Below are 112636 nucleotides of genomic sequence, written 5' to 3' on the forward strand. Positions count from 1 at the left end.
CCTGATGGTGGCAGTGATGATGTTCGCCGTGGCGGCGCAGTTGATCTTCACCTGAGCTGCCACCCGTCGGCGTTCGCCAAGCGCTCTGGAACCTCTATTCCCTATCTTTGTTGCGTGGTTATGCGCCGGGGCTGGTGCTATGATCCAGCCCTTGCGTCGCAAAGAGTACAAACTCGCCGACGCACCTAGGGCCGCCCGTGATCGGCCTTGCGCAAACCGCGAACTAGACCTGAATCAGGAGATCCACCATGGCTTTTGAATTGCCGCCGCTGCCATACGCCCACGATGCTCTGCAGCCGCACATCTCCAAGGAAACCCTGGAGTATCACCACGACAAGCACCACAACACCTATGTCGTGAACCTGAACAACCTGGTCCCAGGCACCGAATTCGAAGGCAAGACCCTGGAAGAGATCGTCAAGACCTCTTCGGGCGGCATCTTCAACAACGCCGCTCAAGTCTGGAACCACACCTTCTACTGGAACTGCCTGGCGCCAAACGCCGGTGGCCAGCCGACCGGTGCCCTGGCTGACGCCATCAACGCTGCGTTCGGTTCCTTCGACAAGTTCAAGGAAGAGTTCACCAAGACTTCGGTTGGCACCTTCGGTTCCGGCTGGGGCTGGCTGGTGAAGAAAGCCGACGGTTCCCTGGCCCTGGCCAGCACCATCGGCGCCGGCTGCCCGCTGACCAGCGGCGACACCCCGCTGCTGACCTGCGACGTCTGGGAACACGCCTACTACATCGACTACCGCAACCTGCGTCCCAAGTACGTCGAGGCGTTCTGGAACCTGGTCAACTGGAAGTTCGTTGCCGAGCAGTTCGAAGGCAAAACCTTCAAGGCCTGATGCGTTCGGCCTTGATCGAAAAACCCGGCCTTGCGCCGGGTTTTTTTATGGCTTGGAAGTTGGCAGCGGCAGTTTGCCCAGCGCTCTTGCTCCCCCCGCATAGCACGCTAACATCAAACGTCTGGACATTCGCCACGGCGTTCTCAAGTTGCACGGTCAGGCAACCGATACACTGCTCAGGAGAGCCGCGCGGCCGATAGTGTATTGCCGACGTTGATGGCAAAATGATGCCACTGGCATGGATTAAGGAAACCCCATTGAAGCTGGAATTGCGCAACAGCTTGTCGGTCAAGTTGCTCAGGGTCGTGCTCCTTTCGGCGCTGGCGGTCGGTGTCGTGCTCAGTTGCGCGCAGATCGTCTACGACACCTACAAGACCCGCCAGGCCGTCAACAATGACGCCCAGCGCATCCTCGACATGTTCCGCGACCCCTCTACCCAGGCGGTGTACAGCCTCGACCGGGAAATGGGCATGCAGGTGATGGAAGGCCTGTTCCAGGACGAATCGGTACGCCAGGCCTCCATCGGCCACCCCAACGAAACCATGCTTGCGGAAAAATCACGCCCGCTGCAGGACATGTCCATGCGCTGGCTGACCGACCTGATCCTCGGCCAGGAACGCACCTACACCATCCAGCTGGTCGGCCGCGGCCCCTACAGCGAGTACTACGGCGACCTGAGCATCACCCTCGACACCGCCGCCTACGGTGAAGACTTCCTGGTCAACGCCATCATCATCTTCATCTCCGGCGTGCTGCGCGCCCTGGCCATGGGCCTGGTGCTGTACCTGGTGTACCACTGGCTGCTGACCAAACCGCTGTCCAAGATCATCGAGCACCTTACCCAGATCAACCCCGACCGCCCCAGCCAGCACCAGATCCCGCTGCTCAAGGGCCACGAGAAGAACGAGTTGGGTATCTGGGTCAATACCGCCAACCAGTTGCTGGCCTCGATCGAACGCAACACCCATCTGCGCCACGAGGCCGAGAACAGCCTGCAGCGCATGGCCCAGTACGACTTCCTCACCGGCCTGCCCAACCGCCAGCAACTGCAGGAGCAGCTCGACAAGATCCTCGCCGACGCCGGCCGCCTGCAGCACCGCGTGGCCGTGCTGTGCGTTGGCCTGGACGATTTCAAGGGCATCAACGAGCAGTTCAGCTACCAGGTGGGCGACCAGTTGCTGCTGGCCCTGGCCGACCGCCTGCGGGCCCACAGCGGCCGGCTGGGCGCCCTGGCACGGCTGGGCGGCGACCAGTTCGCGCTGGTGCAGGCCAACATCGAACAGCCCTACGAGGCGGCGGAGCTGGCGCAGAGCATCCTCGACGACCTCGAGGCCCCGTTCGGCCTCGACCACCAGCAGATCCGCCTGCGCGCCACCATCGGCATCACCCTGTTCCCCGAAGATGGCGACAGCACCGAAAAGCTGCTGCAAAAGGCCGAGCAGACCATGACCCTGGCCAAGGCGCGCTCGCGCAACCGCTACCAGTTCTACATCGCCAGCGTCGACAGCGAAATGCGCCGGCGCCGCGAGCTGGAAAAGGACCTGCGCGAGGCCTTGCCGCGCAACCAGCTGTACCTCGTCTACCAACCGCAGATCAGCTACCGCGACCATCGCGTGGTCGGGGTCGAGGCGCTGCTGCGCTGGCAGCACCCGGAGCTGGGCATGGTCCCGCCCGACCAGTTCATCCCGCTGGCCGAGCAGAACGGCAGCATCATCAGCATCGGCGAATGGGTGCTCGACCAGGCCTGCCGGCAGCTGCGCGAATGGCACGACCTGGGCTTCAGCGAACTGCGCATGGCGGTCAACCTGTCCACCGTACAACTGCACCACAACGAGCTGCCACGGGTGGTCAACAACCTGCTGCAGGCCTACCGCCTGCCCACCCGCAGCCTGGAGCTGGAAGTGACCGAAACCGGCCTGATGGAAGACATCAGCACCGCCGCCCAGCACCTGTTGAGCCTGCGCCGCTCGGGGGCGATGATCGCCATCGACGACTTCGGCACCGGCTATTCGTCGCTGAGCTACCTCAAATCGCTGCCGCTGGACAAGATCAAGATCGACAAGAGCTTCGTCCAGGACCTGCTCGACGACGATGACGACGCCACCATCGTTCGCGCCATCATCCAGCTGGGCAAGAGCCTGGGCATGCAGGTGATCGCCGAGGGCGTGGAAACCGCCGAGCAGGAAAGCTACATCATCGCCCAGGGTTGCCACGAGGGTCAGGGCTACCACTACAGCAAGCCGCTGTCGGCGCGCGAGCTGACGCATTTTCTCAAGCAGGCGCAGCGCAACCAGGTGTCGGCGCTGTAACCCTGCCCTGCCGCTTACAAGCCATGACGCGCATTTACATGAATTGCGCGTCTGGCCCCTTTACAGCAAATGCAAATCTTTCGCATGATGTTGCGGTTTCGCGTGCCACGGCGCACGGCATAACCCTTGGTCCAACCACACGACGCAGGAAAACCAATAATGATTCGTATGCCTCTGGCTTCCGCCAGTCTGCTGGCCATCGCCATCGCCCTCGCCGGTTGCGGCGAAGGCAAGGATGACAAGGCCGCCGCCCCGCAAGCTCAGGCACCTGCTGCCGCCAGCACCACCGCCGCGGCGCCTGGGGCTGTCGACGAAGCGGCCGGCAAGGCCGTGGTCAAGCATTACACCGACATGGTCTACGCCGTGTACAGCGACTCGCTGAGCACCGCCAAGACCCTGCAGAGCGCCATCGACGCCTTCCTCGCCAAGCCCAACGACGACACCCTCAAAGCCGCCAAGGCTGCCTGGGCCGCCGCACGCGTACCGTACCTGCAGAGCGAGGCGTTCCGCTTCGGCAACACCATCATCGACGACTGGGAAGGCCAGGTGAACGCCTGGCCCCTGGACGAAGGCCTGATCGACTACGTCGACCAGAGCTACGAACACGCCCTGGGCAACCCGGCTGCCAGCGCCAACATCATCGCCAACACCGAGATTCAGGTCGGCGAAGAGAAGGTCGACGTCAAGGACATCACCCCTGAGAAACTGGCCAGCCTCAACGAGCTGGGCGGCTCCGAAGCCAACGTCGCCACCGGCTACCACGCCATCGAATTCCTGCTCTGGGGCCAGGACCTCAACGGCACCGGCCCAGGCGCGGGCAACCGCCCGGCGTCCGACTACCTCGAAGGCCAAGGCGCCACCGGCGGCCACAACGACCGTCGCCGCGCCTACCTGAAGGCGGTGACCGACCTGCTGGTCAAGGACCTCGAAGAGATGGTCGGCAACTGGGCACCGAACGTCGCCGACAACTACCGCGCCACCCTGGAAGCCGAGCCTGTGGCCGACGGCCTGCGCAAGATGCTGTTCGGCATGGGCAGCCTGTCGCTGGGCGAACTGGCCGGCGAGCGCATGAAAGTTTCGCTGGAAGCCAACTCGCCGGAAGACGAGCAGGACTGCTTCAGCGACAACACCCACTACTCGCACTTCTACGACGCCAAGGGCATCCGCAACGTCTACCTGGGCGAGTACACCCGTGTCGACGGCAGCAAGATGACCGGCCCGAGCCTGTCGTCGCTGGTGGCCAAGGCCGATCCTGCCACCGACGCTACCCTGAAGGCCGACCTGGAAAACACCGAGGCGAAGATCCAGGTGATCGTCGACCACGCCCTCAAGGGCGAGCACTACGACCAGCTGATCGCCGCCGACAACGCGGCCGGCAACCAGATCGTGCGCGATGCCATCGCCTCGCTGGTCAAGCAGACCGGTGCCATCGAACAGGCAGCAGGCAAGCTGGGCATTGCCAACCTGAACCCGGATACCGCCGACCACGAATTCTGATTCGGGCGGTTGTGGTTGTGAAAGAGGCGGCCTTCGGGCCGCCTTTTTTCTGTGCCAGCCCCGCGAAAAGGCCGAAGAAGGCCATGAAAATGCTGGCATTTTCACAACCTTTTCACCCAGGTAATTGCAAATTGCTCTTATTCAAATATCGCCAGCCTGCTAAGCTTGCACGCCGGTTTTTCGTCCACGCCCAGGATTTTGCATGTCCTCGTCGCTGTCCCGACTTTCCCCCTTGCTGCTGTCCCTCGCCCTCGCCGCCTGTGACGACGCACCGCGTTTCACCCAGGCCGAGCCCGGCGAAGCGTTGTCCGGTGGCCAGGCGACCGTGCAGCGCAGCGACCGCAATGCCTTTTCCCTGCCCTCGGCCAACCTGTCGCCCGAGCGGCGCCTGGACTTCGCCGTGGGCAACAGTTTCTTTCGCAGCCCTTGGGTGATCGCGCCCTCCACCACCACCGCGCGCGACGGCCTCGGCCCGCTGTTCAACACCAACGCCTGCCAGAACTGCCACGTGCGTGATGGCCGCGGCCACCCGCCCGAGCCTGGCGACAGCAACGCGGTGTCGATGCTGGTGCGCCTGTCGATCCCTGACCAGCCGTACCTGGCCAAGGAAATCGAGCGCCTGGGCGTGGTGCCCGAGCCGGTATACGGCACTCAATTGCAGGACATGGCCATTCCAGGCGTTGCGCCCGAGGGCAAGGTGCGGGTGACCTACACCACGCATACCGTGGCCTTCAAGGATGGCCACCCGGTCGAACTGCGCCGCCCGACCTTGCAGATCACCCAGCTCGGCTACGGCCCGATGCACCCCGACACCCGTTTCTCGGCCCGCGTGGCGCCGCCGATGATCGGCCTGGGCCTGCTCGAAGCCATCCCCGAAGCCGACATCCTGGCCAACGAAGACCCCGATGACCGCAACCGCGACGGCATTCGTGGCCGCGCCAACCGGGTGTGGGACGACGCCCAGGGCAAGACCGTGGTCGGCCGCTTCGGCTGGAAGGCCGGGCAGCCCAACGTCAACCAGCAGAACGTGCACGCCTTTGCCGGCGACATGGGCCTGACCAGCACCCTGCAACCCAAGGACGACTGCACCCCGGCGCAGGCCGCCTGCCTGGCGGCGCCCAACGGCGACGGTGCAGGTGACGAAAAGGAAGTCAGCGACAACATCCTGCGCCTGGTCACCTTCTACACCCGCAACCTCGGCGTGCCGGCCCGGCGCGACGTGGGTGCGCCGCAGGTGCTGGCGGGCAAGAACCTGTTCTTCCAGGCCGGCTGCCAGGGCTGCCACACCCCGCAGTTCACCACCGCCCGCGATGCCGCCGAGCCCGAGCTGGCCGGGCAGGTGATCCGCCCCTACAGCGACCTGCTGCTGCACGACATGGGCCCGGGCCTGGCCGACGAGCGCACCGAATTCGCCGCCAACGGCCAGGACTGGCGCACGCCACCGCTGTGGGGCATCGGCCTGACCCAGGCGGTCAGTGGCCACACCCAGTATCTGCATGACGGCCGCGCCCGCGACCTGCTCGAAGCCGTGCTCTGGCACGGCGGCGAAGCCCAGGCGGCGCGCGACCATGTATTGACCTTCAATGCCGAGCAGCGCGCCGCGCTGCTGGCGTTCCTGAACTCACTTTAAAACGCGCAAGGAGCCGGGCATGTTCCGACCCAAACTGTTGTTCACCAGCCTCGCCGCACTCGCTCTCGGTGCCTGCTCGCCCCAGGACCCGCAGGCCGTGACTTCCGCCGCCATCGCCAAGCAGGTGATCCTGCCGACCTACAGCCGCTGGGTCGAGGCCGACCGCCAGCTGGCCAGCAGCGCCCTGGCCTACTGCGAAGGCAAGGCCAGCCTGGAAACCGCGCGCGCCGACTTCCTCAACGCTCAGAAAGCCTGGGCCGAGCTGCAGCCCTTGCTGGTCGGCCCGCTGGCCGAAGGCAACCGCGCCTGGCAAGTGCAGTTCTGGCCCGACAAGAAAAACCTGGTCGGCCGCCAGGTCGAGCAGCTGGTCAATGGCGACAAGCCGGTCGACGCCGCCGCCCTGGGCAAGGCCAGCGTGGTCGTGCGCGGCCTCTCGGCCTACGAGTACATCCTCTTCGACAGCAAGCCGGACATCGCCACCGCCGAGCAGAAGGCCCGCTACTGCCCGCTGCTGGTGGCCATCGGTGAGCACCAGAAGGCACTGGCCGAAGACATCCTCAAGAGCTGGAACAGCACCGACGGCATGCTCTCGCAGATGACCAAGTTCCCCAACCAGCGCTACGCCGATTCCCACGAAGCGATCGCCGACCTGCTGCGTGCCCAGGTCACCGCCCTGGACACCCTGAAGAAGAAACTCGGCGCGCCGATGGGCCGCCAGAGCAAGGGCATCCCGCAGCCGCTGCAGGCCGAAGCCTGGCGCAGCCACTCCTCGCTCAAGAGCCTGGAAGCCAGCCTCAAGGCCGCCCAGGCGGTCTGGGTCGGCGTCGACAACCAGGGCCTGCGCGGCCTGCTGGGCAGCGATCAGAAAGCCCTGGCGCAAAAAATCGACGACGCCTACGCTAGCGCCCTCAAGCTGTTGGCCGACAACCAGAAGTCGCTGGGCGAGTTGCTGGCCGACGACGCCGGGCAACAGAGCCTGAACCAGATCTACGACGCGCTGAACACCGTGCACCGCCTGCATGAAGGCGACCTGGCCAAGGCGCTGAACATCCAACTGGGCTTCAATGCCAACGACGGTGACTGACCATGCTGCGACGCCAGGCAATCAAACTCGGTAGCGTATTGCTCAGCGCCCTGACCCTGGGTGGCTGGAGCCTGTTTCGCAACAAAGGCAGCGAACCCCTGCTGCTGTCGGCGCGTGACGATGGCGACGGCAAGCATTACGCGGTCGGGTTCCGCCTGGACGGCAGCCAGGTGTTCAGCACCCAGGTGGCCCAGCGTTGCCATGCCATCATCAACCACCCGAGCCTGCCGATCGCCCTGTTCGTCGCACGCCGCCCCGGTACCGAAAGCTACCTGGTCGACCTGCGTGACGGGCGCCTGCTGCAGACCATCACCTCGCAGCCGAACCGGCACTTCTATGGCCATGCGGTGATCCACAGCGGCGGCGAATGGCTGTACGCCACCGAGAACGACACCACCGACCCTGGCCGGGGCGTATTGGGCGTGTACCGCTTCGAGGGCGAGCGCCTGGTGCACACCGGCGAGATCCCGACCCACGGCATCGGCCCCCACGAAGTGGCCTGGCTGCCCGACGGCGAAACCCTGGTGGTGGCCAACGGCGGCATCCGCACCGAGGCCGAAAGCCGGGTCGAGATGAACCTTGACGCCATGCAGCCAAGCCTGGTGCTGATGCAGCGCGACGGCACCCTGCTGAGCAAGGAAACCCTGGCCCAGCAGATGAACAGCGTGCGCCACCTGGCGGTGGGCAGTGACGGTACCGTGGTGGCCTGCCAGCAGTTCATGGGCGATGCCGAAGAAACCGCCGAGCTGCTGGCGATCAAGCGCCCGGGCGAGCCGTTCAAGGCCTTCCCGGTGGCGGAGCGGCAACTGCAGTCGATGGCCCAGTACACCGCCAGCGTGGCCCTGCACAGCGACCTGCGCCTGGTGGCGCTGACCGCACCACGGGCCAACCGGCTGTTCATCTGGGACCTGGACAGCGGCGCGGTGAAGCTCGATGCACCGATGCCGGACTGCGCCGGCGTGGGCGCGGTGAAGGATGGTTTCGTGGTCACTTCCGGGCAGGGGCGCTGCCGCTTCTATGATTGCCGCAAGGCCGAATTGATCGGGCAACCGATGAACCTGCCTTCCGGGTTCTGGGACAACCACCTGCACCTGGCCTGACCCGTTGGCTGCCTGAACGGGCCCTATCGCCGGCAAGCCGGCGATAGCGCCCATACAGCCAATACATCTCCCATCCTGGCAAAAACAGTCAATACTTCCCCCATCCACACGTGGGCAGGATCGCCCGTTGTCGTGCCACCACGAATAACAATCACGTATCCAAGGAACCGGACTTATGCTGCGCCGCCGCATGCTCATCATGTTGGCCGTCGTCGTGCTGATCGTGCTGGCCCTGGGGGGCTACAAGGCATTCTCGATCTACCAGCAGATCCAGATGTTCAGCGCCCCGAGGCCGCCCATCACCGTGGCCGCGGCCCTGGCTGAAGAACGCCAGTGGCAGGAACGCCTGCCCGCCGTCGGCAGCCTCAAGGCCCTGCAAGGCGTCGAGCTGAGCCTGGAGGTCGAAGGGATCGTCAAGTCGTTGCACTTCGACTCCGGGCAGAAGGTCAAGGCCGGGCAGTTGCTGCTGCAGCTCAACGACGACCAGGAAAGCGCCTTGCTCGGCACCGCCCAGGCCGACCTGGGCCTGGCCAAGGTCGACTTCGGCCGCGGCAGCCAGCTGGTCGGCGACTCGGCCATCTCGCGCGGCGAGTACGACCGCCTCACCGCCCAGTACCGGCGCAACCAGGCCGTGGTCGACCAGCTCAAGGCATCGAAGACCAAGAAGAGCATCAGTGCCCCGTTCAGCGGCACCATCGGCATCCGCCAGGTGGATGTCGGCGACTACCTGGCGGCCGGCGCGGTGATCGCCACCTTGCAGGACCTGTCCAGCCTGTATGTCGACTTCAACGTGCCGGAGCAGGCCCTGCCGCAGCTGAGCCTTGGCCAGCAGGTGCAAGTGCAGGTGGCCGCGTATCCGGGCCAGACCTTCGCCGCCAGCCTCAGCGCGATCAACCCCAAGGTCGAGGAAAGCACCCGCAACCTGCTGGTCCGCGCGACCATGGCCAACCCCGACGGCAAGCTGCTGCCGGGCATGTTCGCCAACCTGCTGGTGCTGCTGCCCGACCCGCGCCCGCAAGTGGTGGTGCCGGAAAGCGCCATCACCTACACCCTGTATGGCAACTCGGTGTATGTCGCCACGCCCAAGCAGGACAAGGACGGCAAAGCGCTGACGGACGACCAGGGCCACGCCCAGCTCATTGCCGAACAACGCACCGTGCAGACCGGCGAGCGCCGCGATGGCGTGGTGGTGGTCAGCAAGGGGCTCAATGCCGGCGAGCAGGTGGTGACCGCCGGGCAGCTCAAACTCACCCCCGGCGCGGCCATCCGCATCGGCCAGGACAATGCGCTCAAGCCCCAGCAGGGCTCCCCGCGCGCTGACTGACCAGGAGGCAGGCATGGCATTCACCGACCCGTTCATCCGCCGCCCGGTGCTGGCCAGCGTGGTCAGCCTGCTGATCCTGCTGCTCGGCTTCCAGGCCTGGAGCAAGCTGCAGATCCGCCAATACCCGCAGATGGAAAACGCCCTGATCACGGTGACCACCGCCTACCCCGGGGCCAACGCCGAAACCATCCAGGGCTACATCACCCAGCCGCTGCAACAGAGCCTGGCCAGCGCCGAAGGCATCGACTACATGACCTCGGTGAGCCGGCAGAACTTCTCGATCATTTCCATCTATGCGCGGATCGGCGCCGACAGCGACCGGCTGTTCACCGAGCTCTTGGCCAAGGCCAACGAGGTGCGCAACCAGCTGCCGCAAGATTCCGAAGACCCGGTGCTGAGCAAGGAAGCCGCCGACGCCTCGGCGCTGATGTACATCAGCTTCTACAGCAAGGAAATGAGCAACCCGCAGATCACCGACTACCTGTCCCGGGTGATCCAGCCCAAGCTGGCCACCCTGCCCGGCATGGCCGAGGCGCAGATCCTCGGCAACCAGGTGTTTGCCATGCGCATCTGGATCGACCCGGTGAAGCTCGCAGGCTTTGGCCTCTCGGCCACAGACGTGACCAGCGCCGTGCGCCGCTACAACTTCCTTTCCGCGGCCGGTGAGGTGAAAGGCGAGTACGTGGTCACCAGCATCAATGCCAGCACCGAGCTCAAGTCGGCCGAGGCCTTTGCCGCCCTGCCGGTCAAGACCACCGGCGACAGCCGGGTGCTGCTGGGCGATGTGGCGCGGGTCGAGATGGGCGCGGAGAACTACGACACGGTCAGCTCGTTCGACGGCATCCCGTCGGTCTATATCGGCATCAAGGCCACCCCTGCCGCCAACCCGCTGGAGGTGATCAAGGAGGTGCGGCGGATCATGCCGGAGCTCGAGAGCCAGCTGCCGTCGGCGCTGAAGGTGTCGATCGCCTACGACGCCACGCTGTTCATCCAGGCCTCCATCGACGAAGTGATCAAGACCCTGGGCGAGGCGGTGCTGATCGTCATCGTGGTGGTGTTCCTGTTCCTTGGCGCGCTGCGCTCGGTGCTGATCCCGGTGGTGACCATTCCGCTGTCGATGATCGGCGTGCTGTTCTTCATGCAGATGATGGGCTATTCGCTGAACCTGCTGACACTGCTGGCGATGGTGCTGGCGATCGGCCTGGTGGTGGACGATGCCATCGTCGTGGTGGAGAACATCCACCGGCACATGGAAGAAGGCAAATCGCCGTTCGACGCCGCCCTTGAAGGCGCCCGGGAAATCGCCATGCCGGTGGTGTCGATGACCATCACCCTGGCGGCGGTGTACGCGCCGATCGGTTTTCTCACCGGGCTTACGGGCGCCTTGTTCAAGGAGTTCGCCCTGACCCTGGCCGGCGCGGTGGTGATCTCGGGCATTGTCGCCCTGACCCTGTCGCCGATGATGTGCGCCCTGCTGCTGCGCCGGGAGCAGAACCCCAGCGGCCTGGCCCACCGCCTCGACCAGCTGTTCGAGCGCCTGAAGGTGCGCTACCAGCGCATCCTCCACGCCACCCTGGACAGCCGCCCGGTGGTGCTGGTGTTCGCGGTGATCATCCTGTGCCTGATCCCGCTGCTGCTCAAGTTCACCCAGAACGAACTGGCGCCGAACGAGGACCAGGGGGTGATCTTCATGATGAGCAGTTCACCGCAGCCGGCCAACCTCGACTACCTCAACGCCTACACCGACCAGTTCACGCCGCTGTTCAAGGCCTTCCCCGAGTATTACTCATCGTTCCAGATCAACGGCTTCAATGGCGTGCAAAGCGGTATCGGCGGCTTTTTGCTCAAGCCCTGGAACGAGCGCGACCGCACGCAGATGGAGCTGCTGCCGCAGGTGCAAGCCAAGCTCGAGGAAATTGGCGGGCTGCAGATCTTCGGCTTCAACCTGCCGTCGCTACCCGGTACCGGCGAGGGCCTGCCGTTCCAGTTCGTGATCAACACTGCCGGCGACTACCCGGCCCTGCTGGAAGTGGCCCAGCGGGTCAAGGAGCGTGCCCAGGCCTCGGGCAAGTTCGCCTTCCTCGACATCGACCTGGCCTTCGACAAACCCGAGGTGGTGGTCGACATCGACCGCGCCAAGGCCGCGCAGATGGGCGTGTCCATGGACACCCTGGGCTCAACCCTGGCGACCTTGCTGGGTGAGGCCGAGATCAACCGCTTCACCCTCGAAGGGCGCAGCTACAAGGTGATTGCCCAGGTCGAACGGCCCTACCGCGACAGCGCCGGCTGGCTCAACAGCTACTACGTCAAGAACGACCAGGGCCAGTTGCTGGCGCTGTCGACGCTGATCAGCCTCAGCGAGCGCGCCCGCCCGCGCCAGCTCAACCAGTTCCAGCAGCTGAACTCGGCGATCATCCAGGGCGTGCCGATGGTCAGCATCGGCGAAGCGCTGCAGACCGTGACCGATATCGCCCGCGAGGAAGCGCCGGAGGGCTTCTCGTTCGATTACGCCGGGGCCGCGCGCCAATATGTGCAGGAAGGCAGTGCGCTGTGGGTGACCTTCGGCCTGGCGCTGGCGATCATCTTCCTGGTGCTGGCCGCCCAGTTCGAAAGCTTCCGCGACCCGCTGGTGATCCTGGTAACGGTGCCGCTGTCGATCTGCGGGGCGCTGTTGCCGTTGTTCCTGGGCATTTCCAGCATGAACATCTACACCCAGGTGGGGTTGGTGACGCTGATCGGCCTGATCAGCAAGCACGGCATCCTGATCGTCGAGTTCGCCAACCAGTTGCGCGAGGAAAAAGGCCTGGACGTGCGCGAGGCCATCGAGGAAGCGGCGGCCATTCGCTTGCGGCCGGTGCTGATGACCACGGCGGCGATGGTGTTTGGCATGGTGCCGCTGATTCTGGCGACAGGTGCGGGGGCGGTGAGCCGGTTTGATATCGGTACGGTGATCGCGACCGGGATGTCGATCGGGACCTTGTTCACCTTGTTCGTGTTGCCGTGCATCTACACGCTGTTGGCGCACAAGGCGGTGGCCAGGGAGACTGTCGCCAGCTGATCTGGCCCTATCGCCGGCAAGCCGGCTCCCACACTGGAGGCGCATGCTGTACCTGTGGGAGCCGGCTTGCCGGCGATAGGGCCACCACCAATACAAAGGCCCCGCAATAGCGGGGCCTCGGTTTGCTCGAGCCAGGCTCAGCCGAACGGCCGCAACCCTTGGTGCATGCCGAACAGGAACAGCAGCAGGTCCTCGTCCGCACGGGCCTGCGCATGCGCCTGCTTGACGACCCGCGGCACTGCGCACTGGTCCGCCATGTCGGCCTTGCTGAATACCACTGGCCGTGGCTCTTCCCAAGCAGCTACCGCCGCCGTGGTCACAGCCAACCCAGCCACCAGGAATAAAGCTCGAGCGATTTCTAGTTTCATTGCCCTAACCCTTTGACAGCGCTGCCAAACGCCATCTGGTAAAAATAGAGCAGCGATTGCCATTCCGCGTCATTGAGCGACGAATGGCGGCGCAGCTGGCGAAGATCATTACCCGCCGCGCGCTGACAACTGATGCGCCGGCGGCATTTTTCAAGATCGAGCAAGGCAACCTCGACCCGGGCCTGTTCACCCTCGCCGATCACCTTGATGAACACGTGCTTGCCATATAGGCAACCATGCTGCCAATGCCCCAGGTGCATGCGCGCCAGGTTGTCGGCCAGATCCTTGAGCATGCGCTCGTGCACCACCTGCGGGTAACGTTCGCGGGCGCCTTCGGCGTGCCAGGTGTCGAGTTCGACGAAACCGTCCAGCGCCTCGCTGACCAGCAGCGCACGCCATTGCTTGTCGGCATCACGCTCGGCGCCACAAAAGACGATGCGCGGCACACGCACGCCCAGCTGTTCGCAGCTGGTCAGCGCATCGAGTTCGCGCAGCACGGTCGGCCGGCCGAACGGGTGCAGCAGGCTGCGGTAGATATGCCCGACCTGGCGCTTGGCATACAGCAGCTTGCCATTGCCATCGTCGAGCCGTTGCACGCCACTTTCACCGCCGCGCCGCTGGTTGGGCTCCTCGACCCATTCGCCCTGCTGGCGCCAGTAATAATCGAACCGTGACTCGTCACGCTGGGCTACAGCCATCAAACACTACCCCTTACGTAATACATAAACCCGCCACATGGCATAGAACGGCAGGAAGTCGAGGCGTTCCTGGATCCTGAAGCCGGCGGCCTTGAATTCTTCTTCAACTGTCTCTGCCGGTAACACAAAACGGTTCTGGTAACTGTCCGGCTCGGCCCTGGCGCTGCGCCGCTGCTCGAGCTTCTTGCGCCGCCAAGCCTTGAAGTTACCATCGACCCACAATGACAGGATTACGCTGTCGCGGCTAACCCTTTGGAATTCCGAGAGAATTGTCTTGCGGTGGGCCGCTTCGCCAATGTGGTGGAACAGCCGCATGCAGAAAATGCTGTCGACCGAGTTGTCGGGCAGGTCGATGGCAAATGCCGATGTCTGCAAAGGCCGTACCCGAGCCACCACTTCCGGCGGTTGAGCGGCACAGGCTGTCTCGATCATCGCCTCGGAGTTGTCGGCGCCGATGATCACCCGGTTCGGCTTTTCGGCCAACAGCGGCCAGAAGCGGCCAGCACCGCAAGGCAGGTCAAGCACCAACCCCGGCTCTCCCGCCAGCGCCAGGGCACGGCGCGCCAGTTGCTCGTCGCGGCTGTGCGACAGGCGACGGGCCAGGCCATCCTGGTGCTTGAGGAAGTACTCCTGAGCATGTTGCTGGTCGTACTTCTCGGAAAATTCGAGTTTGATCGGGCTACGCATTGGGCATCTCCTGGCTCCATTGCGCTTACCTTAAGTAGCCAAGCGTGGGCAACAGGTTATGCCAATGTGAAAAAAATGTTATCGGCCGAGCGACATGTTTCAGCTCATTTCTAAAGCGCCGTGGGGTCGATTTTCTCCGAACTCTGGCTCAGGTCGACCTGGAAGCGGCAGCCATGGGGCGCCGTCGAAGTCAGCGTGACGCGCCAGCCCTGGTCATCGCAAATACGTTGCACCAACGAAAGGCCCAGGCCCAGGCCCTCGCCACGCCGCTCATCACCGCGCACGAAGGGTTGGAACATCGCTTCGCGCTGCTCCTCGGGGATGCCCACGCCGCTGTCTTCCACCGTGAAGCCAGTGGGTTGCAGGCTCAGCCGGATGTAGCCGCCGTCGGTGTAGTGCGCGGCGTTGCGCAGCAGGTTGCCCATCACCGATTGCAGGAAGGTGGCGTTGTACAACAAGGGGCCGGCACTGACCCGGCCGTCGTAATACAGGGTCAGGCCCTTCTGCTCGATGGTGTCGCGCCAGACGCCGATCAGGTCGTCGGCCACCTCGCGCAGGTTGGCCTGGGACGCCACCGCGCCCTGGTCGCGCTGGGCACGGGCGAGCATCAGGAAGGTCTTGACCAGCTCGCGCATTTCTTCGGTGGCACGGGCAATGCGCTCTACCTGGCTGCGCGCACGGGTATCCAGGCCTGGGTTTTCCATCAGCAGTTCGCACGAGGTGGCCAGCACCATCAGCGGCGTGCGCAATTCGTGGCTGACGTCGCTGGTGAACAGCCGTTCGCGGGTCAGGGCATCGCGCAGGCGGCCGAGGGTATCGTCGAAGGCCACGGCCAGCTGGCCGACTTCGTCGGCCGCGTAATCCGGCGCCAGCGGCGGCGCCAGGCCGAGCAGCTGGTCGCGGTGACGCACCTGGCGGGCCAGGCGGATGACCGGCGCCATCACCCGACGGGCCAGCAGCCAACCCAGCACCACGGCCAGCACCAGGCTGAGCACAAAGCCCACCACGACCACGGCGAACAACACCCGCTCGCGCTCTTCGAAATCGCTCTGGTCCTGCAGCAGCACGTAGCGCCGGCCATCCACGATCTCGACCATGGCGTGGTAGGACAGCTGGTCGCGGAACACTTCATGGAAGCCGACATCGAGGTGGCGCAGGTCTTTGGGCAGCTCGAAGTCGTCACGCCCACCGCTGAAGTAGAACAGCTGGTCAGGCCGCGGCCGATGGCTCCAGTCGCTGACGCTGTCCATGCGCAAAAGGCGTTGCAGGTCACCGCCCAGCACCGAGGAGATCAAGCGCTCCTCCACCAGGTGCACGGTGGCGACGATGCCGAAGGCGAAGGCCCCTGCTACCAAAGCGCTCATCAGCGCAAAGGCGATGATGATGCGCTGTGCAAGGCTTTGCTTAAACTCCATCGCGACCCTCGGCGAGGCGATAGCCGACGCCATGGACGGTATGCAGCAGCGGTTTTTCGAACGGTTTGTCGATCACCTGGCGCAGCTGGTGCACATGGCTGCGCAGGCTGTCGCTGTCTGGGCAGTCGTCGCCCCACAGGGCTTCTTCCAGCACTTCGCGGCGCAGCACGTGCGGGCTCTTCTGCATCAGCACGGCCAGTAGCTTCAGGCCAACCGGGTTGAGCTTGAGCAGGCGGCCCTGGCGAGTCACCTCAAGGGTGTCGAGGTCGTAGCTCAGGTCGGCGACCTGCAGGGTACGGCGGCCGCCGCCCTGGGCACGGCGCAGCACTGCTTCGATGCGCGCGGCCAGCTCCGAAAGCGCGAATGGCTTGAGCAGGTAGTCGTCGGCACCGGAGCGGAAGCCCTGCAGGCGGTCGTCGAGCTGGTCGCGGGCGGTGAGCATGATCACCGGGGTGTCGCGACGGGCGTCTTCGCGCAGGCGCTTGCACAGGGTGTAGCCATCGATGCCGGGCAGCATGATGTCGAGCACGATCAGGTCGTAGTGCTCGGTGGCGGCCAGGTGCAGGCCGGACAGGCCGTCCTGGGCGCAGTCGACCGTGTAGCCTTTCATGCCCAGGTAATCGGCCAGGTTGGCGAGGATATCGCGGTTGTCTTCAACCAAAAGAATGCGCATCGGGTTCTCCTGTGCGGCGCTTCGCGGGGTGCGCGGCAGGCGCAGCTTAAGGCCATCGCCCGCACTGTGCCACCCCCAAGGCAAATTCAGCGAAGTTGACAGTTTTTTCACTGATCCTTCACGGACACAGGATAGCGGGCACTCGACAATGCCCGGTCTTTTTCGCGTGCTGGAGTCGTCATGCAACCTCCCCTTCGTCCTCGTCCGATCAACTACTGGCTGTACCTTGGTATCCCGCTGGCCACGGCAGTGGCCTTGATCCTGCTCGAACTGACGTCGGTCGACATGGACGTGGCCAACTTGTTCTTCGATCGAACGGCCGGCGAGTTCATCGGCCGCCACAGTTATTTGCTGGAAAACATCCTGCACGATCGCGTCAAGGAAGTGGTGATCCTGCTTGGCCTGCTGTCAGTGGCCGCGTTCGCTGCGAGCTTCTACTGGAAGCGCCTGTACGGCTGGCGCCGCGAGCTGGGTTGCCTGGTGCTGGCGCTGGGCCTGTCCACCGCGTTTGTCACGCCGCTGAAAAAGGTTACCCAGGTGCAGTGCCCGTGGAGCCTGACCCAGTTCGGCGGCAAGGAAACCTACAGCAAGCTGCTGGAACCGCGCCCGGCCACCAACAAGCCTGGCATGTGCTGGCCGGGTGGGCATGCGGCAACCGGCTTCTGCCTGTTCGGGCTGTTCTTCATGTTGCGTGACCGCCGGCCGCGCCTGGCACGGGTGGCGTTCGGGGTGGCGCTGGTGGCCGGTTCGGTGCTGTCGGTCAGCAGGATGATGCAGGGCGCGCACTTTCTTTCGCACAACATCTGGACGGCGGTGTTCTGCTGGCTGATCGGTTTGGGGTCGTACTACCTGATTCTCTACCGACGCGGCATGGTGCAAGTACCTGTAGCCGAGCGCAGTGTGGCCTGAGCCTTATCTGCAGTAACGAAAAAGCCCCGGCTCTTGCGAGCCGGGGCTTTTTCTTGGTGCAGGGGGTAAGGCTGGCTTACATCATGCCGCCCATGCCACCCATGCCGCCCATGTCTGGCATGCCGCCAGCTGGCTTGTCTTCCGGCAGGTCAGCAACCATGGCTTCGGTGGTGATCATCAGACCGCCGATCGAAGCAGCTGCTTGCAGGGCCGAACGGGTGACCTTGGCTGGGTCGAGGATACCCATCTGGATCATGTCGCCGTATTCGCCGGTAGCAGCGTTGTAGCCGAAGTTGCCCGAACCCTGCTTGACCTTGTCGGCCACAACGCTTGGCTCGTCGCCGGCGTTGGCAGTGATCTGGCGCAGCGGCGCTTCAACGGCACGACGCAGCAGGGCGATACCGACGTTCTGGTCTTCGTTGTCGCCCTTGAGGTCGACAATGGCAGCCAGGGCGCGAACCAGGGCAACACCACCGCCAGGCACCACGCCTTCTTCGACGGCTGCACGGGTAGCGTGCAGGGCGTCTTCAACGCGGGCTTTCTTCTCTTTCATTTCAACTTCGGTGCCAGCACCGACCTTGATCACGGCAACACCGCCAGCCAGCTTGGCCAGACGCTCTTGCAGCTTCTCGCGGTCGTAGTCCGAGGTTGTGTCTTCGACCTGGGCACGGATCTGCTTGACGCGTGCTTCGATGTCACCGTCAACGCCAGCACCGTCGATGATGGTGGTGTTTTCCTTGGACAGGATCACGCGCTTGGCGTTACCCAGGTGCTCCAGGGTGGTGGTTTCCAGGGTCAGGCCGATTTCTTCGGAGATGACCTGGCCGCCAGTCAGAACGGCGATGTCCTGCAGCATGGCCTTGCGGCGGTCGCCGAAGCCAGGAGCCTTGACCGCGGCAACCTTGACGATGCCACGCATGTTGTTGACTACCAGGGTAGCCAGCGCTTCGCCTTCGACGTCCTCGGCAACGATCAGCAGCGGACGGCCGGCCTTGGCAACGGCTTCCAGCACTGGCAGCAGCTCGCGGATGTTCGAGATCTTCTTGTCGACCAGCAGCAGCAGCGGGCCTTCCAGCTCGGCAACCATGGTGTCCGGCTTGTTCACGAAGTATGGCGACAGGTAGCCACGGTCGAACTGCATGCCTTCAACGACCGACAGTTCGTTTTCCAGGCCCGAGCCTTCTTCAACGGTGATCACGCCTTCTTTACCGACTTTTTCCATGGCTTCGGCGATGATTTCACCGATGGAGTTGTCGGAGTTGGCGGAGATGGTGCCAACCTGAGCGATGGCCTTGGAGTCGGCGCATGGCTTGGACAGGTTCTTCAGCTCGGCGACGACGGCAGCGGTGGCCTTGTCGATGCCGCGCTTGAGGTCCATCGGGTTCATGCCGGCAGCGACGGCTTTCAGGCCTTCGTTGACGATGGCCTGAGCCAGGACGGTAGCGGTGGTTGTGCCGTCACCGGCAGCGTCGTTGGCCTTGGAAGCGACTTCCTTGACCAGCTGGGCGCCCATGTTCTCGAAGGCGTCTTTGAGCTCGATCTCTTTGGCGACGGAAACGCCGTCCTTGGTGATGGTCGGCGCGCCGAAGCTCTTGGCCAGAACCACGTTACGGCCTTTCGGGCCCAGGGTCGCTTTTACCGCGTCAGCCAGAACGTTGACACCAACCAGCATTTTCTTACGGGCGGAATCGCCGAATTTTACGTCTTTAGCAGCCATGATCGTTTAATCCTTGAATTGCTTTGGAGTAACGGGAAGTCGGAGAAATCAGCCTTCGATAACGGCGAGGATTTCGTTCTCGGCCATGACCAGCAGGTCTTCGCCATCGACTTTCACGGTGTTGCTGCCCGAGTAAGGGCCGAAAACCACTTTGTCACCCACTTTGACGGCCAGCGCACGTACTTCGCCGTTGTCCAGGATGCGACCGGTGCCGACGGCGACGACTTCGCCGCGGTTTGGTTTTTCAGCGGCCGAACCCGGCAGGACGATACCGCCAGCGGTTTTCGATTCTTCTTCGCTGCGACGGATGACTACGCGGTCATGCAGAGGACGAAGCTTCATTGTCGATCTCTCCCAAATTGTGGTTTTCATCGGCCGGTATCGACACCGGCGGGTTGATGCGGTCCGGCGGTGCCGGGGGTGGCTCGCAACGGGCGAACCACCTGTGTCATGTCTGGTGCAACACCAGAAACCTTGCGGTGACCACATACATGAGGCCGCCATATTCAATTACAAGGCTTGCCCTGGAAATTTTTTCACACACACAAAAAGACTGGGGCCGCTCAGCGGCCCCAGGGGTGATGGGTTTACTTGTCGCGGCGCTCGTACTCGCCTTCGATCACGTTCGGCCGATGGCCGCTGTCGCGGGGCTGCGCCTGGAACGGGTCATCCTGAAAGGCACGCTGGCGCATGGCCTGGGCCTCGGCCCGCTCGCGCATCTTGCGCGCAGCCAGGCGGCGGGTGAATGGCAGCAGGCAGAGCACGCCCAGCACGTCACTGATGAAACCCGGCAGCAGCAGCAGGCCACCACCGACCGCCAGCATCAGGCCCTGGAACATGTCCTCGGCGGGCAGTTCGCCGCGCTGCAGGCTCTCGCGGGCACGCAGGGCGGTGGCAAGGCCGGCCACACGCATCACCAGCACACCCAGGGCGGAACCCGCGATGATCAGCAGCAGCGCCGGGAAGAACCCGATGGCCGCGCTGACCTTGACGAAAACGAACAGCTCCAGCACAGGGAACAGGAGAAACAGCAATAGAAAAGCACGCATCAAAGCATTCCTCGATGGAAGACAACCTTCCTGTAAGACCATCACATGGATGCGTGCATTCGCATTTTCAAGCTTCGACTTCAGTCGCAGCCGGCCATTGGTCGGCGCGCGCCAGCAAAACCAGGGCTTCGCGAACTTGTGTCGGCGTATTGCAAACATTTGGGAACGGCAGCCAGTAAATGCCCTGGCCAATGCGCAGGTGCATGCCTTCGCTGTCGATGCCGACCATCTCTGCCGGGGTACCGCGCGGCAGCTCGCCGAGCTCGACGTAATGGGCGATGGCGCTGGCGTGGTCGCTGTTCATGTGTTCGATCATGCTGGCCTCGGCCTTGCCCGCGAACGGGTTGGCCAGGGTCACCTGGTCGAGCCAGTGGATGGCGCCGAAGCCACCGATGTAGCGATGGCGCACCGGCTGCAGCACCCAGAAATCGAAGTCATGGGCCTTGTGGTAGTTGGCGGCATCGGGGAAGTAACGGTAGTAACGCGCGGCCGCGGCCTCGATGGCGGCGTCATCGACCAGCTTGTGCGCCTCGGCCATCACCGTCAGGCGGCCAACGGCCTGCACGTCCTCGGCTTCGCGCTCGCCCACCAGCAGCGAGCACTTGGGGTCTTTCTGCAGGTTGTGGGTGTGCTGGGCGATGCGGCTGATCAGGATCAGCGGGTTGCCCTGGGCATCCAGGCAATACGGCACCACGGAGCCGAACGGGAAACCGGGCATCGACTTGGAATGGGTCGAGAGCACGCCGCGGTATTCCTTGAGCAGCAGTTCCCGGGCGGGGCGAATGGCGTTGGTACTCACTGAAGGCGCTCCTGGCGGCGGACTGGATGGGTGACAAGATAAGCATTATCACCCGCCGCTGCCACTGCCAGCTCAACTGGCCTGCCTTACCAGGTCACGCCGAAGCCTGCGGTATAGCGGGTCTTGTCCAGGTCGCTTTCGCGGGTGCCGCTGATGATGTCCTTCTCTGCCTTGAGGTTGAGCGACGCCCATTCGGTGACCTTGTAGCGCAGCCCGACCTCGGCATCCAGCGAGTAGTTGGCAACGCCGCCCAGCGGCTTGGCAACCTCGCCGTTGGTGAACAGCTGCACGTTCTTGCCGATCAGGTAGCGGGTGTAGTCCCACTTGACCGCGGCCGAATAGAAGTTGTCCTTGGCGCCATCCTGGTATTCGAAGTCGGTGCGGTTGACCAGCGAGCCGAGCGAGAAGGCGCCCAGTTCGTCGTCCCAGAACTGGTAGCCAGGGCCGGTACCCACGGTGCGCTGGCGCGACAGGTCCTCGATGTGGTCGCGCTTGTACTCAAGGCGCCCCTGCCAGAACCACTTCTCGGTGAGGAAGCGATCGAGCGCGTACTCGGCGCTCCAGTTGTTGGTGGTGGTGACGTCGTCCTTGGACTCGCGGTTGTACTCGCCCTCGGCATTGTGCCGCCAGCGGCCGTGGCGGGCGGTGGTCTTGAAGTCGATGTCGTAGTCGTCGCTGTCGCTTTCGGCACGCTTGTAGTCCATGGCCACGTCGACATTGCCCTTCCACAGGAAATCCTCGACCAGCGGCTTGGGCTTCATGATCTGCTGGATGCTGGCCAGCTCGACGGTCTTGGGCGCCTCGCCATTGGCCAGGGTCACCTTGCCCGCCTCGGCGGCCTTCAGCGACTTGGCCTTCTCGCCGTTGTAGGCATCCTGCTTGACCAGCAGCTCCTGGTCGCTCTCCAGCGTCTGCACCTGTTTCCAGTCCAGCGAGATCGAGCCACCGTAAGGGGTCTCGAGCAGCAGCTTGCCGCCATCGAACAGGCGGATCTTGCCGCTCAGGCGGTCGCCGTTCTTCATCCACACGGTATCGGCGAAGGCCGGGGCGGCACACAGGGAGGCGGTCAACAGGCACAACAACGATCTAGAATACATAAGCGGGCTACAGGTTCGATTCGACGAAAAAAGCCGGGCATTATCCAGATACCAACGACCAGAGCAAGGACAGACCGAGCACATGCCATTGAGTTCAACTCTCATTTGCCGCCACCATTCGTCCGGTTTCATTCCAGGCCAGGGCTGCCCTGATGTCTGAGCCGTATGAACATGCCCTGGACAACCCCGAGGCCCGACGAACGGCGCTGTATTCGGTGCTTGGCCAGGTGCCGGAGGGCAAGGTGGTCAGCTATGGGCAATTGGCCGAACTGGCCGGGCTGGGCCGCGCGGCGCGCTGGGTCGGCCGCACCCTCGGCCAGTTGCCCGGCGATACCCGCCTGCCCTGGCACCGGGTGCTGGGTGCCGGTGGCCGGCTGAGCCTGGCGCTGGGTACGCCAGGCGGAGATGAACAACGTGCACGGCTGCGTGCGGAGGGCGTCAATGTAACCAATAATCGTGTGGATATGACGCGCCATGGCTGGCGCCCAATGGAGCACAGCGGTTAGAGTGCGCGCTTTGTTTTCGCAAATTTGAGGCAGATGTTGGCCCATGCCCCGTAAAACCTGGCGCGCTGCGCTTGCCGCCTATGCCAGCCCGTCTACCCTGGTACTTTTGCTGCTGGGCTTCGCCGCCGGCCTGCCCTACATGCTGGTGTTCTCGACCCTTTCTGTGTGGTTGCGCGAAGCGGGCGTGGCCCGCGAGACCATTGGCTACGCCAGCCTGATCGGCCTGGCCTATGCCTTCAAGTGGGTCTGGTCGCCGCTGCTCGACCAATGGCGCCTGCCCCTGCTGGGCGGCCTGGGGCGGCGCCGTTCGTGGCTGCTGCTGTCGCAGGCGCTGGTGGTGATCGGCCTGGTCGGCATGAGCCTGTGCGACCCGCAACAACACCTGTCCTGGCTGATCGCCCTGGCGGTGCTGGTGGCCTTCGCCTCGGCCACCCAGGACATCGCCGTGGATGCCTATCGCCTGGAGATCGCCGACGATCAGCGCCAGGCAGCCCTGGCTGCCAGCTACATGGCCGGGTACCGGGTGGCCGCCCTGCTCGCCACCGCCGGTGCGCTGTTCTTCGCCGAATGGTTCGGCTCCACCGGTTTCAGCTACCTGCACAAGGCTTGGGCCGGCACCTACGTGCTGTTCGGCGTGCTGATGGTGCCTGCGCTGTTCACCACCCTGGTGATGCGCGAGCCGCCGGTGCCGATGCGCACCCAGCTCTCGGCCGCCCGCTATGGCCTGATGCACCAGATGGCCTCGGTGTTCGTGCTGATCATCCTGCTGGTGTCGGTGCCTGCCAGCTTCACCCAGATGTTCAACACCGGCTGGTCCAGTGTGATTTCCGGTGATGCCACGCCGCTTGACCTGCTGCTCGAAGACCGTGCGTTCCTGCGCCTGATCCTCTACGTGCTGCTGACCTGGGCGTGCCTGTCGAGCCTGGGCCGCCGCGGCCTGGCGCCGGTGCTCACGCCAGTCAACGACTTCATCGCCCGCTACCGCTGGCAAGCCCTGCTGCTGCTCGGGCTGATCGCCACCTATCGCATGTCGGACACGGTGATGGGGGTGATGGCCAACGTGTTCTACATCGACATGGGCTTCACCAAGGACCAGATCGCCAGCGTCAGCAAGATCTTCGGCCTGATCATGACCCTGGTCGGCGCCGGCGTCGGCGGCCTGCTGATCGTGCGCTTCGGCATCCTGCCGATCCTGTTCATCGGCGGCGCAGCCTCGGCGGCCACCAACATCCTCTTCGTGATGCTGGCCGACATGGGCCCGAACCTTGAGATGCTGGTGGTGACCATCTCCCTGGACAACTTCAGTTCAGGCCTGGCCACCTCGGCGTTCGTCGCCTACCTGTCGAGCCTGACCAACCTGAAGTTCTCGGCCACGCAATATGCGCTGCTGAGCTCGATCATGCTGCTGTTGCCACGGCTGATCGGCGGCTATTCGGGGGTGATGGTGGAGAAGTTCGGTTACCACGATTTCTTCATGATTACCGCGCTGCTGGGCGTGCCGACACTGATCCTGATCGCCTTGCACTGGCGTCAGGAAGTTGGGCGAGGGAAACAGGTGCCGGTAGAGAACTCGGCGGCCGAGCGTCCCTGAAAACCGCATGGCCCCTATCGCCGGCAAGCCGGCTCCCACAGCTGCTGCACAGGCTTCAAGCCTTGTGAAATACCTGTGGGAGCCGGCTTGCCGGCGATAGGGGCAGCACAGATCCTACTGCGCCACAGCCCCTTCCCCAGGCCGCCCACCCACGACAAACCACAACGGCCACAGCGCCAGCGCCCCCGCCACCCCTGCCGCCAGGGCAAAGTGCAGCAGGCTGGCACCGGCCCCGATCATCGCCATCAGCGCACCACCAAGCCCCAGCAAGGCGATGGTGATCATGCCCAGCATCGCCGACACCAAGCCCTTGCTCTGCTCGCTGGAGAACAGCGTCATGCGGTACAGCACCGCGTTGGCCACGCCCAGGCCCAGTGCATACAGCGACATGCCCGCGACCACGCTGGTCACCGACGGCCAGTACCAGGTCGCCAGCACCAGCAGGCACAAGCCGGCCAGGTAGGGCCACAAGGCGCCACGCACCAGGCTCGCCAACGGGTAGCGATCGGCGATGCGGTTGATGATCAGGTTGCCCAGGATCAGCCCGCCGAACACCGGCAACTGCCACAGCGCGTAGGCCATGGTGCTCAGGCCCTCATCGTGGATCAGCAACACCGGCGACAGGCCGATCCAGCCGATCAGCGGCAGGCCGACCAGGCCAAGTGCCGCGCTGCCTGCGACGAACTTGCGGTTGGCCAGCAACTGGCCGTAGCCGGCGAGCAGCGGCAGCAGGTGGATGGGCGTGAACGCCAGGCGCGAACCATCGCGGCGCTCCACCCCCAGGGTTTCCGGCATCAGCCGGTACAGCAGCAGCCAACACAGCACCGCGCCCACGGCAAACGCCACGAACAGCCAGCGCCAGTCCAGCCACTGCAGCATCAAGGTGCCCACCAGCGGGCCCAGCAGCGGCGAGAGCAAGGCGATGTTGGCCAGCAGGGCCATCATCCGCACCGCGTCGGCTTCGCTGAACGCTTCGTTCAACGCCGGGTAGCTGACGGTCACCACAAACCCCAGGCCAATGCCCTGCAGCAGGCGCAGCAGGTTGAACAGGCCGATGTCCTGCACCCAGTAGGTCGCCAGGCACGCCACGCCAAAGAACGCGCAACCGGCCAGCAGCAGCGGCCGGCGGCCATAGCGGTCGGCCAGCGGGCCGATCAGCCACTGCAGCACCACACCGCCGAGCAGGTACAGGTTCAAGGCATGCGGGATGTATTGCGGGCTGGCGTTCAGGTGATCGACCACCACCGGCATGGCCGGCATGACCGCGTCGCTGGCGAGGTAGGTCAGCAACTCGAACAGGGCCAGGGTCAGGCCGAACAGCAGGGCTCTGAGGGGGGTGATGTACAGCAGTGGTTTCATGATGGCGTTCAGGCAAAGACAGGTGGGGTCAGGCTATATGCCAGAAATGCCGGGGCTTGGCTGTGAACAAGTGTAAAAGCAAGGGGCCGCTGCGCGCCCCAATCGCCGGCAAGCCGGCTCCCACAGGGGGTTGACGAAGACCCTGTGGGAGCCGGCTTGCCGGCGATCGGGCCGCACAGCGGCCCCTGCTGCAACGGCGCGGTTTACTGCGCCGCCGCCTCCTGCACCACGCGAATCACGCGTTGCGGAAACGGAATGCCGATGCCCTCGGCCTTCAGCCGGTCACGGGCATGCTCGTTGAGCATGAACATCACATCCCAGTAGTCGCTGGTCTTGGTCCACAGGCGCAGCGATACGGTGATCGAGCTGTCACCCAGGGTCGCGACCACCGCCTGTGGCGCCGGGTCTGGCAGCACCCGTGGGTCCTGCGCCAGCTCCAGCAGCACGTTGCGCGCCTTCTGCAGGTCGGCCTCGTAGTCCACGCCCACGTCGAACACCACCTTGCGCGTCGGCTGGCGGTTGGTGTTGGTGATGATGCCGTTGGACAGGCTGCCGTTGGGCATGATCACGGTCTTGTTGTCACCGGTGCGCAGCACGGTGTGGAAGATCTGGATGCTGTCGACGGTACCGGACACACCCTGGGCCTCGATCCAGTCACCGATGCGGAACGGGCGGAACATCAGGATCAGCACGCCACCGGCGAAGTTCGCCAGGCTGCCCTGCAAGGCCAGGCCGATGGCCAGGCCGGCAGCACCGATGGCCGCGACGAACGAGGTGGTCTCGATGCCGATCATCGACGCCACGCTGACCATCAGCAGCACCTTGAGCACGATGTTGGCCAAGGTGCTGATGAAGCCTTGCAGCGCCACGTCGGCGCGCAGCCCGACCAGCTTGCCAAGGCGCGCGCTGAGCTTGTTGATCAACCACCAGCCGATGGCCAGTGTCAGCAGCGCCAGCAACAGCCGGCTGCCGTATTGCATGATCATCGGGATCCAGGTCTGCGACTGGCGGACCAGCTGATCCACCTCAGCATTCAAATCCATATTCATCTCCTGATGCCGAGCGGCACGTACACGTAAATCGGGCCGCGCGCATTTGCGCGGCCATGGACCCCATGGACATCATTGCGCCATCGGGGTTCCGGCAACGCTTCGATCAGTCGCGGAAGTTGTTGAACTGCAGCGGCATGTCGAATTCCTTGGCGCGCAGGGCAGCGATGGCCTCTTGCAGGTCATCACGCTTCTTGCCGGTCACACGCACCTGCTCACCCTGGATGGAGGCCTGGACCTTGAGCTTGGCGTCCTTGATGTGGGCGACGATCTTCTTCGCCAGGTCCTTGTCGATGCCTTCGCGGAACTTGGCTTCCTGCTTCATCTCCTTGCCGGAGGGGTAGGCATCCTTGGTTTCCAGGCACTTGACGTCGATCTTGCGCTTGACCAGGGCCAGGCGCAGGATTTCGATCATCGCCTCGAGCTGGAACTCTGCCTCGGCGGTCAGCATCACGGTCTGCTCCTTGTCCTTGAACTCGAAGCTACCCTTGCCCTTGAGGTCGTAACGGCGGTCGAGCTCCTTCATGGCGTTTTCGACAGCGTTCTGCACTTCGTGCTTGTCCAGTTCCGATACCACGTCGAACGACGGCATGGTTGATCTCCCAAAATAAAAGCGCGCTCGGCGTGACGATGGAGCGCGCGGGGTTTGAAGGTTAAAATGCGGACTCATTATAACGGGTTGCGAAACGCAGATGAGCAGCACCTGGCATATTCTCGGCGCCGGTAGCCTCGGCAGCCTCTGGGCCTGCCGCCTGGCACGGGCCGGCAAGGCAACCCGGCTGATCCTGCGCGACCGGCAGCGGCTCGCCGCCTACCAGCAGGCCGGCGGCCTGACCCTGGCCGAACAGGACCAGGCCACGCGCTTTGCGATCCCCGCCGAAACCGCTGACGCCAGCGGGCCGATTCATCGCCTGCTGCTGGCCTGCAAGGCCTATGACGCCGCGCCTGCCGTCGCCCGCCTGGCCCCGCGCCTGGCCGAGGGCGCCGAGATCGTGCTGCTGCAAAATGGTTTGGGCAGCCAGGACGAAGTCGCCGACCAGGTGCCCCATGCCCGCTGCATCTTCGCCTCCAGCACCGAAGGGGCGTTTCGCGAGGACGACTGGCGGGTACGCTTTGCCGGGCAAGGGTTCAACTGGCTGGGCGACCCGGCCAACCCTGCCCTGCCGCAATGGTTCGACGACCTGGGCGACGCCGGCATCCCCGCCGAATGGACGGTGGACATCCTCACCCGCCTGTGGCGCAAGCTCGCGCTGAACTGCGCCATCAACCCCCTGACCGTGCTGCACGACTGCCAGAACGGCGGCCTGCTGGGGCACCTGGGTGAAATCGACAGCCTGTGCGCCGAACTTGGCCAGCTGTTGCAACGCTGCGGCCAGCCCAAGGCCGCCGATGACCTGAGCGAGGAAGTGCAACGGGTGATCCTCGCCACCGCCGCCAACTACTCTTCCATGTACCAGGATGTGCGTGCCGGCCGGCGCACCGAGGTGCACTACCTGCTTGGCCACGCCTGCCGGGCGGCAGCGCGCCACGCCATGGTGCTGCCACAGCTGGAACACCTGCACCAGCGGCTGGTCGATAACCTGCGAGCCCGTGACTTGCCCTGCGCCTGACGCAGCCCTACAACCGGATACGGACATTGCCTAGCCCATGACCCTGCGCCAACGCCTGGAAAACCTCCCGGTCGGGCAAAAGTTGCTGGCCGCCCTGCTGGTGCTGCTGGTGACCATCCTGCTGGTTGCCAACCTGACCTTCATCAGCGCCGCCTACTGGATCACCCAGGAGAGCATGGCGCCCCAGGCCCTGCAGACCATCGGCCGGCTGGTGGCCAACCCGCAGCTGTCGATGCGCGCCGGTGACAACACGGAAAACGCCACCGCCCTGCTCAAGGAGCTGGACAGCTACACGCCGCTGCGCGCCGCCGCCGTCTATGGCGGCGATGGGCGCCTGCTGGCGCAGCTGCAGCATGGCGAAGCGCTGGCCCTGCCCAAGCACTACCGCAATATCGATAGCTGGCGCCTGATGGAGTTTCGCAGCACCCAGCTCATCCGCATCCCACGTGAAGCCAGCCCCCCCGCACACCTGCTGCTGGTGGCCAGCAGCGAATTGCCAACCGCCTTCTACACCGGCACCCTCAGCGCCAGCCTGGCGATCCTGGTGTTCAGCGTGCTGCTGTGGCTGGTGATCGCACGGCAGATCAAGCGCCTGATCACCCAACCGATCAACCAGCTCGAAGAGCTCAGCCGCCAGGTCACCCGCGAAGAAAGCTACGCCCTGCGCGCCACCCGCGGCAACGACGACGAAATCGGCAGCCTGGCACAGGCCTTCAACACCATGCTGTCGCGCATCGAAGCCCGCGAGCAGCAGCTCAAGCGCACCCGTGACGAGTTCCAGATGGCCTACGACCAGGCCCAGGGCCTGGCCGAGGAAACCCGCCACACCAACCGCAAGCTGGAGCTGGAAGTCCAGGTGCGCAGCAAGATCGAGAAAAAGCTCACAGGCTTTCAGAACTACCTCAACAGCATCATCGACTCCATGCCTTCGGCGCTGATCGCCCTCGACGAACAGCTCTACGTCACGCAGTGGAACCACGAGGCCACGGTGCTCTCCGGCACGCCGCTGGACGAGGCGCTGAATCAGCCGGTGTTCATCGCTTTCGAGCCGCTCAAGCCGTTTCTGCCGCAGCTCAAGGAGACCGTGGAAAAGCACCGGGTGGCGAAGATCGAGCGGGTCACCTGGCCCAAGGACGACGACCTGCGCCACTACGCCCTGACCTTCTACCCGCTGATGGGCGGTGGCGGGCGTGGCGTGGTGATCCGCATCGACGACATCACCCAGCGCCTGTCGCTGGAAGAAATGATGGTGCAGTCGGAAAAGATGCTTTCGGTCGGCGGCCTGGCCGCCGGCATGGCCCACGAAATCAACAACCCGCTGGGGGCGATCCTGCACAACGTGCAGAACATCCGCCGGCGCCTGTCGCCGGAGCTGCCGCGCAACCAGGAGCAGGCAAGCGAGCTGGGCATCGACCTGCCCAGCGTCAACCGCTACCTGGAAAGCCGCGAAGTGCCACAACTGCTCGATGGCATCCAGCAGGCCGGCGCCCGGGCCGCCAAGATCGTCACCCACATGCTCAGCTTCAGCCGCCGCAGCAACCGCCAGCTGGTGCCCTGCGACCTGCCGTCATTGATCGACCAGGCGGTGGACATCGCCGGCAACGACTTCGACCTGACCATCGGCTTCGACTTCAAGGGCCAGGCCATCGTCCGCCAGTTCGACCCTGCCCTGGGGCCTGTGCCCTGCACCGCCAACGAACTGGAGCAGGTCCTGCTCAACCTGTTGAAGAACGCCGCGCAGGCCATCCACCAGCGGCCACAGCCCAGCGAGCCCGGGCGCATCATCCTGCGTACCCGGCTCAACCCGCCCTGGGCCGAAATCCAGGTCGAGGACAACGGCATCGGCATGCCCGAAGCGGTGCGCAAGCGCACCTTCGAGCCGTTCTTCACCACCAAGGAAATCGGCCAGGGCACCGGGCTTGGCCTGTCGGTTTCGTACTTCATCATCACCAACAACCACAAGGGGCAGATGGAAGTGCAGTCCACGCCCGGCCAGGGCACCTGCTTCACCCTGCGCCTGCCCCTCGGCCAGCCGACAACGGCGGCGCCGACCACCACGGAGGCATGACATGGGCTATCGCCTGTCGAAGATCTACACCCGCACCGGCGACAAGGGCGAAACCGGCCTGGGCGACGGCCGCCGGGTGCCCAAGGACCATCCGCGGATCGAAGCGATCGGCGAGGTGGACAGCCTCAACAGCCAGCTCGGGCTATTGCTCGCCGGGCTGGCCGAGCAGGGGTTGGATGAGCTGAGTGCGGTTCTGGCGCCTTGCCAGCACCGCCTGTTCGACCTGGGTGGGGAGCTGGCCATGCCCAGCTACCAGGCCTTGAACCAGGCAGAGGTGGAGCGCCTGGAGGCGGCCATCGATGTGTGGAACGAGGAGCTGGGGCCGCTGAAGAACTTCATCCTGCCCAGTGGTTCGGCATTGATTGCCCAGGCCCATGTTTGCCGCAGCCTGGCGCGCAGTGCCGAGCGGCGGTGTCAGCAGTTGAATGCCGTGGAGCCGCTGGAGGGGGTGGGGTTGGCGTATATCAATCGGCTGTCCGATCTGTTGTTCGTGGCGGCGCGGATCATTGGGCGGCGGCAGGGGGTGGCTGAGGTGCTTTGGCAGCCTGCGCAAAAACCGCAGGGTTGAAATAGCGGGGGCTGCTTTGCAGCCCAATCGCCGGCAAGCTGGCTCCCACAGGATCTCTTTTGTAGGAGCCGGCTTGCCGGCGATTGGGCCGCACAGCGGCCCCAGCTGCTCAGGCCTCAGGCCAGAACGCCCGAATCCCGGCAACCCCTTGAGCCCCAGCCTCCCAGGCCTTCTCCCGGTCGCACGGCCCAACGCCACCGAGCAAGAACACAGGGTGGGTAAACCCGGCAATCAGCCGCTGCGCCTCATCCCAACCCAGCGGCTGCGCCTCGGGATGGGTCTGGGTCGGCTGTACCGGCGACAAGGTGACGAAATCCACCCCCATCTGCTCGGCCAACGCCAGTTCCTCAGCACTGTGGCACGACGCCGCCAGCCAGCGGTCTTTCGGGAATGGCCGGCCCTTGGCGGCGTACTTGCGCAGTTGCGCCGCAGTCAGGTGCCAGCCAGCCGCCGGGAAGTCGCCCAGCCATTCCAATGGCCCCTTGAGCATCAACTGCGCCTTGCCCGCACACAGGCCAACCGCATCCACCGCAACGTCGCGGTACTTGGGGTCGTACATGTCCGGTGCGCGCAGCTGGATCAGGCGCACGCCTGAGGCCACCGCACGCTGGATGCCCTTGAGCATCTCGGGCACTTCCAGGCCGTCCGGGGTAATCAGGTACTGGTCCGGCAGGCGCGCCGCCGCGACGATCGGCTTGTTGGCCTCGGGGAAGTCGTATTGCGCCAGTTCCCGCGGGGCGGCCCAGGCCAACGGCTGGCCCTCGGCGCCGTGGGGCTCGCCGGAAAATGCCTGGACTTCGCGCACGTCCAGCAACACCTGCTTGTCCGGGTAGTCGTGGCTGACCTTGATCAGCGCCCGCGAGCGGGTCACCTCGATGCCCAGCTCTTCGCGCAGCTCACGGGCCAGCGCGGCTTCGACGCTCTCGCCCTGCTCCACCTTGCCGCCGGGGAATTCCCACAGGCCGCCCTGGTGTTGGCTATCGGCGCGCCGGGCTATCAGGATCCGGCCATCGGTGCCGCGAATCACGGCAGCTACTACATGAATGCGTTTCACCCTTCACGCTCCGCCAGCCCAGCTTGCTGCCAGGCCTTGAAGGCCGGCCACTGGTAAATGGTCTCGATATAAGTTGCCGCCGCTGCCGGCACGTCCACGCGGTAGCCACGCAAGCGCACGGCCACCGGGGCGAAGAAGGCGTCGGCCAGGGTCGGCTTGCCGAACAGGAACGGCCCGCTGTCCTTGGCCACCAAGCGGCATTCGGACCACAGCGCGACGATACGGTCGATGTCGACCTGCACCTCCAACGGGATGGCCTCCAGCGCTTCGTCGCGCGACAGGTCGAACGGCATCGCCCCGCGCAGGGCGAAGAAGCCACTGTGCATCTGCGCGCAGGCCGAACGGGCCTGGGCACGGGCGGCTGTATCCGCCGGCCAGAGCTGCGCCTGGGGGTGCTGTTCGTTGAGGTATTCGGCGATGGCCAGCGAGTCGGCGATCACGCCGTGCTCGGTCTTGAGCAACGGCACCTTGCCGGTGGCGGAGAAGGCGAGAAGGCGTAGGCGGGTGTCGGGCTGGTTCAGCTTGATCAGGGTTTCTTCGTAGGGCACGCCAGCCAGCTCGAGGGCCAGGGCGCCGCGTAGCGACCAGGAGGAATACAGCTTGTCGCCGATGATCAGGTGATAGCTCATGGGTCGGCTCCACTTCTTTGAAATTTTGCGGCTGAGCATCGCCGGCAAGCCGGCTCCCACAGGTTTTGCGGTGCTGTTGTGGGAGCCGGCTTGCCGGCGATGAGGCCGTTGAATCAGGTACGGTATTCGGCGTTGATCTTCACGTACTCGTGGGACAGGTCAGTGGTCCAGATGGTTTCGCTGCACTGGCCACGGCCCAGCTCGATGCGGATGGTGATCTCTTCCTGGGCCATCACTGCCGAGCCTTGCGCCTCGGTGTAGCTCGGGCTGCGGCCGCCTTGGCTGGCGATGCAGACGTTGTCCAGGTACACATCGATCAGGCTGACATCCAGCTCCGGCACGCCGGCACGGCCCACGGCCGCGAGGATACGGCCCCAGTTCGGGTCGGAGGCGAACAGCGCGGTCTTGATCAGCGGCGAGTGGGCCACGGCGTAACCGACGTCCAGGCACTCCTGGTGGTTGCCGCCGCCGTTGACCTGCACGGTCACGAACTTGGTGGCGCCTTCGCCGTCACGGACGATGGCCTGGGCCACTTCCATGCACACCTCGAACACCGCCTTTTTCAGCGCGTCGAACAGTGCGCCGCTGGCTTCGGTGACTTCCGGCAGGTTGGCCTTGCCGGTGGCGATCAGCATGCAGCAATCGTTGGTCGAGGTGTCGCCGTCGATGGTGATGCGGTTGAACGACTTGTTGGCGCCGTCGAGCATCAGGTCCTTGAGCACAGCCGGCGCGACCTTGGCGTCGGTGGCGATGTAGCCGAGCATGGTCGCCATGTTCGGGCGAATCATGCCGGCTCCTTTGCTGATGCCGGTGACGGTGACGGTCACGCCTTCGTGCTGGAACTGGCGGCTGGCACCTTTGGGCAGAGTGTCGGTGGTCATGATGCCGGTGGCGGCTTCAGCCCAGTTGTTCTCCGACAAGTCGTCCAGCGCAGCCTGCAGGGCGCCTTCGATCTTTTCCACCGGCAGCGGCTCGCCGATCACACCAGTGGAGAATGGCAGTACCGCTTCGGCCGGTACGCCGGCAAGCTCGGCCAGCTTGGCGCAGGTGCGCTCGGCAGCGGCCAGGCCTGGCGCGCCGGTGCCGGCGTTGGCGTTGCCGGTGTTGGTCAGCAGGTAGCGCACGGTGCCCTGCACGCGCTGCTTGGAGAGGATCACGGGCGCGGCGCAGAACGCGTTGAGGGTGAACACGCCGGCAACGCTGGAGCCTTCGGCACAGCGCATCACCACTACGTCCTTGCGCCCCGGGCGCTTGATGCCCGCGGATGCGATGCCGAGTTCAAAACCCGGAACCGGGTGCAGGGTGGGCAAAGGACCAAGACCAACAGCCATTAGAGCGCTCCTAGAATACGGTGAATATGGAAAAAGGGGGCCGCAATGCGGCCCCCAGGTTTGTCACGATACAGCAATCAGGTCAGATCACTCGATTTGACCATGGCAATGCTTGAATTTCTTGCCCGAACCACACCAGCACGGCTCGTTGCGGCCCAGCTTCTGCTCGTTGCGCACCGGGGCTGCGGCCACGGCCACTTCAGCACCCTCCTCGCTCAGCTGCTCGCTTTCCAGGCCCGGCGCCGGGGCGTGCTGGAACTGCATGCGGCTGGCCAGTTCTTCGGCTTCGCGGCGCAGGCGTGCTTCTTCCTCGGCCGGGTCTTCGCGGCGAACCTGCACGTGCGAGAGCACACGGATGGTGTCGCGCTTGATCGACTCGAGCAGCTCCTGGAACAGCGTGAACGACTCGCGCTTGTATTCCTGCTTCGGGTTCTTCTGCGCATAGCCACGCAGGTGGATACCGTGGCGCAGGTGGTCCATGGTCGACAGGTGGTCTTTCCACAGGTCGTCCAGCACGCGCAGCAGGATCTGCTTCTCGAAGGTGCGCAGGGCGTCGATACCGGCCTGGTCTTCCTTCTCGGTGTAGGCGTCGGTGATTTCCTTGAGCAGCTTCTCGCGCAGGGTCTCTTCGTAGAGGTGGTCATCCTCGTCGAGCCACTGCTGGATCGGCAGCTTCATGGCGAAGTCGCTGTTCAGCGAAGCTTCCAGGCCGGCCACGTCCCACTGCTCGGGCAGCGACTGCGGCGGAATGTGCTGGCTGATGGTGGCGTCGAGCACTTCCTTGCGGAACTCCTCGATGGTGTCGCCGATGTTTTCGGCAGCCAGGAGGCTGTTGCGCATGTGGTAGATCACCTTGCGCTGTTCGTTGGCCACGTCGTCGTATTCGAGCAGCTGCTTGCGGATGTCGAAGTTGCGGCCTTCGACCTTGCGCTGCGCCTTTTCGATGGCGTTGGTGACCATGCGGTGCTCGATGGCCTCGCCGGACTGCATGCCCAGGGCCTTCATGAAGTTCTTCACCCGGTCGGAGGCGAAGATGCGCATCAGGCTGTCTTCCAGCGACAGGTAGAAGCGGCTCGAACCCGGGTCGCCCTGACGGCCGGAACGGCCACGCAGCTGGTTGTCGATACGGCGCGATTCGTGGCGCTCGGAGGCGATCACGTGCAGGCCGCCCGACTCGATCACCTGCTGGTGGCGCTTCTGCCAATCGGCCTTGATCTGGGCAATCTGCTCGGCGCTCGGGTTTTCCAGGGCCGCCACTTCGGCTTCCCAGTTGCCGCCCAGGAGAATGTCGGTACCACGGCCGGCCATGTTGGTGGCGATGGTCAGTGCGCCCGGCGCACCGGCCTGGGCGATGATCTCGGCTTCCTTCTCGTGGTACTTGGCGTTGAGCACCTTGTGGTCGATACCTTCCTTCTTCAGCAGGTTCGACATGTGCTCGGAGGTTTCGATGGTCGCCGTACCCACCAGCACCGGGCGGCTCAGGGCCATGCTTTCCTTGATGTCGGCGATGATCGCGGCGTACTTCTCGTCGGCGGTCAGGTACACCAGGTCGTTGAAGTCCTTGCGCGCCAGCGGCTTGTTCGGCGGGATGACCATCACGTTGAGGCCGTAGATGGACTGGAACTCGAACGCTTCGGTGTCGGCGGTACCGGTCATGCCGGACAGCTTGGTGTAGAGGCGGAAGTAGTTCTGGAAGGTGGTCGACGCCAGGGTCTGGCTCTCGGCCTGGATGTTCAGGTTCTCTTTCGCCTCGATGGCCTGGTGCAGGCCCTCGGACAGGCGACGGCCCGGCATGGTACGGCCGGTGTGCTCGTCGATCAGCAGGACCTGGCCGTCCTGGACGATGTACTCGACGTTGCGGTGGAACAGCTTGTGCGCACGCAGGCCAGCGTAGACGTGGGTCAGCAGGCCCAGGTTGTGCGCCGAGTAGAGGCTCTCGCCTTCGGCCAGCAGCCCGGCCTGGGTGAGCATCTCTTCGATGAACTGGTGACCGGCTTCGTTGAGCTCGACCTGGCGGCTCTTCTCGTCGATGGTGAAGTGGCCTTCCTGGGTGACCTGGCCTTCGACTTCTTCGATGTGCTGGGTCAGGCGCGGGATCAGGCGGTTGATCTCGATGTACAGCTTGGAGCTGTCTTCGGCCTGGCCGGAAATGATCAGCGGGGTACGGGCTTCGTCGATGAGGATCGAGTCGACTTCGTCGATCACGGCGAAGTTCAGGTCGCGCTGGAACTTCTCTTCCTGGCTGAACGCCATGTTGTCGCGCAGGTAGTCGAAGCCGAATTCGTTGTTGGTGCCGTAGGTGATGTCGGCGGCATAGGCGGCGCGCTTCTCTTCCGGCGGCTGGAAGGCCGAGACGATACCCACGGACAGGCCGAGGAATTCGTACAGCGGGCGCATCCAGTTGGCGTCACGACGGGCCAGGTAGTCGTTGACCGTGACCACGTGCACGCCTTTGCCGGACAGCGCGTTGAGGTAGACGGCCAGGGTACCGACCAAGGTCTTGCCTTCACCGGTACGCATTTCTGCGATCATGCCCTCGTGCAGGGTCATGCCGCCGATCAGCTGCACGTCGAAGTGGCGCATGCCCATCACGCGCTTGCCGGCCTCGCGGGCCACGGCGAAGGCTTCGGGCAGCAGTTGGTCCAGTGTCTCGCCTTTGGCCAGGCGCTCCTTGAACTCTGCGGTCTTGGCGCGCAGTTGCTCATCGGAGAGGGCGACCATTTTCTCTTCGAAGGCATTGACGATGTTCACCGTCTTGAGCATGCGTTTGACTTCACGCTCGTTCTTGCTTCCAAAAAGTTTCTTTAACAAAGGCGCAAACATATCGGCAGGATCTTCCACACGTAGGGATGGAGGGCGGCCCCATGAGTCGCCCGTGCAGCCCTGAGGCCGCATGCGAACGAGCATTCTACCCGGAAACGATGGTGAGGAAAGTGGTGGATTTCCACGATGCTGGCACAGCGCTTTAGGCGGGGCTTTTCTAAGATAGGGGCATTTTCCCTGAGTTCAACCCAGGGGATGATGAAACGTATTGAGAATGCGTCTTGCAGGTGCCTGCGTCTTACCGGTGGTCCAGACGACAGAGGTGTTAGACTGGCGATCTTGTAACCTCATGCGTACCTCCATGGCCTTCAAACCCTCCCCCGCCCAGCCGCCGTCCGCCTTGCTGCGCCAGGTTCGCCCGCTGCGCCTGCTGCTCAACCAGGCCGAACGCCTGGAACACCTGCAGCGTCTGCTGGAAAGCCAGCTGCAGCCGGCTGCACGCCAGCATTGCCACGTCGCCTCGTGGCGCGATGGCACCCTGTTGCTGGTGGTCACCGACGGGCATTGGGCCACGCGCCTGCGCTACCAGCAGAAACGGCTGATGCGCCAGCTCCAGGCACTGGAGGCCTTCGGCAACCTGCAACGCATCCTGTACAAGGTGCAGCCGCCGCTGGTGCCGGCCAAGCGCGGCGGCAATACCACAGCGCTGTCGCACAACGCCGCCGAAAGCATTCGCGATACCGCCGAAGGCATCGCCGACCCCAAGTTGCGCGAAGCACTCGAGCGCCTGGCCGCCCACGCCAAGGGCAAGCCATAAAAAAGGCCACCCGAAGGTGGCCTTAATGAACTAGAGAGTGTTCGAACTTACACGGCCGCAACAGGGCGCATGTACGAGATCGGTGCCGTGCTGGCATCTTCGAAAGTGACCACTTCCCAGGCATCGGTTTCAGCAATGAGCTTGCGCAGCAGCTGGTTGTTCAGCGCGTGCCCGGACTTGTAGCCCTTGAACTCGCCGATCAAGCTGTTGCCCAGCAGGTAGAGGTCGCCGATGGCGTCGAGGATCTTGTGCTTGACGAATTCGTCTTCATAGCGAAGGCCGTCTTCGTTGAGCACGCCGTCTTCATCGACCACGATGGCGTTCTCGACACTGCCACCCAACGCAAGGTTGTGCTTGCGCAGGTACTCGATGTCACGCATGAAACCAAAGGTGCGGGCGCGGCTGACTTCCTTCACGAACGACGTGCTGGAAAAGTCGACGCTGGCACTCTGGGTCCGACCGCTGACGACCGGATGATCGAAGTCGATCTCGAAGCTCACCTTGAACCCTTCGAAAGGCAGGAAGGTAGCGCGCTTGTCGCCGTCCTCCACTGTCACTTCACGCAGGATGCGGATGAACTTCTTGGCTGCGTCCTGTTCTTCCAGGCCGGCAGACTGAATCAGGAATACGAAGGGACCGGCGCTGCCATCCATGATCGGCACTTCCGAGGCGGAGAGCTCGACGTAGGCGTTATCGATGCCCAGGCCCGCCATGGCGGAGAGCAGGTGCTCGACCGTATCGACTTTGACGTCACCGTTGACCAGTGTGGTGGACATGGTGGTCTCACCGACGTTGGCCGCACGCGCCGGGATTTCGACCACAGGGTCGAGGTCGGCGCGACGGAAGACGATGCCGGTATCGACAGGCGCAGGCTTGAGGGTCAGGTAGACCTTCTCCCCGGAGTGCAGGCCGACGCCTGTGGCACGGATGGTATTCTTCAGGGTGCGTTGTCTAATCATGGCATTGGCCGCTTCAGCGCAAATTGCGAACAGGTATCAACAAAGGCTGGGGATGATAACAGACCCGGCCTTTGCTGAACACCAATCACCCTTATACCCCTGATAAATTCCATTAATCAGCCTGACGACGCAGGAAGGCTGGGATATCCAGGTAGTCCAGGTCATCCTGAGGGTTGAGTTTAGCTGCCGCTGCGGCACCTGCGTGGGCCTGGTTGCGCATCACGGTCGGGCGCTCCAGGTCACGGTAGTTGACCGCAGGCTGCTCCTGGCGTACCGGGGCCGGGTTGGAGGCCTCGTAAGCCTGCTGGGCGGTCTGCAGGGTGTTGTCGACGACCTTGACCGGCTTCTCGATGCGCGCGCCCAGGCCAGTAGCCACCACGGTCACGTGCAGCTCGTCACGCATGTCGGGGTCGATCACGGTGCCGACCTTGACCATCGCGTGGTCGGAGGCGAAGGCTTCGATGATGCTACCCACATCGGAGTATTCACCCAGCGACAAGTCAGGACCTGCGGTGATGTTCACCAGAATGCCGCGGGCGCCCTGCAGGTTGACGTCTTCGAGCAGCGGGTTGCGGATTGCCGCTTCGGTGGCTTCGCGCGCGCGGTTCGGGCCGCTTGCGCAACCGGTACCCATCATCGCCATGCCCATTTCGCCCATCACGGTGCGCACGTCGGCGAAGTCGACGTTGATCATGCCCGGGCGCTTGATGATGTCGGAGATACCGCGAACGGCACCGGCCAGTACATCGTCGGCCTTGGCAAAGGCGGACAGCAGGCTGGCATCCTTGCCCAGGATGGTCAGCAGCTTCTCGTTGGGGATGGTGATGAGCGAGTCGACGCTCTCAGCCAGCATGCGGATGCCTTCATCGGCGATCTGCATACGTTTGCGGCCCTCGAACGGGAACGGACGGGTCACCACCGCAACGGTGAGGATCCCCATTTCCTTGGCCACTTCGGCGATGATCGGTGCTGCACCGGTACCGGTACCGCCGCCCATGCCAGTGGTGATGAACACCATGTTGGTGCCTTGCAGCACTTCGGCGATGCGCTCACGGTCTTCCAGCGCGGCCTGACGGCCGACTTCCGGATTGGCGCCGGCACCCAGACCTTTGGTCACGCCGGTACCCAGTTGCAGGATGGTGCGTGCGCCGATGTTTTTCAGCGCCTGGGCATCGGTGTTGGCGCAGATGAACTCGACGCCTTCGATGCTGCTCTTCACCATGTGGTTGACGGCGTTGCCGCCGCCACCGCCGACGCCGATCACTTTGATGACCGGGCTTTGCGGGACGTTGTCTACGAGCTCGAACATTTTCCCTCTCCTTACAGTTCTCTAGTTGTCGCGCCTACCACTACTGCTTTGAAACTTAGAAGTTGCCCTGGACCCAGCGCTTGAAGCGTTCAAGCACTGGGGCCTTCGGTTCATCGCCATAGCTGTTGTTGCTGCTGTTGCTGTTACCGGTCAGGACCATGTCCTCGGACTGCTTGAGCAGGCCGTAGGTGAGCAGGCCCACGCCGGTGGAATAGATCGGGTTGCGCACCACGTCGCTGAGCCCCCGAACGCTGTGCGGCACGCCCAGGCGTACCGGCATGTGGAAGATTTCCTCGGCCAGTTCCACGGCGCCTTCCATCTTCGCGGTGCCGCCGGTGAGGACGATGCCGGCTGGCACCAGGTCCTCGTAGCCGCTGCGGCGCAGCTCGGCCTGGATCAGGGTGAAGAGCTCGTCGTAACGCGGCTCCACCACCTCGGCCAGGGCCTGGCGCGACAGCTCGCGCGGTGGGCGGTCACCCACGCTCGGCACCTTGATGGTCTCGCCGGCGCCGGCCAGCTTGGCCAGGGCGCAGGCGTAGCGGATCTTGATTTCCTCGGCGTACTGGGTCGGCGTGCGCAGGGCCATGGCGATGTCGTTGGTCACCTGGTCGCCGGCAATCGGGATCACCGCGGTGTGGCGGATGGCGCCTTCGGTGAAGATGGCGATGTCGGTGGTGCCGCCGCCGATGTCCACCAGGCACACGCCCAGTTCCTTTTCATCGTCGGTCAGCACCGAGTAGGCCGAAGCCAGCTGCTCGAGGATGATGTCGTCGATTTCCAGGCCACAGCGGCGCACGCATTTTTCGATGTTCTGCGCCGCGTTGACTGCGCAGGTGACCACGTGGACCTTGGCTTCCAGGCGCACGCCAGACATGCCCAGCGGCTCGCGCACGCCTTCCTGGTTGTCGATCACGTAGTCCTGCGGCAGGGTGTGCAGTACGCGCTGGTCGGCCGGAATGGCCACGGCCTGGGCGGCGTCGAGCACGCGCTCGAGGTCGGCCACGCTGACCTCGCGGTCGCGGATGGCGACGATGCCGTGGGAGTTCAGGCTGCGGATGTGGTTGCCGGCCACGCCGACGAACGCCGAGTGGATGCGGCAGCCGGCCATCAGCTGGGCTTCTTCCACCGCACGCTGGATCGACTGCACGGTCGACTCGATGTTCACCACCACGCCCTTCTTCAGGCCGCGGGACGGATGGGTACCGATACCCACGATCTCCAGGGTGCCGTCTTCGCCCACTTCACCCACCAGCGCCACCACCTTGGAGGTGCCGATGTCCAGCCCGACGATCATTTTGCCGCTATGCGCGTTTGCCATGGTCCTGCCTCTCTCTAATTCTTCGCAACGGCGGGTTGGGCCGTCGTCGGTGCGTTCGGTTCCCGCCAACCAACGGCAAGTCCGTTGGCATAACGCAGATCAATGCGGGCGATGTTGGTGATCTGCTCTTTGAGTGTCTTGTCGTAAATGGCAATGAAACGGCGCATCTTCTCCACCAGATGGTCGCGCCCCAGCAGCAGCTCGATGCCCGGCCCGGTGCTGCCGGCACCGGTGGTCAGGAACCAGCTGCCGCGCTCGCGCAGCTCCAGGCGAGCGATGGAAAAGCCCAGGGGGCGCAGCATCTGGCTCAGTACCTGATACTGCTGCATGACTTGTTGCTGGGCACGCTGCGGCCCGGCCAGCTGCGGCAGGTGCTCGTAGTTGGCCAGCTCGCGCGGGGTAAAGGCCTGGCCCTGGTTGTTGAGCAAGGCTTCATCACCCCAGCGCGCCACCGGCAGCTGTTCTTCCAGGCGGATCACCACCTCGTCCGGCCATACTCGGCGCACTTCGGCGTGAGCGATCCACGGCATCTGCTCGAGCTCCGCGCGCATCGCCGTGAGGTCGACGCTGAAGAAGCTCGCCGCGACATACGGGGCGATACGCTGCTGCACCGACTGCTGGCTGATGTAGCTGAGGTCGCCCTGCACGTCGATCTTGGTGATCGGGCGGTCGGCGTAGGGCATCAGGCGAATGGCACCTTCATAGGCGCCAAAGCCTGCGGCCACCAGCAACACCGGCCACAGCAGGCGCTTGAGGCCGCCCAGGCTCGGCCGCGGCAGGCGCGCCGATACGGGCTCGTCGGCCACCAGTCGGCTGGCACCGCGCGGCACCGGCTTGCTACGGCCGGTAACGGGTTGCTGCTGACGTATCATCGCGCCTTGCATGATGGGTTAACCTCGCGTCGCGACGCTGTCGGCCAGGATCGCCAGCACCAGTTGCTGGAAGTCCAGGCCGGCCGCGCGGGCCGCCATGGGCACCAGGCTATGATCAGTCATGCCCGGTGCGGTGTTGACTTCGAGCAGCCAGAACCGGCCCTGCTCGTCCTGCATCACGTCCAGCCGGCCCCAGCCTTCGATGCCGATGGCATCACAGGCGCGCGCGGTCAGGGCGATCAGTTCCTGCTCCTTGGCACTGTCCAGGCCGCATGGAATGCGGTACTGGGTGTCATTGGCGATGTACTTGGCGTCGTAGTCGTAGAACACGTGCGGGGTGCCCAGGGCGATCGGCGGCAGCACTTGGCCACGCAGAACGGCGATGGTGAACTCCGGGCCGTGGATCCACTGTTCGACCAGAACCTGCGAATCGTAATTGGCGGCATCCTGCCAGGCGGCGACCAGCTCTTGCACGCTGTTCACCTTGGCCATGCCGATGCTGGAACCTTCATGGGCAGGTTTGACGATCAACGGGAAGCCCAGTTCCGCACCCGCGGCAATACAATCCTGTTCGCTGGCCAGCACGGCGTGGCGCGGGGTCGGAATGCCCAGGCTCTGCCAGACCTGCTTGGTGCGCAGCTTGTCCATGGCCAGCGCGGAAGCGAGGATGCCGCTGCCGGTGTAGGGGATGCCCAGGCACTCGAGCAGGCCCTGCATGCTGCCGTCTTCACCGCCACGGCCGTGGAGGATGATGAAGGCGCGGTCGATCTTCTCGCTCTGCAGGCGCGCCAGCAGGTCGTCACCCACATCGATGGCGACCACGTCGACACCGGCGCTGCTCAGCGCCTCGATCACCGCCTTGCCCGACTTCAGGGAAACCTCACGCTCGGCGCTCTTGCCGCCGTACAGCACGGCCACGCGGCCGAAGGCCTTGACGTCGAGGGTGGAATGCAGCTTGTCGTAGGCGCTGGTCATTTCGACTTCTCCTGCTTGGCGCCTGCGAACAGCGGGCTTTTCATCAGTTGCGGGGCCAGGCCACCGACGTCACCGGCACCCTGGCACAGCAGGATGTCGCCGGCGCGCAGCAGCGGCTGCACCAGCGGCGCCAGCTCGGCGCCACGTTCGATGTAGATCGGGTCGAGCTTGCCGCGCTGGCGGATGCTGTGGCACAGCTGGCGGCTGTCGGCGCCCGGGATCGGCTCTTCGCCGGCCGGGTAGACCTCCATCAGCAGCAACACGTTGGCATCGCCCAGCACTTGTACGAAATCGTCGTACAGGTCGCGGGTGCGGCTATAGCGGTGCGGCTGGTAGACAATGACCAGGCGACGGCTTGGCCAGCCACCGCGCACGGCCTTGATCACCGCGGCCACTTCGGTCGGGTGGTGGCCGTAGTCGTCGACCAGCATCACGCTGCCGCCTTCGACCGGCAGTTCGCCGTAGACCTGGAAGCGTCGGCCAACGCCCTGGAAGCCGGACAGGCCCTGAACGATGGCTTCGTCGCTGATGCCTTCGTCGGTGGCGATGGCGATGGTGGCCAAGGCATTGAGCACGTTGTGGTTGCCCGGCATGTTCACCGACACGTCCAGCGGCTCGCAGTCACGGCGCAGCACGGTGAAGTGGGTCTGCATGCCTTGCTGGCGCACGTTGATGGCGCGGATGTCGGCCTCTTCGCTGAAGCCGTAGGTGACGGTCGGGCGCTTGACCTGCGGCAGGATCTCGCGCACCACCGGGTCGTCCAGGCACATCACGGCCAGGCCGTAGAACGGCAGGTTGTGCAGGAATTCGACGAAGGTTTTCTTCAGCTTGTTGAAGTCACCTTCGTAGGTGGCCATGTGGTCGGCGTCGATGTTGGTGACGACGGCAACCATCGGCTGCAGGTGCAGGAAGCTGGCGTCGCTCTCATCGGCTTCGGCGATCAGGTAGCGGCTGGTGCCCAGCTGCGCGTTGGTGCCGGCTGCGGTCAGGCGGCCACCGATGACGAAGGTCGGGTCCAGGCCGCCGGCGGCGAACACCGAGGCCAGCAGGCTGGTAGTGGTGGTCTTGCCGTGGGTACCGGCCACCGCCACGCCATGGCGATAGCGCATCAGCTCGGCGAGCATCTCGGCGCGCGGCACCACCGGAATGCGCCGCTCCAGGGCGGTGGCAACTTCCGGGTTGGCCGGGTTGATGGCGCTGGACACGACCAGCACATCGGCATTGGCTGCGTTCTCGGCACGGTGGCCGACGAAGATCTCGGCGCCGAACGACTCCAGCCGCTCGGTGACCGGCGATGCCTTGAGGTCGGAACCGGACACTTCATAGCCCAGGTTCAGCAGCACTTCGGCGATGCCGCACATGCCCACGCCGCCGATACCGACGAAGTGGATGCGACGGATGCGGCCCATCTTCGGCTGGGGCATGGCTTTCTGGCTTTCAACCATGGGCCACCTCCAGGCAGATATCGACCACGGTGCTGGTTGCAGCAGGTTTGGCCAGGCGCCGTGCGGTGCCTGCCATGGTGTTGAGTTTCTCGGGTTGCATCAGCACCTCGTTCAGGCGTTCAGCGAGTTGCGCTGCGCCAGTTGTCGCTTGTGGCATGAGGAAGGCGGCGCCTTCCCGAGCCAGATATTGGGCGTTGTGGGTCTGGTGGTCGTCGATCGCATGGGGCAATGGCACCAGCATCGAAGGCAGGCCCGCCGCGGCGAGTTCGCTGACGGTCAGGGCACCTGCCCGGCACACCACCATGTCGGCCCAGCCATAGGCATGGGCCATGTCCTTGATGAACGGTTCTACCTGGGCCTCGACACCCGCCTCTTGATAACGCTCGGCGGTGATCGGCGCGTGGTTCTTGCCGGCCTGGTGGAACACCTCGGGGCGCAGGCCCGCGGGCACTTCGGACAGGGCCTTAGGCAACAATTTGTTCAATGGTTCCGCACCCAGGCTGCCGCCCATGACCAGCAGGCGCGCACGGCGCTCGGCCAGGGGTGGGCGCTGGGCGTCCATGAACAGTTCGGCACGCACCGGGTTGCCGGTGGTACGCAGCTTGTCGCTGGCCTCGAAAGTGCCCGGGAAAGCTTCGCAGACTCGCGCCGACAGCGGCACCAGCAGCCGATTGGCGGTACCGGCACGGGCGTTCTGTTCGTGGATCACCAGCGGCACCCCGCACAACCGTGCAGCCACGCCGCCAGGGCCGGTCACATAACCGCCGAAGCCCAGCACGCAGACCGGCTTGAGCTGGCGAATGATGCGCCGCGCCTGGAGCACGGCCTTGACCAGGGTGAACGGCGCCTTGAGCAGCGACAGCTTGCCCTTGCCGCGCAGGCCGGTGACCTGGATCAGGTGCAGCGGCAGGCCGGCCTGGGGCACCAGTTCGTTCTCGATGCCACGTGGCGTGCCCAGCCAGTGCACGCTGTAACCGCGTGCCTGGAACTCGCGGGCGCAGGCCAGGGCCGGGAACACGTGGCCGCCGGTACCGCCCGCCATGATCAAGACATTTTTGCCGTCAGCGGCCATGGCTGGTCTCCTCGGCAAAATCGCTTTCCTTGAATTCGTGCTCTTCGCTGCCCAGGTGCGTGCGGCTCTCCCACTCGATGCGCAGCAACAGGCCCACGCAGGCACAGCAGATCACCAGCGAGCTGCCCCCGTAGCTGAGGAACGGCAGGGTCAGGCCCTTGGTCGGCAGCAGGCCGACGTTCACCCCGATGTTGATCAGGAACTGGCCGATCCACAAAAATGCCAGGCCGAAGGCCATGTAGGCGGCGAAGAACTGCTTGGCCTTCTCGGCCCACAGGCCGATGTACAGGGCCCGCACGGTGACGAAGACGAACAGTGCGATGGTCACCAGCGAACCGACCACGCCCAGCTCTTCGGCCAATACCGAGAACACGAAGTCGGTGTGCGCTTCGGGCAGGTAGAACTGCTTCTGCACGCTGTTGCCCAGGCCCACGCCCAGCCACTCGCCACGACCGAAGGCGATCAGCGCCTGGGTCAGCTGGTAGCCGGAGCCGAACTGGTCGGACCAGGGGTCGGTGAAGGTGATCAGACGCGCCATTCGGTAGGGCTGCGCCTGAACCAGCACGAACACCGCCAGCACCGCCAGCACCACCATCAGGCTGAAGCGGAACAGCCCCACCCCACCCAGGAACAGCATGGCCGCCGCCGCACCCATCATCACCACGGTGGCGCCGAAGTCCGGCTCCATCAGCAGCAAGGCGGCCATGGGCAGCAACACGATGAACGGCTTGAAGAAGCCCATCCAGGTTTCGCGCACCTCGGTCTGCCGACGCACCAGATAGCCGGCCAGGTAGATGACCACGAACACCTTGGCGATTTCCGAAGGCTGCACGTTGAAGAAGCTGAAGCCGATCCAGCGCATCGAGCCGTTCACCTCGCGCCCGATGCCGGGCACCAGCACCATCACCAGCAGGCCGAAGGCGCCGATCAGCATCATGAAGCCCATGCGCTGCCAGGTGGCGATCGGCACCAGCATGGTGGCGCCGCAGGCGACCAGGCCGAGGAACACGTACACCAGGTGGCGGAACATGTGGTACAGCGGGTTGCCGGACTGAACGGCGGCCACTTCCGAGGACGCCGAGGTGATCATCACCAGGCCTAGGCCAAGCAGCGCCAGGCAGCCGGCCAGCAGCGGGAAGTCGAGGTCGATGCCACGGCCGCTGATCAGCGGCGACGGATACGGCTTGAGGATGCCGAAGATCATGCCAGCCCCCCCGCCGCCTGGGCGAACAGGCGCCCGCGTTCTTCGTAGTTCTTGAACATGTCGAAGCTGGCACAGGCAGGCGACAGCAGCACGGCGTCGCCAGGCTGGGCCAGCGCGGCGCATTGCTGCACAGCATCGTCGAGGCTCGTGGCCCACACCTGAGGCACGGCATCGCCCAAGGCGTCGGCGATGTGCTGGGCATCACGGCCCATCAGCACCACGGCGCGGCAGAAGCGCGCTACCGGCTCGCGCAGCCCGGCAAAATCGGCGCCCTTGCCGTCGCCACCGGCGATCAGCACCAGCTTGCCTTCGATGTCGGCGCCCAGGCCTTCGATGGCAGCCAGGGCCGCGCCGACGTTGGTGGCCTTGGAATCGTCGTACCAGTTGACGCCGTTGCGCTCACGTACCCACTGGCAGCGATGGACGAGGCCGCCGAATTCGCGCAGCGCCTGCAGCATCGGCTCGAACGGCAGGCCAGCGGCATGGCCCAGGGCCAGGGCGGCCAGGGCGTTGCTCTGGTTGTGCGCGCCGCGGATCTTCAACTCACGCGCTGGCATCAGGTTCTGGAATTCGAAGGCCAGGTACTTCTCGCCATTCACTTCACGCAGGCCAAAGGCCTTGAAGTCCGGCGCATTGAGGCCGAAGGTCCAGCATGGGCGGCCTTCCACCGGCAGCGGCCGGCTCAGCGCGTCCTGGCGGTTGACCACCACCTGGCGGGCACCACGGAAGATCCGGTGCTTGGCCAGGTGATAGGCCGGCAGGCCGCTGTAGCGGTCCATGTGGTCTTCGCTGATGTTCAGCACGGTGGCCACTTCGGCATTGAGCTGATCGGTGGTTTCCAGCTGGAAGCTCGACAGCTCCATGACGTACAGCTCGACGTCATCGCTGAGCAGGTCCAGGGCTGGCGTGCCCAGGTTGCCGCCGACAGCCACACGTTTGCCTGCCCGGGCGGCCATTTCGCCGACCAGGGTGGTTACCGTGCTCTTGGCGTTGGAACCGCTGATGGCGATGATCGGCGCCTTGGCGTGGCGGGCGAACAGCTCGATGTCGCCGGACAGCTTCACGCCGCGCGCCGCCGCCTGCTGCAGGGCCGGGGTGGCCAGGGCCAGGCCGGGGCTCACGTACAGCTCGCTGGCGCGGCACAGGAAGTCCACGTCCAGTTCCCCACAACGCACTTCCACCTGCGGGTAGTCACGGCGCAGGGTGTCCAGTTCCGGCGGTTGCTCGCGGGTGTCGGCGACCGCAAAGGCAATGCCCCGGCTCGCCAGGAAGCGAACCAGGGACATGCCGCTCTTGCCGAGGCCGACAACGATGCGGAATTGGTCGGAAGCGATCAGTGACACGCTCGTCTACCTCAGTTTCAGGGTTGCAAGGCCGATCAGCACCAGAATCACGGTGATGATCCAGAAGCGGACGATCACGCGTGGCTCGGGCCAACCCTTGAGTTCAAAGTGGTGGTGGATCGGTGCCATGCGGAACACGCGCTTGCCGGTCAGCTTGAAGGAGGCGACCTGGATCACCACCGACAGGGTTTCCACGACGAAGATGCCGCCCATGATGAACAGGACGATTTCCTGGCGCACGATCACCGCGATGGTGCCCAGCGCAGCACCGAGTGCCAGTGCACCGACGTCACCCATGAACACTTGCGCCGGGTAGGTGTTGAACCACAAGAAGCCCAGGCCGGCACCGATCAGCGCGCCGCAGAACACGATCAGCTCGCCCGAGCCCGGCACGTAGGGGATCAGCAGGTACTCGGCGAATTTCACGTTGCCCGACAGGTAGCAGAAGATGCCCAGGGCACCGCCGACCATCACCGTCGGCATGATCGCCAGGCCGTCGAGGCCATCGGTCAGGTTGACCGCGTTGCTCGAGCCGACGATGACGAAGTAGGTCAGCACGACGAAGCCGATACCCAGCGGGATGGTGACGTCCTTGAGGAACGGCACGATCAGCGTGGTCTCGACGCTGGTCGGCGCGGTCATGTAGAGGAACACCGCCGCGCCCAGGCCGAATACCGACTGCCAGAAGTACTTCCAGCGGCTGGGCAGGCCACGCGAGTTCTTTTCGATCACCTTGCGGTAGTCGTCGACCCAGCCGATGGCACCGAACAGCAAGGTGACGATCAGCACCACCCAGACGTAGCGGTTGCTCAGGTCGGCCCACAGCAAGGTGCTGACGCCGATGGCGGAAAGGATCAAGGCACCGCCCATGGTGGGGGTGCCGGATTTGGACAGGTGCGATTGCGGGCCGTCATTACGAACGGCCTGACCGATCTGGCGGATCTGCAGGGTACGGATCATCCACGGGCCCAGCCACAGCGCCAGCGACAACGCGGTCAGTACACCGAGGATCCCGCGCAGGGACAGGTACTGGAAGACCGCGAAGCCTTTGTGGAACTGTTGCAGATACTCAGCCAACAGCAGCAGCATTAATGTTTCTCCCCGCTGGCACCGCACAAAGCCGCCACGACGTTTTCCATCGCAGCGCTGCGCGAGCCCTTGATCAAGATAGTGGTGTCGCTGGCTGTCTCGGCCTGAACGGCTTCGATCAACTCAGCTTGAGTAGCGAAATGGCGGCCATTGGCGCCGAACGCCTTGACCGCATGTGCCATGTTGGTGCCCACCGCGTACAGGGCGTCGACCTTGCCACGTGCGTAGTCGCCCACCTGACGGTGGCCTTCTTCGGCCCATTGGCCCAGCTCGCCGATATCCCCCAGCACCAGAACGGTGCGCCCGGAAAAGCCGGCGAGTATATCAATGGCCGCGCACATCGAGGTGGGATTTGCGTTGTAGCTGTCGTCGATCACCCGCACACCGTTAGCGGCAATCTGCGCCACGGTACGGCCCTTGACCGGCTGCACCGCGTTCAGGCCGGCAGCAATGCCGCTCAGGCTCAGACCAACGGCATGGGCGGCGGCAGCGGCGGCCAGGGCGTTGCTGACGTTGTGCTCGCCCAGCACGTTGAGCTGCACGTCCACCGAATCCCCGGCGCCATGCAGCCTGAAGGATGGGCAACCACGCGCATCGCGACCGATGCCGGTGGCGTAGAAGTCGGCGCGCACGTCCTTGCGGGCAAAGCTGATGACCTTGTGCATACCGGCACGCGCCTTCCAGGTGGCGAAGGCCTTGTCGTCCAGGTTGAGAATGGCAATGCCGCCCTCGCCCAGGCCTTCGAGGATTTCGCCCTTGGCTTCGACGATCTTTTCCGGGCCGCCGAACTCGCCCACGTGGGCAGTGCCGGCGTTATTGATGACGACCACCTGCGGCTGGGTCAGGCCAACGGTGTAGCGGATTTCGCCGATGCGCGAAGCGCCCAGCTCGATCACTGCGGCGCTGTGCTCGGCAGCGATTTCCAGCAGGGTCAGCGGAGCACCGAGGTCGTTGTTCAGGTTGCCGCGGGTAGCGTGTACCAGGCCACGGGTGCGCAGGATGCTGGCGAGCATTTCCTTGACCGTGGTCTTGCCACTGGAGCCGGTGATGGCCACGACGGGCTTGTCGAACGCAGCGCGGTTCAACGCGCCGAGCTGGCCCAGGGCGAGGCGGCTGTCGGCGACCACCAGCTGCGGCAGGTCGACGCCTGCGACCTCGCGCTCGACCAGCGCGGCGACTGCGCCCTTGGCTTTCACGTCGGCCAGGTAGTCATGGCCGTCGAAACGTGGCCCCGCGAGGGCGACGAACAACTGCCCGGCACCCACGCTGCGGCTGTCGATGCTGACGCCGGTGAAGCTGGCGTCGGCGCCGACCTGGCGAGCACCCAGTGCCGTGGTCAGCTGGCTGAGTGTCATGGGTTCAAGCATGTGGAGCCTCCCAGGCTGCAAGTGCCTTCTCGGCTTCGACCAGATCGGAGAAATCATGGCGTTCGCCATTGATCTCCTGGTAATCCTCGTGCCCCTTGCCGGCCAGGACGATCACATCGTTGGCGCCGGCGGAGGCGATCAGGTGGGCAATGGCCTCACCGCGGCCAGCGACGAACTCGACGTCGGCAGGCTGGGCGAAACCAGGGCGAATATCGGCGAAGATGCCTTGCGGGTCTTCGGTACGCGGGTTGTCGTCGGTGACCAGCACGCGATCAGCCAGGCGCTCGGCCACTTGCGCCATCAGCGGGCGCTTGCCGCGATCGCGGTCGCCGCCACAGCCGAACAGGCACAGCAGCTGCCCATGGGCATGTGGGCGCAAGGCTTCGAGAACCTTTTCCAGGGCATCGGGGGTGTGGGCGTAATCCACCACCACCAATGGCTTGTCACCGCCGCCCAGGCGCTGCATGCGGCCTACCGGGCCTTGCAGCTGCGGGGTGACCTTGAGGATTTCGTCGAGCGAATAGTCCAGGGCCAGCAGCGTGGCGACGGCGGCCAGCACGTTGCTCAGGTTGAAACGCCCCAGCAGCTGGCTGCGCAGGGTGCGCTCGCCCTGGGCGGTCACCAGCGTGGCGCGCACACCATCGTCACTGAACGCAGCTTCGCGGCAGAACAGCGAGGCGTCGGGGTTTTCCAGGCTGTAGCTGAGCAGGCGGGTTTCGACGTGATCGGCACTCGGCCGGCGGGCGAAGTCATCTGCCAGGCGGCGACCGAAGGCATCATCGAGATTGACCACCTGGCAACGCAGGCTCGGCCAGGCGAACAGCTTGGCCTTGGCGGCCTCGTAGGCCTCCATGCTGCCGTGGTAGTCGAGGTGGTCGCGGGACAGGTTGGTCATCACCGCGATATCGAATTCCAGCGCAGCGACCCGCCCTTGCTCCAGGGCATGCGAGGAAACCTCCATGGCCACGGCCTTGGCGCCGGCCTTCTTGAGGTCGTACAGAGTCGACTGCACCGCGATCGGGTCAGGCGTGGTCAAGCGGCCGCTCTGCAGCTCACCGAAGAAACCGGTACCCAAAGTGCCGATCAGGCCGCAACGCTGGCCAAGCGCATCGAGCGCCTGGGCCACCAGCTGGGTGACGCTGGTCTTGCCGTTGGTGCCGGTCACGCCCACCAGGTTCAGCTGGCGGCTTGGCTCGCCATAGAAGCTGCCGGCGATGCGCGAAAGCTGCGAAACCAGGCCCTTGACCGGAATCAGCGGCGCATCGGTGATCGGCAGCACGCTGGCGCCCTGCTCTTCATAGGCCACCGCGGCAGCACCACGGGCCAGGGCGTCGGCGATATGGTCACGGCCATCGACCTTGGCACCCGGCACGGCCAGGAACAGGTCGCCCGGGCGCACGGCGCGGCTGTCCAGGGTCAGTTCACGAATCAGCGGATCGCGGCTGGCGTGGGCGAAAAGCTTGCTCAATGGCATTGTCATCATCCACGCCCTCCCTTGGCGGGTGCTGCATTCACTTGTTGCTGTTCGGTCGTCGGCGGCAGGTTGTCCGGCGGCACGTTCATCAGCCGCAGGGTGCCCGACATGACCTTGCTGAACACCGGCGCCGATACCAGGCCACCGAAGTAGCCACCCTTGCTGGGCTCGTCGATGACCACGACGATGGCGTAGCGCGGGTCGCTCATCGGGCCGAAGCCGGCGAACAGCGAGCGGTAGGCGTTTTCGGTGTAGCCCTTGGAGCCGACGGTGGCCTTGCGCGCGGTACCGGACTTGCCGGCCACGTGGTAGAACGGCACCTGGGCACGGAATACCCCGCGCGGCGCCTCGATCACCTGCTGCAGCATGCCTTGCACGGTTTCGGCGGTTTCCTTGGGGATCGCCTGCACCGCTTCCGGCGCCTTGTCGACCTTGAGGATCGACAGCGGCACCATCTTGCCGTCGTTGGCCAGTGCCGCGTAGGCGTGCACCAGTTGCAGGGCGGTCACCGACACGCCGTAGCCGTAGGACAGGGTCGCGGTTTCGGCCTTGCGCCACTCGCGGTGGTTGGGCAGGTTGCCCACGCGCTCGCCCGGGAAGCCCAGGCCGGTGTACTGGCCCAGGCCGACCTGGGACATGACCCGGTAGATGGCCTCGCCACCGATATCGAAGGCGATCTTGCTCATGCCCACGTTACTGGAGTTGATCAGGATGCCGGTCAGGTCGAGGATCGGGCCTTCGCTCCTGGACACGTCCTTGATGGTGTAGCGGCCGATCTGCAGGCTACCCGGGTACACCTCGACCTTGTCGGTAGGCTTCCAGCGCCCGCTCTGCAGGGCGGCGCTCATGGAGATCGGCTTGACCGTCGAGCCCGGCTCGAACACGTCGATGATCGCCCGGTTGCGCATGGCCGCCGGGAACATGCTGCGGCGGTTGTTCGGGTTGTAGGTCGGCTGGTTGACCATGGCCAGGACTTCACCGGTCTTGACGTCCATGATTACCAGGCTGCCGGCCTTGGCGTCCTGCTCGGCGATGGCGTTGCGCAGCTCGCGGGTGGCCAGGTATTGCAGGCGCAGGTCGATGGACAACGCCAAGGTCTTGCCGGCCTTGGCGTTCTTGGTCACCTGGATGTCCTTGATCAGCCGGCCGCGCCGGTCCTTGATCACCTGCCGCTTGCCGGGCACCCCGGCGAGCCACTCATCGTAGGCCAGCTCCACCCCTTCACGGCCGTGGTCGTCGAGGTCGGTGAAGCCGACCATGTGCGCGGTGACGTCACCGGCCGGGTAGAAGCGGCGGAATTCTTCGAGGCCATAGACACCAGGCATCTTCAGGTCGAGCACGTGCTGGCCCTGCTCCGGGGTCAGGCCGCGGACCAGGTAGATGAATTCCTTGTTGGCTTGCTGGGTCAGGCGCTCGGTCAGCTGCTGGGCGTTCTGCCCCAGCGCGGCGGCGAGCTGCGGCCAGCGGTCCTTGGAGGCCTGCATTTCCTTGGGGTTGGCCCACAGGGTGGTGACCGGGGTACTCACGGCCAGGGGCTCGCCGTTGCGGTCGGTGATCAGGCCACGGTGCGCCGGAATCGGAATATGCCGCAGGCTGCGGGCATCGCCCTGGCCCTTGAGGAAGTCACGGTCGACCACCTGCAGGTCGATGATGCGCCAGCAGATGGCACCCACCATCACGGCCAGCAAGCCGATCACCACGCGGAAGCGCCACGGGTAGAGTGCGCCTTCGAGCTTCATCATGGCGCCACCATCCGCACTTCGTCAGCCGCCGGCACGCGCATCTTCAACTGCTCGGACGCCAGGTTCTCGATGCGGCTGGCGGCGGTCCAGGTGCTTTGCTCGAGGATCAGCCGGCCCCACTCGGCCTGGGCCTTGTCGCGTTCGCTCAACTCGCCGTAAAGGGTGTTGAGCAGTTGACGATTCCAATGCGCGCTGTAGGACACCGCGATGGCCGAAACGAGCACAGCGACGAACAGCAGAAGCATCAGGAAGCTTCCGCCTGGCAAAGGTTTGGCAAAGAGCCGGCTCACCGAAGCTTCTCCGCCACCCGCATCACGGCGCTGCGCGACCGCGGGTTGGCCTTGAGTTCGGCTTCGGAGGCGAACTGTGCCTTGCCGATGAGCTTGATCTTGGGCTCGAAGGCCTTGTGCTGTACCGGCAGGTTGCGTGGCAGGTTGTCGGCCTCGCCCTTGACCAGCTTGCGCATGAACAGCTTGACGATGCGGTCTTCGAGCGAGTGGAAGCTGATAACCGCCAGGCGGCCGCCGACCTCCAGGGCATCGAGCGCCGCTTCAAGGCCGGCCTCGAGGTCGCCCAGTTCGTTGTTGACGTGAATGCGCAGGCCCTGGAAGGCGCGGGTAGCCGGGTTCTTGCCCTTTTCCCACGCCGGGTTGGCGACCTTGAGCACTTCGGCCAGGTCGGCGGTACGGGTGAACGGCTGCTTTTCGCGGCGCTCGACCACGGCACGCGCCATGCGCCCGGCAAAGCGCTCTTCGCCGTATTCCTTGAATACCCGGGCGATTTCCTCCACGGGCGCGGTCGCAATGAACTCGGCGGCGCTGATGCCCTGGTCAGGGTTCATGCGCATGTCCAGCGGGCCATCGTTGAGGAAGCTGAAGCCGCGCTCGGGGTCATCCAGCTGCGGCGAGGACACGCCCAGGTCGAGCAGAATGCCGCTGACCTTGCCGGCCAGGCCGCGCTCGGCCACTTCGGCGCCCAGCTCGGCAAAGCTGCGCTGCACAATGACAAAGCGGCCGTCTTCGGCCGCCAGCGCTTGCCCGGTGGCAATCGCTTGAGGATCTTTGTCGAAGCCCAGCAGCCGCCCTTGCGGCCCAAGCTTGCTGAGGATCAGGCGGCTGTGCCCGCCTCGGCCGAAGGTGCCGTCCAGATAGCAACCGTCGGCGCGCAGGGCCAATGCCTCGACAGCTTCGTCGAGCAGGACGGTAATGTGGTTGAAGCCGCTATCTATGGTCACAGGATCAGGTCACGCAAATCGTCGGGCATGGCGCCCGGTTGTTGGATAGCTGCAAGGTCGGCTGCCGAAACCACGTTCCAGGCATCCTCATCCCACAGCTGGAATTTGTTCAGCTGCCCCACCAGCATCGCCTTCTTGTCCAGCTTGGCGTACTCACGCAGGCGGGGCGGTACCAGGAAACGACCACTGCCATCGAGCTCCAGGTCAACCGCATTACCGATCAGCAAACGCTGCAGGCGGCGGTTTTCCTCACGCAACGACGGCAAGGCACGCAACTTGGCTTCAATCTGTTCCCACTCATCGAGGGGATAAACACACAAGCAGGGGTCAACGGCGTCGATGGTCACGATCAGCTGACCATTGCAACGCGAATCGAGCTCGTCACGGTACCGGCTCGGCATGGCGAGACGGCCTTTTGCATCGAGGCTGACGGCGTTGGCTCCGCGGAACACGGCTGCGATTCCCCACAATGTTAGCTTTTTTGTGCCAGAAAACCCACTTCATCCCACTTTCTGCCACTTGCGCACACTATAGGAATCCGTCCGCTGCACCGTCAAGGCACGTTCATAAGGAAAACCCTTACAGGACCGAGATTTAGCGCGATATAGGAAGGAGGAAGGAATACCGGAGGATGAAAAAAACGTGAAAAATCAAACCGACGCAAACACATGCAGTTCGAAGTTAAAGTGATTTATTAAGAGTAAGATTTTTTCGGTATTACCAGAGGGGGATCTGCTATCGATCAAGCAGGAGGGAGGGAGGTGGAGAGTCGATCTGTAAGCCGGGTTTTGTCGAGGACAGTCATTCCTCTACGACGGCCATCACTGGACGCCTCTAGCAACCTACCCGGTTCCGACGCGGGCCACGCCTAATGGAACCCTATTTGGTCTTGCTCCGAGTGGGGTTTACCTAGCCACGAACTGTTGCCAGCCGTGCGGTGCGCTCTTACCGCACCTTTTCACCCTTACCGGCACCGAAGTGCTTAGGCGGTTATTTTCTGTGGCACTTTCCGTAGGCTCGCGCCTCCCAGGCGTTACCTGGCACTCTGCCCTATGGAGCCCGGACTTTCCTCCCCCTTCCTTTGCGGAACAAAAGAAGGCAGCGACTGTCCGATCGACTCTCCGCCGACAAGGTTAACGGCAGCCGCGCCCAAGAACAAGCGACAGTGCAAATTATATCAAAGTGCCACTACTGAAGTTTCTGCTTTTCCAGGGCCAGTTGATACAACACGTTCTTGCGCACACCGGTAATTTCAGCCGCCAGGGCCGCCGCACGCTTGAGTGGCAATTCCGCCAACAGCAAGTCCAGCACGCGCTGCGCGTCGGCACTGACGCCCTCTTCGCCTTCCGGCGCGCTCCAGCCACCGACCAGCACCACGCACTCACCGCGCTGCTGGTTGCTGTCGCCTGCGACGAATGCGCGCAGCTCACCCAGCGGCAGGCCCTTGAGGGTCTCGAAGGCCTTGGTCAGCTCACGGGCCAGCAACGCCGGGCGCTCGGTACCGAAGACCAGCTCCATGTCCTCCAGGCATTCGAGGATACGGTGTGGCGCCTCGTAGAAGATCAGCGTGCGCGGCTCTTCCTTGACCTGCTCCAGGCGCGCACGACGGCCTGCGGCCTTGGCCGGCAGGAAACCTTCGAAGATGAACCGGTCCGAAGGCATGCCAGCAGCGGACAGCGCGGCAATCAGCGCGCAGGCACCGGGTACCGGCACCACCTTGACCCCTGCGGCGCGGGCCTGGCGCACCAGGTGATAGCCCGGGTCGGAAATCAGCGGCGTACCAGCATCGGAAACCAGCGCCACGTCCTCCCCCGCCAGCAGCTTGCCGATGAAACGCCCACCCTCGTCACGCTCGTTGTGCTCATGGCAGGCCGCCAGGGGTGTGTCGATGCCGAAATGCTGCAGCAGGCGAATCGAATGCCGGGTGTCTTCGGCGGCGATCAAGGCAACGTCGGCCAATACCTTCAAGGCCCTGGCGCTCATGTCATCCAGGTTGCCGATCGGGGTAGCGACCACATACAGCGTCCCCACGGTGGATTTCGAAACCCCTGCCACATCAGTCACTGCGCACACCTGTCTTTCGGATCAAAGGCGCCATTGTAGCCCGAGCACCGGCAACAGGGCGCAAAGAACTTCGCCAACGGCCTGCGCCTGGGCACCTATAGTGAAGGTTCGGCATACAGCAACATCGCGCCCGGGCCGCCGCTTGGGTACAATTGCCGGCCAACTTGATCGAGTAACAGGACCTTTACATGATCGCTTGCCTGCGGCTGTTCACAGCCCTCTGCCTCGCCGCCCTGCTGGCAGCCTGCGCCAGCTCGCCCTCATCCAGCCTGGGCGAACTGCCACGCACGCCGGACGCCAGCATCGAGCAGCTGCTCGAAAAAGCGGCCACCAGCAAGTCCGCGCAAGACGCCGCCCTGCTGCGCCTGAGCGCCGCCGACCTGGCCTACAAGCAGAAGGACTACCCACGCGCCGCACGCATCCTCGAGCAAGTGCCGATGGACACGCTCAAGCCTGCCCAGCAGATCTTCGCCGCCACCCTCGGCGCCGAGCTGGCGATGAGCCGCAACCAGCCCAAGGCCGCCCTGGCCGCCTTGTCGCACCCAAGCCTGCAACATATCGGTGAACTGCCGGAAGAACAGCAGGTACGCACCTACAGCGTGCACGCCGCCGCCCTGGAAGCCGATGGCCAGGCCCTCGCCGCCGCCCAGCAGCGCGTGCTGCTGACCCCGCTGCTCAGCGGCCAGGCCGCCAGCGCCAACAACGATGCCATCTGGGCGCTGGTCGCCTCGCTGCCGCCCGAGCAATTGCAGCAGCCGGCCAACAACGAAACCCTGGCCGGCTGGACCAGCCTGGCCCTGGCAGTAAAAAGCGCCGGCACCCTGGAACAGCAACAGGCGGCCATCGACACCTGGCGCAAGCAGCACCCGGACCACCCCGCTGCCAAGCAACTGCCACTGGCCCTGACCAAGCTCAAGGAGCTGGCCAGCCAGCCGCTGACCAAGATCGGCCTGCTGCTGCCCCAGGAAGGCCCGCTGGCCGGTGTTGCCCGCGCCCTGCGTGACGGCTTCATGGCCGCGCACTTCCAGGCTCAGCAGGCAGGCCAGCAAGCGCCGGCAGTTCAGGTCTACGACAGCTCGCGCATCGGCTCGCTCGACGACTTCTACCGCCAGGCCCAGGCCGACGGCGTGCAGCTGGTCATCGGCCCGCTGGAAAAGCCCCTGGTCAAGAAGCTCGCCGCCAATGCTCAGCTGCCGATCAACACCCTCGCCCTGAACTACGCCGACGCCGGCCAGAAGGCTCCGCCACAACTGTTCCAGTTCGGCCTTGCCGCCGAGGACGAAGCCCGCGAAGTGTCCCGCCGCGCCCGCGCCGACGGCATGGTCCGTGCCGTGGCCCTGGTGCCGAGCGGAGAATGGGGCGACCGCGTACTGGCTGCCTTCCGTCAGGACTGGGAAGGCAACGGCGGCACCATCATCGCTGCCGAGCGCATCGCCCAGCCGGTCGCCCTGGCCCAGCAGATCGCCAACCTGTTCCAGCTGCGCCAGAGCGAAAGCCGTGCACAGAGCCTGCAGAGCACCGTAGGCGGCAGCATCGCCGCGCAGCCGTCGCGCCGCCAGGACATCGACTTCATCTTCCTCGCCTCGACCCCACAACAGGCGCAGCAGATCAAGCCGACCCTGAACTTCCAGTACGCCGGTGACGTGCCGGTCTACGCCACCTCGAACCTGTACAGCGCCAGCGGTGACGTGAACCAGTACAACGACATGAACGGCATTCGCTTCTGCGAAACCCCGTGGCTGCTCGACACCAGCAACAGCCTGCGCCAGCAGGTGGTGCAGCAATGGCCACAAGCCGCCGGCAGCCTCGGCCGCCTGTACGCCATGGGCGTCGATGCCTACAGCCTGGCGCCACGCCTGGGCCAGCTGAAGGCACTGCCGGACAACCGCGTACAAGGCCTCTCCGGCAGCCTGAGCATGAATGCCAGCCAGCGCATCGAGCGCCAGCTGCCATGGGCCGAGTTCTCCGGCGGCCAGGTCAAGCGCCTGCCGGACACCAGCCGCTGATGCCGGACGCATCGCCCACCAGCGCTGGCCAGGCCGCCGAACAGCAAGCCCTTGAGCACCTTCAAGGGCAAGGCTTGCAGCTGCTGACGCGCAATTGGCGATGCAAAGGTGGCGAGCTTGATCTGGTCATGCTCGACGCCGATACAGTAGTATTCGTCGAAGTCCGCTACCGGTTGCATGCGGGCTTTGGCGGCGCCCTCGGCAGTATCGACGGGCGCAAGCAGAAACGGTTGGTGCTTGCCGCCAGCCTGTTCCTGCAGAAGGAGTCCCGCTGGGCCGATTACCCCTGCCGCTTTGACGTTGTCGCCCTGCAGGGCAGCCACCATGCAGGCCTTCCGCTTCAATGGCTGAAAAACGCCTTCGAATGCTGAACCCACTCCACTATTTTTGCTCTATGTTTCGCGGGCTGGTCCCTGTTGCGCGTAGCAAAGGCCACCGCCCCACTTAAGGTCACCAGATGGACATGCAATCCCGAATTCGCCGGCTGTTCCAGGCCAGCATCGACACCAAGCAACAGGCAATGGACATCCTGGCACCGCACATCGAGCAGGCCAGCCTGGTCATGGTCAATGCGCTACTCAACGAGGGCAAGATGCTCGCCTGCGGCAACGGCGGCTCGGCTGGCGACGCCCAGCACTTCTCGTCGGAGCTGCTCAACCGCTTCGAGCGCGAGCGCCCGAGCCTGCCGGCCATCGCCCTGACCACCGACAGCTCGACGCTGACCTCGATCGCCAACGACTACAGCTACAACGAAGTCTTCTCCAAGCAGATTCGCGCCCTGGGCCAGCCCGGCGACGTTCTGCTGGCGATTTCTACCAGTGGCAACTCGGCCAACGTGATTCAAGCGATCCAAGCGGCACATGATCGCGAAATGATTGTCGTAGCATTGACCGGGCGTGACGGTGGCGGCATGGCATCGCTGCTGCTGCCGGAAGATGTGGAAATCCGCGTCCCTTCGACGGTCACTGCACGTATTCAGGAAGTCCACCTGCTGGCGATCCACTGCCTGTGCGATCTGATCGACAGCCAACTGTTCGGGAGTGAAGAATGATCCCCAAGCGCCTCGGCCTGATGGCCCTGACCCTGTGCCTGAGCGTCACCGGCTGCAGCTCGGTACTGACCTCGACCCGCAATTCGCCGATCGAGGATGATCGCGGCACACGCACCATCGGCAGCAAGATCGACGACTCGCTGATCGAGACCAAAGCCTCGGTGAACATCGCCAAGGCCAGCCCAGACCTGGACAAGAGCTCGCACATCGTCGTCAGCAGCTACAACGGCATCGTGCTGCTGGCCGGGCAAACCCCGCGCGCCGACCTCAAGAGCCAGGCCGAGCAGACTGCCAGCCAGGTGCAACGGGTCAAGAAGGTGCACAACGAACTGCAGGTGATGCAGCCCTCCTCCATCCTCGCGCGCAACAACGACGCCTGGCTGACCACCAAGATCAAGACGCAGATGCTGACCGACAACGCCGTGCCCAGCTCGCGCATCAAGGTCATCACCGAGAACGGTATCGTCTACCTGCTCGGCCTGGTGACCCAGCAGGAGGCCAACTCGGCCACTGCCGTGGTGCAGGGTGTGTCGGGCGTGCAGAAGATCGTCAAGCTGTTCGAGTACATCGACTGATTTCACCGATCTGTTCGGGCCTCATCGCCGGCAAGCCGGCTCCCACAGGAGCCCACAAACTTCGAGATTGTGGCGTTTCTGTGGGAGCCGGCTTGCCGGCGATGAGGCCCGAACAGGCAACGCCTTACCCTTCAGAACCCCAGGAAACACCGCATGAAAAAGCTTCTGCTGCCTGCCCTGCTGATCGGCGCTTTCGCCACCCTGGCCGGCTGCTCCACCCCCAGCCTGATCACCCTCAACGACGGCCGCGAATTCCAGGCAGTCGACGCGCCGCGCTACGAGAAGGCCACCGGCTTCTACGAGTTCCAGCAGCTCGACGGCAAGCGCACCCGCATCAACAAGGACCAGGTACGCACCATCAGCGACCTGTAATCACGGGCCGGCAATGAAAAAGGCGATCCATTCGGATCGCCTTTTTTGTTACTTGACCACCTTCAGGCTTGGCCGGCCACTTGGGCGCGGCGGCTGCCCACCGCCTTCTGGCGGGCCATCGTCGTCAGGCTCGACACCTTCTTCCTCTAACTCGTCATCTTGCATGACCGGCGGCTCCAGCTCGAAGACCATGCCCTGGCCGTTTTCACGGGCATAGATCCCGAGAATGGCAGCGGCCGGCACGAACAGCGAATGGGACACACCACTGAAACGCCCCTCGAAGCTTACCGCTTCGTTGTCCATGTGCAGGTTGCGCACGGCACTGGGGGAGATGTTCAGGACGATCTGGCCGTCACTGGCGAAGCCTTGCGGCACCTGGACAGCCGGGTACTCGGCATTGACCAGCATATGAGGGGTGCAATCGTTGTCGACGATCCACTCGTACAGTGCTCGAACCAGATAGGGGCGACTGGAGTTCATCAACGGCTCCTTAAAGCTTGCGCATTTCACGTTCAACGGAGGACAGGCTCGCCAGAAATGGCTCGCGGGCGAACTGTCGCTCCATGTAATCCAGCAGCGGCTTGGCTTGCCGCGGCAGTTCGATACCCAACACCGGCAAACGCCAGAGTATGGGCAGTAGACAGCAATCGACCAGGCTTTGCTCATCGCTCATGAAACAGGCGAATTCGCCGAACAGAGGCGACACGCCCGTGAGGCTCTCGCGCAGCGCCTTGCGTGCCTCGGTGCGGGCGGCATCCTTGCTGCGCGGGTCGAGTATGGTATCAGCCAGGGCGCACCAGTCGCGCTGGATGCGATGCATCAGCAAGCGGCTGTTACCGCGCGCCACCGGGTACACCGGCATCAATGGCGGATGTGGATAACGCTCCTCGAGGTATTCCATCACCACGGTCGATTCATACAACGCCAGGTCACGATCGACCAGGGTCGGCACAGTGCCATAAGGGTTTACTTCAACCAGCTTCGGCGGAAGGCGAGCGGGATCGACGTCGATGACCTGCACGCTGACGCCTTTCTCGGCGAGCACGAGGCGTACCCGATGAGAATAATGGTCAGCGGGGTCGGAATAGCAGGCTAACCGGTTGGTTGCGCCCATGTAGCGCCTCCTCGCAAGGGATGCTTGTGAAACTGTAAATGAAAACGCGCCCGGGGCGTCCTGGCAAAATTGCCAGGACGCCCCGGGCGCGTTCAACAACCAGAAATTACTGCGTGATCAATGCACGTCCTTCCAGTATTCACGCTTGAGCAAATAGGCGAATACGAAGAAGAAAGCCAGGTACAGCAACACGTAGGTACCAATGCGCTGGCTTTCCAGTTTGACCGGGTTGGCCGAATAGGCCAGGAAGGTCACCAGGTTCTTGACCTTCTCGTCGAACTGCTCGGTGGTCAGGGTACCGGAATTCGGCGTGATGGTCAGCTGGTCACAGGCTTCATGGGTCAGCGGGCTCCCCGTCAATGGGTCGAATTGTTTCTTGCCATCGACCACGGTCTGCACCTGCTTGCAGCCAACCACCTGGTTGCCCTGCAGGCCGACCAGCACGTTGGGCATGCCGACGTTGGGGAAGACCTTGTTGTTCACCCCGTAAGGCCGCGACTTGTCCTCGTAGAAGCTGCGCAGGTAGGTGTACAACCAGTCGGTGCCGCGCACCCGGGCAACCAGGGTCAGGTCAGGTGGCGCAGCACCGAACCAGGCCTTGGCGTCGGCCGGCTGCATGCCGATGTTCATGTGGTCGCCGATCTTGGCACCGGTGAACACCAGCTTCTCCAGCATCAGTTCATGGGGGATCCCCAAGTCGTCGGCAACCCGCTCGTAGCGCTGGAACTTGGCGCTGTGGCAGCCCATGCAATAGTTGGCGAACGTGCGCGCGCCATCCTGCATGGCGGCCTTGTCAGCCAGGTCGATATCGACCTTGTCCAGCTCCAGGCCATGTTCGGCAGCGAAGGAAAAGGCAGGCATCACTGCCAGCAAAAATACTGCAATCAACTTTTTCATCAGCCAGTCACCCTTTCCGGAACCGGTTTGGTCTTCTCGAGCCTTGTGTAGAACGGCATCAGCAGGAAGTAGGCGAAGTACAGCACCGTGCACACCTGCGACAGCAAGGTACGCCCAGGCGTCGGTGCCAGCACGCCGAGCACGCCGAGAATCACGAAGGCCACGCAGAACACCAGCAGGAAGACCTTGCTGATCCAGCCCTTGTAGCGCATCGAGCGCACAGGGCTGCGGTCCAGCCAGGGCAGCACGAACAGCACAGCGATCGCCGCACCCATGGCAATGACGCCGAACAGTTTGTCAGGCACCGCACGCAAGATCGCGTAGAACGGCGTGAAGTACCACACCGGGGCAATATGCTCAGGCGTCTTGAACGCGTTGGCCTGTTCGAAGTTGGGTTTTTCCAGGAAGTAACCGCCCATTTCCGGGAAGAAGAACACCACGGCGCAGAACACGAACAGGAATACCACCACGCCGACGATGTCTTTCACGGTGTAGTAAGGGTGGAACGGGATGCCATCCAGGGGAATGCCGTTCTCGTCCTTCTTCTTCTTGATGTCGACGCCATCGGGGTTGTTCGAACCCACTTCGTGCAGCGCCAGGATATGCAGCACCACCAGGCCCAGAATCACGATCGGCAGGGCCACCACGTGCAAGGCGAAGAAGCGGTTCAGGGTGATGCCCGAAATCAGGTAGTCACCACGGATCCACTGGGTGAGGTCGCCGCCGATCACCGGGATGGCGCCGAACAGCGAAATGATCACCTGGGCACCCCAGTACGACATCTGCCCCCACGGCAGCAGGTAGCCCATGAAGGCCTCGGCCATCAGCGCCAGGTAGATCAGCATGCCGAACAGCCAGACCAGCTCGCGTGGCTTCTGGTAGGAGCCGTAGAGCAGGCCGCGGAACATGTGCAGGTAGACCACGATGAAGAACGCCGAGGCGCCCGTGGAGTGCAGGTAGCGCAGGATCCAGCCGTACTCGACGTCACGCATGATGTACTCGACCGAGGCGAAGGCCTCTTCTGCCGAGGGCGTGAAACTCATGGTCAGCCATACGCCGGTGACGATCTGGTTGACCAGCACCAGCAGGGCCAGGGAGCCGAAGAAGTACAGGAAGTTGAAGTTCTTGGGCGCGTAATACTTGCTCAGGTGGTCTTCCCACATCTTGGTCGCGGGGAAGCGAGCATCAATCCAGTCCATGAACTTGCTCATCATGCTTTCTCCTGGTCGACGCCGATGACGATGATGTCATCCGACTCGTAAGAGTGCGGCGGCACTGGCAGGTTGAGAGGCGCTGGCTGCGACTTGTAGACACGCCCAGCCAGGTCGTAATGGGAGCCGTGGCACGGGCAGAAGTAGCCGCCCACCCATTTCGGGCCGAGGTCGGCAGGGGCGACTTCCGGGCGGAAGGTCGGCGAGCAGCCCAGGTGGGTGCACAGGCCGACGAGAATGAGGATTTCCGGCTTGATCGAGCGTACCTCGGGGTCGACATAGGCCGGCTGCTCCGACGCTTTGGACTCCGGGTCGGACAGCTCGCCCGTGATCTTCTTGAGGTTGCCCAGGATCTCTTGCGTTCGCCGCACGATGAATACGGGCTGGCCGCGCCACTCAGCGACCATTTGCTGCCCAGGTTCGACCTTGGCGATATTGACCTTCACCGGTGCACCGGCTGCTTTCGCCTTGGCACTGGGAAACCATGACCCCACGAACGGTACCGCAGCCCCCACTGCCCCCGCTGCCCCGACCACGGATGTCGCGGCTACGAGGAAGCGGCGCCGGCCTGCGTTGACGCCGTCATTGCTCATTCAGTCCTCTCCCATCAGCTTGCTTGGCCTGTTGGATCAGGCCTGTACTTAGGTAATGTCTGTGGCACTAAAAATTGGTCGTCATGGTAAGTAACAAAACCACACAATGACAAGGTGATTACCCCCACTACAGGCTGTAACCCTCGCTTTGCTTGATCTGCGTCTATGCGCCAAGTCGCCACCGACATGCTGACAGGTTAGTTCAAGACATAAAAAAAGCCCGGTTCCAAGGAACCGGGCTTTTTTTGACTGCCGAAGCGGTATTAACGCTTGGAGTACTGAGGACGCTTACGCGCTTTACGCAGACCCACTTTCTTACGCTCGACTTCACGAGCGTCGCGGGTGACGTAGCCAGCACGACGCAGAGCGCCACGCAGGGTTTCGTCGTATTCCATCAGAGCGCGGGTGATACCGTGACGGATCGCACCGGCTTGACCGCTGACACCACCACCGGAAACGGTGACGTAGATGTCGAACTTCTCAACGGTCTCGGTCAGTTCCAGCGGCTGGCGAACAACCATGCGAGCGGTTTCGCGACCGAAGAACACGTCCAGAGAACGGTTGTTGATGGAGATGTTACCAGTACCCGGACGCAGGAAAACGCGAGCGGTTGCGGTCTTGCGACGGCCAGTGCCGTAATTTTGAGTCGCCGACATAATGAACTATCCCGTTAGATCTTCAGTTCTTGAGGCTGCTGAGCAGTGTGTGGGTGAGCAGCACCCGCGTACACTTTCAGCTTGCGGTACATGTCGCGACCCAGCGGGTTCTTCGGCAGCATGCCTTTGACCGCGGTTTCGATAACACGCTCAGGGGCTTTGGCGATCAACTTCTCGAAGTTGATTTCCTTGATGCCACCTGGGAAGCCGGAGTGGGAGTAGTACATCTTGTCGGAAGACTTGGCGCCAGTTACACGGATCTGCTCGGCGTTGATGACGACGATGTAGTCGCCGGTGTCAACGTGAGGGGTGTATTCTGGTTTGTGTTTGCCACGCAGACGGGTAGCGATTTCGGTAGCCAGACGACCCAGGGTCTGGCCAGCGGCGTCGACTACGAACCACTCGCGCTTTACTGTTTCCGGTTTAGCAGTAAAAGTTTTCATTCTCTAAAGCCTCAGAGGCCGCCCAGCGAAAAATAGACGGCGAATCTTACTGGATAGTGCACACCTTGCCAAGGGCAAGCGCGCAGCCGAACACAGGCGCTATTGGGGGCTCGGGTCGGGCACGCCAATGTTCGACGGGGTTCATCCTGCGTGGTGGTGCATCACTTCCTCCACACGGAGAGGGGCCGAATTATCCAGATTGCGCGAAAAATTTCAACCTGCTTTTATGGATGTCTTTGCCCAAGGAGTGCTTTCCCGATGGAATACCGCAAGCTCGGCCGTACCGACCTGGATGTCAGCGCCCTGTGCCTGGGCACCATGACCTGGGGCGAACAGAACGATGGCGCCGAGGCCTTCGCCCAGATCGCCATGGCCAAGGCCTATGGCGTCAACTTCATCGACACCGCCGAAATGTACCCGGTGCCGCCGCGCCCCGAGACCTACGCCGCCACCGAGCGCATCATCGGCAACTGGTTCCGCCAGCAGGGTGACCGCGACGACTGGATCCTCGCCAGCAAGGTCGCCGGCCCCGGCAACGGCATCAGCCACATCCGCGACGGCCAGCTCAAGCACAACCGCACGCACATCGTTGCCGCGCTGGACGAAAGCCTCAAGCGCCTGCACACCGACCGCATCGACCTGTACCAGCTGCACTGGCCCGAGCGCAGCACCAACTTCTTCGGCAAGCTGGGCTACCAGCACCTGGCCAATGACCTGTTCACGCCGCTGGAAGAAACCCTCGAGGTGCTCGACGAGCAGGTGCGCGCCGGCAAGATCCGCCATATCGGCCTGTCCAACGAAACGCCCTGGGGCACCATGAAGTTCCTGCAGCTGGCGGAAAGCCGCGGCTGGCCGCGGGCGGTGTCGATCCAGAACCCGTACAACCTGCTCAACCGCAGCTTCGAGGTGGGCCTGGCGGAGGTGGCGATTCGCGAGCAGTGCGGCCTGCTGGCCTATTCGCCGCTGGCGTTCGGCATGCTGTCGGGCAAGTACGAAAACGGCGCCCGCCCGGCCACTGCCCGCCTGTCCTTGTTCAGCCGCTTTGCCCGCTATTCCAATCCGCAGACCGTGGCGGCCTGCAGCCGCTACATCAAGCTGGCGCGCGACCATGGGCTGGACCCGGCGCAGATGGCCCTGGCGTTCGTCACCCGGCAACCGTTCGTGACCAGCAACATCATCGGCGCCACCGACCTGGTGCAACTGGAGAGCAACCTCAAGAGCCTGCAACTGAGCCTGAGCGACGAGCTGCTGGCAGCGATCGAGGCGGTTCACCAGGACCAGCCGAACCCGGCGCCCTGACCTGCAGGGGCCGCTTTGCGGCCCGCTGTTACACGGGGTAGACACAATCGCCAAAAAATAAGACGATCCAGCCGGTGATTGACCACTCTACCCTATAAGAACAATGACAATGATGTTTACCCAACCCTCGGCGTCGCTGCGGCGCGTCAGCATCCTGGCCATTGACAAGGTCTTTGCTTCGACCCTGATGCAGGCCAAGGATTTCTTCCACCTCGCCAGCTTGCGCTACAGCAAACAGCTGGGCCTGGGCCTGCAGCCGATGTTCGACATCAGCCTGGTGAGCCCCGACGGCCAGCCGGTGGACAGCTTCAGCAACGTGCAACTGCCGGTCGACGGCGGCCTCGACGATGCCGACGTGATCATCCTCCCGGCCTTCTGGGAAGATTTCGACACCCTCTTGCAACGCTACCCCCAGGTATTGCCATGGCTGCGCCAGCAGCATGCCCGTGGCGCGGTCCTGTGCGCAGAGGCAAGCGGCGTGTTCTGGCTGGCCGAGGCGGGCCTGCTCGACGGCAAGGAGGCAACCACCTACTGGCGCTTCTTCGCCAGCTTCGCCGAGCGTTTCCCCAAGATCCGGCTCAACCAGGACAAGCACCTGACCGATGCCGACAACCTGTACTGTGCAGGCGGCACCACCTCGGCCTGCGACCTGTACATCTACCTGATCGAGCGTTTCTGCGGGGCCAACGTGGCCCGCGCGGTGGCCCGTGACATCCTCTATGAAGTGCAGCGCAACTACACCCCGGGGCGCATGGGCTTCGGTGGGCAGAAGCTGCACCAGGACCTGATCATCCTGCAGATCCAGCACTGGCTGGAGGAGCATTTCGCCGACAAGTTCCGCTTCGAGGATGTGGCCCGCAACCATGGCATGAGCATCCGCAACTTCATGCGCCGCTTCCAGGGGGCGACCGGCGACAAGCCGTTGCATTACCTGCAGCGCTTGCGCATCGAGACGGCCAAGGGGCTGCTGTCGAGCACGCGCAAGAGCATCAAGACCATCAGCTACGAAGTGGGCTATGACGATGCCAGCTTCTTTGCGCGGTTGTTCCGCCAGCACACGGAGTTGTCGCCGAACCAGTATCGCCAGCAGTTCATGCAGGAAGCCTGAAACCACTGGGGCCGCTTCGTGCCCCATCGCCGGCAAGCCGGCCCCCACACCAATCTCTGTGGGAGCCGGCTTGCCGGCGATGGGCCGCAAAGCGGCCCCCGTTGTTTACGGCTTGTGTGCGCGCGACAGGAATTCGTGCGACTGCATCTCCAGCAACCGGCTCAGGGTGCGCTGGAATTCGAACGCCAAGCGCCCGCCGGTGTACAAGTCCTTGAGCTCCACCTCGGCCGAGATGATCAGCTTGACGTTGCGGTCGTAGAACTCGTCGACCATGTTGATGAAGCGCCGGGCGATGTCGTCGGTGGTCACGCTCATCTGCTCGACGTTGCTCAGCAGCACGGCGTGGAAGATCTTGCCCAGCTCGATGTAGTCGTTCTGGCTGCGCGGCCCGTCGCACAGGGCACGGAAGTCGAACCAGGCAACATCGTCACAGGTGCGCAGGGCGTGGATCGGGCGGTTCTCGATCATCAGCACGTCGTTGTCGACCGCCTGGGTGCACTCCGGCGTCAGCGCCTTGAAGCTTGCGCGCATGCTCTGCTCGGCCGCTTCGTTCAGCGGGAAGTGGAACAGCTCGGCCTGCTCCAGGTGGCGCAGGCGGTAGTCGACGCCGCTGTCGACGTTCACCACATCGGTGTACTGCTTGATCATGGCGATGGCCGGCAGGAAGCGCGCACGCTGCAGGCCATCCTTGTACAGGCCGTCGGGGACGATGTTGGAGGTCGCCACCAGCGAGACGCCGTTCTTGAACAGCTCTTCCATCAAGGTGCCGAGGATCATGGCATCGGTGATGTCGGAAACGAAGAACTCATCGAAGCAGATGACCCTGGCTTCTTCGCTGAAGCGCTTGGCGATGATGGTCAGCGGGTTCTTCTCGCCCTTGAGGGTCTTCATCTCCTCGTGGACGCGCTTCATGAAGCGGTGGAAGTGCGTACGCATCTTCTGCTTGAACGGCAGCGCCTCGAAGAACGTATCGACCAGGTAGGTCTTGCCGCGCCCTACTCCACCCCAGAAATACAGGCCCTTGACCGGCGTCTGCTCCTTCTTGCCGAACAGCTTGCCGAACACGCCCGGCTTGTTGTTCTGCGCAGCGATCAGGTCGTCGTACAGACGCTGCAGGTGACGCACCGCAGTTTCCTGCGCCGCGTCATGGAAGAAGTCGGGACGTTTCAGATCTGCTTGATATCGTTCTAGGGGCGTCATGATTTCGTTAGCGAGGCAACAAAAAACGGGCCGTCACTGTAGCGACAGGCCCGCTTAATGGCAATGCGACTTGCGTCAATATGCCTCATTCAAGGCAGTAATCCGCTGCATGGCACCGGCGCCAGGAGGTCAGTCCTGGGCCGGGGTCAAGGCCTCGCGCAGGCTCTCGATCGCCGCATCACGGGCTTCTGCGCCCTCGAACTGCGGCCCCTGGGCGACCTGCTCGCCGTCCAGCCACAAGCTGAAGCCCAGGCCTTCGACGCGCACATCGGCGTCGCCACCTTGCTGCAACTGCTTGCTCACCGCACCAGCGCTCTTGCCGTCGGCGAAGCTGCGCGACAGCAGCAATTGCTCGCCATCGGCGGCCAGCAGGCGGAAGCGGAAGCTGCCGTCCTCGTCGCGGAAGCTGACGAAGCGCGCGCTCTTGGCGGCTTTCTTCTTCACTTCGGTGCTGGCCTGCACGCTGCTGCGGAACGAACGCAGGCCAACGGCCTCGCGCAGTTGCTCGAGGAACGGGGTAGCAATCTTGCGCGCCTTCGCGGCACCGGCCAGGAGGATGTCTTCCAGGTCCGACGGGCGCGAAATGAGCTGGTGGTAGTGCTCGCGTTTTTCCGCCAGCTGGCCGTCGAGCAACTGGTACAGGCGCTGCTTGGCATCACCCCAACCCAGGCCCTGCAGCAGTTCTTCGCGGAACTCGGCGCACTGGGCTGGCGTGGAGAAGGCCTGGAACAGGGTGAACAGGTGGGCGTTGTCCGGGTCCTTGGCTTCGCCTGGGGCGCGCGAGTCGGTGACGATGCGCGAGATGGCGTCCTTCATGTCCTTGGCACTGGTGAACAATGGGATGGTGTTGTCGTAGCTCTTGGACATCTTGCGACCGTCCAGGCCCGGCAAGGTCGCCACGCTCTCCTCGATCACCGCTTCTGGCAGGGCGAAGAAGTCCTTGCCCTGGCCGAACAGGTGGTTGAAACGCTGGCCGATGTCGCGGGCCATTTCCACGTGCTGGATCTGGTCACGGCCGACCGGCACCTTGTTGGCATTGAACATCAGGATGTCCGCGGCCATCAGCACCGGGTAGCTGAACAGGCCCATGGTCACGCCGGCGTCCGGGTCTTCGCCGTTCTCCACGTTCTTGTCCACCGAGGCCTTGTAGGCGTGGGCGCGGTTGAGCAGGCCCTTGGCAGCCACGCAGGTCAGCAGCCAGGTCAGCTCGGGGATTTCGGGGATGTCGGACTGGCGGTAGAAGGTCACCTTCTGCGGGTCGAGGCCGCCGGCCAGCCAGGTCGCGGCGATTTCCAGACGCGAGCGCTGGATGCGCAGCGGGTCATCGCACTTGATCAGGGCGTGGTAGTCGGCCAGGAAGTAGAACGAGTCGGCACCAGGCTGCTGGCTGGCGACGATCGCCGGGCGGATGGCGCCCGCGTAGTTGCCCAGGTGCGGGGTGCCGGTGGTGGTGATACCAGTGAGAATGCGCGTGGTCATGGGTGTTCGCTTATTCAGGCTTGGCTCAATTCGAAAGGCGCGGCAGCAGCAGATCCTTCAGATCGGTCAGCTTGCCATGGAAGAAGTGTCCGCATTCTGCCACTTTCAGCAGCTCATGGGGGCGCGACAGGCTGTCGGACCAATCGTAAACCAGCTGCGGCGCCACGACTTCGTCGGCGTCAGGCTGCACCACCGTGATCGGGCAGCGCTGCGGCAACGGGAATTCATCGCTCAGGCGCATCACCGCCGGGGCGATCATGAACAGGTGCTGCAGCGACACATCGGCCGCTTCCAGGCGCCCGGCCAGGCTGGTGGCGACGAAACCACCGAAGGAGAAGCCCATCAACACCAGCGGCAACTGCGGGTGCTGCTCGCGCAGCCAGGCCGCGGCGGCTTCGGCATCGGCCACCTCGCCCGCGCCCATGTCGTGGCTGCCGGCGCTCTGGCCGACGCCGCGGTAGTTGAAGCGCAAGGTGACGTAGCCGGCATCACGGGCAGTACGCTGCAGGGTCGAGACCACCTTGTTGAGCATGGTGCCGCCCTGAACCGGGTTCGGGTGGCAGATCAGCACCGCACCGCGGGCATCGGCCACGTCCAGGTACAAGGCTTCCAGCTGGCCCACGGGGCCATCGATGAACAAGGGGGTTTCGCGGACAAGCAAGGCACTACTCCGTGACCTCGAAGGGGGTCGATTCGTCTAGGTGTGGAATTCTGTTCTGATTTGCGATCGCTCGCGGTATACAGCGCAGGTCTGAGCCGTTAACGTAAAGCAAAGCCGTTTATAGAGGAAGGACTCGTGGAACTCTCGCTCCTTGTTTGGTTGTTGCCAACCCTGGCCCTGGTCATTGGCGTCGCCATCGGCTTCGTCGTGGCGCGCCTGCTGCCCAATGCTGCGCCGAGCAGCACCCAGCGTCAGCTGGACGATATCCAGAAGCGCTTCGACAGTTACCAGAACGAAGTGGTCACCCACTTCAACAGCACCGCCGTGCTGGTCAAGAAACTGACCCAGAGCTACCAGGATGTGCAAGATCACCTGGCCGAAGGTGCCAACAGCCTGGCCCTCGATGACGTCACCCGCCAGCGCCTGCTGGCTGCCCTGCATTCCGAAGCGGGCCAGGGCCCACGCGATCGCCTGACCCCACCGCGCGACACCGAAGTGCCGCGCGACTACGCGCCGAAGACGCCGAACTCGCCGGGCATGCTCGACGAGAGCTACGGGCTCAAGCGCTGATTCGCTGAAATGAACAAGGCCTCGAAAGAGGCCTTTTTCTTGTGTGAAATTCACCGTCCTCATCGCCGGCAAGCCGGCTCCCACAGAGGGAATCGATGCTGTACCTGTGGGAGCCGGCTTGCCGGCGATAGGGCCAATGCAGACAAATCAACTACAAGCCTTCAACGCCTGCTCAACATCCGCCAGCAGATCCTCAACATCCTCCAGCCCCACCGACAACCGCACCAACCCCTCCGAGATCCCATGATGCGCACGCTCTTCAGGCGTATAGCTCGAATGAGTCATGCTCGCCGGATGCTGCGCCAGCGACTCGGCATCCCCCAGGCTCACCGCCCGGGCAAACAGCTGCAACGCATTCATGAAGCGCCGCCCTGCCTCGATGCCGCCCTTGAGCTCGAAGGCGATCATCCCGCCCGGCAAACGCATCTGCTGCTGGGCCAACGCATACTGGCTGAACGTCGGCAGCCCCGGATAGTGAATCAACTCGACCTGCGGCTGGCGCGCCAGGTACTCCGCCACTTGCTGGGCATTGGCGCAATGGCGGTCCATACGCAACGCCAAGGTCTTGATGCCGCGCATCAGCAACGACGCATCGTGCGGTGACAGCACCGCGCCGGTCAGGTCTTTGAGGCCTTCCAGTCGAATCCGGTCGATCAACGCCTTGTGCCCGATCACCAGCCCCGCAGTGATGTCGCCATGGCCGCTGAGGTACTTGGTGGCCGAATGCACCACCAGGTCGGCGCCAAGCTCCAGCGGCCGTTGCAGGTAGGGCGTGCAGTAGGTGTTGTCGACAACGATGTGGATGTCATGCCCGCGCGCCGCTTCGGCCACGGCGGCGATATCGACCAGCTGCATGTTGGGGTTGGCCGGCGTTTCGAAGTAGATCATCCGCGTCTTACGGTTGATCGCCGCCTTGAGCGCTCTGCTGTCGTTGAGGTCTACGTGGCGAATCTTCACCCCGAACTCGCCGATGCCATGGTGCAGGAATGCGAAGGTACAGCCGTACAGCGTGGTGCCGACGATCAATTCATCGCCGGGCCGCAGCAGGGTCCACAAGGTCGAGGTGATGGCGCCCATGCCCGAGGCCAGGGCCAGCCCGGCCTCGCCGCCTTCCAGGGAGGCCATGCGCTGCTCCAGCAGGGCCAGGGTCGGGTTGGAGATCCGGCTGTAGAAATGCCCGCCCTCCTCTCCGGCAAAGCACGCTGCGCCATATTCCACCGTCGCGAAGGCATAGGTTGCGCTCTGGTACACCGGCGGCACCAGCGCGCCACCGTGGGAAAGCGGGTCGTAGCCATGGTGAATGGCTCGGGTGGAAAAACCGGTGTTGTTGTTATGGGAGCCGCGCATGGCTACAGCCTCTGGAGGTTTGTTCTAAGCTTATGCCACCGCACTGCCTGATTTTTTCCAAAATTGCCCACGCATTCGCGGGTGTATTGGAACAAAAACAATAAAAACCTCAACCTGAGGGCAAACCATGCCTATTACCCTCGATCGCACCGATCGCGCCCTGCTCGCCGCCCTGCAAGATAACGCCCGCCTGACCGTATCCGAACTCGCCGACAAGGTCGCACTGACCACTTCCCCTTGCTGGCGCCGGGTCAAGCTGCTGGAAGACCACGGCTACATCACCGGCTACCAGGCGATTCTCTCGCCCAAGTCATTGGGGTTCGGGGTAACTGCGTTCGTCAGCATCATGATGGATTCGCACACCAAGGACATGGCCTTGGCGTTCGAGCGGCGGCTGATGGAGATTCCCGAGATTGTGGCCTGCCACAACATCTCCGGGCGCTATGACTTCCTGCTGGAGATCCTGGCGCGAGACCTGGAATCGTTCGGCGAATTTACCCGGGAAGTGTTGCAGCGGTTGCCGGGGGTGAAAGAGATCTACTCGAGCTTTTCCTACAAGGCGGTTAAGGAAAAACGGGTGATCCCTGTGTCTGAAGTACACATTTGAATCAGATCTTTCAAGTCGGTGGGAAGCCTCCTACCGATTGACAGGCCGCGCCTGACATACACGAGAAACCAGCCATAGCACGCTTGCCATGTAGCGATTAGGAGGATGACTACATGGCTCAAAATGAAACTATCAAATTTGGTGAACCATTCCGTGATTCGGGCGGTGCCCTGCATTTAAATGAGGGGCTCTGGATAAACGAGCAAGCCCCAGACCGAACACCGCTCCCTCCTCTTTCCGGCGGCGGGGGACCAGGCTACGGCGGCTGGGGCTTGGACGCAGGGCGGCCCAGAGGTACTGGGGGGCCAAGCCGAGGGAAAATTGTTTGGAAAGTTCAGGGTCGTTAGCCACAGCTTCCCAGGAAATAAACATGATTTTAAAAGATCAGATTACTGACTACACCGAACAAGAATTTGTCGGATTCTTGTACGAAATTAATCGAGCCATTGAAGATGAACCCGAAAAGATATTGATCCCCCTGATTGGACACTTTGAAAAAATAACTGAACACCCTTCTGGCAGTGATCTATTCTTCAGACCACAAGGGAGCAGCCAAGGCGAACCTGAACAGGTCCTTAAAATCATAAAGGATTGGCGACTGGCCAACAACAAAGAAGGATTTAGATCATAAATATCCACAACCCCGCCTCGGCGGGGTATTTCTTATCAGGCAAGGCGTAGATTGTAGCCTTACACCCCGCTTCGTGGGAAGGCACTCCGAACTGGTGCTGTAACTTTCCTAGAAACTTATAAAGTGGTGATTAGTCAAAACTCTCCCTTACAAATTACACGCGAGCCGAATTTAGGACTGTGGTTGAGGAATTGCTACAGGCATCCGGTACCTCGGCTTGGCAGGATCGCTTGCTCGAACACTTTATCGAGATTGCCGGACACTCGGATGGCTCTGACCACCCTACTACCCGGCAAACGACCTCGAGGGCTGCGCCGAAGGGGATCGCACAGATCATTGCTTGGCGAAAATCAAAGGAACTTCTCCTGTTCAAGGACCTGCAATGAACAAATCTGTATGGGTGTCGATACTGCTTCTATCCGGTTGCGCCGATGGCAGAATCCTTCTTCTGCCTGATCGGCATAACCAGAAATTCACCTGCGATATCAATCCTTACCATTACGGAGAAAAGCCATGATACTCAAGGAAAACCTAAGTGATTACACAGAGCAGGAATTCCTGGAGTTCCTAGCTGAAATCGACAGAGCAAACGAGGACGAGCCGGACGAGGTACTCACGCCTTTGCTGCAGCATTTCAAAAAAGTCACTGAGCATCCCTCTGGGATTAATCTTTTGTACAAGCCTGCGTCCAGCAAAGAGGGTGAGCCAGAGGAAGTACTCAGAATCGTCAAGGAATGGCGTCTGGCTAACGGTAAGGATGGCTTCAAGCCGTCCTGAAAGGCACTATTCAGAGGTCCTGATAACTCAGGCCCTCTGCCTTCCCCACGCTTGCAATTGAAAATTCCTACACATTATTAGAAAACGCCCCACAGCCAAATTGGCCCTACATAAGTTTACAGCCTTTGAAAACTACGCCACCATCTTTTGACACCTGCCCAAAAGAACCATCTTATGGCCGCGCACCTTCCAGAGCCTTCATTTCAACTTAATGCCATCAACGTCAAACTGGCAGCATTAGTTCGGCCACACCGGCTGCGCACAGTCAAATTCACTGAAGGACATCAGAATGAACGAGAAATCCGACATTTCCGGTTTTACCGAAGCCGAATTCCTTAAATTAATTTTTTCAATTAGCGACCCAGAAGACGGGCTTAGTGAAGAAGAGTTGGATTTACGAATATTTAAATTTGAAGAACTATGCGAACATCCTAGCGGATCCGATCTGATTTTTTGGCCTGACGCCGATGAGCTTGACACCCCAGCAGCGATCATTCGAATCATAAAACAGTGGCGCGCCGCCGAAGGTCGCGCCGGGTTCAAACCTGAGTAAGTTTGCTGCCCCGCTCCGTCGGGGCAATCCGATATTTCAAATCGACCTCATCAAACAAAGTTACTCCATCTGCGCACCACATAACTCATTATAGAGACAAAGCATGAGGCGGAATAATAGCTACAGCGATTACACAGAGTCTGAATTTATCGACTTCCTAAAGGAGGTTTACCGTGCCAACGCTGAAGAGCCTGATGAAGTACTAGCCCCCCTTCTTAAACATTTTTCTGATGTAACGGAGCATCCTAGCGGAACAGACTTGATCTATTGGCCGGAGAGTGACGATCAAGGTGAACTGGAGGCAGTACTGGGCATTGTTAAAAAGTGGCGAACTGATAACGAAAAACTAGGATTTAGAGAAGACTGAGACGGAATCACAATCGAGTGCAGAAACTACCCTGCGCTTGCAGGGTAGCCTTAACTATTCACCAACCCAATTTCGGAAGGTGGAGCCGTCTACGAGGTAGATAACATAAGAGTGGTGAGACCAGAGGCTCACAACCGAATCCACTACGGGACATCGCAATGAAAGACCACAAGATATTTTCCGACTTCACCGAGGCTGAATTCCTTGAGTTCATTACCTCCATCACCGATCCGGCAGATGATGTAAGCGAAAAAGAACTGGATTTGCGCATTTTGAAATTCAAAAAAATCTCTGAGCACCCCAGCGGATCCGACCTTATTTATTGGCCCGAATCCGATGGCGTTGACACCCCTGAAGAGATCATTCGAATCATAAAACAGTGGCGCGCCGCCGAAGGTCGCGCCGGTTTCAAGCCCGAGTAAAATTGCTGCCCCGCTCCGTCGGGGCAATCCTATATTTCAAATCAACCTCATCAAAATAAAGTTACTCCATCTGCGCACCACAAAACTTATTATGGAGACAAAGCATGAGGCTGAAGAATAGCTACAGCGATTACACAGAGCCTGAATTCATCGACCTTCTAAAGGAGGTTTACCGTGCCAACACTGAAGAGCCTGATGAAGTACTAGCCCCCTTCTTAAACATTTTTCTGAAGTAGGGAGCATCCTAGCGGAACAGACTTGATCTATTGGCCGGAGAGTGACGATCAAGGTGAACTTGAGGCAGTACTTGATATTGTTAAAAAGTGGCGAACTGATAACGGAAAACTAGGATTCAGAGAGGACTGAGGCGGAATCACAATCGAGTGCAGAAACTACCCTGCGCACTGCAGGGTAGCCTTAACTATTCACCAACCCAATTTCGGAAGGTGGAGCCGCCTACGACGTAGACAACATAAGAGTGGATCAGCTTGTACGTGGTTCCCGGCGGTAAGGCAGTGCCGGTAAGGGCCGCAACATTTGATACTGAACGGCAGGTATACAGCCTCGCACTGGAGAACCCATAGCGCATCCTGACCTGGACACCCGCCCGCCCGTCCGGAGGTGGTGAAGGTAGCTCCACTAGCCTGCCACCCGCTCCGCCGGGCACGATTGTTTACACCGGCAACAGCCTCAACCCTGTAAGCAACACAACGGAAAGCTATCCTGCACTGGATCTAAGTGAAGGCGGAGGTGTTTTCGACATGAGCAATTTGAGAATCGTAACGCCAAGGGTGCATAACGCCATCCATTACAGAGAAAAGCCATGATACTCAAGGAAAACCTAAGTGATTACACAGAGCAGGAATTCCTGGAGTTCCTAGCTGAAATCGACAGAGCAAACGAGGACGAGCCGGACGAGGTACTCACGCCTTTACTGCAGCATTTCAGAAAAGTAACTGAGCATCCTTCCGGAATAAATCTCCTGTACAGGCCAGCCACCCCGGAGGATGGTAATCCGGAGAAAATTGTGGAAATCATTAAGTCTTGGCGACTAGCCAACGGAAAAAGAGGCTTTAAGTCATAACCAACATATGCCCCGTCTTCACGGGGCATATCACGCCTAGATCCTGAATATTCCTACACGCTCGTCAAAAAAACCTCACACCAAATGCAGCGCGGTGAATATTCCCATCCCAAATAAGCACAGCCATGATCCATGCATCACTTCAAGAGAGAAACGCTGTCATAGCTATGTACCTCCCAGAGCACCTTGTAAAAAGTCTTGCAGAGCAAACTTTCGTCAGCTTCGAAGACTTCGCCCAGTCCTTCTGGATGGCCCTCGCCGAAGATCCGGTCTACTCCCACCAATTCGTCGCCTCGCAACTCAACCGCATCAAACAAGGCTGGCCACCCCGCGCGCCCTTCGGCGAAACCGCCAAAGGCGTGCGCAACTATCAGATCTGCCACATAGACCCACCCACCGTGGGCGGTGCGATGTACGACGCCGAGAATCTACGGATCATGAGCGCCCTGCAGTACGCGCTGTCTTCGGAGATAGAGTGGTGATCAGTCAAAAGCACAGCATCGCCGACTACACCTGCGCAGAATTCCGGAGCGTTGTCGAGGAACTGCTCCAGGCAACCGGAACTTCAGCCTGGCAGGATCGATTACTGGAACACTTTATCGACGTGGCCGAGCACCCAGAGGGCTCTGACCTCCTCTACTACCCGGCAAACGAACTGGAGGGCTACGCTGTGGCAGTGATCGCACGCATCATCGCCTGGCGAAAATCAAAGGGACTTCCCCTGTTCAAGGACGTGCAATGAACAAGTCTGTATGGGTATTGATGCTGCTTCTATCCGGTTGTGCCGACGGCAGGATCCTCATTCTGCCTAATCTGCAGGACCAGAAGTTCGCCTGCGACATGGATCCTTACAAACAAGGTTGCGAACGCCATAGTGACTATGACCGGCACTACAAGTCGCTCGAGGACAAAAAGGGCTAGCTAGCATATGCCGTTAATTCAGCGCTACCCGCGCATACCACTGCGATTGCTCGGAGGTGCTTCATGAGCGGTATAGTGAAAAACCCGGATAACACTATCTCCGAGCAAGTGCTGAAGACTCTGAACAACTACCCGGAACTACTGTGCCAAATACCTCCCGGTACAGTGCTGTACCGCGTTCAGCCCTCCCGTTACGATGCCAACCCCGTCCACTATCGCGCCGACTCCGACACCCGCTACGCCGATCCCGCCAAACAGATCGGCGTCTATTACCTCGGTCTCACCGAGGAAGTTGCCGTGGCCGAGTCCTTCCAGCCTGGCCAGGGTGTTGATGACCAGTCAGTTAGTCTCTGGCGACTAGAGCAAACCTCACTGCATCGACTCAAGGCGGCGCGTGTATTGAACGTGGTTGACGTGGCCGCATTGGCGAATAGAGCCACCCACCATAAAGTGCGCGATATCGTGCAGGCCAAAGGACAGGGGCGAGAGGGATATGCACTCACCCAAAAAATCAGCCAAGCGTGCATGAATGTCGGTGAGGTCGATGGCCTGCTCTATCAGTCAGCGGTTTACACCGTGACCGGGTCCATGGACGGGTGCAACCTCGTGCTGTTCGAGGGCCGTAGGCGCCAAGTCGAGGCGATCAGCCACCAACGGTGTATGGCAGTACTGTTACCGAATGGGGAGACGGCTGTGGAATTCCTGGAGAGTCTGGGGTTAGTGCTGGAGTAAGCACAAAAAACGGACCTCTCACGAGGCCCGCCTTCACTGTCCGGCCATCAACGCATTCCGGTAGTCACGCTTGATAATTTCCAGAGCGGCTGGATCATCCAGTACTTCAAACCGGGGCACTTCGTTGCTCGGCTCGCCTGGGTCGGAGTAATCCATTCTGCCGACCAGATGCTGAACGAGCGTGTTCATTGCTTGCGTATCAGCAGGATCTACATCAAGCGATGTTATCAATGCCTCAATGATTGGCCTTGGCTTGTTTTCGACAAACTGAAACGACGGGTAGAACTTTCTGCGATTGCCGGTATTGGTGTAGGCCAGTAGCTTCCCCGCCTTGGCCTTCTGACTCAGTGCTTGTTTGGTAATGCCCAGGATTTCGCACGCTGCTTTAGCGTCAAGCAGCTCACAGCGACTGTCTACCCGTTCAAAGGCGCGCGCCTTCATCCTGGCCACCGCCTCCTGGTTGCGCGTTGCAATACTACGCTTCGCCTCAACCTCGACCTTGGCTAGCGCAGCAAAAGCCTTCTCGTCTGCAAGCGCCACGGCTTTCAGCACTACCGCCGCCGACGCTCGAGCAAGATGCTCCTCGAAACGCTCCCGCAATGCAGCCTTGGCGGCCTCGATGCTTGCGAGCGCGGGATGAATCGCATCGTGGGTGACCACACTCATGAAACCTCCCCAGAACCTGAATTGCTCATGTGCCCTTAGGCTAGGGCGTCGAGAAAAATCTGTCAACTTGTCAATTTGTCAATACAAAGCAATCATTGAAACCCAAAAACAAAAAACCCCGCCGAAGCGGGGTTCTTCACAAACACCAATGCTTAGATAGCGCCACGCTGACGCAGCACATCCAGCACCCGCTTCACGCCTTCTTCAACACTGACGCTCTGGGTATCGATCACCAGGTCGGCATCCAGCGGCACATCGAACGGGAAGCTCTCACCCGGGATGTTGTCGCCACCGGCAGCATACAGGCCCTGCGGGTCACGCTCGCGGCACGCCAGCGGCGAGGCCTGAACGTAAACGGTCACCAGGCGGTCCTTGCCGATCAGTGCCTTGGCCTGTTCGCGGCCTTCGGCATCCGGGGCGACGAACGCAGCCAGGGTCAGCAGGCCAGCTTCGTTGAACTGGCGCGCCACGTGGGCGGCGCGACGCCAGTTCTCGGTGCGGCCGGCGCGGTCCTGTGGCAGGCCCTTGTTCAGATCGTGGCGCAGGTTCTGGCCGTCGAGCACGTACACCGCTCGGCCCATGTCGAACAGCTTGCGTTCGACGGCATAAGCCAAGGTGCTCTTGCCAGCGCCGGACAGGCCGCTGAACAGCACGGTGGCCGGCTGCTGGCCGAAGCGCAGGGCACGTTCTTCGGTCGCCACGTGCGCCTGCTTGCCATGCTGGCCGGTGCTGCCGTGCGGCAATACAGGCTGGGCGATGATCATGCCGGCGCCCACAGTGCCGTTGGTCAGGCGGTCGATGACGATGAACGCACCCGTGGTGCGGTTGCTGTCGTAACCGTCCAGGGCGATCGGGGCGTCCAGGGCGACCTTGACGCGGCCGATCTCGTTCAGTTGCAGCGCGCTGGCAGCGCCCTGCTCCAGGGTGTTCACATCGACCTTGTGGGTGATGCTGGCAATCGAGCCCGGCACGTAGCTGGTGGCACGCTTGATGTCGTATTTCTTGCCCGGCAGCATCGGCTCTTCGGCCATCCACACCAGCATGGCGTCGAACTGGTCGGTCACCGGCGGCACGTTGTCGGCATGCACCAGCAGGTCGCCACGGGAGATGTCGATCTCGTCTTCCATGGTCAGGGTCACGGCCTGGCCCGGGCCGGCATTCTCCAGCTCACCTTCGTAGGTGACGATGGACTTGACCCGGCTGCTCTTGCCCGACGGCAGCACCACGATGTCGTCGCCCTTGTGCACCACGCCGCTGGCGATGGTACCGGCGAAGCCGCGGAAGTTCAGGTTCGGGCGGTTGACGTACTGCACCGGGAAGCGCAGGTCGGTGACGTTGCGGTCAGCCGACACTTCGACGGTTTCGAGGATTTCCATCAGCGCAGGGCCGGTGTACCACGGCGAACGCTCGCTGCGGTTGACCACGTTGTCGCCCTTGAGCGCCGACATCGGCACGAAGTGCAGGCTCGACGGCTGCAGGTTGATGGCTTCGGCAAACTTCAGGTAGTCGGCCTTGATCGACTCGAACACCTGCTCGTCGAAGCCCTTGAGGTCCATCTTGTTGACCGCGACGACGATGTGCTTGATGCCCAGCAGCGAGGCGATGTAGCTGTGCCGGCGGGTCTGGGTCTGCACGCCGTAGCGGGCATCGACCAGGATGATCGCCAAATCGCAGGTCGAGGCGCCGGTGGCCATGTTGCGGGTGTACTGCTCGTGGCCCGGGGTGTCGGCGATGATGAACTTGCGCTTGGCGGTGGAGAAGTAGCGGTACGCGACATCGATGGTGATGCCCTGCTCACGCTCGGCCTGCAGGCCATCGACCAGCAGCGCCAGGTCGACTTCCTCGCCGGTGGTGCCGGACTTCTTCGAATCGCGGGTGATGGCCTCGAGGTGGTCCTCGTAGATCATCTTCGAATCGTGCAGCAGGCGCCCGATCAGGGTGCTCTTGCCGTCATCCACGTTGCCGCAGGTGAGGAAACGCAGCAGTTCTTTGCGCTCGTGCTGAGCCAGATAAGCGAGGATGTCTTCGCTGATCAAATCGGATTGGTGCGACATGGAGTAACCCTGAAAATTAGAAGTAGCCCTGACGTTTCTTGTCTTCCATGGAACCGGCGCCATCGTGGTCGATGACTCGGCCCTGGCGCTCGGAAGTGCGCGTCAGGAGCATTTCCTGAATGATGTCGGTGAGCGTTTCGGCTTCGGACTCGACCGCACCCGTCAACGGGTAGCAGCCCAGGGTACGGAAACGCACCTTCTTCTTGACGATGCGCGCCTTCTCTTCCTCGGAGAGGTGCTCGAGGATGCGCTCGTCGTCGATCATGATCAGGGTGCCGTTCTTCTCGATCACTTCGCGCTCGGCGGCGAAGTACAGCGGCACGATCGGGATGCCTTCGAGGTAGATGTACTGCCAGATGTCCAGCTCGGTCCAGTTGGACAGCGGGAACACGCGGATCGACTCGCCCTTGTTGACCTTGCCGTTGTACACGTTCCACAGCTCGGGGCGCTGGTTCTTCGGGTCCCAGCGGTGCTTGCTGTCACGGAACGAGTACACGCGTTCCTTGGCCCGCGACTTCTCTTCGTCGCGGCGCGCGCCACCGAAGGCGGCGTCGAAACCATGCTTGTCCAGCGCCTGCTTGAGGCCCTGGGTCTTCATGATGTCGGTGTGCTTGGAGCTGCCATGGGTGAACGGGTTGATGCCCTGCGCCACACCCTCTGGGTTGACGTGGGTGATCAGCTCCAGGCCCATTTCCTCGACCATCTTGTCGCGGAAGCGGTACATCTCCTGGAATTTCCACTGGGTGTCGACGTGCATCACCGGGAACGGCAGCTTGCCCGGGAAGAAGGCCTTGCGCGCCAGGTGCAGCATCACGGCGGAGTCCTTGCCGATCGAGTACAGCATCACCGGGTTGTCGAACTCGGCGGCCACCTCGCGGATGATGTGGATGCTCTCCGCCTCCAGCTGTTTCAAGTGCGTCAGTTTGTCGACCATGGCTACTCACGAAAAACGATCTTATGGACGGCCAGCGGGCCGTGTTCGAGCGAGCCACTTTATCACAGCGGCTGATTCTATTTAGGCGGCGGGCTAGATCGAAAAAGTCTAACGATATGACTGGGGGTTTGGCTGTCAGAGGCCCGCCCTGCGGCCTCATCGCCGGCAAGCCGGCTCCCACAGAGTCACCACAAACCTTGAACGCTGCAGTGTTCCTGTGGGAGCCGGCTTGCCGGCGATGAGGCCGAAACAGATCTCAGATCGGATTCGGGCAATCGATGAACAGGTGCTCCAGGGCAAAGCGCCGCGCCAGGTAATCGCCCAGCGCCTGCACGCCGTAGCGCTCGGTGGCATGGTGCCCGGCGGCGATGAAGCTGACGCCGTTCTCGCGGGCACTGTGGTAGGTCTGCTCGGACGCCTCGCCGCTGATGAACAGGTCCACCCCGGCAGCGATGGCGGTATCGATATAACCCTGCCCGCCGCCGGTACACCAGCCGACCCGGCGGATCATCTGCTCGCCTTCGACCAGCAGCGGCTCACGGCCCATGACGTCCTGCACGCGGCGGGCGAAGTCGCGCGCGGTCATCGGCTCGGCCAGCGAACCGACGAGGCCGACCACCTTGGGGTTGGCAGGGTCCAGCGGCCCTTCCACGGTGATGTCCAGCTGGCGAGCCAGCTGCACGTTGTTGCCCACTTCCGGGTGAACATCCAGCGGCAGGTGAAACGCCAGCAGGCTGATGTCGTGCTTGAGCAGGGTCTTCAGGCGGCGCTGCTTGATCCCGGTGATGCACGGGTTCTCGCCCTTCCAGAAATAACCGTGGTGCACCAGCACCAGGTCGGCCTCGGCCTCGACCGCGGCATCCAGCAGCGCCTGGCTGGCCGTGACCCCGGAAACGATGCGGCTGACCTGTGGCCGGCCCTCCACCTGCAGGCCATTGGGGCAGTAATCCTGGATCTTCGCGCTGGCCAGGTAGCGCTCGGCTTCCTCGACCAGGGTATTGAGGGCGACAGCCATGGAAAATCTCCTCGAAATCTGCACGTTCAACGGGAACAACGCCCGTATAATGGCCGCCATTATGGGCCGTCGCCGGCGTTGGGGAAACCGGTGTATGATCGCGCGCGCTTGCGCTCTGGCGCGTCACTCCGGCCCTTGCCCACTCCCAGGATTCGTTCATGTTCAAGGCTTTGCGTTATTTTGGCTGGCCCCTGCTTACCGGCGTCCTGATCGCCATGCTGATCATCCAGCGTTTCCCGCAATGGGTCGGCCTGCCCAGCCAGGACGTCAACCTGCAACAGGCACCGCAGACCACGAAAATCATGCAGGGCCCGGTGTCCTATGCCGACGCCGTGACCCTGGCCGCGCCGGCGGTGGTCAACCTGTACACCACCAAGGTGGTCAACAAGAGCGCCCACCCGCTGTTCGAAGACCCGCAGTTCCGCCGCTTCTTCGGTGACAACCTGCCCAAGCAGCGGCGCTGGGAGTCGAGCCTGGGCTCGGCAGTGATCATGAGCCCCGAGGGCTACCTGCTGACCAACAACCACGTCACCAGCGGCGCCGACCAGATCGTGGTGGCGTTGAAGGACGGCCGCGAAACCCTGGCCCGGGTGATCGGCAGCGACCCCGAGACCGACCTTGCGGTGCTGAAGATCGACCTGAAGAACCTGCCGGCCATCACCATCGGCCGCTCCGACAACATCCACATCGGCGACGTGACCCTGGCCATCGGCAACCCCTTCGGCGTCGGCCAGACCGTGACCATGGGCATCATCAGCGCCACCGGCCGCAACCAGCTGGGCCTGAACAACTACGAAGACTTCATCCAGACGGATGCAGCGATCAACCCGGGCAACTCCGGGGGGGCGCTGGTCGATGCCAACGGCAACCTGGTGGGCATCAACACCGCGATCTTCTCCAAGTCCGGCGGCTCCCAGGGTATTGGCTTCGCCATCCCGGTCAAGCTGGCGCTGGAGGTGATGAAGTCGATCGTCGAGCATGGCCAGGTGATCCGTGGCTGGCTGGGCATCGAAGTGCAGCCGCTGAGCCAGGAACTGGCCGAGTCGTTCGGCATGCAGGGGCGCCCGGGCATCGTGGTGGCGGGGATCTTCCGCGATGGGCCGGCGCAGAAGGCCGGCTTGCAGTTGGGCGATGTGATCCTGAGCATCAATGGCGAGCCGGCTGGCGATGGGCGCAAGTCGATGAACCAGGTGGCGCGGATCAAGCCCAACGAGAAGATCACCATCGAGGTGATGCGCAACGGGCAGCAGCTCAAATTGGTCGCCGAGGTGGGGCTGCGGCCGCCGCCGGCGCCGGCGGCCACGCAAGAAGAGAAGTAAGACTGGGGCTGCTTTGCAGCCCATCGCCGGCAAGCCGGCTCCCACAGGGATTGCACAGGGCTCAAGGGCGGTGCAGCCCCTGTGGGAGCCGGCTTGCCGGCGATGGGCCGCAAGGCGGCCCCAACAGCATCAATGCAGGATCTGGCTCAGGAACAACTTGGTCCGATCACTGCGCGGCCGGTCGAAGAAGTCATCCGGCGCCGCCTGCTCCACGATCTCCCCCTTGTCCATGAAGATCACCCGGTTCGCCACGGTGCGGGCAAAGCCCATCTCGTGGGTCACGCAGAGCATGGTCATGCCGTCCTCGGCCAGGCCCACCATGGTGTCCAGCACTTCCTTGACCATTTCCGGGTCGAGCGCCGAAGTCGGCTCGTCGAACAGCATGATCTTCGGCTTCATGCACAGCGCCCGGGCAATCGCCACGCGCTGCTGCTGGCCACCGCTCAACTGCCCCGGGTACTTGTGCGCCTGCTCCGGGATACGCACCCGCTCCAGGTAGTGCATGGCAATTTCCTCGGCCTTGCGCCGCGGCATCTTGCGCACCCACATGGGCGCCAGGGTGCAGTTTTCGAGGATGCTCAGGTGCGGGAACAGGTTGAAGTGCTGGAACACCATGCCCACCTCGCGGCGGATCGCTTCGATCTGCTTGAGGTCGTTGGTCAGCTCCACCCCATCGACCACGATGCGGCCCTGCTGGTGTTCCTCCAGGCGGTTCAGGCAACGGATGGTGGTGGACTTGCCCGAGCCCGAAGGCCCGCACAAGACGATACGCTCGCCCTGACGCACGTTCAGGTTGATGTCCTTGAGCACATGGAACTGGCCGTACCACTTGTTCACGCCCTGCATCTGGATGATGCCTTCGGGGCCGGCAGGCTGCTTGATCGCTTCACTCATTTGGAGACTCCTAACGCTTGTGGCCAGTGTCCAGCTTGCGCTCCAGGTGCATGGAGTAGCGGGACATACCGAAACAGAAAATCCAGAACACCAGGGCCGCGAACACATAGCCCTCGGTCGCCATGCCCAGCCAGGCCGGGTCGGCCGCGGCCTGCTTGACGCTGTTGAGCAGGTCGAACAGGCCGATGATGATGACCAGGCTGGTGTCCTTGAACAGGGCGATGAAGGTGTTGACGATGCCGGGGATCACCAGCTTGAGCGCCTGCGGCAGGATCACCAGGCCCATCGAGCGCCAGTAGCCCAGGCCCATGGCCGCGGCAGCTTCGTACTGGCCCTTGGGGATGGCCTGCAGGCCGCCGCGCACCACCTCGGCGATGTACGCCGACTGAAACAGGATCACCCCGATCATCGCCCGCAGCAGCTTGTCGAAGCTCATGCCCTCAGGCAGGAACAGCGGCAGCATCACCGACGACATGAACAGCACGGTAATCAGCGGCACGCCGCGCCAGAACTCGATGAAGGTCACGCACACCACCTTCACCGCCGGCATCCGCGAACGCCGCCCAAGGGCCAGCAGGATGCCCAGCGGCAAGGCACCGACGATGCCCACGGTGGCGATCACCAGGGTCAGCATCAGCCCGCCCCACTGGCTGGTGGGCACGGTGTCCAGGCCTAGGTAGCCGCCGTGCAGCAAGGTGTAGGCCAGCACCGGATACAGCACCAGAAAGCCCAGGCCGTAGAGCGCCTTGCGCGGGAAGCGCTTGATGAACAGCGGCGCGGCGCCCAGCACGGCCAGCCACACGGTCAGGTCCACGCGCCAGCGCAGCTCCACCGGGTAGTAGCCGTACATGAACTGGCCGAAGCGCTGCTGCACGAACACCCAGCAGGCGCCCTGCTTGGTGCAGTCGGCGCGGGTGGTGCCGACCCAGTTGGCATCGATGAACGCCCATTGCACCAGCGGCGGCACGATCAGCCACACCAGGTACAAGGCGAACAGGGTCAGCAAGGTGTTGAGCCAGCTGGAGAACAGGTTGGCCCGCATCCAGGCGAGCACGCCGACGGTTTTCACCGGTGGCGGCATGTCAGGTTTGAAAACATGGGCATTCACGGGCGTATCCTCACCGCTCGATCAGCGCGATGCGCTTGTTGTACCAGTTCATCAGCAGCGAAATGCTGATGCTGATGGCGAGATAGACACTCATGGTGATGGCGATCACCTCGATGGCCTGGCCGGTCTGGTTGAGCACGGTACCGGCGAACAGCGAGACCATCTCCGGGTAGCCGATACCGGCTGCCAGCGACGAGTTCTTCGCCAGGTTCAGGTACTGGCTGGTCAGCGGCGGAATGATCACCCGCAGGGCCTGGGGGATGATCACCTTGCGCAGCGTCGGGCCTTCGCGCAGGCCCAGCGAGCGGGCGGCTTCGGTCTGGCCATGGCTGACCGAACGAATACCCGAGCGCACGATTTCGGCGATGAACGCAGCGGTATAGATAGTCAGTGCCAGGGTCAGCGCCAGCAGTTCGGGTATCAGCACCCAGCCGCCGACGAAGTTGAAGCCCTTCAGTTGCGGCACTTCCCAGTGCACCGGGCTGCCGAACAGCAGCACGCAGGCCCCTGGAATCACCAGCAGCAGCGCCAGCCCAACCCAGAACTTGTGGAACGGCTTGCCGGTTTCGTTGAAGCGCTTGTTGGCGTAACGCACCATCGCCACGATGGCCACGATCGCCAGCACCACGGCAACCACGAACGGCCAGAAGCCCTCGGCCATCGAGGCGCCCGGCATGTTCAGGCCACGGTTGCTGATGAAGAAGGTGTCGTCGATGTTGATGCTGCCCCGTGGCCCCGGCAGGGTCAGGAACACGGCGAAGTACCAGAACAGGATCTGCAGCAGTGGCGGAATGTTGCGGAAGGTTTCGACATAGACCGTCGCCAGCTTGTTGATCATCCAGTTCGGCGACAACCGCGCCACCCCGATGACAAAGCCGAGGACGGTTGCCAGGATGACGCCGATGAAGGTGACCAGCAGGGTATTGAGCAGGCCGATGACGAACACCCGCGCGTAGCTGTCGGACTCCACATACGGGATCAGATGCTGGGCGATGCCGAAGCCGGCACTGCGCTCGAGGAAGTCGAAGCCGGAGGTGATGCCCCGGTGTTGCAAGTTGGTTTGCGTGTTGTGGAACAAGTACCAGCCCAGGCCCACCACCAAGAGGATGGTGAGGATCTGGAACAGCCAAGCGCGCACACGCGGATCGTTAAGGGAAAGCCCCTTTTGTGCGCCGATTCGATTTTGCATGAAGTGCCCCGGACAGTAGGGATTCGAACAGCCTGCGGCGGCGGGATGCCGCCGCAGGGTGCAACCATCAGCGCACAGGTGGCGCGTACTGGATGCCGCCGTTGTTCCACAGGGCGTTCATGCCACGGTCGATCTTCAGGTCAGTGCTCTGGCCCAGGTTCTTCTCGAACACTTCGCCATAGTTGCCGACTTGCTTGACGATCTGCACCACCCAGTCTTTGGGCAGCTTGAGGTCCTTGCCGTATTCCCCGTCAGCCCCGAGCAGGCGGGCAACGTCCGGGTTCTTGGTGGCCTTGGCCTCGGCCTCGACGTTCTTCGAGGTAATGCCCGCCTCTTCGGCGTTGAGCATGGCGAACAGGGTCCACTTGACGATGCTGAACCACTCCTCGTCGCCCTTGCGCACCACCGGGCCCAGCGGTTCCTTGGAGATGGTCTCCGGCAGCACCACGTAGTCGGTTGGCGTGGCCAGCTTGGAGCGCTGGGCGAACAGCTGCGACTTGTCCGAGGTCAGCACGTCGCAACGGCCGGACTCCAGCGACTTGGCGCTTTCGTCGGAGGTGTCGAAGGTGATCGGGGTGTACTTCAGGTTGTTGGCGCGGAAGTAGTCGGACACGTTCAGCTCGGTGGTGGTACCGGCCTGGATGCAGATGGTCGCGCCATCGAGCTCCTTGGCACTGGAAACACCGAGCTTCTTGTTGACCAGGAAGCCCACGCCGTCGTAGTAGGTGACACCAGCGAACACCAGGCCCATGCCGGCATCGCGCGAGCTGGTCCAGGTGGTGTTGCGCGACAGCACGTCGACTTCGCCGGACTGCAGCGCGGTGAAGCGCTCCTTGGCGTTGAGCTGGCTGAACTTGACCTTGCTGGCGTCGCCGAACACGGCAGCTGCCACGGCGCGGCAGACATCGGCATCGATGCCGACGATCTTGCCCTGCGCATCAGGTACCGAGAAGCCTGGAAGACCATCGCTCACGCCACACTGGACGAAGCCCTTCTTCTTTACCGCATCGAGGGTGGCGCCGGCCTGGGCAGTGCTCACGGCGCCCAGTGCGGCGGCAGCGGTCAGGACTGCCAGGGTGGTTTTCAGCATCTTCATTCACAACCTCCAAATCGCTCTTGTTGTATTGAGCCGGAATTGCACCGCACCCTTATGAGGCGCATCCGACCCGTGTTGGCTTGTTATTGGGTCAATTGGCGCAATGGGCCGTTCTATGACAGCCTTCGCTTACAAAGGGTGTTACCGTCTGGGTTTGCCCCTTCGTATCGAATGTTTCATAGCAAAGCGCGTACCACAGTCGAAGGCTGGAGCGTTTAAGCACGCGTCAAGTACCGAAACTTGTATCGTTGCGACATTCTTTTTCCGACAATTAATTCCCACGCCTCTTTTTCAAGCACTTAACAACAAGGCACGCACACTTTCGGAGCAGTCATGACCAACCCGCTGATTCTCGAACCGCAGAAAACCGCAGACGCCTGTGTGATCTGGTTGCACGGCCTGGGGGCCGACCGTTACGACTTCCTACCGGTGGCTGAATTCATGCAGGAACGACTGCTCAGCACCCGCTTCATCATGCCCCAGGCGCCGACCCGCCCGGTGACCATCAACGGCGGCTATGCCATGCCCAGCTGGTACGACATCAAGGCCATGACCCCGGCCCGTGCCATCGACGAAGCGCAGCTGGACGAATCGGCCGACCAGGTGATCGCCCTGATCAAGGCCGAACAGGCCAAGGGCATCAGCTTGTCGCGGATCTTCCTGGCCGGTTTCTCCCAGGGCGGCGCGGTGGTGCTGCACACGGCCTATATAAAGTGGCAGGAAGCACTGGGCGGGGTGATTGCCCTGTCCACCTACGCGCCCACCTTCAGCGACGGCCACCAGCTCAGCGCCTGCCAGCAGCGCACCCCGGCCCTGTGCCTGCATGGCGTGCACGATTCGGTGGTGATCCCGGCCATGGGCCGCACCGCCTTCGAGTACCTGAACACCTGGGGCATCGCCGCCCAGTGGCACGAGTACCCGATGGAGCATGAAGTGGCCGTCGAGGAACTGAGCGACATCCACGACTGGCTGAGCAAGCAGTTGCAATAAGCAGGCTCGCCTGTAGTTGTAGGAGTATTCCGCTACGCCGCGCCCGGATCTTGCATTACACTGCCGGGCGTACATTCCTTAACCAGTTGACGAGACGATCGTGCTCAAGGCACTCAAGAAAATATTCGGCAAGGGAGACGCCGCGCCTCAGGCCGTCGCTCCTGCTGCCAGCGTCACGCCGCCTGCGCCTGCCGCAGCCCCCGCGGCCCAGCCTGAGCCTCAGCGCCAGCCCGCCCCCGGCAAAACCAGCGTCAAGGCCGAAACGCCCGCCACCGCACCTGCCGCCGAGAAACCGGCCAAGGACAAACCGCGCCGCGAACGCAAGCCAAAGCCCCAGGCCAGCCTGTGGAAGCCGGAAGACTTCGTGGTCGAGCCGCAGGAAGGCAAGACCCGCTTCCATGACTTCAAGCTCTCCGACGAGCTGATGCATGCCATCCACGACCTCGGTTTCCCGTACTGCACGCCGATCCAGGCCCAGGTGCTGGGTTACACCCTGCGCGGCCAGGACGCCATCGGCCGTGCCCAGACCGGCACCGGCAAGACCGCCGCCTTCCTCATCTCGATCATCTCCCAGTTGCAGCAGACGCCGCCGCCCAAGGAACGCTACATGGGCGAACCGCGCGCGCTGATCATCGCGCCGACCCGCGAGCTGGTGGTGCAGATCGCCAAGGACGCCGCGGCCCTGACCAAGTACACCGGGCTGAACGTGATGAGCTTCGTCGGCGGCATGGACTTCGACAAGCAGCTCAAGGCCCTGGAAGCGCGCCACTGCGACATCCTGGTGGCCACCCCGGGCCGCCTGCTGGACTTCAACCAGCGCGGCGAGGTGCACCTGGACATGGTCGAGGTGATGGTGCTGGACGAGGCCGACCGCATGCTCGACATGGGTTTCATCCCCCAGGTACGGCAGATCATCCGCCAGACCCCACCGAAGAGCGAACGCCAGACACTGCTGTTCTCCGCCACCTTCACCGACGATGTGATGAACCTGGCCAAGCAGTGGACCACCAACCCGGCCGTGGTCGAGATCGAGCCGGAAAACGTCGCCAGCGAAACCGTCGAGCAGCACGTCTACGCGGTGGCCGGCAGCGACAAGTACAAGCTGCTGTACAACCTGGTGACGCAGAACAAGTGGGAACGGGTCATGGTCTTTGCCAACCGCAAGGACGAGGTGCGGCGCATCGAAGAGAAGCTGGTGCGCGATGGCATCAACGCCGCGCAGCTGTCGGGCGACGTGCCGCAGCACAAGCGCATCCGCACCCTGGAAAACTTCCGTGAAGGCCGTATCACCGTGCTGGTGGCCACCGATGTGGCTGGGCGCGGGATCCACATCGATGGCATCAGCCACGTGATCAACTTCACCCTGCCGGAAGACCCGGACGACTACGTGCACCGCATTGGCCGTACCGGCCGTGCCGGCAGCAGCGGGGTGTCGATCAGCTTTGCCGGTGAGGATGATTCCTACCAGCTGCCTGCCATCGAAGAGCTGCTGGGCCGCAAGATCAAGTGCGAGATGCCGCCGGACGAGCTATTGAAGCCGGTGCCGCGCAAGCATCATTGACCGGCCTGTAGGAGCGGCCTTGTGTCGCGAAAGGGCCGCGAAGCGGCCCCATCAGTTGTTGCAGCGCCGCTTGAATCCTGGGGCCGCTTCGCGGCCCTTTCGCGACACAAGGCCGCTCCTACCAAACCATGGCGCGACCTGACCTACCAACGCCCAGCCGCATCCTGGTCACTCTGCTTCCCTTCCACCCACCTGGGCCCCTCCTGGGTACTCTCCTTCTTCCAGAACGGCGCCCGCGTCTTCAGGTAGTCCATGATGAAGTTGCAGGCCTCGAACGCCGCCTGCCGATGGGCACTGGCCACCCCGACGAAAACGATCGGCTCACCCGGCTCCAGCGCCCCGATCCGGTGCAGCACCTCGACCTTGAGCAACGGCCAACGCTGCTCGGCCTCGACCACGATCTTGGCCAGGGCCTTCTCGGTCATGCCCGGGTAGTGTTCGAGAAACATGCCCGCCACGTCGAGGCCGTCGTTGAAATCACGCACATAGCCCACAAAACCGACCACGGCCCCCACACCGACGTTGGCGGCATGCATGGCATTGACCTCGTGCCCCGGGTCAAAGGCCGCTTGCTGTACTCGCACCGCCATCATCAGCCTCCGGTCACCGGTGGGAAGAACGCCACCTCGTCGCCCTCTTCCAGCGGCTCGTCGAGCCTGCACAGCTCTTCGTTGCGCGCGCACATCAGGTTCTGCTCGGCCAGCACCTGATACTTCCCACCCTTGGCCACCAGCGCCTGGCGCACATCGTCGAGCACCTTGAAATCACCCGCCAGGTGCTCGGCATCGAGGCCCAGCAATTCGCGGTAACGGGCGAAATACATCACCTTGACCTTCATCACGCCTCCACCTTGTAGTGGCCGCTCTTGCCGCCGAGCTTCTCCAAAAGGCGCACCTGCTCGATGACCATGCCCTTGTCCACGGCCTTGCACATGTCGTAGATCGTCAGCGCGGCCACGCTGGCGGCGGTCAGTGCTTCCATTTCCACGCCGGTCTGCCCGGCCAGCTTGCAGCGCGCGACGATGCGCACGGCATCGGCGCCTTCGGCGCTGAGCTCGACCTTGACGCTGGTCAGCATCAGCGGGTGGCACAGCGGGATCAGGTCGCTGGTCTTCTTCGCCGCCTGGATGCCGGCGATGCGCGCCACGGCGAACACATCGCCCTTGGGGTGCTCACCGTCGACGATCATCTGCAAGGTCTGCGGCAACATCCGCACCCGCGCCTCGGCCGTGGCCTCGCGCTCGGTCACGGCCTTTTCGGTGACGTCGACCATGTTGGCGCGCCCCTGGGAATCAAGATGTGTCAGCACTGCTCTGCTCCTGTGAAGGGAACTGAGAGTTTAAACCCGTGGGTCAGGTTTGAGCAGCGGAATGTGTCGGCAGGGCCGGGCGGCGTACCGCCCGGCGGCTGAGGTTACAGATGCGACTCGGCGTACTCGGCCAGTACCGAGCGTGGCACCCCTTGCAGGGTGATGTGCACGCCATGGGGGAAGTCCTTGAAGCGCTCGGTGAGGTAGGTCAGGCCCGAGCTGGTCGCGGACAGGTAGGGGGTATCGATCTGCGCCAGGTTGCCCAGGCACACCACCTTGGACCCGGAACCGGCACGGGTGATGATGGTTTTCATCTGGTGCGGGGTCAGGTTCTGGCACTCGTCGATCAGGATCAGGCTCTGCTGGAAGCTGCGCCCGCGGATGTAGTTCAGCGACTTGAACTGCAGCGGTACCCGCTCGAGGATGTACTCGACGCTGCCGTGGGTGCTCTCGTCATCCATGTGCAAGGCTTCGAGGTTGTCGGTGATGGCGCCAAGCCAAGGCTCCATCTTCTCCGCCTCGGTGCCTGGCAGGAAGCCGATCTCCTGGTCCAGCCCCTGCACGCTGCGGGTGGCGATGATGCGCCGGTAGCGCTTGCTGACCATGGTCTGCTCGATGGCCGCGGCCAAGGCCAGGATGGTCTTGCCGGAGCCGGCGGCGCCGGTCAGGTTGACCAGGTGGATATCCGGGTCGAGCAGCGCGAACAGCGCCAGGCTCTGGTGGATGTCCCGCGGCTTGAGGCCCCAGGCCTCCTGGTGCAGCAGCGGTTCCTGGTGCAGGTCGAGCAGCAGCAGTTCGTCGTTGCGGATGCCCTTCACCCAGCCGACGAAGCCTTGTTCATCGATGATGAATTCATTGATGTGCACGGCGGGCAGGTTGTCGATCATCTGCACCCGATGCCAGGTGCGGCCACGCTCCTGGCGGGTATCGACCTTGCTGACCCGGTCCCAGAAGGAACCTGTGACCGAGTGGTAGCCCTTGGACAGCAAGGAAACGTCATCGACCAGCTGGTCGGTGCTGTAGTCCTCGGCCGCGATCCCGCAAGCGCGCGCCTTCAGGCGCATGTTGATGTCTTTGGTCACCAGCACCACGTCCAGGTCGGCGCGCCGGCTGCGTACTTCGAGCAGGGTGTTGATGATGATGTTGTCGTTGAGGTTTTCCGGCAGCAGCTTGCTGGGTTCGTTGCGCGGGCTCATCAGGATCGACAGGTAACCCTTGGGCCCGCTCTTGCCACGCTGGATCGGCACGCCCTGCTCGACATCGCTGGGCGAAGCGTCACCGAGGGTCTGGTCGATCAGGCGGATGGCCTGGCGGCATTCGGCGGCGATGGTCTGTTTACCGGTCTTGAGCTTGTCGAGTTCCTCCAGCACCGTCATCGGAATGGCGACGTGATGCTCCTCGAAGTTGAGCAATGCGTTGGGGTCGTGAATCAGGACGTTGGTATCGAGCACATAGAGGATTGGCTTGCTGGAGGAAGGGTTGCGTCCTTGGTCATCCATACTCGGTCACCTTATGTCGAAGCCACACGGCGCGTTCTGTTGCGCCGCAGAGTGACCGCCGGTCTTCCCGTATCCGCGTTGCTACGGGCGAGAAGCGGACCTGGCAAGGTGGGCCTGGATGACGCCACCTGTGCTGCAGGAATCGGCTGTCTGGTTTCTTCATACCGCAAAAACCATGAACGAAAAAAGCTTTTTTACGTACCGGTGAAGTTTATTTTTCCGATTGACGAACAGGGCTTGGCGGGGGCGGCAGACGGGTCTACAGTCAGAAGTCAGACCCACTAGTCTCGATAGCCGTATTCCCGGCAATCTTCCCAGCCGATGCCGCTCTGCGCCGTGCTGTGCAGCAACCACTCCACCGCTGGCTGCGCCTTGGGCAAGGCGTCATGGAACTGGATCACGCCCTTGCGCCACAGCAGCATCAAGGTCACCACCCGCTGCGCCGAGGCTTCTGCACTCAGCGCCGTGTCATCCTGCGCATCGATGTCCCACAGCGAAACCCGCAGCTGCTGGCTGGCCATGAACGCTTCGCCGTCGGAGCGGCGCTGGCCATAGGGCGGGCGGAACAACGGCACATACTGCTCGGGCAGGTCGGCCTGGACCCGCGCCTGGCTGCGCTTGAGCGAATCCTGCCAGCCGTTCCACTGCGCGTGGGAGCGGTACTCCCAGCCCTGGATCCCCACGCACTGCGCGCCGTAGAGCTGGCTCAAGGCATTGGCCGGGCCACGGTCGCGGCGTTGCTGCAGGCGGTTGCCAAGGACGAAGAAGGTGCCCTGCAGTTTCTGCTTGTTCAGGTAGTCGGCCAGCGTATCGGTGCTGCCACCCTCCGGCCCCGGGCCACCGACGAAGGTCAGCAGGAACATGCGGTCGTTCAGCTCATCGCCATTGCGTTCACGGCTGGACAGGCGCTCGACTTCGCTGCTGGTCTGCGGCAGCAGGGCCGCCTTGCGCAATTGCTCATCCAGGTAACGCACATTGAACTGGTGGCTGGGCTCGATCCAGCCTGTATAGAACGTGCCGACATCTGCAGCGAACGTGGCGGCCTGCCTGCGCAAATCCTCCATCGACTCCACCGGGTAGCAGAACGACGCATCCTCGGTGCAACTGCGCTGGGCCTGTTGATAACCCTGCCATAAACGCTGCCACATGCCGGCCCTGATTGCGCGAACCTTTTGCAGGTTGATCTGCCGCAGCCCCAGGCGCGCAGCCAGGGCGCCATCGTCGAGCAGCTCGCTCTCGTGCAGCACCTGGGCAAACGACAGGATCTGCGCCCGCGAGGCAACGTCGAACAGCGCCGGGCTGTCCAGTTGTTCGGGCCACAGGCTGCGGTCGAGGCTGGCCGGGGGGATGGGGGCGGCCTGGGCGGCCAGGCTCAACAACGAGGCCAGCAAGGCAGCGGCAATGCGCACGATGGGTCTCTCCGTGACGGCGAAACGCGCACTATAGCGCCTGCCTTGGCGATGGTCTGTGACTATTGTCGCCATAGTTTGGCGTTGCCCGCCCCAGTCCGTAGAATCCCCGGCAACGATTCCAGGAGCCGACCCGATGCTGACGGTGATTTCCCCCGCCAAGACCCTCGACTACGACACCAAGCCGGTCACCGACCACTTCACCCTGCCGCAGTACCTGGACGACTCGCAGGTGCTGATCCAGCAGCTGCGCGAGCTGTCGCCGGCGCAGATCAGCGAACTGATGCACCTGTCCGACAAGCTGGCCGGCCTCAACGCCGCGCGCTTCGGCAGCTGGACGCCGGATTTCACCCCGGCCAACGCCAAGCAGGCGCTGCTGGCGTTCAAGGGCGACGTGTACACCGGGTTGGACGCCGAAACCCTCACTGAAGACGACTTCAGCTATGCCCAGCAGCACCTGCGCATGCTCTCGGGCCTGTATGGCCTGCTGCGCCCGCTCGACCTGATGCAGCCCTACCGCCTGGAAATGGGCACCAAGCTGGCCAACGCCCGCGGCAAGGACCTGTATGCGTTCTGGGGCACGCGCATCAGCGAATGGCTGAACCAGGCCCTGGCCGACCAGGGCGATGACCTGCTGCTGAACCTGGCCAGCAACGAGTACTTCAGCGCGGTGAAACGCAGCGCCCTCAAGGGCCGGGTGATCAACGTCGACTTCAAGGACCTGAAGAACGGCCAGTACAAGATCATCAGTTTCTATGCCAAGAAAGCCCGCGGCATGATGAGCCGCTTCGTGATCCAGGAACGGGTTGACGACCCCGAGCGGCTCAAGCAGTTCGATGTGCAGGGCTACTTCTATAGCGCCGAGCAGTCCAAGCCGGACCACCTGGTGTTCCTGCGCGACCACCCGGCCGAGTAATTGCACAAGGGCCTTATCGCCGGCAAGCCGGCTCCCACAGGTACACCACAGCTTTCAATGCCTGTGCAGATCCTGTGGGAGCCGGCTTGCCGGCGATGAGGCCAGTAGCAGCCCCCTCCCTCCCCGCCCTGCAACAGGGCATGCTTCACATTGCCACCAAGCCATTTTAATGACGCCAAAAAACCACCAGTCATAGCCTTATCGCCAAACGCCATAAGACCGTTCGTACTTTTTTGACGAATTTTGAAAAAATTTTTCCCATGCTGGCATAAAAACATCCCCCCTCAGTTTCGCCCTTTATATACAGGGGTGCGTCTGCCCCGTGCCATCAAAGTGAAAGTATCCGCCACTGAAAAAATATTTAGAAATCTTTCATGCAGGCACTTTTCACCCAGGAACTTCTCCCGCAGCCAATCGCTCATAGTGCCGTAACGAATTTCACGCCTCTGCGGTGTGAGAAATGACTTACAGATGACAACCGGCAGTAATCCACTGCCCGCCCCGATTAGTTCGACAGGCGCAACGGATTACCCTGTACGCCCCGTTCCATGGAGGACAGACGCGCCCTTACAAAACGTCCTAGTGGTTGATTTCAAAGGATTTATCCACTTGAAAAAACAAGCACAGCAACGCGCCAAGTAGCGCCTTGCAATAAAGACGGCTGCATTTCAGGGCACGCCTTTTAATTACTGGCCTTTTACTGCCAACTTTGAGTGCACAACTTGGTGCGCTCCAAACTTATTCATGCCTGCGCTCGGCGAAGTGTGCATTCGCCCACGGATCCGTGCGCCTTGAAATTGTTGTTAATCCACCCAGTCCGGCTCTTCCCGGAGGAGCTGGCGTGATAAACACATGAGGTGATAGCGATGCGTATCAGCATCTTTGGTTTGGGTTATGTGGGTGCGGTCTGTGCAGGCTGCCTGACGGCGCGAGGCCATGACGTGATCGGTGTGGACGTGTCCAGCACCAAGATCGACCTGATCAACCAGGGCAAGTCGCCCATCGTCGAACCTGGCCTGGAAGCACTGCTGCAGCAAGGCATCGCCAATGGCCGCCTGCGAGGCACCACCGACTTCGCCGAGGCCATCCGCGCCAGCGACGTGTCGATGATCTGCGTCGGCACCCCAAGCAAGAAAAACGGCGACCTGGGCCTGGAGTACATCGAGTCGGTGTGCCGCGAAATCGGCTACGTGCTGCGTGACACCAGCCGCCGCCACACCATCGTGGTGCGCAGCACCGTGCTGCCAGGCACGGTCAAGAACGTGGTCATCCCGATCCTCGAAGACTGCTCGGGCAAAAAGGCCGGCATCGACTTCGGTGTTGCGGTCAACCCCGAGTTCCTGCGTGAAAGCACCGCGATCAAGGACTACGACCACCCACCGATGACGGTCATCGGTGAACTCGACAGCGCCAGCGGCGATGTGCTGCAAAGCCTGTACGAAGAGCTCGACGCCCCGGTCATCCGCAAGCCGATCGAAGTGGCCGAGATGATCAAGTACACCTGCAACGTGTGGCACGCCACCAAGGTCACCTTCGCCAACGAGATCGGCAACATCGCCAAGGCGGTGGGGGTCGATGGCCGCGATGTGATGGACGTGGTCTGCCAGGACAAGGTGCTGAACCTGTCCCAGTACTACATGCGCCCAGGCTTCGCCTTCGGCGGTTCGTGCCTGCCCAAGGACGTGCGCGCCCTCACCTACCGCGCTGCCAGCCTCGACGTGCGGGCACCGCTGCTCGACTCGCTGATGCGCAGCAACGAATCGCAGGTGCAAAACGCCTTCGAACTGATCGAGGCCCATGACAAGCGCAAGGTCGCCCTGCTCGGCCTGAGCTTCAAGGCCGGCACCGACGACCTGCGCGAAAGCCCGCTGGTGGAACTGGCCGAGCGCCTGATCGGCAAGGGCTACCAGCTGGACATCTACGACGAGAACGTCGAGTACGCCCGCGTCCACGGGGCGAACAAAGAGTACATCGAGTCGAAGATCCCCCACGTATCGAGCCTGCTCAACGCCAACTTCCAGAAGGTCATCGACAACGCCGACATCATCGTCCTGGGCAACCGTGACGAGCAGTTCCGCGCCCTTGCCCAGCAAGCGCCGGAAGGCAAGCAGGTGATCGACCTGGTCGGCTTCATGAGCAAACCGACCTGCTCCACCAGCCGTACCGAAGGCATTTGCTGGTAAGGCCAAGGCCCGGGCAACGCCGCCTCCCCACGGCGTTGCCCTCCTCCCCCAAGAATTCTCCACGGATGCTGAACATGCAAAGGCTCCAGACAGTGCTGTTGCAGTGCGCCGGTTGGCTGCTCTACATGAGCCTGCTCATGTTGATCGCCCTGGCCCTGCCAGCCGATATCTTCGACTCGCAGTCGAAGCACTTCATCTTCCTGGTCGGCGCAGTCGGCATCTGGCGCTACTCCATGGGCGCCACCCATTTCATCCGCGGCATGATCTTCCTCTACGGCGTGTACCCCTACCTGCGCCGCAAGGTGCAGAAGATGGGCGAGGCCGCCGCGCCGTCGCACGTGTACCTGATGGTCACCAGCTTTCGCATCGAAGCCCTGACCACCGCCCAGGTGTACAGCTCGGTGATTCGCGAGGCGATCGACTGCGGCTACCCCACCACCGTGGTCTGCTCGCTGGTGGAAATGTCCGATGAACTGCTGGTCAAGAGCCTGTGGGCCAAGTACAACCCGCCCGCCCACGTCAAGCTGGACATCGTGCGCATCGCCGGCACCGGCAAGCGTGACGGCCTGGCCTATGGTTTTCGCGCCATCTCGCGGATGCTGCCGGACGAAAACGCGGTGGTCGCGGTGATCGACGGCGACACCGTGCTCGGCCAGGGCGTGGTGCGCAAGACCGTGCCGTGGTTCAAGCTGTTCCCCAACGTCGGTGGCCTGACCACCAACGAATTCTGCGAAGTGCGCGGCGGCTACATCATGAGCGAGTGGCACAAGCTGCGCTTCGCCCAGCGCCACATCAACATGTGCTCGATGGCCCTGAGCAAGCGCGTGCTGACCATGACCGGGCGCATGTCGATGTTCCGCGCAAGCGTGGTGACCAACCCCGAGTTCATCGCCGACGTCGAAAGCGACTCGCTGATGCACTGGCGCCTGGGCCGCTTCAAGTTCCTCACCGGTGACGACAAGTCGAGCTGGTTCAGCCTCATGCGCCTGGGCTACGACACCTTCTACGTGCCCGACGCCGCCATCAACACGGTCGAGCACCCGCCGGAAAAAAGCTTCCTCAAGGCCAGCCGCAAACTGATGTACCGCTGGTACGGCAACAACCTGCGGCAGAACTCCCGCGCCCTGGGGCTGGGCATGCGCCGCCTGGGCCTGTTCACCAGCGTGGTGCTGTTCGACCAGCGCGTGTCGATGTGGACCAGCCTGCTGGGCCTGACCGTGGCGGTGATCGCCAGCCTCAAGTTCGGCATGGCCTACCTGCTGGTGTACCTGCTGTGGATCGGCATCACCCGCCTGATCCTCACCATCATGCTGCTGTGCTCGGGCCACAACGTCGGCCCCGCCTACCCGCTGATCCTCTATTACAACCAGATCGTCGGCGCGCTGATGAAGATCTACGTGTTCTTCCGCCTCGACAAGCAGTCCTGGACCCGCCAACCGACTGCCCTCAAGCGTGACCTCGCCAGCTTTCAACAATGGTTCAACACCTGGTCCTCGCGGACCATGACCTTCTCGGCTGCCAGCATCTTCGTCGCTGCGCTGTTCATGGTCGTGTGAGCCCAACCCGGATCGGATCTAACAGGAACAAACCACCATGAATACCGCCGTGAACGTCAATGTCGTGCATGAGTCCGAAGCCCAGCGCCAACACGCCCGGGTGCGCATCCCTGCCAAGCTGCGCTTTCTGGACAATGAGCGCCAAGCCCACGAAGTGAAGGTCGAAGACCTTTCCGCCGGTGGCCTGAGCTTCCACTCCAAGCAACCACTGGCAGTGGGCGAGGTGCTGCGCGGGCGCCTGCAGTTCGTGGTCGACAACCTCGGCCTGTCGATGGACATCGAGTTCCAGGTGCGCTCCTACAACGCCGCCAGCGGCCGTACCGGTGCGCAGTTCCAGAACCTCGAACCGCGCGACATCGCCACCCTGCGCCACATCATCACCAGCCACCTGTCCGGCGAGCTGATCAGCATCGGCGATGTGCTCAGCACCCTGCAGCGCGACAACTTCACCAAGGCGCGCAAGCAGAAGGACGGCGGCTCGGGCCTGTCGGCCTTCGGCCGGCTCAAGGCGGTGACCGTCACCCTCGGCGTGTTCGTGGTCGGCGTGGCCGCCTTCGGCTTCGTCGCCAAGTCGCTGTACGGCATGTACTTCATCAGCCACGCCGAGGCCGGTGTGGTCGCCGTGCCCACCACCACCATCACCATGCCCCGCGACGGCACCGTCAGCAGCCTGGTCGAAAGCGGTGGCCAAGTGATCAAGGGCGCGCCGCTGGCAAGCTTCAGCACCAGCATGCTGGACATGCTCAAGGGCCACCTGGACGACTCGCAACTGGAGCCGGCCAAGGTCGAGGAGCTGTTCGGCAAGCAGCTCTCCGGCACCCTCACCAGCCCCTGCGACTGCGTGGTCGCCCAGCAGCTGGTGAACGACGGCCAGTACGCCGCCAAGGGCCAGCCGATCTTCCAGCTGATCCCGCGCACCACCAACCCGATGGTCGAGGCCCGCTTCAGCTACCGCCAGTTCGACGAGGTCAAGCCAGGTACCCGGGTCAACTTCCAGGTCGCCGGCGAAAGCGAAGTGCGCAGCGGCCAGATCGTCAGCAGCAGCAGCCTTGACAGCGAAAACCTGGCCTCCGACATCCGCGTGCAGATCAAGCCCGACAGCAGCCTGCCTGCAGAGCTTGCCGGGCGCCCGGCGTCGGTCAACAGCGACCGCGGCCCTTCGCTCGACTGGCTGATCGACAAAGCCGTGGCCCGTGGGCTGTAAGAGGACACGTCGATGACCATCAAACGACTCGATACCGGTGGGAGCTGGCTTGCCAGCGATCGAGCGCACAGCGCTCGCCCGGCAGATGCTTCGCCTGCACTGGCCATTCGCCGGCAAGCCGGCTCCCACAAAGTGCGCGTGAACCTTGGCTTGTGCGCCCTGACTGCCGCCATGGTGCTGGCCGGCTGTGCCGGCCTGCCCGATCAGCGCCTGGCCAACGAAGCCCTCAAGCGCGGCGACACCGCGCTGGCCGAGCGCAACTACAAGGCCCTGGCCGATTTGGGCTACAGCGACGCGCAAGTGGGCCTGGCCGATATCAAGGTGTCCAGCGGCGACCCGGCGCAGTTCAAGCAAGCCGAGGCGACCTACCGCGCCGCCGCCGCCACCTCGCCGCGGGCCCAGGTGCGCCTGGGCCGCCTGCTGGTGGCCAAGCCCGACAGCACCCAGGCCGAACGCGAAGAAGCGGAAAAACTGCTCAAGTCCGCCGCCGCCCAGGGCGAGAACAAGACCCTGATCCCGCTGGCGATGCTCTACCTGCTGTACCCGCAGAGCTTCCCCAACGTCAATGCCCAGCAGCAGATCGACCAATGGCGCGCCGCCGGCTACCCGGAAGCGGGCCTGGCGCAGATCCTGCTATACCGCACCCAGGGCACCTATGACCAGAACCTCGACAAGGTCGAGACGCTCTGCAAACAGGCCCTGGCGACCATGGACGTGTGCTACGCCGAACTCGCCACCGTGTACCAGAAGCGTGGCCAAGCCGACCAGCAAGCCGCCCTGCTCGAACAGCTCAAGGCCGGCTATGCCCGCGGCACCGTGCCTGCCACCCGGGTCGACAACGTCGCCCGTGTGCTGGCCGACCGCAGCCTTGGCCAGACCGACGAGAAAACCGCCAAGGACCTGCTCGAACACATCGCCCCGGCCAACCCAGCCTCCTGGGTCAGCCTGGCGCAGCTGCTCTACGACTTCCCCGAGCTGGGCGACACCGACCAGCTGATGGCCTACATCGACAAGGGCCGCGCAGCCGAACAACCGCGCGCCGAGCTGCTGCTCGGCCGCCTGTACTACGAAGGCAAGGCCATCCCCGCCGATGCCGAAAAGGCCGAGCAGCACCTGCAGGCCGCCGCCGACGCTGGCGAAATCAGCGCCGACTACTACCTCGGCCAGCTGTACCGCCGTGGCTACCTGGGCGACGTCGAGCCGCAGAAGGCCGTCGACCACTTGCTCAGCGCCGCCCGTGGCGGCCAGAACAGCGCCGACTACGCCCTCGCCCAGCTGTTCAGCGAAGGCCACGGCATCCGCCCCGAGCCGACCAACGCCTGGGTGTTCGCCCAGCTGTCGCAGGCCAACCCGACGCCGCAATCGGCCGAGCTGCTGCAGCAACTCGACCAGCAACTCACGCCCCAACAGCGCAGCCAGGCGCAGAACCTGCTGGCCCAGGAAAAGCAGGCCCGCGGCAGCATGGCCCAAGGTGGCCGCACCACCTTCGCCCTTGATGCCCTGCAAGACCAAGACCCCGAAGTAGACGGCGAGGACATGCTATGACGCTCAATCCCTTGGTGAAAGCCGGCATCGGCCTGAGCTTCGCATTGCTGTGGTCCTGCCCGACCCTGGCCGACATCACCCTGCAGAAAAACTTCGGCCTGGACGTGAAAATCACCGGCCAATCCGAAGACGACCGCGACCTGGGCACCCGCTCCGGCGGCGACGTCAACGGCCTGGGCCTGGACCTGCGCCCGTGGGTCTACGGTGAACGCGGCAACTGGAGCGCCTATGCCATGGGCCAGGCCGTCGCCGCCACCGACACCATCGAAACCGACACCCTGCGCCAGAACGACGACGGCACCACCACCGACACCGGCGACGACAGCCGCAAGCCCGACAAAAGCTACCTGGCCATGCGCGAATTCTGGGTCGGCTACAGCGGCCTCACCGCCTACCCCGGCGAGCAACTGCGCCTGGGCCGCCAACGCCTGCGCAGCGACGATGGCATGTGGCGCGACACCAACATCGAAGCCCTGAACTGGACCTTCGACACCACCCTGCTCAAGGCCGACCTGGGCGTGGCCCAGCGCTTTAGCGAATACCGCACCGACCTCACCGAGCTGGCCCCGGAAGACAAGGACCGCACGCATCTCTACGGCAACGTCGCCACGCAGTGGACACCCGGCCACTGGGTCGGCGTGCGCGCCCACCACACCCATGACAGCGGCAGCCTGAAAAACCCCGGCGAGACCATCGACGCGCTCGACAAGACCCGCACCGGCGACCTCACCTGGCTGGGCCTGGAAGCCAACAGCGACGCCTACAACTGGCGCAACGACCACACCGTCAACTACTGGGGCAGCGTCACCTGGCTGACCGGCGACCGCGACACCCTCAGCAGCCAGCTGGTCAACGGCGAGCAAGTGGCCACCGGCAAGCAGAGCGGCGACGTCAACGCCTGGGCCACCGACCTGGGCATCCGCCTGCGCCTGGACCCGCAATGGCAGGTCGGTGCGGCCTACGCCCGTGGCAGCGGCGGCGGTGGCGACGACGGCTCGAGCAACTTCGAGCAGACCGGCCTTGAGAGCAACCGCTCCAACTTCACCGGCACCCGCTCGCGCGTGCACCGCTTCGGCGAAGCCTTCCGTGGCGAGCTGGGCAACCTGCAGGCGGCCACCCTGTTCGCCTCCTGGCAGCTGCGCGACGACTACGACGCCAGCTTCATCTACCACAAGTTCTGGCGTGTCGATGGCTCGCAGAACATCGGCTCCAGCGGCATCAACGCGGTGGTCAACGACAACGGCATCAGCCGCCCGCTGGTCGATGGCGAAAAAGACCTTGGCCAGGAAATGGACGTGGTCGTCACCAAGTACTTCAAGCAAGGCCTGCTGCCGGCCTCGATGAGCCAGGCGATCGACGAGCCGTCCGCACTGGTGCGCCTGCGCGCCGGTGTGTTCAAGCCAGGCGATGCCTATGGCAAGGAAGCGGACTCGTACATGCACCGCGCCTTCGTCGACGTGATCTGGCGCTTCTGAGGCCGGGAGAGGACCTGCAATGAACCTTCACCCGCACTTACGTCACAGCCTCCTGGCCAGCGCCCTGCTGCTGGCCAGCCAGTTGGCCTTCGCCGCAGAACCCGCGGCCGTCGCCAAGGGGCTGCAGCAGGCCAAGACCTACACCGTGTCCGCCGCGCCCACCGAGCCGCTGCACATGGACCCGCCCAAGCTGCCTGACCTGAGCGGCTACACCGCCGCCGCCGTGCAGCAAAAGATCGACCGCCGCCACAAGGGCAAGGTCAGCGTGCGGCGCATGCTGCAGGAAGAGTCGCTCAAGGAATTCATCGGCGGCGACAACAAGGCGGCCGAATGGGTGCAGCGCCAGCACGGCATCCCCCAGGCAATCTTCGTCGATGACGGCCATGTCGACCTGGTGCAGCTGAGCAAGCAGGTGCCCAAGCAGTACCTCAGCGAAGTCGAGCCGGGCGTGTACCTGGCGCGCCTGCCGATCGTGGTCGGGCGCAACGGCATCCTGGAAATCGACGGCAAGGTCAAGCAGCTGCGCCTGTCCCAGGAAGGCGGCTCGTTTCTGGTCAACGACGGCAAGCTGTTCATCAGCGACACCCAGGTGAGCGGCTGGCGCGAGAAGGACAACGGCCCTGCCACCTTCCGCTCGCCCAAGGAATTCCGCCCGTTCCTGCTGTCGTGGGGCGGCACCGAGACCTACATCGTCAATACCAGGATGGAAAGCTTCGGCTACGCCAAGTCCAAGTCGTATGGCGTGAGCATCTCGCAGTACACGCCGAACATGGCCAAGCGCATGGGCCGCCCGGAACCCACCGGCTGGATCATCGGCTCGCAGTTCAGCGACATGTGGTACGGCTTCTACTGCTACGAGACGCAGGACTTCGTGGTCAAGGACAACACCTACCGCGACAACATCGTCTACGGCATCGACCCGCACGACCGCTCGCACCGCCTGATCATCGCCGGCAACACGGTGTACGGCACCAAGAAGAAGCACGGCATCATCGTCTCGCGCGAGGTCAACGACAGCTGGATCATCAACAACAAGAGCTATGACAACAAGCTCTCCGGGGTGGTGATCGACCGCAACAGCGTCAACAACCTGATCGCCTACAACGAGATCTACCGCAACCACACCGACGGCATCACCCTGTACGAAAGCGGCGACAACCTGATCTGGGGCAACAAGCTGATCAACAACCGCCGCCACGGCATCCGCGTGCGCAACAGCGTGAACATCCGCCTGTACGAGAACATCGCCATGGCCAACGGCCTGGTCGGCGTGTACGGGCACATCAAGGACCTGTCCGACACCGACCGCGACATCGAACTCGACCCGTTCGACACCAAGGTGTCGCTGATCGTGGTCGGCGGCGAACTGGCGGCCAATGGCTCCGGCCCCCTGTCGATCGACTCGCCGCTGTCGGTGGAGTTGTACAAGGTCTCCATGCTCGCCCCGCGCAAGGCCAGCGGCATCAGCCTCAACGGCATCCTCGGCGAGCGCCAGGACGAAATCCTCGACCTGCTGGTGCGCCAGCAGAAGGCCGTGCTGATCGACCCGGTCGAACGCCAGACCGAAATGATCGATTAAGGAAGCCCAGACCATGACTCCACACCTGATGAAACTGCTGGGCCTGTCCGCCGCCCTCCTGGCCATCAGCCAGGGCGTGCGTGCCGACGACGTGCAGGCCCCGGCCTTCACCGCCGAGCCTTGCTGCCAGCTGTGCCCCGAGGCGCATGACGCCAGCCGCTACACCACCCGCTACCAGCAGAACTTCACCACGCTGGTGCAGGCCCAGGGCGACTGGCTGTTCCGTACCCGCGAAGACCTGCGCACCGAGTTCAACACCACCCCGGCCGGCTACAAGCGCCTGCAGCAGGTGCATGACGCGTTCAAGAAACGCGGCGTGGAACTGGTCGTGGTCTACCAGCCGACCCGCGGCCTGGTGAACCGCAACATGCTCAAGCCGGCCGAGAAAGCCGCCTTCGACTACCAGAAGGCCCTGGGCAACTACCAGGCCATGCTCAAGCGCTTTGCCAGCATGGGCTACAACGTGCCCGACCTGTCGCCGCTGACCAACGAGCAACTGGCCGCCGCCGACCAGGGCAAGGACTTCTACTTCCGCGGCGACCAGCACTGGACGCCATACGGCGCCGAGCGCGCGGCCAAGATCGTGGCCGACACCGTGCACCAGATGCCGGCCTTCGAAGGCGTCCCGCGCAAGGAATTCGAAACCCAGAAGTCCGGGCGCATGGGCAAGACCGGCACCCTGCACAACGTTGCCGGCCAGCTCTGCGGCACCAGCTACGCGGTGCAGTACATGGACCAGTTCGCCACCGAACCGAAAGGCTCCAGCGGCGGTGGCGACGACCTCTTCGGTGACAGCGGCAACGCCCAGATCACCCTGGTCGGCACCAGCCACAGCGGCAAGAACTACAACTTCTCGGGCTTCCTCGAGCAGTACATCGGCGCCGACGTGCTCAACGTCGCCTTCCCCGGCGGCGGCCTGGAAGGCTCGATGATCCAGTACCTGGGCAGCGAGGAATTCCAGAGCCACCCACCGAAGATCCTGATCTGGGAATTCTCGCCGCTGTACCGCCTGGACCAGGAAACCATCTGGCGGCAGATCCTCGGCCTGCTCGACGACGGCTGCGATGCGCGCCCGGCGCTGATGAGCGCCAGCACCACGCTCAAGCCCGGCAAGAACGAGCTGATGGTCAACGGCAAGGGCGGCGTGATCAAGGACTTGGTCAACCGCAACCTGCAGATGGACGTGAAGTTCGAGGACCCGTCGGTGAAGGTGCTGCAAGCGACCCTCTGGTACCTCAACGGCCGCCACGAGGACATCAAGCTGGAAAAACCGGAAACCTCCGACACCGACGGGCGCTTCGTCTTCCAGATGCGCGAGGACGAGGACTGGGCCAGCCAGAACCTGCTGGCCTTCGAGGTCCAGGGGCCGGAGAACGGCACCCAGAAGGTCGAGGCCAAACTCTGCAAACGCAACAACTTCGCCGTGCCTGCGCAAACCGCCCAGGCCGGCCAGTGAGGCGACCATGACTGCATTCAAGCGAACCTTCCGCCCTGCCCTGCTCGCCCTGGCGCTGTTCGGTAGCGCCGCGCACGCCGCGCTGGTGCCGCCCCAGGGCTACTACGAGGGCATCGAGAAGCTCAAGACTCGCGACGGCAACTTCCGCTGCGAGGCGGCGCCCAAGCCCTACACCGGCGCGCTGCAGTTTCGCAGCAAGTACGAAGGCTCGGACAAGGCCCGGGCGACCCTGAACGTCGAGTCGGAAGAGGCCTTCCGCGACTCCACCAAAGACATCACCACCCTCGAGCGTGGCGTGGCCAAGATGGTCAACCAGTACATGCGCGACGGCCGCCCGGCGCAGCTCGACTGCACCCTGACCTGGCTGGGTACCTGGGCCCGCGCCGATGCGCTGATGTCGACCAACTACAACCACACCGGCAAGTCCATGCGCAAATGGGCGCTGGGCAGCATGAGCGGTTCGTGGTTGCGCCTGAAGTTCTCCAACTCGCAGCCATTGGCCGCGCACCAGGCCGAGGCCGAGCTGATCGAGAAGTGGTTCGGCCGCCTCGCCGAGCAGACCGTGCGCGACTGGAGCAACCTGCCGCTGGAGAAGATCAACAACCACAGCTACTGGGCGGCGTGGTCGGTAATGGCCACCGCCGTGGCCACCGACCGCCGCGACCTGTTCGACTGGGCGGTGAAGGAATACAAGGTCGGCGCCAACCAGATCGATGACCAGGGCTTCTTGCCCAACGAGGTCAAGCGCAAGCAGCGCGCCCTGGCCTACCACAACTACGCCCTGCCGCCGCTGGCGATGATCGCCAGCTTCGCCAAGGCCAACGGCGTGGACCTGCGCAGCGAAAACAACTTCGCCCTGCAGCGCCTGGGCGAAGGCGTGCTGGCCGGCGCCCGCGACCCGCGCCACTTCGCCGAACGTGCCGGCGAGAAACAGGACATGAAAGACCTCAAGGTCGACAGCAAGTACGCCTGGCTCGAGCCGTGGTGCGCGCTGTACCAGTGCGTCGGCGACACCCTGCAGCGCAAGCACGGCATGCAGCCGTTCGACAGCTTCAGGCTCGGCGGCAACCTGACCCGGGTCTACGACCCGAGCGCGGATTCCAAGAAGTAACGCAAAACCCTGTGGGAGCCGGCTTGCCGGCGATGGGCCGCAAAGCGGCCCCTGAGCACCGCTGGGCAAGGCTGGCGCCTTGCATCGCCGGCAAGCCAGCTCCCACAGGAATCTAGGTAGCCCGCCACGCATGCGTGGGGGGTTTGGGGGGCGCTTTGCCCTGGATGCTGTGAACAACTTAGGAGAACCGGGATGGTCTTCTCGTCCAACGTGTTCCTGTTCCTGTTCTTGCCGATCTTCCTCGGCCTGTACTACCTGAGCGGGCAACGTTATCGCAACCTGCTGCTGCTGGTCGCCAGCTACATCTTCTACGCCTGGTGGCGGGTGGACTTCCTCGCCCTGTTCGCCGGGGTGACCCTGTGGAACTACTGGATCGGCCTGAAAGTCGGCGCCGCCGGCGTGCGCACCAAGCCGGCCCAGCGCTGGCTGCTGCTGGGCGTGGGCGTGGACCTGGCGATCCTCGGCTACTTCAAGTACGCCAACTTCGGCGTCGACAGCCTCAACGCGATCATCACCTCGTTTGGCCTGGAGCCGTTCATCCTCACCCACGTGCTGCTGCCGATCGGCATCTCGTTCTACATCTTCGAGTCGATCAGCTACATCATCGACGTGTACCGCGGCGACACCCCGGCCACCCGCAACCTGATCGACTTCGCCGCGTTCGTGGCGATCTTCCCGCACCTGATCGCCGGCCCCGTGCTGCGCTTCAAGGACCTGGTCGACCAGTTCAACAACCGCACCCACACCCTGGACAAGTTCTCCGAAGGCTGCACCCGCTTCATGCAGGGCTTCATCAAGAAAGTGTTCATCGCCGACACCCTGGCGGTGGTCGCCGACCACTGCTTCGCCCTGCAGAACCCCACCACCGGCGACGCCTGGCTCGGCGCCCTGGCCTACACCGCGCAGCTGTACTTCGACTTCTCCGGCTACAGCGACATGGCCATCGGCCTGGGCCTGATGATGGGCTTTCGCTTCATGGAGAACTTCAAGCAGCCGTACATCAGCCAGTCGATCACCGAGTTCTGGCGCCGCTGGCACATCAGCCTGTCGACCTGGCTGCGCGACTACCTCTACATCACCCTGGGCGGCAACCGCAAAGGCACCTTCAACACCTACCGCAACCTGTTCCTGACCATGCTGCTGGGCGGCCTGTGGCACGGTGCCAACTTCACCTACATCATCTGGGGCGCCTGGCACGGCATGTGGCTGGCGATCGAGCGGGCACTGGGCATCGACACCAACCCGCAGCGCTTCAACCCGATCAAGTGGGCGTTCACCTTCCTGCTGGTGGTGGTCGGCTGGGTGATCTTCCGCGCCGAGAACCTGCACGTGGCCGGGCGCATGTACGGCGCCATGTTCAGCTTCGGTGAATGGCAGCTGTCGGAGCTCAACCGCGCCCAGCTCACCGGGCTGCAGGTGGCGACCCTGGTGATCGCCTACCTGACCCTGGCCTTCTTCGGCCTGCGCGACTTCTACCGCAACGCCAGGCCGACGGCCAAGGCCACCCCGGTGCAGGTCAATGCCGACGGCTCGCTCGGCCTGGACTGGACCCGGGTCATGTCCCGCGCCCTGATCCTGATGCTGTTCGCCGCCTCGATCCTCAAGCTTTCGGCGCAGAGCTACTCGCCGTTCCTCTACTTCCAGTTCTGAGGTTGATGACCATGACCCGGACATTACGCATCACTTACTCCCTGTCGTTCATCGGCCTGCTGGTGGGCATGGGCGTGTGGTCCACCGGTGGCCTGCAAAGCTTCCAGCGCACCGAGCAGATGACCCTGCTCAACGGCAAGCTGGCCAAGGCCGCCGAGACCCACTACGACGACCAGTTCCCGATCAAGCGCCTGGGTACCAACCTCTGGGCCGCGCTGGACTTCAAGCTGTTCAACGAAGGCCGCCCCGGCGTGGTGCTGGGCCGTGACCAGTGGCTGTTCAGCGACGAAGAGTTCAAGCCCACCGCCGGTGCCCAGCAGCTGATGGAGGAAAACCTGGCGCTGATCCGTGGCGTGCGCGACACCCTGCAGCAGCACGGCAGCCAGCTGGTGCTGGCGATCGTGCCGGCCAAGGCGCGCATCTACTCGGAATACGTGGGCAAGGAGCAACCGGCCAGCCTGCACGACGACCTGTACAACCAGTTCCACGCCCAGGTACGCCAGGCCAACGTGTTCGCCCCGGACCTGCAAGCCGCGATGGAGCAGGCCAAGGGCCGCGGCCAGGTGTTCCTGCGTACCGACACCCACTGGACGCCGATGGGCGCCGAAGTGGCCGCCCAGACCCTGGCCGAGGCGGTCAACCGCCAGAACCTGCTCAACGGCGACCCGCAGGCGTTCATCACCGAAGCCGGCAGCAGCGCGCCGTACAAGGGCGACCTGACCAACTTCCTGCCGCTCGACCCACTGTTCAGCAACCTGCTGCCCAGCCCGGACAACCTGCAGCAACGCACCACCCGCCCGGCCGAGGCGCAAGCCGATGCCGGCGACGCGCTGTTCGCCGACAGCCAGATCCCGGTGGCGCTGGTGGGCACCAGCTACAGCGCCAACCCCCACTGGAACTTCCTCGGCGCGCTGCAGCAGGCCCTGCACAGCGACGTTGCCAACTACGCCGAAGACGGCCACGGCCCGCTGCTGCCGATGCTCAAGTACCTGCAAAGCGATGCCTTCAAGAACGCCGCGCCACAAGTGGTGGTGTGGGAATTCCCCGAACGTTATCTGCCAATGAAGAACGACCTCAGCAGCTTCGACCCGCAGTGGATCGCGCAGCTGAAGAACTCCCGTAAATCCGAAGAAAACCTGGCCCTGTCGTCCACCCGGACGAACCACTGATAG

General features: G+C 63.2%; 111 protein-coding genes, 1 other RNA gene and 2 pseudogenes (1 of these 114 only partly in view). 54 read left to right on the forward strand and 60 right to left on the reverse strand.

Translation table 11 applies throughout. The features are described 5' to 3' along the window. Both L6D75_RS05870 and L6D75_RS05875 read left to right on the forward strand, forming a co-directional pair. Positions 1 to 55, forward strand: the 3' portion of a protein-coding gene (locus L6D75_RS05870) for a LysE/ArgO family amino acid transporter (RefSeq protein ID WP_176511903.1). Its footprint begins 545 nt before the window's first position; only the last 55 of its 600 coding nucleotides appear in the window; its start codon lies beyond the left edge, outside the window; it ends in the stop codon at positions 53 to 55. A gap of 193 nt (positions 56 to 248) precedes the next feature. Further along, complete coding sequence (locus L6D75_RS05875; RefSeq protein ID WP_054899300.1) at positions 249 to 845, forward strand: superoxide dismutase; 597 nt, start codon at positions 249 to 251, stop codon at positions 843 to 845. Here the strand turns inward: L6D75_RS05875 and L6D75_RS05880 are convergent. Continuing rightward, positions 835 to 1137 (reverse strand): hypothetical protein, encoded by a 303-nt coding sequence (locus tag L6D75_RS05880; RefSeq protein WP_176511904.1) that lies wholly within the window; start codon positions 1135 to 1137, stop codon positions 835 to 837. The genes L6D75_RS05875 and L6D75_RS05880 overlap by 11 nt on opposite strands. Here L6D75_RS05880 and L6D75_RS05885 point away from each other — a divergent pair. The 7 genes from L6D75_RS05885 (at position 1103) to L6D75_RS05915 (ending at position 12847) form a co-directional block, all read left to right on the forward strand. Continuing rightward, entirely contained in the window at positions 1103 to 3154 is a 2052-nt protein-coding gene (locus L6D75_RS05885; protein ID WP_176511905.1) for a putative bifunctional diguanylate cyclase/phosphodiesterase, read from the forward strand. The two genes, L6D75_RS05880 and L6D75_RS05885, sit on opposite strands and share 35 nt — an antisense overlap. 159 nt (positions 3155 to 3313) lie before the next feature. Beyond that, complete coding sequence (locus tag L6D75_RS05890; protein ID WP_176511906.1) at positions 3314 to 4651, forward strand: imelysin family protein; 1338 nt, start codon at positions 3314 to 3316, stop codon at positions 4649 to 4651. Between the two features lie 202 nt (positions 4652 to 4853). Further along, positions 4854 to 6281, forward strand: a complete 1428-nt coding sequence (locus L6D75_RS05895) for a di-heme oxidoreductase family protein (protein ID WP_176511907.1) — start codon at positions 4854 to 4856, stop codon at positions 6279 to 6281. A 19-nt stretch (positions 6282 to 6300) separates the two neighbouring features. Further along, entirely contained in the window at positions 6301 to 7365 is a 1065-nt protein-coding gene (locus L6D75_RS05900) for an imelysin family protein (RefSeq protein ID WP_176512437.1), read from the forward strand. Positions 7366 to 7367: 2 nt separating this feature from the next. Beyond that, positions 7368 to 8465 (forward strand): DUF1513 domain-containing protein, encoded by a 1098-nt coding sequence (locus L6D75_RS05905; protein ID WP_176512436.1) that lies wholly within the window; start codon positions 7368 to 7370, stop codon positions 8463 to 8465. A 175-nt stretch (positions 8466 to 8640) separates the two neighbouring features. Beyond that, the gene (locus L6D75_RS05910; protein ID WP_176512434.1) at positions 8641 to 9789 is read left to right on the forward strand and encodes an efflux RND transporter periplasmic adaptor subunit; all 1149 of its coding nucleotides are present in this window, start codon (positions 8641 to 8643) and stop codon (positions 9787 to 9789) included. Between the two features lie 13 nt (positions 9790 to 9802). Next, complete coding sequence (locus L6D75_RS05915; RefSeq protein ID WP_176512432.1) at positions 9803 to 12847, forward strand: multidrug efflux RND transporter permease subunit; 3045 nt, start codon at positions 9803 to 9805, stop codon at positions 12845 to 12847. 137 nt (positions 12848 to 12984) lie between these two features. Here the strand turns inward: L6D75_RS05915 and L6D75_RS05920 are convergent, their stop codons facing one another. The 5 genes from L6D75_RS05920 to colR all read right to left on the reverse strand — a co-directional run bounded on the left by L6D75_RS05920 (position 12985) and on the right by colR (position 16688). After that, a complete protein-coding gene (locus L6D75_RS05920; protein WP_176512430.1) occupies positions 12985 to 13215 on the reverse strand; it encodes a hypothetical protein in 231 nt (76 codons plus the stop codon). Beyond that, positions 13212 to 13913: a lipopolysaccharide kinase InaA family protein gene (locus L6D75_RS05925; RefSeq protein WP_176512428.1), complete on the reverse strand. Its 702-nt coding sequence runs from the start codon at positions 13911 to 13913 to the stop codon at positions 13212 to 13214. The genes L6D75_RS05920 and L6D75_RS05925 overlap by 4 nt, the downstream gene beginning before the upstream one ends. Before the next feature lie 6 nt (positions 13914 to 13919). Further along, positions 13920 to 14600, reverse strand: a complete 681-nt coding sequence (locus L6D75_RS05930) for a class I SAM-dependent methyltransferase (protein ID WP_176512427.1) — start codon at positions 14598 to 14600, stop codon at positions 13920 to 13922. 110 nt (positions 14601 to 14710) lie between these two features. After that, positions 14711 to 16015: a sensor histidine kinase gene (locus L6D75_RS05935; RefSeq protein WP_176512425.1), complete on the reverse strand. Its 1305-nt coding sequence runs from the start codon at positions 16013 to 16015 to the stop codon at positions 14711 to 14713. Continuing rightward, positions 16005 to 16688: a two-component system response regulator ColR gene (colR, locus tag L6D75_RS05940; RefSeq protein WP_003255215.1), complete on the reverse strand. Its 684-nt coding sequence runs from the start codon at positions 16686 to 16688 to the stop codon at positions 16005 to 16007. The genes L6D75_RS05935 and colR overlap by 11 nt, the downstream gene beginning before the upstream one ends. Positions 16689 to 16868: 180 nt before the next feature. On the opposite strand from colR, the gene L6D75_RS05945 reads away from it, so the two are divergent. Further along, positions 16869 to 17597 (forward strand): phosphatase PAP2 family protein, encoded by a 729-nt coding sequence (locus L6D75_RS05945; RefSeq protein WP_176512423.1) that lies wholly within the window; start codon positions 16869 to 16871, stop codon positions 17595 to 17597. A 76-nt stretch (positions 17598 to 17673) separates the two neighbouring features. Here the strand turns inward: L6D75_RS05945 and groL are convergent, their stop codons facing one another. The 5 genes from groL to L6D75_RS05970 form a co-directional block, all read right to left on the reverse strand. Continuing rightward, on the reverse strand, positions 17674 to 19314 hold the full coding sequence (gene groL / locus L6D75_RS05950) for a chaperonin GroEL (RefSeq protein WP_176512422.1): 1641 nt from the start codon (positions 19312 to 19314) through the stop codon (positions 17674 to 17676). A gap of 48 nt (positions 19315 to 19362) precedes the next feature. Further along, positions 19363 to 19656, reverse strand: coding sequence for a co-chaperone GroES (locus L6D75_RS05955; protein ID WP_003260750.1), 294 nt, complete (start codon positions 19654 to 19656; stop codon positions 19363 to 19365). Positions 19657 to 19901: 245 nt separating this feature from the next. After that, the gene (locus tag L6D75_RS05960; RefSeq protein ID WP_176512420.1) at positions 19902 to 20363 is read right to left on the reverse strand and encodes an FxsA family protein; all 462 of its coding nucleotides are present in this window, start codon (positions 20361 to 20363) and stop codon (positions 19902 to 19904) included. A gap of 67 nt (positions 20364 to 20430) precedes the next feature. After that, entirely contained in the window at positions 20431 to 21162 is a 732-nt protein-coding gene (locus tag L6D75_RS05965; protein ID WP_176512419.1) for a HugZ family pyridoxamine 5'-phosphate oxidase, read from the reverse strand. 86 nt (positions 21163 to 21248) lie between these two features. Further along, complete coding sequence (locus tag L6D75_RS05970; protein WP_176512418.1) at positions 21249 to 22259, reverse strand: DUF481 domain-containing protein; 1011 nt, start codon at positions 22257 to 22259, stop codon at positions 21249 to 21251. Between the two features lie 152 nt (positions 22260 to 22411). Here L6D75_RS05970 and L6D75_RS05975 point away from each other — a divergent pair, with 152 nt between their 5' ends. Together L6D75_RS05975 and L6D75_RS05980 are read left to right on the forward strand one after the other, a co-directional pair. Further along, complete coding sequence (locus L6D75_RS05975; RefSeq protein ID WP_176512416.1) at positions 22412 to 22765, forward strand: MGMT family protein; 354 nt, start codon at positions 22412 to 22414, stop codon at positions 22763 to 22765. Between the two features lie 43 nt (positions 22766 to 22808). Beyond that, on the forward strand, positions 22809 to 24356 hold the full coding sequence (locus L6D75_RS05980) for an AmpG family muropeptide MFS transporter (protein WP_176512415.1): 1548 nt from the start codon (positions 22809 to 22811) through the stop codon (positions 24354 to 24356). A 114-nt stretch (positions 24357 to 24470) separates the two neighbouring features. Here L6D75_RS05980 and L6D75_RS05985 read toward each other — a convergent pair whose 3' ends face one another. The 3 genes from L6D75_RS05985 to L6D75_RS05995 all read right to left on the reverse strand — a co-directional run bounded on the left by L6D75_RS05985 (position 24471) and on the right by L6D75_RS05995 (position 27356). Then, the gene (locus tag L6D75_RS05985) at positions 24471 to 25715 is read right to left on the reverse strand and encodes an MFS transporter (protein WP_176512414.1); all 1245 of its coding nucleotides are present in this window, start codon (positions 25713 to 25715) and stop codon (positions 24471 to 24473) included. Between the two features lie 203 nt (positions 25716 to 25918). After that, on the reverse strand, positions 25919 to 26758 hold the full coding sequence (locus L6D75_RS05990) for a mechanosensitive ion channel family protein (RefSeq protein ID WP_176512413.1): 840 nt from the start codon (positions 26756 to 26758) through the stop codon (positions 25919 to 25921). A gap of 112 nt (positions 26759 to 26870) precedes the next feature. Next, entirely contained in the window at positions 26871 to 27356 is a 486-nt protein-coding gene (locus L6D75_RS05995; protein ID WP_176512412.1) for a YajQ family cyclic di-GMP-binding protein, read from the reverse strand. 100 nt (positions 27357 to 27456) lie between these two features. Here L6D75_RS05995 and L6D75_RS06000 point away from each other — a divergent pair, with 100 nt between their 5' ends. The 3 genes from L6D75_RS06000 to L6D75_RS06010 are packed head-to-tail and all read left to right on the forward strand — an operon-like array spanning position 27457 to position 31010. Next, positions 27457 to 28374 (forward strand): putative 2-dehydropantoate 2-reductase, encoded by a 918-nt coding sequence (locus tag L6D75_RS06000; RefSeq protein WP_176512411.1) that lies wholly within the window; start codon positions 27457 to 27459, stop codon positions 28372 to 28374. 37 nt (positions 28375 to 28411) lie between these two features. Next, positions 28412 to 30442 (forward strand): sensor histidine kinase, encoded by a 2031-nt coding sequence (locus L6D75_RS06005; RefSeq protein WP_176512410.1) that lies wholly within the window; start codon positions 28412 to 28414, stop codon positions 30440 to 30442. 1 nt (position 30443) lies between these two features. Continuing rightward, the gene (locus L6D75_RS06010; protein ID WP_176512408.1) at positions 30444 to 31010 is read left to right on the forward strand and encodes a cob(I)yrinic acid a,c-diamide adenosyltransferase; all 567 of its coding nucleotides are present in this window, start codon (positions 30444 to 30446) and stop codon (positions 31008 to 31010) included. A gap of 109 nt (positions 31011 to 31119) precedes the next feature. Here the strand turns inward: L6D75_RS06010 and L6D75_RS06015 are convergent, their stop codons facing one another. The 4 genes from L6D75_RS06015 to secA form a co-directional block, all read right to left on the reverse strand. Beyond that, positions 31120 to 32064 carry a Nudix family hydrolase gene (locus L6D75_RS06015; protein WP_176512406.1) on the reverse strand — a complete coding sequence of 315 codons (945 nt, stop codon included), beginning with the start codon at positions 32062 to 32064 and terminating at the stop codon, positions 31120 to 31122. Beyond that, complete coding sequence (locus L6D75_RS06020) at positions 32061 to 32693, reverse strand: glutathione S-transferase family protein (RefSeq protein ID WP_176512404.1); 633 nt, start codon at positions 32691 to 32693, stop codon at positions 32061 to 32063. The genes L6D75_RS06015 and L6D75_RS06020 overlap by 4 nt, the downstream gene beginning before the upstream one ends. 113 nt (positions 32694 to 32806) lie before the next feature. Beyond that, positions 32807 to 34024 (reverse strand): bifunctional glutamate N-acetyltransferase/amino-acid acetyltransferase ArgJ, encoded by a 1218-nt coding sequence (argJ, locus tag L6D75_RS06025; protein ID WP_176512402.1) that lies wholly within the window; start codon positions 34022 to 34024, stop codon positions 32807 to 32809. A gap of 87 nt (positions 34025 to 34111) precedes the next feature. After that, positions 34112 to 36847 (reverse strand): preprotein translocase subunit SecA, encoded by a 2736-nt coding sequence (secA, locus tag L6D75_RS06030; protein ID WP_176512400.1) that lies wholly within the window; start codon positions 36845 to 36847, stop codon positions 34112 to 34114. 301 nt (positions 36848 to 37148) lie between these two features. Between secA and L6D75_RS06035 the strand changes: the two genes are divergently transcribed. Next, on the forward strand, positions 37149 to 37604 hold the full coding sequence (locus L6D75_RS06035; protein WP_176512399.1) for a DUF721 domain-containing protein: 456 nt from the start codon (positions 37149 to 37151) through the stop codon (positions 37602 to 37604). 47 nt (positions 37605 to 37651) lie between these two features. Here the strand turns inward: L6D75_RS06035 and lpxC are convergent, their stop codons facing one another. The 18 genes from lpxC to rsmI form a co-directional block, all read right to left on the reverse strand. Continuing rightward, positions 37652 to 38563 (reverse strand): UDP-3-O-acyl-N-acetylglucosamine deacetylase, encoded by a 912-nt coding sequence (gene lpxC / locus L6D75_RS06040; protein WP_176512397.1) that lies wholly within the window; start codon positions 38561 to 38563, stop codon positions 37652 to 37654. Positions 38564 to 38675: 112 nt separating this feature from the next. Beyond that, on the reverse strand, positions 38676 to 39872 hold the full coding sequence (ftsZ, locus tag L6D75_RS06045; protein ID WP_003251871.1) for a cell division protein FtsZ: 1197 nt from the start codon (positions 39870 to 39872) through the stop codon (positions 38676 to 38678). 55 nt (positions 39873 to 39927) lie between these two features. Further along, positions 39928 to 41190 carry a cell division protein FtsA gene (gene ftsA, locus L6D75_RS06050; protein WP_008097595.1) on the reverse strand — a complete coding sequence of 421 codons (1263 nt, stop codon included), beginning with the start codon at positions 41188 to 41190 and terminating at the stop codon, positions 39928 to 39930. 14 nt (positions 41191 to 41204) lie between these two features. Then, on the reverse strand, positions 41205 to 42074 hold the full coding sequence (locus L6D75_RS06055; protein WP_176512395.1) for a cell division protein FtsQ/DivIB: 870 nt from the start codon (positions 42072 to 42074) through the stop codon (positions 41205 to 41207). Positions 42075 to 42080: 6 nt separating this feature from the next. Next, positions 42081 to 43037: a D-alanine--D-alanine ligase gene (locus L6D75_RS06060; RefSeq protein WP_176512394.1), complete on the reverse strand. Its 957-nt coding sequence runs from the start codon at positions 43035 to 43037 to the stop codon at positions 42081 to 42083. After that, positions 43034 to 44482, reverse strand: coding sequence for a UDP-N-acetylmuramate--L-alanine ligase (murC, locus tag L6D75_RS06065; RefSeq protein WP_176512392.1), 1449 nt, complete (start codon positions 44480 to 44482; stop codon positions 43034 to 43036). Before murC ends, L6D75_RS06060 begins: the two co-directional genes overlap by 4 nt. Beyond that, positions 44475 to 45554, reverse strand: coding sequence for an undecaprenyldiphospho-muramoylpentapeptide beta-N-acetylglucosaminyltransferase (gene murG / locus L6D75_RS06070; protein WP_176512391.1), 1080 nt, complete (start codon positions 45552 to 45554; stop codon positions 44475 to 44477). The genes murC and murG overlap by 8 nt, the downstream gene beginning before the upstream one ends. Beyond that, entirely contained in the window at positions 45544 to 46758 is a 1215-nt protein-coding gene (gene ftsW, locus L6D75_RS06075) for a putative lipid II flippase FtsW (protein WP_371871938.1), read from the reverse strand. The genes murG and ftsW overlap by 11 nt, the downstream gene beginning before the upstream one ends. Further along, positions 46755 to 48101 (reverse strand): UDP-N-acetylmuramoyl-L-alanine--D-glutamate ligase, encoded by a 1347-nt coding sequence (gene murD / locus L6D75_RS06080; RefSeq protein ID WP_176512389.1) that lies wholly within the window; start codon positions 48099 to 48101, stop codon positions 46755 to 46757. The genes ftsW and murD overlap by 4 nt, the downstream gene beginning before the upstream one ends. 6 nt (positions 48102 to 48107) lie before the next feature. Beyond that, the gene (mraY, locus tag L6D75_RS06085) at positions 48108 to 49190 is read right to left on the reverse strand and encodes a phospho-N-acetylmuramoyl-pentapeptide-transferase (protein WP_176512388.1); all 1083 of its coding nucleotides are present in this window, start codon (positions 49188 to 49190) and stop codon (positions 48108 to 48110) included. Beyond that, a complete protein-coding gene (locus L6D75_RS06090) occupies positions 49190 to 50557 on the reverse strand; it encodes a UDP-N-acetylmuramoyl-tripeptide--D-alanyl-D-alanine ligase (protein ID WP_176512386.1) in 1368 nt (455 codons plus the stop codon). The genes mraY and L6D75_RS06090 overlap by 1 nt, the downstream gene beginning before the upstream one ends. Next, complete coding sequence (locus L6D75_RS06095; protein ID WP_371871937.1) at positions 50550 to 52040, reverse strand: UDP-N-acetylmuramoyl-L-alanyl-D-glutamate--2,6-diaminopimelate ligase; 1491 nt, start codon at positions 52038 to 52040, stop codon at positions 50550 to 50552. Before L6D75_RS06095 ends, L6D75_RS06090 begins: the two co-directional genes overlap by 8 nt. Continuing rightward, a complete protein-coding gene (locus L6D75_RS06100; protein ID WP_176512966.1) occupies positions 52037 to 53770 on the reverse strand; it encodes a peptidoglycan D,D-transpeptidase FtsI family protein in 1734 nt (577 codons plus the stop codon). Before L6D75_RS06100 ends, L6D75_RS06095 begins: the two co-directional genes overlap by 4 nt. Beyond that, positions 53770 to 54063, reverse strand: a complete 294-nt coding sequence (gene ftsL, locus L6D75_RS06105) for a cell division protein FtsL (RefSeq protein WP_176512381.1) — start codon at positions 54061 to 54063, stop codon at positions 53770 to 53772. The genes L6D75_RS06100 and ftsL overlap by 1 nt, the downstream gene beginning before the upstream one ends. Further along, positions 54060 to 55007: a 16S rRNA (cytosine(1402)-N(4))-methyltransferase RsmH gene (gene rsmH, locus L6D75_RS06110; protein ID WP_371871936.1), complete on the reverse strand. Its 948-nt coding sequence runs from the start codon at positions 55005 to 55007 to the stop codon at positions 54060 to 54062. Before rsmH ends, ftsL begins: the two co-directional genes overlap by 4 nt. Further along, entirely contained in the window at positions 55004 to 55459 is a 456-nt protein-coding gene (gene mraZ, locus L6D75_RS06115) for a division/cell wall cluster transcriptional repressor MraZ (protein WP_016395508.1), read from the reverse strand. The genes rsmH and mraZ overlap by 4 nt, the downstream gene beginning before the upstream one ends. A 309-nt stretch (positions 55460 to 55768) precedes the next feature. Continuing rightward, positions 55769 to 56128: RNase P RNA component class A (gene rnpB / locus L6D75_RS06120), an RNA gene on the reverse strand. 67 nt (positions 56129 to 56195) lie between these two features. Next, positions 56196 to 57071, reverse strand: coding sequence for a 16S rRNA (cytidine(1402)-2'-O)-methyltransferase (gene rsmI, locus L6D75_RS06125; protein ID WP_176512380.1), 876 nt, complete (start codon positions 57069 to 57071; stop codon positions 56196 to 56198). A 188-nt stretch (positions 57072 to 57259) separates the two neighbouring features. Between rsmI and L6D75_RS06130 the strand changes: the two genes are divergently transcribed. The 5 genes from L6D75_RS06130 to L6D75_RS06150 all read left to right on the forward strand — a co-directional run bounded on the left by L6D75_RS06130 (position 57260) and on the right by L6D75_RS06150 (position 61075). Next, the gene (locus L6D75_RS06130) at positions 57260 to 59077 is read left to right on the forward strand and encodes a penicillin-binding protein activator (protein ID WP_176512377.1); all 1818 of its coding nucleotides are present in this window, start codon (positions 57260 to 57262) and stop codon (positions 59075 to 59077) included. Next, positions 59077 to 59448: a YraN family protein gene (locus L6D75_RS06135; RefSeq protein WP_176512376.1), complete on the forward strand. Its 372-nt coding sequence runs from the start codon at positions 59077 to 59079 to the stop codon at positions 59446 to 59448. Before L6D75_RS06130 ends, L6D75_RS06135 begins: the two co-directional genes overlap by 1 nt. Positions 59449 to 59534: 86 nt before the next feature. Continuing rightward, on the forward strand, positions 59535 to 60128 hold the full coding sequence (locus L6D75_RS06140) for a phosphoheptose isomerase (RefSeq protein ID WP_012274070.1): 594 nt from the start codon (positions 59535 to 59537) through the stop codon (positions 60126 to 60128). Beyond that, positions 60125 to 60703, forward strand: a complete 579-nt coding sequence (locus tag L6D75_RS06145) for a BON domain-containing protein (RefSeq protein ID WP_176512374.1) — start codon at positions 60125 to 60127, stop codon at positions 60701 to 60703. Before L6D75_RS06140 ends, L6D75_RS06145 begins: the two co-directional genes overlap by 4 nt. A gap of 153 nt (positions 60704 to 60856) precedes the next feature. Then, positions 60857 to 61075, forward strand: a complete 219-nt coding sequence (locus L6D75_RS06150) for a YgdI/YgdR family lipoprotein (RefSeq protein WP_176512373.1) — start codon at positions 60857 to 60859, stop codon at positions 61073 to 61075. 48 nt (positions 61076 to 61123) lie between these two features. On the opposite strand, the gene L6D75_RS06155 is transcribed toward L6D75_RS06150, so the two are convergent. The 7 genes from L6D75_RS06155 to rplM form a co-directional block, all read right to left on the reverse strand. Further along, positions 61124 to 61555, reverse strand: a complete 432-nt coding sequence (locus tag L6D75_RS06155; RefSeq protein WP_176512370.1) for a ClpXP protease specificity-enhancing factor — start codon at positions 61553 to 61555, stop codon at positions 61124 to 61126. Between the two features lie 10 nt (positions 61556 to 61565). Next, positions 61566 to 62189 carry a glutathione S-transferase N-terminal domain-containing protein gene (locus tag L6D75_RS06160; RefSeq protein WP_176512368.1) on the reverse strand — a complete coding sequence of 208 codons (624 nt, stop codon included), beginning with the start codon at positions 62187 to 62189 and terminating at the stop codon, positions 61566 to 61568. Between the two features lie 117 nt (positions 62190 to 62306). Continuing rightward, on the reverse strand, positions 62307 to 63086 hold the full coding sequence (locus L6D75_RS06165) for a cytochrome c1 (RefSeq protein WP_176512366.1): 780 nt from the start codon (positions 63084 to 63086) through the stop codon (positions 62307 to 62309). Continuing rightward, complete coding sequence (locus L6D75_RS06170) at positions 63086 to 64297, reverse strand: cytochrome b (RefSeq protein ID WP_043273975.1); 1212 nt, start codon at positions 64295 to 64297, stop codon at positions 63086 to 63088. The genes L6D75_RS06165 and L6D75_RS06170 overlap by 1 nt, the downstream gene beginning before the upstream one ends. After that, a complete protein-coding gene (gene petA, locus L6D75_RS06175) occupies positions 64297 to 64890 on the reverse strand; it encodes a ubiquinol-cytochrome c reductase iron-sulfur subunit (RefSeq protein ID WP_176512364.1) in 594 nt (197 codons plus the stop codon). Before petA ends, L6D75_RS06170 begins: the two co-directional genes overlap by 1 nt. 263 nt (positions 64891 to 65153) lie before the next feature. Continuing rightward, positions 65154 to 65546 carry a 30S ribosomal protein S9 gene (gene rpsI, locus L6D75_RS06180; RefSeq protein ID WP_003260797.1) on the reverse strand — a complete coding sequence of 131 codons (393 nt, stop codon included), beginning with the start codon at positions 65544 to 65546 and terminating at the stop codon, positions 65154 to 65156. 14 nt (positions 65547 to 65560) lie between these two features. After that, complete coding sequence (rplM, locus tag L6D75_RS06185; RefSeq protein ID WP_176512363.1) at positions 65561 to 65989, reverse strand: 50S ribosomal protein L13; 429 nt, start codon at positions 65987 to 65989, stop codon at positions 65561 to 65563. A 258-nt stretch (positions 65990 to 66247) separates the two neighbouring features. Here rplM and L6D75_RS06190 point away from each other — a divergent pair, with 258 nt between their 5' ends. Both L6D75_RS06190 and L6D75_RS06195 read left to right on the forward strand, forming a co-directional pair. Then, entirely contained in the window at positions 66248 to 67288 is a 1041-nt protein-coding gene (locus L6D75_RS06190; RefSeq protein WP_176512361.1) for an NADP(H)-dependent aldo-keto reductase, read from the forward strand. 187 nt (positions 67289 to 67475) lie between these two features. After that, entirely contained in the window at positions 67476 to 68396 is a 921-nt protein-coding gene (locus tag L6D75_RS06195; RefSeq protein WP_176512962.1) for a GlxA family transcriptional regulator, read from the forward strand. A 105-nt stretch (positions 68397 to 68501) separates the two neighbouring features. Here the strand turns inward: L6D75_RS06195 and zapE are convergent, their stop codons facing one another. The 3 genes from zapE to L6D75_RS06210 all read right to left on the reverse strand — a co-directional run bounded on the left by zapE (position 68502) and on the right by L6D75_RS06210 (position 71736). Next, the gene (gene zapE, locus L6D75_RS06200) at positions 68502 to 69596 is read right to left on the reverse strand and encodes a cell division protein ZapE (RefSeq protein ID WP_176512359.1); all 1095 of its coding nucleotides are present in this window, start codon (positions 69594 to 69596) and stop codon (positions 68502 to 68504) included. Positions 69597 to 69725: 129 nt separating this feature from the next. Further along, positions 69726 to 71075: a tryptophan--tRNA ligase gene (locus L6D75_RS06205; RefSeq protein ID WP_176512357.1), complete on the reverse strand. Its 1350-nt coding sequence runs from the start codon at positions 71073 to 71075 to the stop codon at positions 69726 to 69728. Positions 71076 to 71100: 25 nt separating this feature from the next. Then, positions 71101 to 71736 carry an alpha/beta hydrolase gene (locus L6D75_RS06210; protein WP_176512355.1) on the reverse strand — a complete coding sequence of 212 codons (636 nt, stop codon included), beginning with the start codon at positions 71734 to 71736 and terminating at the stop codon, positions 71101 to 71103. A 135-nt stretch (positions 71737 to 71871) separates the two neighbouring features. Here L6D75_RS06210 and L6D75_RS06215 point away from each other — a divergent pair, with 135 nt between their 5' ends. Next, complete coding sequence (locus tag L6D75_RS06215) at positions 71872 to 72306, forward strand: Z-ring associated ZapG family protein (RefSeq protein WP_176512354.1); 435 nt, start codon at positions 71872 to 71874, stop codon at positions 72304 to 72306. A 147-nt stretch (positions 72307 to 72453) separates the two neighbouring features. On the opposite strand, the gene L6D75_RS06220 is transcribed toward L6D75_RS06215, so the two are convergent. Then, positions 72454 to 73653, reverse strand: a complete 1200-nt coding sequence (locus L6D75_RS06220; protein WP_176512352.1) for a methionine gamma-lyase — start codon at positions 73651 to 73653, stop codon at positions 72454 to 72456. A gap of 127 nt (positions 73654 to 73780) precedes the next feature. Between L6D75_RS06220 and L6D75_RS06225 the strand changes: the two genes are divergently transcribed. The 16 genes and pseudogenes from L6D75_RS06225 to L6D75_RS06290 all read left to right on the forward strand — a co-directional run bounded on the left by L6D75_RS06225 (position 73781) and on the right by L6D75_RS06290 (position 79747). Beyond that, complete coding sequence (locus L6D75_RS06225; protein ID WP_176512351.1) at positions 73781 to 74260, forward strand: Lrp/AsnC family transcriptional regulator; 480 nt, start codon at positions 73781 to 73783, stop codon at positions 74258 to 74260. A 370-nt stretch (positions 74261 to 74630) separates the two neighbouring features. Next, positions 74631 to 74891 carry a bacteriocin immunity protein gene (locus L6D75_RS06230; protein WP_176512348.1) on the forward strand — a complete coding sequence of 87 codons (261 nt, stop codon included), beginning with the start codon at positions 74631 to 74633 and terminating at the stop codon, positions 74889 to 74891. Between the two features lie 155 nt (positions 74892 to 75046). Next, positions 75047 to 75277, forward strand: a pseudogene (locus tag L6D75_RS06235) (bacteriocin immunity protein); the annotation flags it as partial. Between the two features lie 127 nt (positions 75278 to 75404). Further along, positions 75405 to 75668 carry a bacteriocin immunity protein gene (locus tag L6D75_RS06240; RefSeq protein ID WP_176512345.1) on the forward strand — a complete coding sequence of 88 codons (264 nt, stop codon included), beginning with the start codon at positions 75405 to 75407 and terminating at the stop codon, positions 75666 to 75668. 289 nt (positions 75669 to 75957) lie between these two features. Continuing rightward, complete coding sequence (locus tag L6D75_RS06245; RefSeq protein WP_176512344.1) at positions 75958 to 76221, forward strand: bacteriocin immunity protein; 264 nt, start codon at positions 75958 to 75960, stop codon at positions 76219 to 76221. 103 nt (positions 76222 to 76324) lie between these two features. After that, the gene (locus L6D75_RS06250; RefSeq protein WP_176512343.1) at positions 76325 to 76588 is read left to right on the forward strand and encodes a bacteriocin immunity protein; all 264 of its coding nucleotides are present in this window, start codon (positions 76325 to 76327) and stop codon (positions 76586 to 76588) included. Positions 76589 to 76657: 69 nt separating this feature from the next. Then, the gene (locus L6D75_RS27425) at positions 76658 to 76750 is read left to right on the forward strand and encodes a hypothetical protein (RefSeq protein ID WP_371871941.1); all 93 of its coding nucleotides are present in this window, start codon (positions 76658 to 76660) and stop codon (positions 76748 to 76750) included. Beyond that, positions 76747 to 77010 carry a bacteriocin immunity protein gene (locus tag L6D75_RS06255; protein ID WP_176512341.1) on the forward strand — a complete coding sequence of 88 codons (264 nt, stop codon included), beginning with the start codon at positions 76747 to 76749 and terminating at the stop codon, positions 77008 to 77010. Before L6D75_RS27425 ends, L6D75_RS06255 begins: the two co-directional genes overlap by 4 nt. A 104-nt stretch (positions 77011 to 77114) precedes the next feature. Then, on the forward strand, positions 77115 to 77246 hold the full coding sequence (locus L6D75_RS27300; RefSeq protein WP_276574727.1) for a bacteriocin immunity protein: 132 nt from the start codon (positions 77115 to 77117) through the stop codon (positions 77244 to 77246). A 13-nt stretch (positions 77247 to 77259) separates the two neighbouring features. Next, a pseudogene (locus L6D75_RS27305) lies at positions 77260 to 77376 on the forward strand (bacteriocin immunity protein); the annotation flags it as partial. A gap of 224 nt (positions 77377 to 77600) precedes the next feature. After that, complete coding sequence (locus L6D75_RS06265; RefSeq protein WP_276574729.1) at positions 77601 to 77837, forward strand: S-type pyocin domain-containing protein; 237 nt, start codon at positions 77601 to 77603, stop codon at positions 77835 to 77837. Next, a complete protein-coding gene (locus L6D75_RS06270; RefSeq protein WP_176512339.1) occupies positions 77834 to 78094 on the forward strand; it encodes a bacteriocin immunity protein in 261 nt (86 codons plus the stop codon). The genes L6D75_RS06265 and L6D75_RS06270 overlap by 4 nt, the downstream gene beginning before the upstream one ends. Positions 78095 to 78219: 125 nt before the next feature. Then, positions 78220 to 78576 (forward strand): S-type pyocin, encoded by a 357-nt coding sequence (locus tag L6D75_RS06275; RefSeq protein WP_236193447.1) that lies wholly within the window; start codon positions 78220 to 78222, stop codon positions 78574 to 78576. Continuing rightward, positions 78573 to 78836 (forward strand): bacteriocin immunity protein, encoded by a 264-nt coding sequence (locus L6D75_RS06280; protein WP_236193448.1) that lies wholly within the window; start codon positions 78573 to 78575, stop codon positions 78834 to 78836. The genes L6D75_RS06275 and L6D75_RS06280 overlap by 4 nt, the downstream gene beginning before the upstream one ends. Further along, positions 78833 to 79015: a hypothetical protein gene (locus L6D75_RS06285; protein ID WP_176512336.1), complete on the forward strand. Its 183-nt coding sequence runs from the start codon at positions 78833 to 78835 to the stop codon at positions 79013 to 79015. The genes L6D75_RS06280 and L6D75_RS06285 overlap by 4 nt, the downstream gene beginning before the upstream one ends. A 63-nt stretch (positions 79016 to 79078) precedes the next feature. Beyond that, complete coding sequence (locus L6D75_RS06290) at positions 79079 to 79747, forward strand: RES family NAD+ phosphorylase (protein ID WP_176512334.1); 669 nt, start codon at positions 79079 to 79081, stop codon at positions 79745 to 79747. A gap of 33 nt (positions 79748 to 79780) precedes the next feature. Here the strand turns inward: L6D75_RS06290 and L6D75_RS06295 are convergent, their stop codons facing one another. From L6D75_RS06295 to L6D75_RS06310, 4 genes are all read right to left on the reverse strand, one after another. Next, positions 79781 to 80413: a hypothetical protein gene (locus L6D75_RS06295; protein WP_176512333.1), complete on the reverse strand. Its 633-nt coding sequence runs from the start codon at positions 80411 to 80413 to the stop codon at positions 79781 to 79783. A 152-nt stretch (positions 80414 to 80565) separates the two neighbouring features. Beyond that, entirely contained in the window at positions 80566 to 82467 is a 1902-nt protein-coding gene (cysN, locus tag L6D75_RS06300) for a sulfate adenylyltransferase subunit CysN (protein ID WP_176512332.1), read from the reverse strand. Positions 82468 to 82483: 16 nt separating this feature from the next. Next, positions 82484 to 83401 carry a sulfate adenylyltransferase subunit CysD gene (gene cysD, locus L6D75_RS06305; protein WP_009684445.1) on the reverse strand — a complete coding sequence of 306 codons (918 nt, stop codon included), beginning with the start codon at positions 83399 to 83401 and terminating at the stop codon, positions 82484 to 82486. Positions 83402 to 83657: 256 nt separating this feature from the next. Next, positions 83658 to 84416 (reverse strand): Nif3-like dinuclear metal center hexameric protein, encoded by a 759-nt coding sequence (locus L6D75_RS06310; protein ID WP_176512331.1) that lies wholly within the window; start codon positions 84414 to 84416, stop codon positions 83658 to 83660. A 158-nt stretch (positions 84417 to 84574) separates the two neighbouring features. Here L6D75_RS06310 and algW point away from each other — a divergent pair, with 158 nt between their 5' ends. After that, on the forward strand, positions 84575 to 85735 hold the full coding sequence (algW, locus tag L6D75_RS06315) for a Do family serine endopeptidase AlgW (RefSeq protein ID WP_176512329.1): 1161 nt from the start codon (positions 84575 to 84577) through the stop codon (positions 85733 to 85735). Positions 85736 to 85864: 129 nt separating this feature from the next. Here the strand turns inward: algW and L6D75_RS06320 are convergent, their stop codons facing one another. The 4 genes from L6D75_RS06320 to L6D75_RS06335 form a co-directional block, all read right to left on the reverse strand. Further along, entirely contained in the window at positions 85865 to 86629 is a 765-nt protein-coding gene (locus tag L6D75_RS06320) for an amino acid ABC transporter ATP-binding protein (RefSeq protein WP_003251792.1), read from the reverse strand. Between the two features lie 10 nt (positions 86630 to 86639). Then, entirely contained in the window at positions 86640 to 87737 is a 1098-nt protein-coding gene (locus tag L6D75_RS06325) for an amino acid ABC transporter permease (protein ID WP_176512327.1), read from the reverse strand. A 10-nt stretch (positions 87738 to 87747) separates the two neighbouring features. Next, positions 87748 to 88926, reverse strand: a complete 1179-nt coding sequence (locus L6D75_RS06330) for an amino acid ABC transporter permease (RefSeq protein WP_176512325.1) — start codon at positions 88924 to 88926, stop codon at positions 87748 to 87750. Between the two features lie 67 nt (positions 88927 to 88993). Further along, positions 88994 to 90022 carry an amino acid ABC transporter substrate-binding protein gene (locus L6D75_RS06335; protein ID WP_176512323.1) on the reverse strand — a complete coding sequence of 343 codons (1029 nt, stop codon included), beginning with the start codon at positions 90020 to 90022 and terminating at the stop codon, positions 88994 to 88996. Positions 90023 to 90355: 333 nt separating this feature from the next. Between L6D75_RS06335 and L6D75_RS06340 the strand changes: the two genes are divergently transcribed. Further along, entirely contained in the window at positions 90356 to 91012 is a 657-nt protein-coding gene (locus L6D75_RS06340; protein WP_176512321.1) for an alpha/beta hydrolase, read from the forward strand. 100 nt (positions 91013 to 91112) lie between these two features. Then, positions 91113 to 92573, forward strand: coding sequence for an ATP-dependent RNA helicase RhlB (gene rhlB / locus L6D75_RS06345; RefSeq protein ID WP_176512319.1), 1461 nt, complete (start codon positions 91113 to 91115; stop codon positions 92571 to 92573). A gap of 143 nt (positions 92574 to 92716) precedes the next feature. On the opposite strand, the gene moaE is transcribed toward rhlB, so the two are convergent. From moaE to L6D75_RS06370, 5 genes are all read right to left on the reverse strand, one after another. Next, positions 92717 to 93163 carry a molybdopterin synthase catalytic subunit MoaE gene (gene moaE / locus L6D75_RS06350; RefSeq protein ID WP_176512317.1) on the reverse strand — a complete coding sequence of 149 codons (447 nt, stop codon included), beginning with the start codon at positions 93161 to 93163 and terminating at the stop codon, positions 92717 to 92719. A 2-nt stretch (positions 93164 to 93165) separates the two neighbouring features. Further along, complete coding sequence (locus L6D75_RS06355) at positions 93166 to 93411, reverse strand: MoaD/ThiS family protein (RefSeq protein ID WP_176512314.1); 246 nt, start codon at positions 93409 to 93411, stop codon at positions 93166 to 93168. After that, a complete protein-coding gene (moaC, locus tag L6D75_RS06360; protein WP_176512312.1) occupies positions 93411 to 93881 on the reverse strand; it encodes a cyclic pyranopterin monophosphate synthase MoaC in 471 nt (156 codons plus the stop codon). The genes L6D75_RS06355 and moaC overlap by 1 nt, the downstream gene beginning before the upstream one ends. Positions 93882 to 93985: 104 nt before the next feature. Further along, a complete protein-coding gene (locus L6D75_RS06365) occupies positions 93986 to 95380 on the reverse strand; it encodes a PhoH family protein (protein ID WP_176512310.1) in 1395 nt (464 codons plus the stop codon). Positions 95381 to 95661: 281 nt separating this feature from the next. Continuing rightward, complete coding sequence (locus tag L6D75_RS06370) at positions 95662 to 96789, reverse strand: polysaccharide deacetylase family protein (RefSeq protein WP_176512308.1); 1128 nt, start codon at positions 96787 to 96789, stop codon at positions 95662 to 95664. Positions 96790 to 96925: 136 nt separating this feature from the next. Here L6D75_RS06370 and yaaA point away from each other — a divergent pair, with 136 nt between their 5' ends. From yaaA to L6D75_RS06425, 11 genes are all read left to right on the forward strand, one after another. Next, positions 96926 to 97705 (forward strand): peroxide stress protein YaaA, encoded by a 780-nt coding sequence (gene yaaA / locus L6D75_RS06375; protein ID WP_176512306.1) that lies wholly within the window; start codon positions 96926 to 96928, stop codon positions 97703 to 97705. A gap of 866 nt (positions 97706 to 98571) precedes the next feature. Beyond that, entirely contained in the window at positions 98572 to 99888 is a 1317-nt protein-coding gene (locus L6D75_RS06380; protein WP_176512305.1) for a nucleotide sugar dehydrogenase, read from the forward strand. Positions 99889 to 99962: 74 nt separating this feature from the next. Next, complete coding sequence (locus tag L6D75_RS06385; RefSeq protein ID WP_176512304.1) at positions 99963 to 101444, forward strand: glycosyltransferase family 2 protein; 1482 nt, start codon at positions 99963 to 99965, stop codon at positions 101442 to 101444. Between the two features lie 37 nt (positions 101445 to 101481). Next, entirely contained in the window at positions 101482 to 102648 is a 1167-nt protein-coding gene (locus L6D75_RS06390) for an alginate biosynthesis protein Alg44 (protein WP_176512303.1), read from the forward strand. A 171-nt stretch (positions 102649 to 102819) separates the two neighbouring features. Beyond that, on the forward strand, positions 102820 to 104193 hold the full coding sequence (gene algK, locus L6D75_RS06395; protein WP_236193452.1) for an alginate biosynthesis TPR repeat lipoprotein AlgK: 1374 nt from the start codon (positions 102820 to 102822) through the stop codon (positions 104191 to 104193). Next, the gene (locus L6D75_RS06400; RefSeq protein WP_176512301.1) at positions 104190 to 105668 is read left to right on the forward strand and encodes an alginate export family protein; all 1479 of its coding nucleotides are present in this window, start codon (positions 104190 to 104192) and stop codon (positions 105666 to 105668) included. Before algK ends, L6D75_RS06400 begins: the two co-directional genes overlap by 4 nt. A gap of 19 nt (positions 105669 to 105687) precedes the next feature. Next, entirely contained in the window at positions 105688 to 107247 is a 1560-nt protein-coding gene (gene algG, locus L6D75_RS06405; RefSeq protein ID WP_176512300.1) for a mannuronan 5-epimerase AlgG, read from the forward strand. A 13-nt stretch (positions 107248 to 107260) separates the two neighbouring features. Continuing rightward, the gene (locus L6D75_RS06410) at positions 107261 to 108703 is read left to right on the forward strand and encodes an alginate O-acetyltransferase (RefSeq protein ID WP_176512299.1); all 1443 of its coding nucleotides are present in this window, start codon (positions 107261 to 107263) and stop codon (positions 108701 to 108703) included. A gap of 7 nt (positions 108704 to 108710) precedes the next feature. Beyond that, positions 108711 to 109814 (forward strand): mannuronate-specific alginate lyase, encoded by a 1104-nt coding sequence (locus tag L6D75_RS06415; protein WP_176512298.1) that lies wholly within the window; start codon positions 108711 to 108713, stop codon positions 109812 to 109814. Between the two features lie 192 nt (positions 109815 to 110006). Further along, complete coding sequence (locus tag L6D75_RS06420; RefSeq protein WP_176512297.1) at positions 110007 to 111464, forward strand: MBOAT family O-acyltransferase; 1458 nt, start codon at positions 110007 to 110009, stop codon at positions 111462 to 111464. Positions 111465 to 111475: 11 nt separating this feature from the next. Next, on the forward strand, positions 111476 to 112633 hold the full coding sequence (locus L6D75_RS06425; RefSeq protein WP_176512296.1) for an alginate O-acetyltransferase: 1158 nt from the start codon (positions 111476 to 111478) through the stop codon (positions 112631 to 112633). Positions 112634 to 112636 lie beyond the last annotated feature (3 nt).

It is taken from the genome of Pseudomonas faucium, assembly GCF_021602585.1.
GTDB lineage: Bacteria > Pseudomonadota > Gammaproteobacteria > Pseudomonadales > Pseudomonadaceae > Aquipseudomonas > Aquipseudomonas faucium.

Excerpts from the sequence above, each read along its gene's own strand:
- L6D75_RS05875 (WP_054899300.1), top strand. The coding sequence starts at position 249 with ATGGCTTTTGAATTGCCGCCGCTGCCATACGCCCACGATGCTCTGCAG.
- L6D75_RS05890 (WP_176511906.1), top strand. The coding sequence starts at position 3,314 with ATGATTCGTATGCCTCTGGCTTCCGCCAGTCTGCTGGCCATCGCCATC.
- L6D75_RS05895 (WP_176511907.1), top strand. The coding sequence starts at position 4,854 with ATGTCCTCGTCGCTGTCCCGACTTTCCCCCTTGCTGCTGTCCCTCGCC.
- L6D75_RS05900 (WP_176512437.1), top strand. The coding sequence starts at position 6,301 with ATGTTCCGACCCAAACTGTTGTTCACCAGCCTCGCCGCACTCGCTCTC.
- L6D75_RS05905 (WP_176512436.1), top strand. The coding sequence starts at position 7,368 with ATGCTGCGACGCCAGGCAATCAAACTCGGTAGCGTATTGCTCAGCGCC.
- L6D75_RS05910 (WP_176512434.1), top strand. The coding sequence starts at position 8,641 with ATGCTGCGCCGCCGCATGCTCATCATGTTGGCCGTCGTCGTGCTGATC.
- L6D75_RS05915 (WP_176512432.1), top strand. The coding sequence starts at position 9,803 with ATGGCATTCACCGACCCGTTCATCCGCCGCCCGGTGCTGGCCAGCGTG.
- L6D75_RS05920 (WP_176512430.1), bottom strand. The coding sequence starts at position 13,215 with ATGAAACTAGAAATCGCTCGAGCTTTATTCCTGGTGGCTGGGTTGGCT.
- L6D75_RS05925 (WP_176512428.1), bottom strand. The coding sequence starts at position 13,913 with ATGGCTGTAGCCCAGCGTGACGAGTCACGGTTCGATTATTACTGGCGC.
- L6D75_RS05930 (WP_176512427.1), bottom strand. The coding sequence starts at position 14,600 with ATGCGTAGCCCGATCAAACTCGAATTTTCCGAGAAGTACGACCAGCAA.
- L6D75_RS05935 (WP_176512425.1), bottom strand. The coding sequence starts at position 16,015 with ATGGAGTTTAAGCAAAGCCTTGCACAGCGCATCATCATCGCCTTTGCG.
- colR (WP_003255215.1), bottom strand. The coding sequence starts at position 16,688 with ATGCGCATTCTTTTGGTTGAAGACAACCGCGATATCCTCGCCAACCTG.
- L6D75_RS05945 (WP_176512423.1), top strand. The coding sequence starts at position 16,869 with ATGCAACCTCCCCTTCGTCCTCGTCCGATCAACTACTGGCTGTACCTT.
- groL (WP_176512422.1), bottom strand. The coding sequence starts at position 19,314 with ATGGCTGCTAAAGACGTAAAATTCGGCGATTCCGCCCGTAAGAAAATG.
- L6D75_RS05955 (WP_003260750.1), bottom strand. The coding sequence starts at position 19,656 with ATGAAGCTTCGTCCTCTGCATGACCGCGTAGTCATCCGTCGCAGCGAA.
- L6D75_RS05960 (WP_176512420.1), bottom strand. The coding sequence starts at position 20,363 with ATGCGTGCTTTTCTATTGCTGTTTCTCCTGTTCCCTGTGCTGGAGCTG.
- L6D75_RS05970 (WP_176512418.1), bottom strand. The coding sequence starts at position 22,259 with ATGTATTCTAGATCGTTGTTGTGCCTGTTGACCGCCTCCCTGTGTGCC.
- L6D75_RS05975 (WP_176512416.1), top strand. The coding sequence starts at position 22,412 with ATGTCTGAGCCGTATGAACATGCCCTGGACAACCCCGAGGCCCGACGA.
- L6D75_RS05980 (WP_176512415.1), top strand. The coding sequence starts at position 22,809 with ATGCCCCGTAAAACCTGGCGCGCTGCGCTTGCCGCCTATGCCAGCCCG.
- L6D75_RS05985 (WP_176512414.1), bottom strand. The coding sequence starts at position 25,715 with ATGAAACCACTGCTGTACATCACCCCCCTCAGAGCCCTGCTGTTCGGC.
- L6D75_RS05990 (WP_176512413.1), bottom strand. The coding sequence starts at position 26,758 with ATGGATTTGAATGCTGAGGTGGATCAGCTGGTCCGCCAGTCGCAGACC.
- L6D75_RS05995 (WP_176512412.1), bottom strand. The coding sequence starts at position 27,356 with ATGCCGTCGTTCGACGTGGTATCGGAACTGGACAAGCACGAAGTGCAG.
- L6D75_RS06000 (WP_176512411.1), top strand. The coding sequence starts at position 27,457 with ATGAGCAGCACCTGGCATATTCTCGGCGCCGGTAGCCTCGGCAGCCTC.
- L6D75_RS06005 (WP_176512410.1), top strand. The coding sequence starts at position 28,412 with ATGACCCTGCGCCAACGCCTGGAAAACCTCCCGGTCGGGCAAAAGTTG.
- L6D75_RS06010 (WP_176512408.1), top strand. The coding sequence starts at position 30,444 with ATGGGCTATCGCCTGTCGAAGATCTACACCCGCACCGGCGACAAGGGC.
- L6D75_RS06020 (WP_176512404.1), bottom strand. The coding sequence starts at position 32,693 with ATGAGCTATCACCTGATCATCGGCGACAAGCTGTATTCCTCCTGGTCG.
- argJ (WP_176512402.1), bottom strand. The coding sequence starts at position 34,024 with ATGGCTGTTGGTCTTGGTCCTTTGCCCACCCTGCACCCGGTTCCGGGT.
- secA (WP_176512400.1), bottom strand. The coding sequence starts at position 36,847 with ATGTTTGCGCCTTTGTTAAAGAAACTTTTTGGAAGCAAGAACGAGCGT.
- L6D75_RS06035 (WP_176512399.1), top strand. The coding sequence starts at position 37,149 with ATGGCCTTCAAACCCTCCCCCGCCCAGCCGCCGTCCGCCTTGCTGCGC.
- lpxC (WP_176512397.1), bottom strand. The coding sequence starts at position 38,563 with ATGATTAGACAACGCACCCTGAAGAATACCATCCGTGCCACAGGCGTC.
- ftsZ (WP_003251871.1), bottom strand. The coding sequence starts at position 39,872 with ATGTTCGAGCTCGTAGACAACGTCCCGCAAAGCCCGGTCATCAAAGTG.
- ftsA (WP_008097595.1), bottom strand. The coding sequence starts at position 41,190 with ATGGCAAACGCGCATAGCGGCAAAATGATCGTCGGGCTGGACATCGGC.
- L6D75_RS06055 (WP_176512395.1), bottom strand. The coding sequence starts at position 42,074 with ATGCAAGGCGCGATGATACGTCAGCAGCAACCCGTTACCGGCCGTAGC.
- L6D75_RS06060 (WP_176512394.1), bottom strand. The coding sequence starts at position 43,037 with ATGACCAGCGCCTACGACAAGCTGCATTCCACCCTCGACGTCAAGGCC.
- murC (WP_176512392.1), bottom strand. The coding sequence starts at position 44,482 with ATGGTTGAAAGCCAGAAAGCCATGCCCCAGCCGAAGATGGGCCGCATC.
- murG (WP_176512391.1), bottom strand. The coding sequence starts at position 45,554 with ATGGCCGCTGACGGCAAAAATGTCTTGATCATGGCGGGCGGTACCGGC.
- ftsW (WP_371871938.1), bottom strand. The coding sequence starts at position 46,758 with ATGATCTTCGGCATCCTCAAGCCGTATCCGTCGCCGCTGATCAGCGGC.
- mraY (WP_176512388.1), bottom strand. The coding sequence starts at position 49,190 with ATGCTGCTGCTGTTGGCTGAGTATCTGCAACAGTTCCACAAAGGCTTC.
- L6D75_RS06090 (WP_176512386.1), bottom strand. The coding sequence starts at position 50,557 with ATGCTTGAACCCATGACACTCAGCCAGCTGACCACGGCACTGGGTGCT.
- L6D75_RS06095 (WP_371871937.1), bottom strand. The coding sequence starts at position 52,040 with ATGATGACAATGCCATTGAGCAAGCTTTTCGCCCACGCCAGCCGCGAT.
- L6D75_RS06100 (WP_176512966.1), bottom strand. The coding sequence starts at position 53,770 with ATGAAGCTCGAAGGCGCACTCTACCCGTGGCGCTTCCGCGTGGTGATC.
- L6D75_RS06130 (WP_176512377.1), top strand. The coding sequence starts at position 57,260 with ATGATCGCTTGCCTGCGGCTGTTCACAGCCCTCTGCCTCGCCGCCCTG.
- L6D75_RS06135 (WP_176512376.1), top strand. The coding sequence starts at position 59,077 with ATGCCGGACGCATCGCCCACCAGCGCTGGCCAGGCCGCCGAACAGCAA.
- L6D75_RS06140 (WP_012274070.1), top strand. The coding sequence starts at position 59,535 with ATGGACATGCAATCCCGAATTCGCCGGCTGTTCCAGGCCAGCATCGAC.
- L6D75_RS06145 (WP_176512374.1), top strand. The coding sequence starts at position 60,125 with ATGATCCCCAAGCGCCTCGGCCTGATGGCCCTGACCCTGTGCCTGAGC.
- L6D75_RS06150 (WP_176512373.1), top strand. The coding sequence starts at position 60,857 with ATGAAAAAGCTTCTGCTGCCTGCCCTGCTGATCGGCGCTTTCGCCACC.
- L6D75_RS06155 (WP_176512370.1), bottom strand. The coding sequence starts at position 61,555 with ATGAACTCCAGTCGCCCCTATCTGGTTCGAGCACTGTACGAGTGGATC.
- L6D75_RS06160 (WP_176512368.1), bottom strand. The coding sequence starts at position 62,189 with ATGGGCGCAACCAACCGGTTAGCCTGCTATTCCGACCCCGCTGACCAT.
- L6D75_RS06165 (WP_176512366.1), bottom strand. The coding sequence starts at position 63,086 with ATGAAAAAGTTGATTGCAGTATTTTTGCTGGCAGTGATGCCTGCCTTT.
- L6D75_RS06170 (WP_043273975.1), bottom strand. The coding sequence starts at position 64,297 with ATGAGCAAGTTCATGGACTGGATTGATGCTCGCTTCCCCGCGACCAAG.
- petA (WP_176512364.1), bottom strand. The coding sequence starts at position 64,890 with ATGAGCAATGACGGCGTCAACGCAGGCCGGCGCCGCTTCCTCGTAGCC.
- rpsI (WP_003260797.1), bottom strand. The coding sequence starts at position 65,546 with ATGTCGGCGACTCAAAATTACGGCACTGGCCGTCGCAAGACCGCAACC.
- rplM (WP_176512363.1), bottom strand. The coding sequence starts at position 65,989 with ATGAAAACTTTTACTGCTAAACCGGAAACAGTAAAGCGCGAGTGGTTC.
- L6D75_RS06190 (WP_176512361.1), top strand. The coding sequence starts at position 66,248 with ATGGAATACCGCAAGCTCGGCCGTACCGACCTGGATGTCAGCGCCCTG.
- L6D75_RS06195 (WP_176512962.1), top strand. The coding sequence starts at position 67,476 with ATGCAGGCCAAGGATTTCTTCCACCTCGCCAGCTTGCGCTACAGCAAA.
- zapE (WP_176512359.1), bottom strand. The coding sequence starts at position 69,596 with ATGACGCCCCTAGAACGATATCAAGCAGATCTGAAACGTCCCGACTTC.
- L6D75_RS06205 (WP_176512357.1), bottom strand. The coding sequence starts at position 71,075 with ATGACCACGCGCATTCTCACTGGTATCACCACCACCGGCACCCCGCAC.
- L6D75_RS06220 (WP_176512352.1), bottom strand. The coding sequence starts at position 73,653 with ATGCGCGGCTCCCATAACAACAACACCGGTTTTTCCACCCGAGCCATT.
- L6D75_RS06225 (WP_176512351.1), top strand. The coding sequence starts at position 73,781 with ATGCCTATTACCCTCGATCGCACCGATCGCGCCCTGCTCGCCGCCCTG.
- L6D75_RS06230 (WP_176512348.1), top strand. The coding sequence starts at position 74,631 with ATGATTTTAAAAGATCAGATTACTGACTACACCGAACAAGAATTTGTC.
- L6D75_RS06240 (WP_176512345.1), top strand. The coding sequence starts at position 75,405 with ATGATACTCAAGGAAAACCTAAGTGATTACACAGAGCAGGAATTCCTG.
- L6D75_RS06245 (WP_176512344.1), top strand. The coding sequence starts at position 75,958 with ATGAACGAGAAATCCGACATTTCCGGTTTTACCGAAGCCGAATTCCTT.
- L6D75_RS06250 (WP_176512343.1), top strand. The coding sequence starts at position 76,325 with ATGAGGCGGAATAATAGCTACAGCGATTACACAGAGTCTGAATTTATC.
- L6D75_RS06255 (WP_176512341.1), top strand. The coding sequence starts at position 76,747 with ATGAAAGACCACAAGATATTTTCCGACTTCACCGAGGCTGAATTCCTT.
- L6D75_RS27300 (WP_276574727.1), top strand. The coding sequence starts at position 77,115 with ATGAGGCTGAAGAATAGCTACAGCGATTACACAGAGCCTGAATTCATC.
- L6D75_RS06270 (WP_176512339.1), top strand. The coding sequence starts at position 77,834 with ATGATACTCAAGGAAAACCTAAGTGATTACACAGAGCAGGAATTCCTG.
- L6D75_RS06275 (WP_236193447.1), top strand. The coding sequence starts at position 78,220 with ATGATCCATGCATCACTTCAAGAGAGAAACGCTGTCATAGCTATGTAC.
- L6D75_RS06285 (WP_176512336.1), top strand. The coding sequence starts at position 78,833 with ATGAACAAGTCTGTATGGGTATTGATGCTGCTTCTATCCGGTTGTGCC.
- L6D75_RS06290 (WP_176512334.1), top strand. The coding sequence starts at position 79,079 with ATGAGCGGTATAGTGAAAAACCCGGATAACACTATCTCCGAGCAAGTG.
- L6D75_RS06295 (WP_176512333.1), bottom strand. The coding sequence starts at position 80,413 with ATGAGTGTGGTCACCCACGATGCGATTCATCCCGCGCTCGCAAGCATC.
- cysN (WP_176512332.1), bottom strand. The coding sequence starts at position 82,467 with ATGTCGCACCAATCCGATTTGATCAGCGAAGACATCCTCGCTTATCTG.
- cysD (WP_009684445.1), bottom strand. The coding sequence starts at position 83,401 with ATGGTCGACAAACTGACGCACTTGAAACAGCTGGAGGCGGAGAGCATC.
- L6D75_RS06310 (WP_176512331.1), bottom strand. The coding sequence starts at position 84,416 with ATGGCTGTCGCCCTCAATACCCTGGTCGAGGAAGCCGAGCGCTACCTG.
- algW (WP_176512329.1), top strand. The coding sequence starts at position 84,575 with ATGTTCAAGGCTTTGCGTTATTTTGGCTGGCCCCTGCTTACCGGCGTC.
- L6D75_RS06320 (WP_003251792.1), bottom strand. The coding sequence starts at position 86,629 with ATGAGTGAAGCGATCAAGCAGCCTGCCGGCCCCGAAGGCATCATCCAG.
- L6D75_RS06330 (WP_176512325.1), bottom strand. The coding sequence starts at position 88,926 with ATGCAAAATCGAATCGGCGCACAAAAGGGGCTTTCCCTTAACGATCCG.
- L6D75_RS06335 (WP_176512323.1), bottom strand. The coding sequence starts at position 90,022 with ATGAAGATGCTGAAAACCACCCTGGCAGTCCTGACCGCTGCCGCCGCA.
- L6D75_RS06340 (WP_176512321.1), top strand. The coding sequence starts at position 90,356 with ATGACCAACCCGCTGATTCTCGAACCGCAGAAAACCGCAGACGCCTGT.
- moaE (WP_176512317.1), bottom strand. The coding sequence starts at position 93,163 with ATGGCGGTGCGAGTACAGCAAGCGGCCTTTGACCCGGGGCACGAGGTC.
- L6D75_RS06355 (WP_176512314.1), bottom strand. The coding sequence starts at position 93,411 with ATGAAGGTCAAGGTGATGTATTTCGCCCGTTACCGCGAATTGCTGGGC.
- L6D75_RS06365 (WP_176512310.1), bottom strand. The coding sequence starts at position 95,380 with ATGGATGACCAAGGACGCAACCCTTCCTCCAGCAAGCCAATCCTCTAT.
- yaaA (WP_176512306.1), top strand. The coding sequence starts at position 96,926 with ATGCTGACGGTGATTTCCCCCGCCAAGACCCTCGACTACGACACCAAG.
- L6D75_RS06380 (WP_176512305.1), top strand. The coding sequence starts at position 98,572 with ATGCGTATCAGCATCTTTGGTTTGGGTTATGTGGGTGCGGTCTGTGCA.
- L6D75_RS06385 (WP_176512304.1), top strand. The coding sequence starts at position 99,963 with ATGCAAAGGCTCCAGACAGTGCTGTTGCAGTGCGCCGGTTGGCTGCTC.
- L6D75_RS06390 (WP_176512303.1), top strand. The coding sequence starts at position 101,482 with ATGAATACCGCCGTGAACGTCAATGTCGTGCATGAGTCCGAAGCCCAG.
- algK (WP_236193452.1), top strand. The coding sequence starts at position 102,820 with ATGGTGCTGGCCGGCTGTGCCGGCCTGCCCGATCAGCGCCTGGCCAAC.
- L6D75_RS06400 (WP_176512301.1), top strand. The coding sequence starts at position 104,190 with ATGACGCTCAATCCCTTGGTGAAAGCCGGCATCGGCCTGAGCTTCGCA.
- algG (WP_176512300.1), top strand. The coding sequence starts at position 105,688 with ATGAACCTTCACCCGCACTTACGTCACAGCCTCCTGGCCAGCGCCCTG.
- L6D75_RS06410 (WP_176512299.1), top strand. The coding sequence starts at position 107,261 with ATGACTCCACACCTGATGAAACTGCTGGGCCTGTCCGCCGCCCTCCTG.
- L6D75_RS06415 (WP_176512298.1), top strand. The coding sequence starts at position 108,711 with ATGACTGCATTCAAGCGAACCTTCCGCCCTGCCCTGCTCGCCCTGGCG.
- L6D75_RS06420 (WP_176512297.1), top strand. The coding sequence starts at position 110,007 with ATGGTCTTCTCGTCCAACGTGTTCCTGTTCCTGTTCTTGCCGATCTTC.
- L6D75_RS06425 (WP_176512296.1), top strand. The coding sequence starts at position 111,476 with ATGACCCGGACATTACGCATCACTTACTCCCTGTCGTTCATCGGCCTG.